We start from the raw sequence: 105,985 nt of genomic DNA, 5'->3' as shown, positions 1-105,985 counted from the left end.
CAAAAATGGATTTCAACAATAAATATTTGAACATACGAACGGGCGGCACTGCATTGCGACCGTTATCGAGACAATATTTATTCTTTAATTCCTCTAACACAAAAGAAAAATCAACCATTTCATTAAATTGACGAAGCATATTATCTTTTGGCACGACGATATCGTAAATCGCCATGAATGGGCTAAGGTTAAGAGGTTGTTGTTTTGAAATCATCCGAGACACCACCTAGAGTTAGTACAACCATTATACATAAAAAAAGTGAAAGCTTCCTCGATTTCATCGGGGAAGCTTTCACTTTTTGAACTATGAGGACTTTTTCAGTGGCCTCACTTAAAGAGAACAGTCCTTTTGTTCACTATGCTATTTTTCCAATTCGATAACGATATCTTTTAATACAAGGTCTTCTTTTTGGCTACCAATTTTCTTTAGTATATTAAATTTACTACCCCCACTTCCCCCCCCTCCTGCTTCACCATAATTATCAGCATTATGATTACTTAACATAACATGAGGAGTTATAATAAGTTTTGTTGCATTCGGATTGATTTTTTGAAATGTTTTACTTCCATTCAAAGTATAAGAACTTTCATCACGTATACTCCCATTTCCTTCTCCGGCATAACTATTCCCTAAATCATCTTTAATTCTCAAATCAACATATGCTTCATCCCATCTATTTTTCATATACTCGGAAACTTCTTGTTTATACGAAACGATAAATGACATCGGTGATACGGATAATTTCTCAATAGATACCTTTACTCCGTCTCGTTCTACACTACTATGAATTAGTTTTTCTTTACTTTCCGTTGCCTTTAAAGTGAAATCAAAGTTCCAATTCCCTTTTATTTCTTTCCCTGTATTTGTGTTTGTAATGCACTCTATATTCCATTGCATATTTACACTTTCTTCTTTAGTAGCCTCCAAGGTACTAGCAGTATATAAACCTACATACTTATAGTTATCTACTTTTTTAATTCCATTACTTCCCGACGTGCCTCCAGCCCCTTTTATTTTTAGAAAGTCCAAAGTAAATGGATTGTTACCTAAATCTTGATCACTTTCAATAGAATATGTTAAAGATACTGTCTGCCCATCATAAATCGCATCATGTATAGTGAATTGAATTCCGTTACTCTCCTGAGTAAGATTGAGTTCATTCGAGTACTTCTTATACTCATGATAAAGTCCTGCTCCTTTCTCTTTATTTATTTTAACTTCGTTATGAAGTACAACTCTTTCGTTATCAAAAAATCTATAAATATCTCTTATAAGGGGAATACTCAGCGCAGAAGCAGGAAACGTTAATCCAAATATGGTAGCTATTAAACAAATTGCAACAGAGGCTATCGCAACATACTGTTTCCAGACGGTTATTTTCTTCTTACTATGTAATAGTTGTTCAATATTTACGCGCTGTGGAAATGAAGTTCCATTCGCTTTTTCATGAAATGCCTTCTTTATTTGTCGATCCATACACTCACCTCCGTATCACGGTCTAAAAAAATAGTATGAGCTAAATAATCCTTCAGCTTTTCTTTCGCTTTGTAAAGACGTGACTTTACTGTCCCCTCTTTCACATTTAACACTTCCGAAATTTCTAAAATAGATAAATCTTGATAGTAAAAAAGAATAATAACAATTTGATGCTTGCTAGATAATTGCTGCACTGCATCGAGAATGATCTGCGACTCTTCTTGTATGAGATAATTATGTTCAGGTGTTTTCACATCTTTTATACGAAACCATGTTTCAGGTTGCAAAAAAGCAAAACGTTTCTTTCGTTTCTGTTTTAAAGTTGTATGAATCAAAATTTGATGAAACCAAGTCTTAAACGAAGCAATCTCTCCATTAAAACGATGAATAGATTCATATGTTTGTATGAGTGATTCCTGTACCGCATCTTCCGCTAACCCTTTATCATCTACTATGAGATAAGCTGTTTGATATGCTTTTTGTATATACGGTTGTAGTAGTTGATTAAATGCCTCTTTGTCTCCGTGTTTTACTTGTTGAATTAACCGTTCTTCCTCCAAACTCTCCCCTCCTTATTTTTCATTCTATATATTTATTACCATCAAACTAGAAAAAAGTTCACTTTTTCCCATTTTTTATCTTCCACTCTCCGCTTTTACCATTTAATGGTTGACACTCAATAATAATCAGTTATACTGATTATATATTAAAGTGATTATTTAGGAGGATGATACATTGAGCAGAATCTTAGAATCATACGGATTCCTTACAGGAAAAGTAGAGCAATTACTAGAACTCGACTTAATTGAAAAATTAGCACCTTACGACATTAACGCGAGACAATATGGAGTTTTAATTAAAATCAATGAAAAACCTAACCTTTCTCAAAAAGAAATTGCTAATGAATTAAAAATCGATCGCACAACAATGGTAGATTTTATTGACCATTTCGAATCACTACAATATGTAATTCGAATAAAAAATCCAAAAGACCGCAGATCCTATTGCATTCAAATTACAAACAAAGGTCAAGAAGTATTAGAAAATTGTTGGGGAATGTTAACACAATCGGAGATGAAGATTTTATCTCCTTTAACAGAAGAAGAACAATTCTTTTTAAAAACATGTTTGTTAAAAATCTTAAAAAACACGGAGGTATGCTAATATGCTTGAAATGGAATATTTTAAAGGTCGTATTGCTTCTACATTTAGTCCAATGGATTTTTTACAAGCCAAAAAAGTAAATCCTGATGCTTACATATTAGTTGATGTACGAAATGGAACACCGGAGTTAAAAAAAGAAATCATAACAGGAGCATTAGAAATCCCACAATCTGAATTAACAAATCGTTTATCGGAATTACCGAAAGAAAAAATAATTGTCTTATATTGCTGGGATGTATGGTGTAACACAGCTGCTAAATCAGCATTATTCCTTTTAGAAAATGGATACAATGTGAAGGAACTTGCTGGAGGTATTGCCGCATGGAAAACAATGAATTTCCCAACCATACCATTATTCTTTGAAGAAACTACTGATTTATCATGCAGGTGTTAACACATTAATGAACGGGATTAACTATTGGATAAAGGATTAGATTTTAAAAGGTGGAGAAGGTGGATTTCCTCAACTTTGTCACGGTTAATCCTCTCCTTTAAAAAAATGAAATATGGGATTGGATTATTGATTATTCTTCTAAACAGCAATTAAATGACAAAGCACCATGTCAAATGTTCAGGCTATTGGTAAAATAATTGATGACCATATTTACTAGTTTGATATCGGTAACGGCTTTATTTTTTTCGCAGAAAAATCAATTTTTATCCATTCTTTTCATGAATAAAAAGCTTATTCTGTCACTGTTTTGTCAATTTACTATAAAAAAAGAATGAATTCATAATAAAAACATCTATTCACTCGCTACCAATTGTGATATTCTTTTCATTGGAAAAATTACTTATTGGTGGTGCATCCATGTTTTTAGCGTTCAAAAGATTTTTAATTGGTAGACCTCTTAAATCAACTGCATTAGGTGAACAAAAATTAAATAAATTAAAGGCATTAGCCATTCTTTCATCTGATGCTCTTTCATCTGTTGCTTATGGAACAGAACAAATTTTAATTGTTCTTGCAACAATCGGATCAATTGCTTTTTGGTATTCCATTCCAATCGCAATCGGCGTTCTCATTTTGTTAACGGCACTTATTTTATCGTACAGACAGATCATTTATGCCTATCCACACGGCGGAGGAGCTTACGTTGTTTCTAAAACAAATATAGGTATAAATGCTGGACTTATTGCCGGGGGATCCTTACTGGTAGATTATATTCTTACCGTAGCTGTAAGTGTATCCGCAGGAACAGATGCAATTACATCCGCATTTCCAGCTTTACATCAGTACACCGTAATAATCGCGGTAATACTTGTTATTTTTATTACCATTCTGAATCTTAGAGGAGTAACAGAATCAGCTTCTATTCTAGCTTATCCTGTCTATCTCTTCGTATTAGCACTTATCGTATTAATTTCTGTTGGAGTCTTTAAAATTGCAACTGGACAAGCGCCGGCATCTTTACATACACCTATTGGTACGGTAGCACCAGGAATTACATTATTCTTTTTATTAAAAGCATTCTCATCTGGGTGTTCTGCATTAACAGGGGTAGAAGCGATTTCAAATGCAATCCCTAACTTTAAGGCGCCAGCTGCTAAAAACGCAGCCACTACTTTAGTGATGATGGGAGCAATTCTTGCAGTATTATTTACTGGTATCACCGTTTTAGCATATTGGTACGGTATCGCTCCGAAACACAACGAGACTGTTGTCTCTCAAATTGCTTCGGATGTATTCGGAAGAAATTATGTGTATTACTTTATTCAAGGAACAACTGCACTTATTTTAGTATTAGCTGCTAATACGGGATTCTCCGCATTCCCATTGTTAGCCTTCAACCTAGCATCAGATAAATATATGCCTCGCATGTTTTTAATGCGCGGTGATCGACTAGGATATTCAAATGGAATTATGACTCTTGGAATCGCTTCTATCATTTTAATTATTGCGTTTCAAGGAAAAACAGAACAATTAATCCCGCTGTACGCAGTTGGTGTATTCCTTCCTTTCACCTTGTCACAAACAGGAATGATTATAAAATGGTTGCGTGAAAAACCAGCAGGATGGTTGCCTAAATTACTAACAAATTTAGTAGGAGCACTTATATCATTATCGGTATTACTTATTTTCTTTATCACAAAGTTTACACAAGTATGGTCTGTTGTTATATTCCTGCCAATTATTGTGTATATCTTTCATTGTATCTATAAACATTACGATTCAGTTGGGGAACAACTACGTATCAATCCAAATGAAATCCCTCACAAAATCGAAGAAAACATTGTCATCGTACCTGTTGCAGGAATTACAAAGGTAGTCGAACAATCCATTAATTATGCTGAGGCTATCGGTGATACTGTCATTGCTGTATACGTAGCCTTTGATAAAGAAAGTGAAATAAAGATGCAGCAAAAATGGAAAGAATGGAAACCAGATGTTCGTCTTATTACAGTCGTTTCTTCTTATAGAAGCATAATGAGACCTATTACAAAATTAATAGCTATCATCCAAGACAAAGCAGTAGAAAATCATCATTCCGTTACTGTTCTTATTCCGCAGTTTATAACAAAGAAAAGTTGGCATAACATTTTACACAATCAATCAAGTGTTTTATTAAGGATTTATCTTTTATATAAAAAGAATGTTATTGTTTCAACTGTTCCGTATCGATTTAAGAAATAGAGTATGAAAATGTTAAGATTTCTATTATTCTATTAAAACGAGCCCCCTAACTATCAAGTTAGGGGGCTCATTTTTGTTTCCCTTGCTTATACAATATATTTAGATGAAGTAGTATTTTAAGTAAAATGAATTGTAAAGAGAAAATTGATAAAGTCTTACCGTGGTCTATGGATTTACCATCTAGTTGCAAAGTACCAAAAAAAGTGAAGAAAACAAAAAGTAACTCTAAAATCAACCTTTGTTGTATATTTTGGAGTTACTTGACATTTACCATTCAAATCTTTTCAACACTATTATATATTTTTTATAGGTCATTTTTTACCTTGTTCACCACTTGCTATTAACGTACTTCCTGAAAATGTCTCTTTTTGCATGAAAACTTTATTAATTAACTCTTTCTGTTCCTCTTGTGACATTACACCCTTACCTTCACCAAGGTTCCCACTTTGTAATTTCCAAATCGTATTATGATCGGCATCAACCTTCTCGTATTTCCCTTGTTTCCACCTTTCTAAAATATCTATATATACATTTTTATGATTCATATCACCGCTTTTAATAACCCCTAATAAACTTTCAATTCGTTCTTGTGTTATAAAAATATAACCCCACTTTTGATCCGCTTTTACTTTTTGATGTGCCATTTCGTGTAATGCAATTTGTACTTTTTCATCAGTCCACTTAAAACCTTTATTAAAATCACTATTTGGCAACGAGTAATTACCATTATCTAACGGCTTTACATTTTCTGCTTTTACTTTGCTATCAGCTAACACTTCCACTGCTGGAGCCGCTGTTGGTGTTTGTTTAGTAGTTGGTTTACTTTGATTGAGGTAATATAAGATTCCATAAGTAAGTGCCACACCGATTACTGCCATCCCAGCAATGATTCCTAGTATTTTTAATAGTGTTTTCATTGTCCGTTTTTCCTCCCCAGCATTCCATTACTTATTTTCTTCCTACCTATTTCGTTATTCACAAAAATTATCCATCTGTTCTCTCCCCCAAAAGTACTATTTTATCAAAATCGTTCATAGACTTCCTTTTATTGTATTTCTTTTCAGTTTAATATTGCAAGATTATTCTGTAAAATAACCATAACTTTATAAAACGCTCAGAGTTTTCTTACTCTAAGCGTTTTTTCTTTACGTTTAACTATCAGTATAAATTATCCATTTTAATAAAATATAATTATTAAAATGAAATCTTAGGAACCCTCACTGGAGAACCTTCGAATATTAGTTATGTACCAACATGGAACTATGGTAAAGCCAGCATTTTGAACGTGGGAGAGTTAAAATTTGATTTTACAATATTGCTACAAAAATACGAAAAACTCCGGAAGCAATACTCATTGCCATTCGGCCAATCTTATAAAGTGAAACTTTAATCAGTGGGGGTTTTCTTCATCCCCCACTGATTATTAGTTGAACCAATCGGGCTTTTACGGGCAGTTTATCTCCCACCTAACTTCTTAAGAAAAGTGGAAGCGGCTCGCTCAGAATCGCAGGACGTTGGCGCCCCTGACAGAGAGGCGTTTTTTGCCTCGTCCGAGGGGGCGAAACGACCGGAGATTCTAGCCGCTGGAGCTGGACAATGCTTTCGCCGAATTTTGAGGTGGGAGTATTACTGCCCGTTAATGCGGGATCAACAAGGATTCCTGTAACGAGTGACGGAAGATACATTGAACCTACATGAAATCCAATGACAAGACCCACTTCACTTAAGCCATGACCATGGTGTTTCATATTCAATAGCATTTCTATTCATATCGTATACAAGAAAACCATACAGACTACTCCCCTTTTACACAACCAGTGCTATCGGAAGTAGATAGCACTGGTTGCATATTACCTTCTATTTAAAGAAATAGTAATAAGATAAAATCCTGTATTTTGGAGGTTAAAATATGCGAAAGATAACTGCTATTCTTTTTTGTATATTGTTTTTTATATTCAGTAGCAATATATTAGCGGAAGCTTCCTCGTTTAGTGATCTGCCTATATCAAAGTCATCTGAACATTGGCACTTGAAAATTGATAAAGCTAACAATGACCCAAGGCTTTCAAAACCAAAGCCAGGCGTAGTAAACACATATAGTCTAGATGTGAAGAACCTAGGAAAAGATGTTTATAATTTAGATGTAGATATATACAGTAACTTTAACGATTCCAAGACTTTGCGGGGAAATATAGACGCGCTTGAGACTGAGAGAACAGTCACCACTAATGAGTGTCATTTTCTTAATTTTCCTGTGTCAGTAAAAGCAAAAGGTATTACGGTTATTGTTACATGGCAAGAGGAACTACCAAAGACGCTAGAAAATGGTCAAAAAATACAAGCAAGAAAATACAAACAAATATTTGTGTTCGATCAAAAATAAATGACAAAAAGAGGTGCAATTTGCACCCCTTTTCTTTACAACCCCTACACATCACATTAAAGATATGACACCTTACCATTTTTTAATACTAAGCTCTGTTAAACTACAATGTTGATTTTTGAGAAATACAAAAGGAAACCCAGTTCTGAAGGATTTCCTTTTGTCATCATACTACCAATCTTATTGTGGATTCAAAACGTTGTATTCTGTCTTTAAAAGTCCATAAACGTCAACGTCTTCATATGTATCTAATAAAAGTCTATTCTGTCTCAATGTTCCTTCTTTGCGTAAGCCAGACTTCTCTAACACCTTGATTGATGATCTGTTTCTAGAAATGGCAGATGCCCAAATTTTGTTTAGACCTAGTTCGATAAAGCCAAAATGAATCATTCTGTTTACAGCTTCGGTTGCAAAACCTTTCCCCCAATAGTCCTGACCAATCCAATAGCCAAGCTCACCTCTATTGTTGACCTTGTCAATTCTTAGAGTAATTGTACCTACAATTTCTCTTGATTCTTTAGAAACGATTCCTAAAGGGTATTCGACTCCTCGCCTTATAAGTTCTGGTTGCATATCAACCCAATCTTTTGCGAACTTCAATTCATATGGGTGTGGAAGCCCAAGAATATCTGCTAATTTCTTGTCATTAGCCAATTCTTTGATTCTGAATGCGTCATCATTGGTAAAAGGTTCTATACATAGACGCTCAGATTCTAATTTTATAGCCATATTTTCTCCCCCTTGTACTGAAATCAATTAGCGCCCCTTATTTTCAAGATTATACCAAAAAGATTACAAAAAGGCTTCAAAAATTAACAATATCCTTTAACAGAGCCTAATACTAAACGCGCAAACTCTTCACTTTAACATTCATACGTCTTTAATTGCACTCAAAATTCATTTTTATAAGTTAGTTTTATAAAATGAATTTACATATAAATAAACGCTGTTTTCACAAATATTGTAGTCAAAAAAGTAGCGAAATGCGTTGACCGCACTTTGCTACTCTTTATACTATTCCCTCAAACCAGCTCCAACAACTTTCCCTGACTCCTCATCTACAAGTTGGATAATGTCTCCCAATAAACTACTCTTTGTAGAACGGAACACAACCTGTGTCACTTCTTTCCCCTCAAAAGAACGGTCTTTTAAAGCGAATCCATTTGTATCTGCAACCGCTTTACTCACTTGGGCATCTTTCCATCCACCAATCACTTCTTTTTTCTGCGAATCAGAAAGTGAGTTCCAAGCGATTTCCCGTACATCTTTCGTTGTTTCTGTTGCTCCTGTTTTGTCGCCTGTTTGCTTATCTGTCGTTTGACATCCGCCTACTAATAGTAGTGAGGAAAAAGCAACCACTGAGAGAATTATAGCCTTCAGTTGTTTCAAAATGATTCATCTCCTGTTCTATTCATTTATTATCATTTTCGACATTTGATTGTATATCCTTTATTTTCATTCGTAACATAAATGAGTAATCCTCTGTTCATAGGCATCTGAACTTCAACTCACAGCTAGCTCTACCCAATTCTTATATACTTTATAATGAGGCAGGTATGTCAAAATTAGACGTTATCATCACAACTATATATACCAGGAAATTTATATTTTTTCAATTTTTCGTTAAAATAATTATAGAAAATAAGATTAGGAGATGATAACTTTTATTTAAGTACAAATATTTTTATTCACTAAAAAAGGAGAATTCATATGCAATACTTTATTGGGATTGTGCCTCCAGACGAATATAAAGAGAAAATAATTAAAGTTCAACAACGATGGGAAAATAATTTACTTGTCGATGTTGTTGAGCCACACATTACGGTAAAAGCTCAAGGTGGCTTAACTGCTGATTTAGAATGGATTGAAAAATTGAAAAAGGTTTGTGCAAGTTTTTCTGTGTTCAATATCTCCCTAAATCAACCTATGTTTTTTGGAGAAAGTGTTCTATTCTTGAGTGTTACTTCAGAAAAAATTTTTGAATTACATCAAAAGATTGTTAATGCCATTTCTCCTGATAATGAGTTGATTAAAAAATATATGGAACTAGATAATTATGTACCTCATTTAACAATGGGACAAACACATTGGGGGTTATCTAGTAAAGAATTAAAAACCATGGCTAAAATTACTGAAAAAGAGCTCAGTCCTTATCCTACATTTGAAGTGAATTTCATACGAATATATCAAGAAATTGAAACAAACAAATATGTAAAATATCTAGATATTCCGCTTAAAAAGCATACTCAAATGTAAAGTCTTATCCGCTGTCAATTCATTTAATAAGACTTTGAAAGAATAGTAAAACGCTTGAATAATTATCCAAGCGTTTTCAGAGTGCTGTAAGATGCTTACATGATAAATAAGTACAATTTCTTATTTTTCCTCATAACAAGTATTATGTTACTTTGTATCGGATGCTTAATCGTAAATAATTCCTCACAAAAAAACAAAAAGAAACAATTAACAGATATACAGAATGCCAATTACCTCGTTTCTTATACGGATACATGTAAGCCCCAAACTACACAAATCCGCATCAAAACTATATTTACCTAATGTATTAATCCTCTGTGCAGAATCGACTATATAAAGTATGAACTATTTTCTTCATGATAATGAAGAAGCTGCAATCATTGTATATTGCTACTGACTGTGTATACCAAATTTTAATACAATTCCCCATATCTTAAGTACAATAGATTATTTTATGCTTTTAATGAAGACGACCATTTACGGTGAAGCTTATAATTTCATTCATAGACAACCTTGAAGACCCCTATCCTATATGCCGCCGCTAAAACAAGCCTCAATAATCACAATTAAGTTACACAGTTTTTTCTTTAATCATCTCAACAAATTTCTGAAGAGCAGCCGAAAAAAGCACGTCTTTTCTCATAATAAAATAAGTTGGTACTTTGGAATATTTCTCAGGGAGAGCAGTCAAAGTTAAAGATTGCTCATGGTCTTTCAAAATTGATTTGACCATGACAGCAATGCCCATTCCGGCCTTCACACAACCGATGATTGCTTCAATCGTACCAAATTCTAATACACGCTTTGGATAGATACCTTCTTCTTTTAACCACTTTCCTACCATATTTCGATAGTGGCAGCCGTTCCCAAAAGCTAACATAGTGACTTTATCAAGCTCTTGAAAAGTATGTAAAGGTTGATGACTAATAATCGTTAGTTCTTCCTCACAAAACAAAATGGAAGTTAAATCTGGATGATGAACATCTTCAACAATAAAAGCTCCTTCTAGTTTACGTTCGAGTACAAGTTGTGTTAGCTCAGTGCTTGTATTGGTTTCTAACACTAATTCAACCTCAGGATTATTTTCATGATAGCTTTTCAGAAGTGGCGGTAATCGGACTGCAGCTGTAGAGTTGGTAGATCCAATCTTCAATGTGCCTAGAGGTGTTGAGTGATTACTCTGTACCAATCTAATCGATTGCTCAGTTAAGTCTAGTATTTTCCTAGCATATGTTAACAAAATCTCGCCATTAGAATTTAAAGTAACTCCCTTTCCGTTACGGTAAAATAGAGGGACTCCCAACTCATCTTCTAGCTGTTTAATTTTCATAGTTACATTTGATTGAACATAGTTTAGTGATTTTGCTGCTTTCGATATACTTCCTTCTTCGGCTACTTTTTTAAATACAGTCAAATCTTTAATATCCATATAACTCACCTCTTGAGATATCATTTTTTTTGATATCTTTTATCTTTATTCTTCATTTTACATGATGTCTTTCTATTCATACAATTAGAACAAGAGGAGGCTATGATAAAATGCAACGACAAAAAACTAAAAATGGTTCCACTAGCTCTTACAAATGGATTATTTTATTGATTGCAACTATTTCACAAACATTTGCTACTTTTGTTACGTACGGGATTGGCCCTTTAGCTTCTTTATGGCAGCAAGTACATCACCTATCTCAGTTTCAAACCGGGTTACTTGTGTCAGCTGTAAATATTGGGCCGATCTTCTCAATGCTGTTTTTTGGAAACTTAATGGATCGATATGGTGAAAGATGGATTGTAGGAGGAGGTTCTATTTTACTTGGAGCAAGTATATTGTTTGCCTATCCAGTCACGAATTACACATATTTATTTGTTATATTACTATTTGTAGGAATCTGGTATGGAACGGCACAACCTGGAGGTAGTAAGGCTATTGTAAAGTGGTTTCCTCCTGAGCATAGAGGACTTGCGATGGGAATTCGCCAAACTGGAATTCCCATCGGAGGTGCTTTAGCTTCTAGTACACTTCCTTTCTTTTTTTATAAATATGGCCTTCCTTCTGTAATCCTTGTGCAAGCAATTGTAGCTATTAGCGGGGGCTTATTGTTCATCCTATTTTATCGTGAGGAGCGTTCTAGCATTCAAAAAACAGAAACGGTTTCCTTCCTTACAAAGTTAAAGAAGATACAAAGAAATGATTCTCTCTATCCTATCTTTTTAATTGGAATAACAATGATGTCCTTACAAATGGTGCTCGTTTCTCACCTAATGAGTTATCTTACAAATGAAGTTCATACAAATCTTCATCATGCTGGAATATTATTAAGTGTAGTATTGCTAGGTGGAATGTTTGGGAGGATCCTTCTAGCATGGGCTAGTGATAACATATTTAAAGGAAATCGCGTTATTCCATTACAAATTACTATCGGTATCACTGTCTTATTGCTTCTTTGCACGAGCTATGTCATGACCTATATGACTTTTTGGTTACTCATAATCTTCTGCTTCTGCCTTGGTTTCTTCGCTATCGGGTGGTTTAGTTTATTTATCGTTTTCGTATCAGAGAAATCAGATCCGCAATTTATTGGTTTAACTGTGAGTTTTGCTTTAACATTAAATCAATTTGCTATTGTACTTGCACCTGCGTTGTTTGGTATACTTGTTGACTATCTACATAGTTATACTGCTCCGTTTAGTATACTAGCTCTTCTCATTGCTTTGAGTGGAATATGGTTAAGCATTATCGAATATCGTAACAAACAATTACGTACTCGAAATTTCTTATCTGTTTAATAACTTTAGAAGAGCGTTTTTCATTCCAAACTAACAAATACTCCTTTTGTTTTAACTAGTAAACATGATTACTTAACAAAGTATTTGAGTAAAAAATAAGTGTAGAAAAAGAACTGTACGCATTTCCTTTTTCTACACTTATTTTTCCCGATAGGCTGAACAATGTTCGTCAGAAATGCGATAATTTTCCTTACCTGATAAAGCTGCAACTTCCACTAATTTATGACCCAGTCTATCCCATACGGCAACTGTATTCAATGAAACCCATTCAATATTCCCTCGTGCAAGCCGAAAGGAAAGATAATGATTATCCGTTGTTACTAAGATTTCTTTGTAGATAATCTGTTTGTTTTTACGATTTTGAATGACCAAAGCAATATCTAACTTTTCTCCTTCCTTAGGTATCTGAATAAGCCGTGCTACAAACATTCCATTGGGATTCTTCTTCGTCTTATAAATTTTTTCATTTCTGGTCTTCCCCTCATACTCTCGTCCTCCTCCCTTATTCCTAATCAGTAATGATACTTTATTATTAAACTAAAATTTGAAGAAGTTTATAAAAAACGTGGGAAATTATTCATGACAGAAAGAAAAAATGTGGTTGTTGAACATAAAGAAAAAGAACACATATTATAAAGGTTTAATATGCGTTCTAAGTCTAGTCTCTTTTGTTTTATGGCATATAAATTCTTTGCAAATCTTACATATCATTCGATAACAACGTGATGCTATCCCTATAAAAAATTATTTTAAGATCTCTATCTCCGTAATTCCCATCATCTCGTTAGTTGTAAGAATGGTAGCAAATTCCTCATGCAATGTAGCCAATGAAATAGCATGAATTTCTTCTGCACTGTAGTATATATCATTTGGCCCTTTCATTCCAAATGCAGCTGTGGCATCTGAAATAAGATATGTATCAAATCCTAAATTACCACTCATTCTTGTAGTAGTTGAAACGCAATGAGGCGTTGTTAACCCAACAATAACAACCTTTTCAATACCGTTCGTACGTAAGTACTCTTCTAAATTCGTCCCTATAAACGCACTATTTACTTTCTTTTGAATAACAACTTCACCCTCAATTGGCTTTACAATATCTTTAAATTCTGAACCTTCATGACTAGGATGCATGATAGAATGAATATTATCTGATAAATGTTGAATATGGATAATTGGGTATTTCTTTTTTCTCCATATTTTTAATAAACTTTCAATATTTTGTTCTGCTTCTAAATTATTTCGTACACCCCATTTTTCATGATTAAATGCTTTCTGAACATCAATAATTACTAATGCCGCATTATCTAATTTATTTAACATGTATTTCCCCCTGCCCTTAGAATGACTATATCTAATCATTAAATCCTTTTTTAGTCCTTTAATCCCATCCATTCATTGTTTCAGTCTTTATTCCAAACTACCAATTTCTTTTTGAATCTTTTTAGGTAACTTTTGAAGGACTAGCTCATAGGAATGAATAATTAACTTCCTGTACTAGTAAATGCACTCAATCCAAATTTCCAAAAACAATAAGCTATAAAACATAGTATTATCGCAACGAGTGGTGTACATAAAGAAACCCATTTATATCCCTTATCGAAGAAATAAGCCGCTGGATAAAAGGACGTAAAACTATAAGGAATAATAAACGTTAAAATAAATGCGATCACTTTATTATAAATGGTAATCGGATATCGCGAAAAGTCACTTAAACTGAATACTGCTGATACAACAGGGAGACTATCTGTCATCCAAAAAGAAAATGTTATAAAAAATAAATTTAATGCAACAAAGATCATACCGCTTGATAAAATCATTATAATAAGTATCAGTACATTTCCAAACGAAATAGCAATATCTAAATTACTAATAGAATAATAAAGAACCACTCCCCCTATTAATAGTTGTCCTATTCCATCTTGTTGAACACGCTCTGCTATAATTTGGAACAGCGGATTAATTGGGCGAATAAGCAAACGGTCTAAATTTCCTGTCCGAATGTATTGCCATCCAATCGTCCATAAATTATCGAAGAAAATGTGATGGATTGCCCTTCCTGCAAAAGCAATTCCGTAGATTAAGAGAATTTGATAAAAATTCCATCCTTTTAAAGTTTCAATATGATCAAATACCACTTTTATAAAAAAGATAGCGGCAAATTGTTGAATGAAAACTGAAGAAATTCCTATTAAAAAGTCTACTTTATATTCCATCATCACTTTTAAGTGCTGCTTAAAATAGACAATGTATAAGAATGAGTATCGTTTAAGAGTTTGCAACAATTCACTCACCCCCCAAATATTGTGATTTTTCGGATTGCTAAAGTCCATAAGAATCTAACAAGTACCGTAATCACGATTAACCATATGAATTGTGTCGCAATTGCCATATAAGCTTGGGTACCTGATATAGAACCTGTATAAATAGAAACAGGGATATAGACCATAGACTGAAAAGGTAAAAACATACTCATTTCTTGAAACCATTGCGGATATAGCGATAATGGGACGAGTGCACCTGAACAAAATTGAATAACTGACTCTCGCAGAAGGCGTAGTCCCCATATATTAACAGTCCAAAAAGCTAATATACCGATAATAAGATCTAATTGCGTTCCAATTAAAATACCTAAAACTACACTTACCGTAAATAATAGAAAAGACTCTAATGATCGCGGTAGTTGAATCCCTACAAACCAAACGGCAAACAGTAACATAGGAAACGTTGTACGCATAGAATTAGAAATTTTTTGCCCTACATCCATCGCTACAAGTTTATCTAATAAGTGATATGGCTTCATCAGTTCCAATGCTATATCACCTTGTTTAATCATTCTAGCTAAGTTATTCCCTACTCCAGATACATATTGTTCTAACAACAAAGCAATAACCATATAAGTTAGCATGTTAGATAGTGAAAGTGCTCCAACAGTCTCTTTATTCTCATATACAGCAGTCCAAAAATAATACAACGTACATAATTTAACGATAATTGCAAATGTACCTGCCCAATACCACGCTGCATATGAGGTATCTAGCTTTATCTGCACTTTAAGCATTTCCCAATATTTCCTCAAAGGATTCCTCACCTCCATGCTGATAAAGATCTTTAATAATTGTCTCTAATTTAGGGTTAGAAATTGTCAAATCTAATATTTTATTGTGCCTTGCAAGTTCTGAAAGCACAAATTCCGATGAAACATACTTTGTATGAAAGCTTAACTCTACATGGGATTTACTTTCTGCTGCATTCTTCTGTACGACTATGTAATTTTGTAGTGATACAGGAATCTCAAACTTTGTGTACTCTTCTAATTCTAAAGATAGAATGCGGTTATAAGAAAAACGATCTTTAAGATCTTGTAAGTCCCCATCATAAATAATAGACCCTTTATCAATAATAATAATCCGCTGGCAAAGTTCTTCTATATCCTGCATATCATGAGTAGTTAATACAACTGTTGCATCCAATTTCTTATTCATTTCCTTAATAAAACTACGTATTTTTTCCTTTACATCAATATCTAAACCAATTGTAGGTTCATCTAGAAACACAACAGAAGGTTGATGAAGAAAAGCAGCAGCCAACTCACAACGCATTTTTTGTCCGAGTGATAGCTGACGAACAGGTAATGGCATTAAAGTTCCGAGATCCAGTACTTCTTCAAATAAATGTAACATTTCCTGATATTTTGTTTCTGGAATCTCATAAACATGTTTTAATAGTTCGAAAGACTCTCGCACCGGTATATCCCAAGCAAGTTGTGTACGTTGGCCAAAAACAGCTCCTATATTTTTAGCGTTTTCCTGTCTATCTTTGTATGGAATAATTCCATTTACCTTAATTTCACCTGTATCTGGAGTTAAGATTCCACACAGCATCTTAATAGTGGTTGACTTTCCAGCACCGTTGAATCCGATATATCCAACCATTTCTCCTTTTTCAACAGAAAAAGAAATCGGTTGCACTGCCTGCTTATCATAATATTTACGTTTAATCAAAGCTTTTATTGCACCCATTAGACCCGCTTTTCTCTCTAATATCTTATAGCTTTTCGTAACATTTTTTACTTCAATCATTTATAAATCCCCTACTTCCCCTTTACAAATATTAGCCGTTACACAGCTAAAGTATGATAGCAATCAAATCAATTCCTTCATCCTATTACACCTGCCTCCTATAAAATAGAGATTCATTGTAAATGATAATCTAGCACCCTCATACGAAAGCGTTTGCATAAATAGAAACTAGTATAATTTTACAGTAGCATTTAAATATTATCAATAGATTTAAGTGTATCGAAACGAACCACACGCAAAAACATTTTCCCCTTGACTTAATATCTTTACTATAACCTTTCAAACCTCTTCCCCATAATTAAGATTTTCTATTTCAAATAGAAATTGTCTTCCCGCCTTCAGTCCCCTCTAAATATCGGCTTACTGCTCGTACTTCTCCTTTTGAAGAAAATTTATCCATAAAAAATGCACCCAAGTTGTTAGACCTTATCTAACAATTGGGGTGCACTTCAACAGTAAATCGGCTTATTTTATGTCGGAAATTACTTAGCATATAAGACCCTCATTTTGTCGGCAAGACCTCATACCCATCAACTTAAGATTTTGAAGTGCACTCAAAACGAAATTTTTTCACGCTACATTTATTTATGATAATTAAGTTTACTATTTTCATTTTGGAGTATTTTTATTTGTTAGCTGGTGATGGGGCGGAACCCAATATGGACTATTTGGGGTTATTGTACTATCTCTTCTTTATGTTGAGTAAAAAAGAAGATAAAAATAATTAAAGAAAGACCTAGAAGAAAGATTCCATTTTCAGATGGCTTAAAAGTAGGAAGATCGGTTAAAGCCATGTCATCATTCCTTTGTAAGTGTTTTTAATAAATTAGGATTAACATCAAAATGTTTGGACACAACCTTTTGAAAGAAAGTATAATCTCTTTTCAAGTAAGGAAGAGTGGGTTCAAGTTTAGGAACACCAAAAATAGGTCCACTAACATTAATGGTAAATCTGCCTGGTGCAATAAAGCTACCCGTAACACCAATTTCATCATTAAGTAATAAAACAGCGAGGATAACATCTATTACATCAATAATCACATTCGTAGTTTGTTTCTCAAATTTACCTTCGACTCGACTTTCCCCTGTTAATGGTCCTCCTAATGAAACGCGAAACCCTCCTGGTGTCACAAAAACTCCTATAATGGTGATTTGTCCAGTTAACAATAGTGCGCCTGTCACAATATTGAGATCGCGCTGGATAGACCGTATGACTTGTATATCTTTTGTAATTTCAACGTTTTTTTCCACTATTGTCACACCCTCTAGATACATATTATTCTGAGCGATGTTAAATGTGAGTAAGGATAAGTATGAAATATAGGGTATTTCTTGTATAAAAGGAGAAAAATTAAAATCGAAGAAATTTCAAAATGACGAAAAAACTGTTTACTGAAAAAGAAGTTCAAGATCTATCAAAGAATCCGTACGTAAAATCTGTGAGCGCGAAAGAAATTACTTATACAGATGAATTTAATCGTATTTTTATAAAAAAAATTCATCTCTTATTTAAGAATCCACTCTCGGAATTTCACCAGTTAGAAGAATAAATATTGCTGCTCAACATTTGCTTTCTATGTTATCTGTTAGCAAGTACAAATAATTCATAGCAAAATAATCATATTTATACTCACCTATTTTCTTGCTTTTGCATAAAATTTAATCACACATCATAATTTTAAACCAGGCTAAAAAAGTTGGTCTAGGTAAACTATTAAAGCAGGACACTACATTTTTGACATAAGAAAAAATCCAACCCTATTTTAGGTTTAAAAAATATAACAAATTAAAAGGAGGAGGATACGTCATGGACGAATTAGAAACAGTCAAATCGCAAAATGCGGTTGCCGTGCCACACCAGGAAGGTTGGCGACAACAGAACAGTGATCCTAGTTTACGAGAAGTGTACAAAAGTATGAGGATACCGAAGAAGGGAAATTCTCTGCGAAAGCTTCTTGCATTTATGGGGCCAGGTTATCTTGTTGCAGTAGGATATATGGATCCTGGAAACTGGGCTACATCACTAGCTGGAGGATCTGCTTATAACTACACGTTATTATCTGTCATTTTGATTTCTAACTTTATGGCTATTATTTTGCAGGCATTATCTGCAAAGTTGGGGATTGTAACAGGAAGAGACTTAGCACAAGCATGTCGAGATCATTTCAGTAAGCCTGTATCGCTTGTTTTATGGGTACTATGTGAATTGGCTATTGCAGCTTGTGATTTAGCAGAAGTAATAGGTGCCGCAATCGCATTAAATCTTTTATTTCACATTCCTCTTGTATGGGGTGTATGCATTACTTCGTTTGATATCTTACTAATCCTTTTATTGCAAAATAAAGGATTTCGTTATATTGAAGTGATTGTCATAAGTTTAATCGCTACAATTTCTGTTTGTTTTGGTGTAGAACTCTTTATGTCGCAACCACAACTAAGTGAAATTGCAAAAGGCTTTATTCCAAGTAAAGAGATTATTCAAAATCCACAAATGCTGTTTATTGCACTTGGAATTTTAGGAGCTACAGTTATGCCACATAATTTGTATTTACATTCTTCTATCGTACAAACGAGAAATTACGAAGAAACGTCTAAAGGGAAACGAGAAGCGATTAAGTTTTCAGTGATTGACTCTACTATCGCCTTAATGTTGGCTTTATTTGTAAATGCATCAATTTTAATATTAGCCGCATCCACTTTTTATAAAACAGGGCATACCGAAGTAGCAGAAATCCAAGATGCCTATCAATTGTTAAATCCGATTCTTGGAAGCGGAATTGCGAGCGTATTATTTGCAGTTGCTTTATTAGCCTCAGGACAAAATTCTACGTTAACAGGAACGTTAGCTGGGCAAATTGTAATGGAAGGTTTTTTAAATATTCGCTTACGCCCATGGATTCGCCGCTTAATTACGCGTTTAATCGCAATTATACCTGCGGTCATTGTAACACTACTATATGGAGAAAAAGGAACCACGGATCTATTAGTATTAAGCCAGGTTATCCTATCTCTTCAACTTTCATTTGCAGTAATTCCACTAGTTATGTTTACTAGTGACAAAAAGAAAATGGGTGAATTTACAAACTCACTTTGGACAAAAGGAATCGCTTGGTTTATTGCTATTGTTATCGCTATTTTAAATGCATATCTGCTTTTTACTACATTTTCAGGATGAAAGTATTCTAAATATATATTGTATTTCCTCAATTAATCCAAGCTATATATATCCAGTTTAATTTTTCGACATATAAGTCACTTCTATGCAAAATACAACATTACCACTACTCGCTTTTTCTTTTTTTTTAAACCTTGCATGTGGCAAAAATAGGCCCTGACCGCTTCTATGCATGGCCAGATGCTCTCGCCAACCTAAAAGAAAAAGGGTTTTATATCGTTTTTTTAGTTTGTATGTATATATAGAAAAAACTCCTGTTTGACCAGGAGTTTTTTCTACTATTCTTCTTTTTTGTTCTTGTTTCTCCTTGATTATACAGGCAAGAAATCCGTTATGGTCTAAGTCCATCTAATGAAGTAGTAACGTTAATATCAACCGCTCCTTCTACTCCATTTACACTCCCGCTTTCTGTATATTGCCAAGAATTCCAGTTATTCCAATCACCATATGTAGTTGGAGTAGTAGAGTTATATCTAGAAATCCAAAGAGGTACATCGCCAAGTCCGGATAAATTAAAACCATTTATATACCAAGGCCCTGTATAAAGCATAACGCGTTTTCCTGTTGTCTGCTGCACATAATCAATAAAAGTACGCGCCCATCTTGTCACATACGGCCCTGTTATATTACCTGTTGGACTAGATGGTGATTCCAGATCAAGGACAGGCATTAAATCCGTATGATATCGATTCAATACATCCACAAAATGTTTTGCTTCCACAATCGGGTCACCTGATTCTGGACGAGCAAAGTGATATGCTCCAACTAAAAGACCTGCTGCAGATGCATTTTGTACATATTGTGCATAGGTTGGATCTGTATATGAAACACCTTCAGTTGCTTTCATATAAGCAGCATTAATACCAGACTGCTTTACTTTATTCCAATCTATATTTCCTTCCCAGTGTGAAACGTCAATAAATGTATAAGACGGTTTCAGTGTTACTGTTACTTTACTATCTTCTGTACCTTGCATATATTCCACTTCGATCCAGTGAACATCACTATTTGAGTTATCTGTAATATCAATTTTCAATGCTTTTTCATTGTAACCATGATATCCCCATGCATCTACAACTCTTTTTCCATCTACATATACACGAATTCCATCATCCGCTCCTGTATACAGAAGGTACTGACCAGCTTTCAGATGCTTAGCTGTAACATAGCGTGCTGAGAAATGGGTTCCTGATACACCTCTAGCCGGTGAGCCTTCAAATCCATTATCATCTTGCAAGCCGCCATTTGCTGCTTGTGAAAGAGTCTTAGCTGCAACCGGATATCCAGAAAGAGATTCATTCGGATAGTAATAGGCAAGCCAACTATCAAATGGTACTACATCTGAAAATACAGCTGCTTGTCCACCATCTTGATAATATTGTGTGTGAATACTATGAGAACCTGCTGCTACGTTTGGTAATACGGCACGATTCGTTTCACCAGCAGCTGCCGACCAGCGATTAATAACTACATTATCATCAATCGAAACCTTTATGCCATCATCTGCAAACGACTGAACGAAGTAATCTCCTCCAGACAATTGCTTATTCTGAACAAAATCAGCTTGGAACTGTTGCGAAGGAAAACTAGCAGGACCTCCTGATCCCCAGTTATAATGAACTTCACCGTTTGGATCCAGCTGAGTATAGACAGTTTTCGAAGATAGTACCTTCGCATCAACCCAGCCTAAAATACGATTGTCTTGCTTAATTTTGTTCCAGGTGGTAGAACCTTTTGTAAGACTTTGTACAACTTGCACCATTTGATATTTGTAATCATTTGTAGACCCTACGAACTTCGCTCCATATTCCCCATACGGTACTGTCCATATACCATCACCGTTCGTCGATGGTTGTATAACTGCTGCTCGATTCTCATCTTTAATATTAGTTATATCTGTAAGCGACTTTCCGCTATCAAGCCAGCCTAATATCTTACCGTCTTTCGCTACTTGATACCATGTAACATTTCCTATTGTTGCAGTCTTCACAACTTGAAACGTTTGATAAGCATAATCATTTGTACTTTGTACATATTTTGCGCCAGGAAGGCCGTACGGTACTGTCCATATGCCATTGCCATTCGTACTTCCAATAGTAACCGAAAAGTTCGCCGGCTTAGCTATCCCTGTATTGTCTATTGCATAACTGCTAATCCAGCCAATAGCTTGACCATCTAGACTAAATTTATACCATTGTACACCTTGATATGTAACGCTCCCGATTAACTGCATATCTCGAAAAGCATATTGATTAGAAGATCCTAAATATTTTGCACCTGAAAGGCCATATGGCATGCTCCATATACCATTGTCATTTGTCGCCCCCATAACAGCCGCCTGATTTATAGCTTGCAGATTCGTCAAGCTACTTAACGCACGACCATCAAGCCAGCCAATGACTTGATTGTTCACGCTACATTGATACCATGTAACATTTCCAATCGTTGCTTTCTGAATCACCTTTACATCTTTTCCTACATAATTATTAGTGGAATTGATATAGTTTGCGCCATTTAGACCATATGGAATAGACCAAACTCCGTCACCAGATGTAGAGACAATAAACTGATTCTGATTAACATTCGTTGTAATATATAGGGCTTTACTATCAACCCATCCTGCATCTTTTCCATCTACTTGCAGATGATACCAAAGTACATTCCCACTCTGCGCACTACCAATAACATGAACGACCATACCACTATATTTCGTAGCGTCTCCAAGGTAACTAGCTCCTTGTAAACCATATGGTACTGTCCATATCCCATTACCATTCATGTTATTTTTAATCAAGCCATCGCAATTTAACGGAGTTTGATTAACATTCGCTGTAATATTTAGGACTTTACTATCAACCCATCCTGCATCTTTTCCATCTACTTGCAGATGATACCAAAGCGTATTCCCAATCTGTACACTACCAATAACATGAACGACCATACCACTATATTTGGTAACGTCTCCAAGGTAACTAGCCCCTTGTAAACCATATGGTACTGTCCATATACCATTACCATTCATGTTACTTTTAATCGAGCCATCGAGATTTACCGATTGTTCATTTGCAACTGTACTAGCTGCCAAAGCAGTGTTCGGACTTCCAACAATTACTGTCTGAGCACCACAAACCGTAATCGCAGTACACACAGATAGCCAAACTTTCTTCACTTCTAGACACCCTCTCCTTAAATTGTAATAATCTTGTAGCTGGAAGAGGTCTATTTTTATGTAATCTTTTAATATATGTTTCAATAAATAAGATCCCTAACAATTATGTCCCTCTCTACTACCTTTACATATTACTATTTTTATAGAAATTTTAATATAGTATTTTTGATAAGTATTTCGAAATATATTTAACATAAACACTCATCAAAAAACTTTATATGGAAACGTTCATTCATGTTTCACACAAACGAACGATACCTTCTAATACACAATATTTCATTATCCTAATATACATTTTATCATTTTCATATATTATGTACTTGCATTTTCTTTAGCGACTATTAATGTATTTCGCTATTTATAGATTGTAATCTCCTACTTCATGATTTAAGGAAAATTGTCCATAGCTAATACAAATGCATATCTGCAAACAAATCAAGAAATTCAATTACAAAAATGATAAAACCTTCAAAACTTTTGAGAGGCCACGAAGAAAAGTCTCTAGAATCATCACTAAATCTGCTAATGAAGAAATTAATCGTACAATAATGCATTTTAACATTTTCATATTCAATAACACAATACAATAATATATTTTACACTTTAATAGATTTAGAGTGAGTATCTTATACTAAGTATTCACTAATCCCCTCCTTCCCTATTTATAATATTCGAACCAACTAATCTTTTTGTGGGGGTAGTTTTTTGAAATCTTTCAATAAAACCGAAAAAACTTTGAAATATATAACTTCACGAAAGTAAATATACATTGCTTCTCACTTCCTAGTGATACAACAAATCCTTATGTGCTCAACTTAAACAGAGAAAAAAAATATCTCCCCACCGATATAAACACCTTCATCATTTCATTACTTGAATTACAAATCTAATTCGATTATAATCTAATTAGATAAACATTAAAGTAGGTGATTTCTAAATGCAATTAAACAAAATTGTTGAGTTTCATAAAGCATTAGGTGATCTTACACGTGTCCGGATTATTGCCTTGCTACAGCAAGGTCACTTGAGTGGACAAGAGATTGCCGGAAAGTTAGGACTTAAGCCCCCAACAATTACCCACCATATGACAAAGCTGCGAGATGTTGGACTGATAAAAGAACGTCGTGATAAAAATACGATCTATTTTTCTCTTAATACAAAAATATTGGAGATGAGTGCCAAGGCTATTTTTACTATAGGAACAGGAGGCGATTCAAATATGGAAATGTCGGTTACTGAAAAAGAACGTGCAGCTATTATTAATAATTTCTTCACAAAAGATGGGAAACTAAAAACCTATCCTGCACAGCGAAAGAAAAAACTTGTCGTACTCACACATATGATTAAAGGATTAGAATTTGGAAAAATTTATCCAGAGAAAGAAATGAATGAATATTTAAAGCAATTTCATGATGATTACGCGACATTAAGACGTGAACTCATTATGTGCCAATATATGTACCGAGAAAATAATCAATATGAGTTAAACCCTGTTGAGTTATGGTGGTTAAAATAATGGACGTTACTTGACGTCCTTATTTTTCAACTAATTAATTAGATAAATATGAAATTAGATATTTATAAAATAAGGAGATAGCCATGAATCTTTCTTTTATAAATGAAGAAAAAAAATATCGGAGGTTATTTTTTGCCGGCATCGTAAATGGTATTGGGGATCGCTTTAGTTCCGTAGCTGTGCTAGCAATGCTACTGCATCTAACAGGTTCAGGATTGGCTGTGGGAATGACTTTAGCAATCCGTCTCATCCCCTTTTTATTTTTCGGGCCAATAGGTGGGATGTTGGCTGATCGATTTTCAAGAAAAACAATATTAGTTGTAACAGACCTTATAAGGATTCCATTTGCCTTGTCCTTCCTATTTGTTCAAAGTAAAGAAGATATTTGGATCGTTTATTGCAGTTCATTTATTTTGGCAGCAGGAGAAGCTATATATGGACCAACAAGAAAATCAGCAATACCTAAGCTCATTAGTAAGAAACATCTTGTAAAAGTAAATAGTTTGGAACAAGTAATGCTAGGAATCGTTTTAATTATTGGAGCACTTTCAGGCGGAGTAGTTTCGTCTATTTTCGGACCTAATGTGACTTTTTGGTTAAATGCAGGATCATTTTTAGGGGCAGCCGCTATCAACTATACGATTCAGTTTCCAAGGAATGAAGATGTAAAAAAAGTAGAGAAGTCCGAAAATCTAATCTTCACCTTCAAAAAGGTAATTTTGATGTCTATTACGGTACAAATTCTTTTTTTCTGTGAAATATTAATAGCTTCTATAAATGGAATTGATAATGTTCTAATTAGCGTCTATGCGATTAACGAGTTTCATCTTGGTGATGTTGGTGTAGGTCTTTTTTATGGTGCATTAGGTATTGGCTTAATATTAAGCTTTTCTGTTGCAAATCAACTACGAAAAAATTTCCTTGTTATAGGTTTAGTATGTTTATTGCTTGAGGGAATATTTCAACTGTTATTAAGTCAAACACATTTAGTAATTTTTGCATTTCTTATGTTTTGCGGGATTACATTTATGTCCGGGATTGGTAATGCATGCTTTGATACCATTCTTATGAAGGAAGTTCCTGAACAACACCAAGGAGCCATATTTGGACTACTAGCAACAATCATAAATACCGTATTGGGAATATCTATGTTTATTTCTGGATCGGCATTGCAATTCCTTGCGCCACGTACCTTAGGTTTGATTGGAGGTATCGCCTATATCCTTATTGCCATTTCCCTAATTGTAACTATTTCAACGAAAGCATATCGAAAAAGAGGTACCATTTGAGAGGTACCTCTTTTCTGTACTTACCTTAGTCATGCTTATGTTTATGTTTATCTTTTTTATCTTGATTCTTTTTACCTTTGTCTTTTTTATCTTTATCCCCACCATGATCTGAGTCTTCATTATCATTTCCTTTCCTATCGCCCTGTTCCGGATTTTGAGCTCCCGGTAAAACAACTGCAGATGGGGCTACTGCTGGTGGAACAGCGTCAGGGCTAACCCCGTTAATATACAGCTCATTATTCATTGTGTATACGCTGCTCGGCTGTTGGAATCTGGATGTGTCTGTTCCAAATGCTTGAATCATTGCTTTAAAAATAAGTTGTGAGATTTTCGTTGTATCTCCAAGCATATAATTGCCTGGACCATTCTTCGCATAGCCAGTCCAAACAACCATCGTGTATTGTGATGTATAACCGGCAAACCAACTATCATTTGTCGCTTTAGAGGGATAGCCGAACTGACTAAGTGTCTTGTCGTCAAAGTTTGTTGTTCCCGTTTTCCCTGCAATATCAAGACCTGGTACATTAGCTGCTGTACCTGTTCCGTTAGAGGCATTCACTACACCACGAAGCATATCGGTAATCATATAAGCCGTATAGTCATGCATAACACGTTTACCATTCGACTTAAAGCTTATTTCTTTGCCGTCTGATAGAACAACTTTTGTAACAAAATGCGGTTTTGTATACACACCATCGTTTGCAAATGCACCATATGCTCCTGCCATTTCAAGAGGAGACACAAGGTTACTTCCAATTGCGTAAGACTCATAAACTTGATTATCAGGAAACGTAATTCCGAGTGATTGCGCAAACTCTTTTGCTTCATTCGAACCAACTTCCTGTAATGCTTTCAAAGCTGGTATATTACGTGATTCTACTAGAGCATTTCGTACAGACATAGGACCTTTATAATCCGTATAAGCATTTCGGATAGGTTTTCCATTTGAGTAATGATACGGTTCGTCCACAAGTTGATGGTATGTTGACCATTTTAAATGTTCAATTGCCGGACCATAATCAAAGATTGGTTTAAACGTCGAACCTGGTTGACGGTTTATATTAATAGCGAAATTATTCCCTCGGAATGTTGCTTTGTATTCATTGCGGCCACTTCCAATCGCACGTACTTCACCCGTTTTCGAATTCATAAACGTGAAAGCTGCCTGGAAACGGTCATTCGGATAACTCACAATATCTTGCGTATTCATGATTTTATCGGCATACTGCTGCGCTTTCGGATCGAGTGTCGTATAAATTCGAAGACCATCCGTACCGATATTGACATCTTTCAACTTGTCTTCAACTTCTTTTGTTGCAGCATCCAAAAACGCTTCGTAAGGCATACCTTCTTGATTGGCTTTCGGAACAAGCCCTTTCGTTACTGGAACTTTCATCGCATCTTGCATTTGTTGCTTCGTGATATATCCTTGTCTATTCATAGAAATTAAGACGAGGTTACGGCGCTTTGTCGCCGCTTCTTCGTTTTCCGGTTTGGACGGATCGTAGTTATTTGGACTTTGCGGTAGTCCTGCTAACATAGCAGCCTGTGGAAGGGTCAATTTTTTCAAATCATTCGCTTCAATACCGTAGTAATTTTTAGCTGCAGTAGCAACGCCGTAAGAGCGGTTTCCCAGGTTAATTTTATTCAAATATATTGTCAAAATATCGTGTTTAGAATATTTTCCCTCCAATTTATATGCCAAGTACCATTCCTGGATTTTTCGTTCTAGCGTTTTTTGAGAAGACAAAAATGAGTTTTTAATAACTTGCTGTGTAATGGTACTTCCACCCTGAGATCCGAAGTTCCCAGTCAAGTTTTCGAGAATTGCTTTACCAGTTCGTTTTATGTCTATACCATGGTGTTCATAAAAATGAGAATCTTCTGTAGCAATAAATGCATGTTCCAACACTTCTGGAACTTGATCATAAGTGACTTTTGTTCGTTTTTCCTTTCCATATTCATAGATAAATTTTCCGTCTTTATCATAAAACTTCGTGGATAGCGGATCCACCAATTTTGAGGCCTCTATTTGGGGAGCTTCCTTAATAATGGAAAAGAAAATAGCAACTCCTACTCCTACTAAACTGAGGCCAATCAGCAAACAGACAAGTAAGATTTTTTTCAACAATGATCCTTTTTCGAAGGACTTTCCGCTTCCTTTTTGTTTTTTCTTTAGCTGTTGTCGTTCTTCACGAGAACGATACGTTTCTGACATTATTCTTCTCACCTACGTTTGTTTAGTTTACTTATGAAAGTTAAAGACCATGTTAAGTAAGCCCCTTTTGTTAACTTACTACCTACTAAATTATGAGTATTATATTTGGCCTAGCACTTAGTTATCGCTTCCTTCTATTTATACTTATTTCGCAAGGAACCTTATTTTTAAGGGGGTCATAAGAGTTTTTTCAGAAAAACTCTTATAAATCCCCAAATAATGTAGTTTATCTCCTGGATAAAAAAGACGCTGAATATGTATTGAGGCTGCTGAAAAAGCACCTACTTTGAGCAAGTTACAGAGATTTTATCCATATACAAAAAATAAAAAACAGATAATCACCTAATACAGTAGGCAATTATCTGCTTTTTTCTTTTAATAGACTTTTCCAGTGTCCTCTATGTATGAAAAACCTTTACAAACAAATGAGAAAGGAGCATGTTTTTCAGTAAAATAAGCTCTTTGTTCCTTACATAGACATAACATATAAAAGGCAAATTCCACTACTATGAAGGAGCAAGATGACTGATTATGATAAACCCATACTTTAACAATACTAGGCAATCGGGCGCTGCTACCACATATAGTTCTGCCCAACAGACACTTCATGCCATTCACCAAGTGATGGCAACAGAACCTTTTTTTCTCCATAGCGCACATTATCCTGTTACACATCATTACGTTGTACCTCATCATATTATACATCATGTCATCTATCCAACTGACATTTCAATAATTCCGTTTGGCTCCACATACTATTTCTAAGAAAGGCCTTTTACTTTCCTTTTTCTTTATACAAATAAACTGAAGCTTCCATTAGTGGTGGCTTCATCCTAACCTAAAATTATATTTTTTATGCTCAATACTTATGTGATTAATGATGGTTTACATCTATAAAGGGCTCTCATGGAAAAAGTCATTTTATTTAGCTAACCATTTTATAAAAAATACCCATAAAAGATTAACCTTTACGGGCATTATAATTATAGTTCTATACTTAAATATATGCTATGTATCGTACTTTATATTAAAAGTCTTTATATATTACTTGTCGATATGACAAGGCGGCGTCGATGTTGATTTCGTCTCTTTTGTTTTATTGTGGTCTATATACAGGTATACACCAAGCATTACTAAAACACTCACTACTGTGTATGTAAAAATTTTCTTTTTCATATCTTTCTCCTTACTTTATCCCGCATTAACGGGCAGTAATACTCCCACCTCAAAATTCAGCGAAAACAAAGAAGTTAGGTGGGAGATAAACTGCCCGTAAAAGCCCGATTGGTTCAACTAATAATCAGTGGGGATGAAGAAAACCCCCACTGATTAAAGTTTCACTTTATCAATCATGTAATCTACATTAACCAAACCATTTTTTCAAAGTTGGCACTCTTTTTATTACCAGCCAATCAAGCGTCAAAGCCACAAGCAACGAAATACCTACTAGCGGGAACAAAATCCCCAGCATGATAATAAGTATTACTGCTCCTTTCATTAATTTAAAGTTCTTTGGTAAAGAAGGTGCACCTAACGTACCAGATGGCTTACGTTTCCACCACATCATGCAGCCTGTTACAACAGTTCCGATTAATACAAGACAAATTACAAGATCCAATAGTTGATTAACTAACCCGAAATAACGCCCTTCATGCAGCGCAATCCCAATAGAAATTGCTTTAGCTAATATTCCATAATCTGTAAATTGTAAATTCGCTAATACCTTTCCGCTGTACTGATCAATATGCAGCGTTGCTTCCCCTTTTGGATTGTCAGGTTTAACGGATAATGTGTACACCCCTTTTTCTCCTTTAGGGAATGTAATTGCGTATCCATCTTCTAATTGATTTTTTTCTGCTATTTTCATAATGTCTGCCACCATAAGAGGGGCTGTTTTATTTTCCTTAGATTCTGGAACTGGTAACTTTTCTGCTGCCCAAGGAACATCCGCTACCGCTTTAGATGGAACAGTAGACTGCGGCAAATTACCATCCCATAGTCCCGTCGGGTATCCTGTTTTTGTCGCCGTTGCGATTTTATTAATATAATCCCCCCATAATCCAGACCAAGGAAGTCCTGTCAGTATAAATAGAGAAATGAACAGTGAAAACCAAAACGCCGGAACAGAGTGTAAATCCCTTAGCATGGTCCTCTTTCCTTTAGAAAACCTTGGAATCAATGTACCAAAAATTGATTTTTTATTACGCGGCCACCACAAATATAAGCCGGTAATCAACAAAATCATGGCCCAGCAAGCAGCCATCTCTACAATCCGATCTCCCGCCTTGCCAATCATAAGCTCGCCATGCATCCGCTCCACTTGACTCATAAATCTCTCTTCTTTCTTTAAATCCCCTAAAATCTTTCCATCATGTGGATTTACGAATACCGTCATCGGAACTTTCTTATCTACGATTCCCACTTCTGCTGAACGATTTGACACAAAAGATGGCTTGTACTTTGTAACAGAAGCACCGGGATACGCTTTTTTGACTGCTTCTATTTGCTCTTCAGCAGTCAACTTTTCCTTTGTAGCCTGTACATAGTAATAATCTTTGTATATAATATTTTCAATTTGCGGTTTAAATAAATAGATAATACCTGTGATTGCTAATAAGATTACAAAAGGTGCAAAAATAATGCCAGCATAAAAATGCCAGCGCCATACAGCTCGATATAAAAATTGTGCTTTTGAACTGTCTACCCGAACTTCATGATCTTCAGTAGAATGATTTACTGTTTGTTGTTTTGCAAACATATTTCGTTTTCCCCCTAAATGTTACTCGTCCTTCCTTCTTTATAGAAACTTATAAGACTATAATTTCGATTCTTAATATATCGGATATGTGTGAACATTTTGTGAGGATTATTCAAACTTATTTACAATTTTTCTATAAAACTTCTGACTGCAAGATTTTTAGAGAAATACAAATTAAAAAACCGACATAAAAACCCTCTTTCTTTTTAGGCGGGAGGGAGCATCTGGCCATGCATAGAAGCGACTTATATGCCGAAAAATTAAAGTAGATTTATATACGTTCACTTTCAATAAGCACGAAAGACCTTACATACACAATCGTACATAAGGTCTTTCTCTCAGCATTATACTTTCGGCAATACCATACCTTTATACAATTGTACTGTTATCCAGTAATATGCAAGATAAATGAAGACAAATAAACTAATTGGCATCCAAATTTTCACATACGGATCAAGTAAAATGAATGAAAATAGATTCATGCCAACTAATACATGAGCAATTCCAACAATCCCAGGAAATAAGAAGATGAAGAATACTTCTTTATAGATGCTGCGAGAGAGCACTCCTTTTCGAACACCAATTTTTCGAAGCATGGCATAGCGGCGTTTATCTCTAGATGCTCCTGTTAAAATTTTAAACATAAGCGAACTAGCCATCATCGCAAGAAAAGAAGCGCCTAGAAAAAACCCCATAAACATTGTACCGCTCATAAAAGTATACATATACTGATACGTCGTCATTTTCGTTTGCATTGGTACTTCTTCCCCGATATTTTTTTGTGCAACTTCTTTTTGTCGTTGATCTATTTTTGTAAGAATCGGTTTATATTTTTGCAAATTATCAACGCGAATTAAAAGGAGTGAGTGCACTGTTCCTTGTACTTTTTCATAATTTTCTTTATCAGCGATGCGAAGCGGCTTTCCACCAAATTGATTGTAACTAATTTGAAATTCACGAACGAGTGCATCCTCCCATTGCCCAGGCATACTGGGATATTGCTGCGTTTCCGGCTTCTCAAGCGATGTGTATATTGGTTCAGGAAGTCCCTCACTTACGCGAACACGGATTGGCTCTTTACTTTTCTTTGCACTTCTGTGCTCCGAAATAAGCGGTGGCTGATTAAGTAAATCGTCACGTGAAAAGTAAACCGCTTCGTTATTTTCTTTATAAGGATATTTCTTTTCTTCTATAATATTCATTTGCTTTAATTCTTTTATCTCTTCTACATTTGGATCATGAATCGTCGCATCATACACTCGCGAAAATTCCGTTGTCATTCCAACATTTTTTTGAAACGCCATCCCAGCTGTCATCGCACCAGCACCTAGTGCAATCAACATAGAAACTGTCCCTAATATTCTCGATAAACTATTAATTCGAAAACGTAGCTGTGCAAGGGTAAAACTATTAAGTCCTGCTTCGTTTCTTTTTTTATTTCTTTTTAACATCGTAACAAATAAAGGCAATAATGAACCAAATATAAAATAAGTTCCAATTGTCGTACAAATTGTTGCAACTATAAGTCCCATTTCCTGCAATTTATTCACATGAATGATCGAGTAATATCCAATGCCTAACATCAAAATTCCAAGCACCGTAAAAACAGTAATACGAAGTTTACTTTTTTCTACCTCATCTTGTGTTTCATCTTCTCGTATAAGCTCTAATTCTGTTTTGCGCAGAAGACGAATGCTATTAATCATCCCTGTCACTGCAAAAAGAACAAAGAAGAACAGTAACGTTGCAATTAAAGCAGGAAAATAAAACGCATCGTATCCCTTCGCTGATACATCCATACCTTTTATAAGAATCTTCCCTACTACACTTGCTAATCCAATTCCTACTACATTTCCAATCAGTAAAGCAACCATTCCAAGCCCCACTGTTTCGATAAAAAGCAGCTGTGCAACCTTTTTCTTTTTTGCACCAAGCATCATATACATTCCTAATTCTTTTCGGCGCAGTGTAAGCAAAAATGAATTTGCATAAAGAATGTAAAATAAGGTAATGAACGAAAGTAACACAGAACCAATCCCAAAGACAATACGAATGCTGCTAATAATACTATTTCCTTTCGTAAATTCAGTATTTAAAGCCATCGTTTGAAACATATAAAAAACACTTATACTAACGATAAGACCAATTAACAAAACAAGATAATCTTTCATCATCTTTCGTATACTATGTATCGATAATTTCAGTAACATGTCCTCATCTCCTTATATCGCTTCCTTGGAAGAACTCATTTTTCCAAGCACATTTAAAATATCTTGATAAAATGCTTCTCTACTTCCATTACGGTGAATTTCCTTATAAAGCAATCCATCTTGGATAAATAAAATACGTTCACAATAACTTGCACTAAACACATCATGCGTTACCATCATAATGCTAACGTGATGATTTTCATGTAAATCATGCATCGCTTCTAATAAGCTTTTCGCATTTTCACTATCAAGTGCTCCTGTTGGTTCATCTGCAAGAATAATTGCTGGATTATGTACGAGTGCACGAGCTGCTGCTGTACGCTGCTTTTGACCACCAGAAACTGCAGTTGGGTATTTCTCTAAAATTGCTTCTATCCCAAGTTTTATCGCTACCTCTTGTACTTTTCCTGCAATTTCTTTTGAAGACACTCCTTGCAGTGACAACGGCAATGCAATATTTTCATAAATTGAAAGGTTTTCAAGAAGATTAAAATCTTGAAAAATAAATCCTAGCTTTTGCGCTCTAAAATCAGATAATACATTTCCTTTCATATTTGCAATGTCTGTTCCAGCAATTTTCACCGTACCACTAGTCGCTTGATCAAGTGTCGAAATCACATTCAACAACGTCGTTTTCCCTGATCCCGATGGACCCATGATCCCAACAAACTCGCCTTCTTTTACCGATAACGTTATTCCTTTTAATACCCTTGAGTGGTTTTCATTTCTCTTCCCATATACTTTTTCTACCTGATTTACCTCTACTACAGCACTTTTCATAACTTCATCCCCTATCTCTCAGTATCTATTCGTATCTTCTCAGAAATTTTTTAAGTTTCTTGTAGGTAAATTCTTAAGAATTCTTAAGAATTCTTAAGATTAACTATATATACAAGTTAAAAACCCCTTTCTTTTTTTTGTGGACGAGAGCATCTGGCCGCGCATAGAAACGGTCAGTGCCTTTTCCTGCCACATGCAATGTTTAAAACAAAAAGAAAAAGCAAGTAGCGGTCATGCTGTATTCTGCATAGCGGAGACTTATATATCAAAAATTTAAAATAGATTTATATAGAACACCTAATAAAAAATGAGCTTGGCATCATACCAAACTCATTTTTTGTTATGCAATATTCTCTTTTTGTTCTATCTCATAATCAATCTCTAGAAACTTCGCTCCAAAGAGCCACATTCGATGATTTGCAGTTAACGTTGTTACATCATTCTCTCTTATCGTAAACGTTTCTGTGAGCGGCAAACGAATTGTAAAGAAGCGACTATATAAATATATCCCCTCATCTCCTCTTGCACTGTTCCTTAATCTACTCGTAATGATAAGATGTTTCTTATCATTACGTAGTTTTAAAATTCCCGTCATATTCATATACGGTAATGGCAACGCAATATTCATGTATGTTTCACTCTTATATTCATGCTGAGAGTAAAGTGCAACAAAGATCGTTTCATTCTGTTCATTTTTCCGAACCCACGCTCTGACGTCATTTCTACCGTCTTTTTCATCTTTTATAGCAACAATTTCTCCTTTCATTCGCTCTAAGCGATTTCCCATTCCTAAATGAATTTGTTGCACATGTCGGCTTATTTTTTCATACAGAAAAGCAAATGGCCGAAACCAGCGTGACCAGTGAATAGTTGCTTTTAACTCATAATCTTTTGTATTCTCATAAAAATAAATTATAAGTGGTGATACATTCGGTGTATTATACTGTTTACTATCAAAATCTATCATGTTATTTATAAGGCCTGTATATTCGTTCTTCTCTATTAACTTATTTTCTATTAAAACATCCTCTCCAATTTTCCCCTTACCTTTTATACGACTCATTGGTTTCCCATAATAACAATATGTCGGCGCAGTCTTTTCAATCATCCAGCCAATACAGCCAGGTAATGCTACGCCCACTCCATTCACAACTCCATGAATCCAAACCATTTGCGCAATCGTAACGGTCATCATTCCCTTAAAATTCCCATATGAGTAGAGAAGCGAAAAAAGAATAGTTACCATAAGCGTACCAGACGAGATAATAAGAAGAACTTTTGCACTCATAGAAGTAAATTTTGTTTTCCATACAAAAATCCCATAAACATAAAGCGAAAGAAGATAAAATAGCACCGCAAAAAATTCAAATATACTCGAATAAGTAATACCAATTGCAACTGTCATCGGAGAAATGATGATAATAAACATAATGATCATATATAATTTACTTTTCTTTTGTTGCTTTCTCCCTAACAAACCTGCAAACAAGGGAAGTAAAAAAGCAGAATAATGAAAATGGGCTGCTGTGAGTAAGACGATATCTGAACTAAACTGCATAATTTGTATATTTGCTACAGAGGCAAAGAACCAAAAGCCACCTAAAAATAAATATATAAATCCACTATCAATGGCAGTTTCTTCTAACGGTTTCCATCCTCTTTCTAATAATCGGCTTACTCCAAACAATGCGATAATACCTGTATATATAAACCAAATTATCGCAAAGAGATAATAGTTTGTTACAAAAGCTAGCATTGCACTTATTGCTGCAACTGGATAAAAAAATACTGCAAGCTGATAACAAAATAGTACTTCTCCGTCTCTTTTTTTCTTATCTACAATCGAAAACGCCAGCGGGATAAAAACAAGAATAGACAATAATATAATTGCTTCAACAGGATGTATATTTGACCACTCTAATATAAGAAAAATAACATAACAGATGCAGCCAATTATTAAATTTCGCATAAATTTAGATCCCCTTCTCTAAATGTCCCTTTATAGGAGAAAAGCGGTCCTAATAATGGATTTTGTACTTGTACATATATCCGATAACACTCTAATTCCTCATCATAGCTTTCTATAATCTTTGCCTGTCCATATAAAAACTTTGGCAACGGAATCTTCATTCCCCATAAGTAGAACCATTGTTTTTTAGATGAAATATGCATCGCTCCTTTTGCATCAACGTGAAACGCGAGCGTCGATACAAGCAAATGAGGTTCTCCAAAATAATCGACAATTTCGTTTTGTTTCTCATTCAAATACATGACAGCATGAAAATAACGCTTTTTTTCACCAAACAAAAACATCCGATTCCATCTTACAAATATCTTTCCTTTCTTGTCCTTCTCAGCTTTATTTTGGATAATAAATGGTACTTCTGTCCCTCTTTCGGAAAAGAACATCCGGAATTTTGCTGCTACTTTTAAAAACAGTCTAACAGCAGCAGAACCTTCAGTAATTTCATCCATTCGTCCTTCTCCTGTAAAGCTATATCCTTCTGTAATTGCATACCGTTGCTGTAATTTTGGGTGTAACTGTTGATAGGATTCTCCTAATAATGTTTCGTAAATGGAAGTCAATTTTCTACTCCTTTCTACTTCTCTTACAATTCTTCGCTTGCGGTAAGTTATCACTATTCATATAACCAATTATTGAGAATCCAATTAATATGATATTTAACGTAATCGGATTAAAAGGCTGCATAAAACTAGTGATATTCGCAAGTGCCGCCGTAGCTGTCAATATTAATAATATAAAAATATGAAGAAAAAATAATTTCTGTTTTTGGAACGGTAACAACCAGGTCACTCCAAACACAATCTCCAAAAATCCAATTATTTTAATTATCAAATGATTATAACTTTCCGAACCAATAGCATTAGAAAGCATCTGCACCTCTTCTGGATGAGTAAATAAAATTTTCGGAACTAGCCCTTGATAAATCCATACAAAAGATAGAAAAATACAAATCAAATAATATGTAACAGCTCTTTTTAATAATAATCGTGGATGAAACCCTTTTTCTAACCACAATTTCAAGGCATCAAAACTCCAAGCAGTTGCCCACCCTAACAATGGACGAAACATGTATAAATCTATAACTCTTCCTATACCTCCAAACCTCGTTTCATAATCATACTGCGTTTCAAAACGAACTTTTTGTTCATTCGGTGTATACTTCCAGTAGCCTCTCCCTATGGAAATTAGCGAAAGTTTACTATCCGTCCAAAATTTCAATGACGAAATGCGTTCTCCGCCTTCTTTTCGTAATTCTCCTACTGATTCTCCTTCTCCCGCAATTTCTAATCCGAAACCAATTTTTGTTTTATACAAAAAACGCTGTGGTTCACCTTCGTTTTTCTCTAAATACGATATTTCTGTAAACCGTACATCCCATTCAGTATGTATCTTTGGATCTTGTGTATATTCCCAAAGGTCACCCATTGTAGTTTCTATTTCTGTTTGTACATAAATAGGATTTTGTTCTTTCATTCACACCCCTCCATTCCTATGTTAAATATTGTAACATCTAACATTTTATATCATTTTTATTCCCTTTATAATATTTTAAAAATTAAAAATATTTATAACCTACTTGATTTCTCTCAACATTTTAATTACTATGGAACAAATGTTACCAATAACTTCATACAACCAATTACTCTCGCCTAATGACGTGAGATAGAGGTCGCAACTTTTATGAGTATTCTATAGGAGACACAGAGATTGTCAGTGAATGTAGATGAAAGGAAAAGTTGCCGAAATGTATATGTGCCTCTGAGCATATACATTGGGGCTGTTTTCAAATAGAAACAGAACTGTCATATATACAGCGGTGTATATATGAAGAGCTATCTACAAAAAAGAGAAATCATGTTTTTATGATTATCTTCTTTTTTGGCGGTTTTTTTATTAGCTCCGTATTCTGTTTCCCTTTTCCTGTAACAGCACCATCCTCACCTATTTGAGATGGTGTTTTTTATTTACTTTTTTACAGGAGTAAAAGGGATCTATATTTCCCATCTTATGTTTGACAACATTTTTTCCTAATTTACCTATATTAACTTGAAAGAGGGCACTTATCATGGAAATTATTGTTCAAAAATTTGGCGGTACATCTGTCGGAAACATCGAACGGATTCAACATGTTGCCGATTTAATCATTGAAGAATATGAAAAAGGACATGGGATTGTAGCGGTTGTTTCAGCAATGGGACATAGTACAGATGAACTCGTCTCTTTAGCTGCTAGTATTACAGATCAACCGAGCAAACGTGAAATGGACATGTTACTTACAACAGGTGAGCAAATTTCAATTTCCTTATTAACAATGGCTTTGCAAACGAAAGGGTACGAGGCAATTTCACTCATAGGTTGGCAAGCTGGTATTACAACAGAATCCGTACATGGCAGTGCTAGAATTACCGATATAAATACAGAGCGGATTCAATCTTATGTACAAAAAGGAACGATTGTCGTTGTAGCCGGTTTTCAAGGCTTAAGCGCAGAACAAGAAATCACAACACTTGGCCGCGGTGGTTCTGATACAACTGCTGTTGCGTTAGCGGCAGCATTACAAGCAAAAAAATGTGATATTTATACTGATGTAACAGGTGTTTACACAACTGATCCTCGCGTTGTAAAAAATGCTTATAAATTAGATGAAATTTCCTATGATGAAATGTTAGAACTTGCAAATTTAGGTGCTGGCGTACTTCACCCAAGAGCCGTCGAATTCGCCAAAAACCATAACGTTATATTAGAAGTTCGTTCAAGCATGGCACAAGAAAATGGAACAATCGTAAGGGGAGAATGTAACATGGAACAACAATCAATCGTAAAAGGCATTGCATTTGAAGATAATATTACACGTATAACAACGAAAGGCTTACAACCAGGAAAACTTTCCGCAGTCTTCTCTACATTGGCAAATGCGCATATTAATGTAGATATTATTATTCAAAGTATTACAAATGAAGGAACTGTACATTTGTCCTTCTCTATACATTCAAATGACTTAAAGGAAACATTAGTGGTTTTAGAAGAAAATCGTGAATCAATGCAATATGAATCTGTAGAGTATGAAAACCACCTAGCAAAAGTATCAATCGTTGGATCGGGTATGGTATCTAATCCAGGTGTCGCCGCGAAAATGTTCTCCACATTACAAGAAGAAGATATTCACATTAAAATGGTCAGTACATCAGAAATTAAAGTATCTGTCGTAATCGACCGCCTTCATTTAGTAAAAGGTGTCGAAGCGCTTCATGAATCATTTATGGCAAAAGTTGAACCGTTTGTATCAATTAATTAAAAAACAAAGAGCTGATTTCCCAAAGCATCTATGTGACTTTTGGAAATCGGCTCCTTCTTACATATCCACCGATATATCGGCAGAAATGGTACATTTATCGGCGCTTTTCACAATATATCGATCGTTTCTTAAAATATATCGACGATTCGACACGGTATAAAGTTCCTTCGGCAACATTTAACACAAGAACTGTCTAGCCCTTGAAGTTGAATCTTTTTAAAACAAGTGAATGTTTTGTTTTTTGCACGCTTCACGCATTTCATCTGGCCATACAGAAGACTGCACTTCACCGATATGTGCTTTACGTAAAAAGTACATGCACATTCTCGATTGTCCGATTCCACCACCAATTGTTAGCGGCAGTACATCTTCTAAAATCCCTTTATGGAAATCGTACTCACGTTTGAAATCTTCTCCTGCTATTGTTAATTGTTCATCAAGAGATTTCCTGTCAACGCGAATCCCCATAGAAGATAACTCAAATGAAGATTGCAGTACTGGATGCCAGAATAAAATATCTCCGTTCAACTTCCAATCATCATAGTCCGATGCGCGTCCATCATGTTTTTCACCAGAGCTTAGCGCCCCGCCAATCCCACTAATAAAGACAGCACCGTATTCTTTTGCAATCGCATGTTCACGATCTTTCGGTGTTAATTCTGGATATTTATCTTCCAGCTCTTGTGAAGTGATAAACACGATATCTCCTGGTAAATATTTACCAAGAAACGGGTATTTCTCAAACAAATAGCCCTCTAAATCTTTGAATATTCCATAAATTGTTCGTACTGTTTCTTGTAAATAATCCGTTGTACGCCATTCTTGTTGAACAATTTTCTCCCAATCCCATTGGTCAACGTAAATGGAATGCGTTTCATCTAACTCTTCATCACGGCGAATTGCGTTCATGTTTGTATATAATCCTTCACCAGCTTCATATCCATATTCATGCAAAGCGAATCGTTTCCATTTTGCTAGTGAATGTACAATTTCTAACTCTTCTCCCGAATGCAGCATATCAAATTCAATTGGACGCTCCACACCGTTTAAGTGATCGTTTAATCCTGATTTTTTCGTTACGAATAATGGCGCTGATACACGGAATAATCCAAGACGCTTTGATAGTTGCTCTTCAAAAAATGTTTTAACTTCCTTAATTGCAATTTGTGTTTCTCTTACTGTCATTAATGTTTGATACATGATGTTTTCCTCCTAAAATGTTTTGATGTAGTGAGGAAAGAAACCAATAAAAAAAGCCCTTCTTTCCCAAAAACTGGGACGAAAGACTTTGGTTCCGCGGTACCACCCAAATTAGCAACAGAGGTTGCTCACTTATCAGTACGGAGATTAGAGATAACTCGATACTGTTCTTCTTGTAACGGCGAAGTTCCCGGCTAAGTCTACTTTCCTAAAAAGGATTTCGGTTAGCGACTCCAGGAGGTTCTTCATAACAGGCTTCGTATCAGGCTCACACCACCCCTGACTCGCTTGGACTACGTCCTATTACTACTCTTCCTTTCACAGTCGTTTTACTGTCACATCTCTGAAACATTTTATTAATGTTTATTTTATACAAAAAGAAAAGAAAGTCAACAAAAAGTTTTAAAATATTTTTCAATTCTTTATTTTATGGATTTACAAATAATTCACTCGTAAAAAAATATTCGTAAATCTACAAAACAATGAGTCACACTTCAACAAATTATACTGTCTTATTAGTACAGATAAAGTGAAACTTTAATCAGTGGGGGTTTTCTTCATCCCCCACTGATTATCAGCCCTCACCCATCGGGCTTTTACGAGCAGTTTATCTCTCACCTAACTTCTTAAGAAAAGCGGAAGCGGCTCGTTCAGAATCGCAGGACGCCCACGCCCCTGACAGAGAGGCGCTTTTTGCCTCGTCCGAGGGGGCGAAACGGCCGGAGATTCTAGCCGCTAGAGCTGGACAATGCTTTCGCTGAATTTTGAGGTGGGAGTATTACTGCCCACGAATAGCGGGATAAAATGTAAGGAGGATCTTCATGAGTAATTTAACAAATAAAGCTCCTGAATGGTTATACGTATTTGTATTTTGCATCGCCGGGATTAGTGTCGTTTCTCAAGGGTTCATCATGATTCCAATCGAAAGCCAACTTATATTCTATTTTCAAATCCCTAAAAGTATTATTTATCTCTCAAGTAGCATATTTTCCATTTTCTACGCCATTGGCTTCTTAATTTTTGCGCCTCTTTCCAATCGATTTGGGAAGAAAAATATATTAGTTCTCGGCCTATTCGCTTTGTCCTTTTGTACGATGACGATTAGCGTTTGCAAAATATACAACTTATTTTTGTTCCTTAGAGCTTTGCAAGGACTAGTAGCAGCTACGTTTACGCCTTTAGCACTTGCATATGCATTCGAATTGTTTATTCCAAAACGTCAAGGCTATGTTATTGGGGTTTTAAGCACAGCGTTTACAATGTCTAGCTTATTAGGACAAATACTCAGTAATTGGTTTATATCTCAATACAATTTTCCTACTCTTTTTTATTTTTTCGCTTTCATTCACCTTTTATGTGCAACAATTTTATATTTCATTCTGCCTGTATCTATCAAAAGTGATCGTCCATTATCTATAGCATACTGGTTTGATATGTTTACATTATTTCGAAATCGCTACATAGCAATTTGTCTTGCGATTACCTTTACGCAATTTCTTTCATTCGTTGCCATTTATAGTTCTTTGCATCACTTATTAACCCAAATGTATCATCTAACAAATCATGAAATTTTGCTCTTTCAATGTCTTGGCCTAATCGGAATGTCTATTTCTCCTTTTATGAATAACTTTATTACACATACTAAAGCCCCAAAAATAATTACTCTAGGGCTTATTATTACGTGTACAGGAGTACTTTTGTTCTTAAAATGGGATCGTCTTTATTTTCTATCTGTCACTACAATTATATTTGCGGCTGGAATTTCAATCGTACTACCCTCTATCATTTTTCATATTGGACAAATAAGCGGGAAGAAAAAAGGAGTTGCAATGGCCCTATATACATTTACCTTATTTTTAGGATCTAGTATCGGTCCATATATCGGGACCAAAATGATGTTTAAATATGTCGTACTTACTATTTTCTCTGTCTTATTCTTGTCTTTCCTATTGTCATTTTCTTTACGAAAAAATACAAGCTAATCAAAAAGAGTAACTTAAATAAGAGTTGCTCTAACAGCTCTCTCACAACTGTTAGAACAACTCTATGCCTTTAGCATTGTATACTAATATGCCCCAGCTTATCAGGATTTACAACATAATAAATTTGTTCAATCTGATTCGTATTTTTCTTCCAGGCGAAACTGAATACACCGACTACTTCCTCATCCTTTAATACGAGAACACCTGGCTCATTATTTACTATGACCGCTTTTGCTTTTTTTCCTGTGAAAAATTTTGTAGCAATTGCAGATAACAAACTTAGGACACGTTTTTTACTAATAATTTGATTAATAGCTGTAGCGACGTTCCCCCCTCCATCTGCAATAAGCGTTACATCGCTAGTAAGAATTGCTGAAATTTCTTGAACGTCACCTCTTGATAAAGCCGAAATAAACTTATGAATTTGCTCTTGTTGAATTTCGTATGATGTAGAATTTTCATCAATAGATACATTCATTTTCTTCTTCGCACGGCTAAACACTTTACGGCAATTCATCTCCGTTATATGGAGTAAGTCAGCGATTTCACTATGTTTTAAATCTAACGCTTCTTTTAGGACATAAACTGCTCGCTCTGTGGCCGAGAGTTTTTCCATAAGAACAGCAAAAGTATAATATAGTTGGTCATCTTGAATGATTTTCTCTGTAGGATCCCATTTTATATCTTGTACAATCGGCTCTGGCAACCACGTTCCAACATAAGTTTCTCTTTTTTTTCGGCTTGATTGTAATTCATTTATACAGCGATTTACTACCATTCTACTTACATACGACTTCACATTATTAACAGCAGTTAAATGAATCTCTCTCATTTGTAGCTTTAGAAATGTATCTTGAACAATATCTTCAGCATCACTTATCGATCCAAGCATTTTATATGCAATAGCAATAAAATAAGATTTGTACGTTACATACAATTCATTTATGTCTAAATTATTTTTTTCCACCTTCTCCCTCCTCGAAGCTAACTCACCCAAATTTTAACATGATATACAATCACAAATACCCTAGAAAAAATTTTCTAGGGTATACCTATACAAATTCTTCTAAAACATTTTTTTAAAATAGTATTTTTATAACAAAACTTATCTTAAAAGGATTCTACAAATGATGTTGAAACCCTTTAGACCAGGAAGGATGAATGGGCTCCCACCCATACTCTTCTCGAGCTTTTGTATTAGCAGCGCCGCGCTCACCGCGATTACTACCAGCTTGGAAACAAGGCTCAGGCGCCCCGATTGCAGAAGCATAAACAGGCAACCAATCATTTCCTGGTGCAGGATGATTATCGACAATGTTGACCGGACCAGATGGCCAATCTAGTGCCAATAGTGCCGCTCTTGCTGCATCATCTACATGGAGAAAAGAAGTTATCCCATCAGTTGCTACTATCTCTTGTCGTCGTACTTGATTCGCAATCATTCCATCTGTTGCATACCAAGTTCCTGGTCCATAAAGCGTTCCGTAACGGAGAACCACAAATTCCGGCATTTGAGACACTTTTTCTTCTAACGCTATAATACCTTCTATCGTCGTTTTTCGCGGAAACGGAGCAGTAATATCTAACATGTCTTCTTCTGTAGCAGGCTCCTCTCCAGGCTCATATGCCCATGAAATACTTTGTGCAATCATTCGTCTAACACCTACTGATTTTGCTGCATCTACAAGATTTTCTGTCCCCTCAATTCGCATTTTCGCATTATCCACCGAGCTTCCCGCACTTAACGATGCAAGTTGATGAATCACTACATCCGGCTGACTCTTTTCTAATGCAAAGAATACAGCATTTCGATCAAATGCATCGACCACCACTGGCTTTGCACCCATTTTTGTAATTATACTCGCCTGTGATTCATCACGAATCATTCCGAACACTTCGTGATTCTCTTGTACTAACAAACGAATTAAAGAACGTCCTATTACACCAGTTGCACCAGCAAGAAAAATTTTCATATCTATACCTCCATAATATTTTTTAAAAACTTAATAATTCGATACCTTTAGAATGAAAAAACGAATATACAATGTACTCTTTTTTACGTTCATATTTAAGACAAATTAATCATGTAATGTGTGACATAAAGTGAAACTTTAATCAGTGGGGGTTTTCTTCATCCCCCACTGATTATTAGTTGAACCAATCGGGCTTTTACGAGCAGTTTATCTCTCACCTAACTTCTTTGCTTTCGCTGAATTTTGAGGTGGGAGTATTACTGCCCGTTAATGCGGGATAAACTATAAATTGTAACTGTGAAGGACTCTTTTTTCTATTTTAAAAGATTTCTGTTAGCGGGATAAACCTGAGGATTTTGCGCATTACTGTCCATATTATGATATACTATTGTATCCTGTTGTTCATTTTTATGAGCAACTGTCGGAAAGGAAAAAGTCATAAATCAGAATTTCATTTCAAAGATATATTGACTTCTGTGGAAACAAATTTGCTATACAATAGTAACGGAGTGATTAAATGAGTAAGGCTAAAGGTAAAGGTGGAACAGGTAGAGGAACAGGCAGTAAGGGCTGGAACAGATGGAAAGCCAGCGCCAACAAAAAAAAGAGCGCCAAACCTTATACAAGCAAAGGTGTTAAAAAAGCAAATGACGCAAAGACAAGCTAAAGATGACAAATCTAAAATATGACGACTGCGGTTTACTTTTATGAAACTTGCTATCTTTCATGTAAGTGTAAAATAGATGTTGTTCGTTGATTTTGTGGAGTTTACAGCTATATAAGGGTATATTTTAACCAGTAAAAACGGTAAAAGAAAAAGATGTTTGCTACAAATAAGCAAACATCTTTTTCTTTTACCGTTCTTTATCCACTTAATTATCTTCAGTCAACCGCTTCGCTTCAAAATACAACACTTGAATAAATTTCTTCGTATTAATTCGTGTATGACCAGCCGTTGCTAATGATTCATTTGTTAACTCCGTCATTCGTTTACGCACAATTGTAAAATCAAAAAATTTCGGAGCATAGCTTTCAAATTTCGGATTTGAAAAATCTGTTAAACCAAGAGAAGCTAAGTGATTAAGTGATTGATAAATCGCGCGGCGCACTCTTTGTTCTGAAGCTTTTCTTTCTTTATCAATTTCTACGTCCGAAGCCATTTCACCTAACTTTTTGACAGTAATGCGCTGAAAAATATCTTTTAATACTGGAAATCCATGTTCAAAGGTTTCCTTCTTTTCATATTGATATAAGTATTCCAGCATACTTAGTAAATCTTTACTACCATTCTCTCCAGCAATCCCTAGTTCTGCTAATAAACAACGGCCAGTATTAGCTATTTTTTTCTCTTCAAGCCCTGATTCTATTCGCCCTTTTGGTTGTTCCCATTGAAATACATTGTTTAATGATTTTTGAATATCTTGAATAGACCGTTCCAAACGAATACGCTCTATCACTTTTCGTACAACGGATACAACTTCAATTTTATTAAGCGGTTTTGTTATATAATATTCAACACCAAGGGAGTAAGCTTCACCAATTAATTGTTTTGATTCTACTTGAGAAATCATAACTACTTTTCCTGTGAACGACGAAGCAATTTGCCGAACCGTTTCAATTCCATCACGAATTGGCATTAATAAGTCAATAAATAATATATCTACTCTTTTAAAATTTAACTGTTCTCCTTCTACAAAAACCCCATCTTCTTCTTCTCCAACTACTTCTCCAAGGTCCTCATCTTCAATAATTTGCGCTAACATAGAACGAAATACTTCGTCATCATCTACGATGTAATAAAACATAGGCTCATCCTTCCTTAGCTAGGCTAGATTCCGGCAGTCGTACAATAAACTTGCAGCCTCTTTCAGCGTCTCTGTCTTGTAGTATAACCTCTCCCTCAAGTTCCGTCACCAACTCTTTTATATAAGAAAGACCAATTCCTGTTGATGGTGTTCCTGTTTGATCATATTTTGAAGTAAAACCAGGCTTAAATACTAGCTCCTTATATTTCCCTGAAATGCCTGGTCCATCATCTATTACTTCAAACGTGACAACCGTCCCTTGCTTCTTAACTTGAATTGTAATTGTACCAACACGATCAATCGCTTCCACAGCATTCGCAACTAAATTATTTAAAATCGATAAAACGGTAAATACATGATATTGCGTATGTTCTCCTTCAATCCGTTTAGAAAATACAATTTCCTTCTGTAATAACTGTGCGTATTTCTCGTTAATTCTTATAATCATTTCCGTCAGTTCATTTCCATTTATATATTCCGAAAGATCTTTATCTAAAAGAAGTTTAGATAATCCTGCAAAAATTCTTTGATTATCTTTTTTTATTTCGTGTACTTCCCCTGCAATTTTTAGCGCGTTCTTACTATACGCCTCAATCTCATTCTCAGTACTACCTTTCAGTTGTAAGTGCCGATATAATTGGTAGGCTTCTTGTGTAATCCTTTCTGCATTTTGCAGCGTTTTCTTCAAATGAACAGACTCTACATACAAATTTGAAAGATGCATAAACATCTTTTCATTTTCTTTTCGGACCTGCGCTTCTTTTAATTTTGTCTCATATAAATTCATCATATTTAAAAAACCGAGCGCAAAAAAACTGCGAAAAATAGCAATAATAATAATTTTATTGAATTCTGAAACTGTAATCATCGTGCTGAGCACAAAAATATGATAAAAAGTAAGTTCTGCCATACTTGAAATAATTTCAATTGAAATCCCAAAACACCCGATTATAAACGGCTTTTGATGAAATCGATTTACTCTGCATATTGAAAAAAGACTTCCATATACGAAATAATAAAAGAAAACTGGATAACGCATACTAAAAGAGTCTGAGAAATGAAAAGAACTTTGTAGCATCCAGTCAAGGCCAATTCGAAATGCTACTACAGATGCCCCAACTAAAATTCCCGCTATAGAAGCTGGGATTTTCCTTAAAAATAATAGTAAAAAGAAGAAAATCGGTGTTCCAAAGCTAACACGAAACGTATCATTAAATGGATGAAAGTTCAGTTCTCCAGCGACCGGAACAATCAAAATTAACATAATTAAAAGTGAAATATCCTTCTTCCACAATTGATGCCAGTTCACACACGTCACTTCCCATTTTTTAGTCTTTAAACATAATAAGGAAAGCCCGCTTAATATATAAACGGGCTCTATTCCTATACTGTTACTTTTTCAACTGCTTTTATTTGACGATAAACTGGTTGCCACATTGCATCTTTAACAGCCTTCCTGATATCGTTATCACTTAATACCTCACGAGCAACACCTTCAGCAACTGCCGCTTTTGCTACTTCAATAGCAACGATCTCGGAAATATTACGCAATTCCTCTACTTCTGGAAGAATTGGTGCACCAGGTTGACTTGTATCTACCATACTTGCTACCGCTTCTGCTGCCGCAGCAAACATACCATCTGTCATGACACGAGCACGAACAACATTTGTACCAAGACCAAGACCTGGGAAGATAAGTGCATTGTTAGATTGTCCAATTACATAAGTAACTCCATTGTATGTAACTGGATCAAATGGACTACCAGTTGCAACTAGTGCTCGCCCTTCTGTCCAAGAAATTAAGTCAGCTGGTTTCGCCTCCGCAAGAGGCGTTGGATTAGACATTGGTAAAATAATTGGCCTTGCCACATGTGCTGCCATCTCTTTTACAATTTCTTCTGTGAATGCACCGGCAACTGTTGACGTCCCAATTAAAATAGTTGGTTGTGCATGTTTTACAACTTCAGCAAGACCAATCGTTTCTGATTGTTTCCATTGTTCGACTTCAGACTTCTCACGTGCATAAGGAAGTTGGAAATCAAGAAGATTATCCATATTATCGGTAAGTAAACCATTGCGGTCAATACACCAAAAACGGCGGTTTGCTTCTTCCTTTGATAAACCTAAGCGCACCATCGCATCACGCACTTGATCTGCAATTCCAATTCCAGCAGTACCTGCACCAAAAACAACAACGCGATGTTCACATAGCGGAACATCAGAAGTTTTCACAGCTGATAACACCGCTGCCAATGAAACAGCGCCAGTTCCTTGAATATCATCGTTAAATGTACAAACGTTATCGCGATATTTGTCTAAAATTTTGCGCGCATTACGTGAACTAAAATCTTCCCAGTGCAGTAATGCATTCGGGAACTTGTTACATACAGCCTTTACAAACAAATCAATAAATGTATCATACGCTTCTCCCGTTACACGTGGATGGCGATTTCCGATATAAAACGGATTATTTAATAAATCCTCATTGTTTGTACCAACATCTAAAATAACCGGTAATACACGACTTGGATCAATACCAACTGCTGCTGTGTAAACAGCTAGTTTTCCAATGGCAATATTAATACCACCTACGCCCCAGTCTCCAATTCCTAAAATGCCTTCACCGTCTGTTACAACGACTAAATCAATATTTTCGGCAGTTGCACCAATGTTAGAGAATGCTTCTTCAATACCATTTGGATCATTAACTGATAAATACACACCACGTGGTTTACGATATTCATGACTATATCTCTGAATCGCCACACCAACAGTTGGCGTGTATACAACCGGAAGCATTTCTCGTAAATGATCTGTAAGTATACGATAAAATAATACTTCATTACGATCATGCAGCGCTGTTAAGTATACGTTTTTTAATAAGTCATCTGGCTGTGAACAAAATTGTTCATACGCACGGCGTGCTTGTTCATCTAATGTTAATACTGCTGGCGGTAATAACCCCTTTAATCCTAGTTCTTCTCTTTCCTCCGCCGAGAAAGCGACACCCTTATTTAAAAGTGGTGTTGCTAATACTTCTGCTCCTCGTAATGTTGTTTCTAAAGTTCCATTCGAGGAAACTGTAAATTTACTCATATAACCCCTACCTTTATTGATATATAACATTTCTATATTGTAAACAAAAAAAAGGGGAAAGTCCCCCCTTTTTTTAATTTTTCTTTAAAAGAGATGCTCCTGCAATTCCAGGATGCGTCATTTCAAACGGATCTAAAATCAAGTCTAACTCTTCTTGTGATAATACTCCGTTTTTCAAGCAAAGCTCTCTGACAGATTGACCAGTTGCAATTGCTTCTTTTGCAACGCGAGCTGCTGCTTCGTATCCGATATGTGGATTCACAGCTGTAATAATACCAACGCTTTTCTCAACATATTCTTTTAAGTGTGCTTCATTTGCTTCAATTCCTTTTAAACAATTATCTGTGAAAGCACGGAAGCCGTTATTCATAATACTGATTGATTGAAGTAAGTTAAATACTAACACTGGTTCCATTACATTCAGTTCTAATTGGCCTGCTTCTGAAGCAAGACAAATTGTATGGTCGTTCCCAATTACTTGGAACGCAATTTGGTTAATTACTTCTGGCATTACAGGGTTTACTTTCCCCGGCATAATAGAAGAACCAGGTTGACGAGCTGGAAGCATAATTTCACCTAATCCTACGCGTGGACCAGATGCCATTAAGCGTAAGTCATTAGCAATTTTGGACATATTCATCATACATACTTTCAGTGCAGCTGAAACTTCTGTATATGCATCTGTATTTTGCGTTGCATCTACTAAATCTTCTGCTCCGACAAGAGGCAATTTACTAATATCCGCTAAATGTTTTACTACAGCCTCAATGTACTGTGGATCCGCATTTAATCCTGTACCAACAGCTGTCGCTCCCATATTTACTTCATATAGATGTTGACGAGATTTCTCAATACGTTTAATATCGCGTCCAAGTACGCGAGCATATGCTTTAAATTCTTGTCCAAGACGAATTGGTACAGCATCTTGTAAATGCGTGCGTCCCATTTTAATAACATGATCGAATTGCTCTGCTTTTAATTCAAAGATGTCGCGCATATAGCCCATTGTTTGTAATAATTCTTCTAACGAATTTAACGTCGCAATATGAATTGCAGTTGGGAATGCATCATTTGTTGATTGTGCCATATTTACATGGGTATTTGGGCTAATGTAATGATAGTCGCCTTTTTCCATTTCTAATAATTCAAGAGCACGATTGGCAATCACTTCATTTGCATTCATATTCATTGAAGTTCCAGCTCCACCTTGAATTGGATCTACGATAAAATGCTCGTGCCATTTCCCCTCAAGAATCTCTTCTGCTGCTTCTGCAATTGCTGTACCTTTTTTAAGTTCTAATCGTCCAACATCTGTATTTGCAAGCGCCGCCGCTTTTTTTACAATCGCAAGCGCTTTAATTAATCCTTCATGGACTTTATAACCTGTAATCGGAAAGTTTTCGACCGCACGCATCGTTTGAACACCATAATACGCATGCATCGGTACTTCTTTCTCGCCTAAAAAGTCTCTTTCAATTCGCACATCTTTTTTAGCTTCAGTTACTGTTGCCATATATGTTCCACTCCTCACCTTATTTTGCCCCATATGTAATCATTCTTCTACCTCAAATTTTACAAGAAATAAAAAATGAGGCTGGAGATATACTATTTGTGATACATCAATTCGTTTCACGAATAATTAGCGAGAGATAAATAATCTCTCACTAATTAAACTTTTAATTTATGCCGCTTTTGTTTCGTTTACAGTTTCTACATACTGTTTTGCTTTTTCTTGATCAAATTCGCCTTCCCATTTCGACATGACAATCGCTGCTAATGCGTTCCCTAATACATTGACAGACGAGCGAATCATATCTAAAATGCGGTCAATACCAGCAATTAAAGCAATTCCTTCTAACGGAAGTCCCATTGAACCTAATGTTGCCAATACAACAACAAAGGAAGCACCAGGAACACCAGCCATTCCTTTAGACGTTAACATTAAAACAAATAACAAGGTAACTTGCTCTGTTAGTGACATGTGTACACCATACATTTGTGCCACAAATAGTGATGCTAACGCTTGATAAATAGCTGATCCAGTTAGGTTAAATGTATAGCCAGTTGGTATTACGAAAGAAGCAACGGCCTTCGGACAACCAAACTCTTCCATTTTTCTCATAATATTTGGTAAAACAGCTTCTGAACTTGCTGTTGTAAAGGAAAGAATTAATTCTTCTTTTAAAATTTTCATTAAGGTGAAAATGTTTACTCCCACCAATTTTGCATTGATCCCTAGTATCACAATAACAAATAAAATAACTGTTACATAAACTGCAACCACTAATTTTCCTAACGGAAGCAGTGTAGCAACTCCAAATTTTGCAACCGTAACAGCAATTAGTGCAAATACACCAACCGGAGCAAATTTCATGACTTGATTTGTCACCCAAAACATTGCTTCTAATACACCTTCAAAGAAATGAAAGACTGGCTTTCCTTTTTCTCCGATTGCAGCAACTCCTAAACCAAATAACACTGAGAAGAAAATAATTGGTAGTAAGTCCCCTTGTGCAATAGATTCAAATACGTTTTTTGGTACAATATGAACAATTGTTTCTGCAAAACCTTTTTTCTGCGTTGCATCTGCTGTTGCTTTATATGCCGAAATATCACCTTGCTGCAAATGGCTCATATCAACGCCCGTTCCTGGATGGAACACATTTGCTGCTACTAAGCCCATTAAAATGGCAATCGTCGTGATAATTTCAAAATAGAGTATCGTTTTTCCGCCTAATTTACCGAGCTTCTTCATGTCGCCCACACCAGCTACCGCAACAATAAGTGCTGATATAACAATTGGAACGACAATCATTTTAATTAAATGAATAAAGATGTCTCCAAGCGGTGTAATATAGGAAATAGCTGTTTTATTTCCATAAAAGATTGCCCCTACTACAATCCCTAAAATAAGCGCTACAAAAATTTGTGTAGCTAATCCGAATTTTTTCATGTATTTCATCCCCTCCATGCGAACGCTTTCAATTTGTATGTATAAAAGCTTAATCACATGATATAGGTGAACCTACAAAATCAGACAAAAACCTACAAGTTTGTCACAAAACTTTCGGATTTTTTTCTTGAATTGTCCATGAATGTCCTTCTTTAGTATACAATTGAAATATAGAATCGATAAATAGATAGATTATTCCGTATAATCTAAAAGGAAAAACCATTACATACAACTACTGGTTCTTCTATACTATTATTGTTTACAACTACATCTGCACACTCCTTCGGTGCATGCTCTTCTATGTACATATGACAAGCCGCATGATACCGATGTATAAACATATCCTTAGCTTTCTCTTTACTTCCAAAAGCTTGCGCTTCCCTCTTGGAACCACGTTCTCTAGCAATCTGAAAGTCTGTTTCTACAAATACTTTATAGTCAAATAAATGTTTCAGTTCTTCTTTAAACAAAAATGTTCCATCTACTATAAATATTGTATCTTCTGAAGCTAATACAGGTTCAGAATGAATATACATATCGGTTTCTAAATCGTGTGATTGTATTTCATAACGCATCGTACCATTTGATCCTAATGGATTTAATAACCGGTCAGAAATAGCCTTATAATCATGAGCATCTTCATAATACCCCTTCGCTGATTCCTTCCCTTGTGAATATCGAATTGCTCTTGGATTGTGAAAATGATCGATACTCGTTCGAATTACTGTTCTTCCTAGAGTTTGAACTTCCTTCGCTAATTCATTAGCAAATGTCGTTTTCCCTGAAGCTGTAATTCCACTAACCCCCACTCTTACAGGATGATTTAATTTAAGTGCACATATATGCTCCGCTATTTCACGAATAACAGTTTGACGTTTCACTCCAATCCCTCCTCATGGAATCCAAGCACACACATCCTTATTTTTATGAAATACAATTGATCTATGCTATTTTAGTATATCATCCAAATAACATATTGTAAAAATATGTATTCGTTTCTTAAGCGATTATTATCATTAAGAAAAAATGCAGCATCACGCTGCATTTTCTCTCATTCATATTTCTGTTCCTATAAATAATAACTAAACATCCCTACTATCTTTTCTTTACACTTCTCTAAAAAGGACAAATTGTTTAAGAATGATAACGTCATTTCTTTTGAATCCCGAATATCTTGTGATAATGCTTGATTTATCTGTTGCAGAAGGGGACCACCCTTTATATAGAAATTCATCTCATCATTAATATGAAAGCTACGCGGAGTAAAATTCGCTGTTCCGATAACGATTGTTTCATTATCAAATACCATAGCTTTTCCATGAAACATCCCTTTTTTATATCCATATACAGAAATGCCATTCTCGATTGCTTCACGAATATAAGGATAGGCAGCCTCTTTTATAAAAGGAACATCCGGCTTGAAAGACCACACTATTTTAACGGAAACGCCGCGCTGCCTTGCTTGAATTAAAGCATTCATAAGCTTTTCATCTTTTGGTATAAAATACGGGGTGGCAATCACAATAGATTGTTTTGCCTGCTTTATTAATTCCATATACTTTTGGATGATATCATGGCCATTATAACTAGACAGTGTATATAACGTTTTTCCTGGGACACTCTGTTTAGAAATACTTGTTATCGTTTCAGAAGCATCTCGTTTCCAGTCTAATGCAAACTGTTCTTCTAAATCCTTTACCCCGTCTCCTTTTATTCGTATATGATAATCTCGCCAATATCCAAATTTCTTGTCTTTTCCTAAATACTCATCTCCTATGTTAAAACCACCACTATAACCTATTTTCCCATCGATTATTGTAATTCGGCGGTGATTCCGATGATGTAGCGAATAAAAAGAGAATGGCAATTCAGGTTTTCTACTATATGTAAAATGAACACCACTTGCTTCTAATTCATTTTTCATTTTTCTTTTGAAAGACAAATCATTAATCCGATCGACTGATAGGTATACTTGTACACCTTCTTTTGCTTTTTCTTTCAACAGATTCAAAAAAGTACGGCTGCTTTTATCATCTGAAATAATAAAGAAATAAGTAAAAATTGAATGTTTCGCCTCTTTTATATCCGAAAATAGCTGTTGATACAAAGATTGCCCCTCCACAAATAGTTGAAAATCACTATAGTGATTTTCATACTCTTTCGTTTGATTTTTTTTCGCTTCTATTTTTCTTCCCAGCGTAACATCAACATGCATACAAACAAGTAGTAAAAGGAATATAGCAATAATAATAGAAATAATCCGAAGTATTTTTTTCATCATTTCGTTTTCCTTCCGCACAAAATAATTGTTTCTACATAGTATTTCAGCAGAAGGTATTTTTAATGCTAATTTACAGGGCGTTTCATATTATTTTTTACTATTTATATATACATACGGGGTGAACTGGATGAAAAATCTTAACGAAAAAAACACCTATCGTCTTTATTCCCGGCCTTTTTGGTTCTACGTGTAATATTATTATTCCTGGTACAAGTGAGGGAAATGTCATTGCAAATAGTGTTTTTCTTTTAGGTGGAGACAAATATGTTGTACAAGGAACTCATAATGAAGTCTTGTATAAAAGGAGTACAGTATCAAACTGTACCCCTTTTACATCTTTATTAAATAAAATTCCTAGCATCGTTATTCCGCCCAAATTTATAAATAGCAATTAGGAAGAAAGAAATGGCATTTTGAAGCAACTCTGCCGCTTTCTCTTTATCAGTATCCATTAACCTTTTTGCTGCTTCCATTTGAATTAACGCAGATGTCATAGAATGACCAATTTTATCATGAATTTCTTGCGATAATCGATTTCGTTCTTCTAGCTTAAATGTATATTCCGATTGTCTTATGTATGCTTTATTTTCATTCAAATTCTTCGTGAGCCTTTGCATATCTTTTCGCATCATGTCATTGTCTACTTCAAATTTACATAACCTTTCCGTATATAGCTTGGCCATTGTATAAACAACAAAATCAAATACAGCGATTAAACTGTATGTCATACGTATATTTTCCTGGGCAAACATAACTGGAAGAAGCATAATAAAAAGAATCATCCATCTTCTCTGTATGTAATAAGAAGTAAACTCATATAAATTCAGTGGTAAAAATAAAAGTAATAACGGATGAATCTGTTCATGCGAAACAACTATCATCACAATTGATGCAAGTATAAATACTTTTTTCACTGCATCTTTTTTGAAAATATAAATCGCAACATTTGTACAAAAATATAAAAGTAAAGTAAATACAATCCATGGTAAATTCGTCACACTAGAATATACATAACTAAATACGATGTAAAGGAAGATGATCAACTTACTAATAACGATCCAAAATTCCATATTTCTAATCCACAGTTCCTGTTAAATAGTAAATGGCAATTTGCGTACGATGCTCAAGCCCTGTTTTATTCAGAATTGATGTAATATAATTCGCAATCGTCCCTTCTGATATAAAAAGCTGTTTTGAAATCTCTTTATTCGAAAAGCCTTTAGCGATATGAGCAATAATACTAAGCTCTCTTTCTGTGAAAAGACTCTTATCTATCTTCAACTCTTCTTTATTTTCTTGTAAGTTTGATTTAATTTTATCAAGGACTACATCTTGCATCACAGTATGTCCGTGATATACGCTTTTAAGTGCATCTCGAATTCGCTCTGGATCATTATTCTTTAATAAATAACCTTTTGCCCCATTTTTCACCGCCTCTAAAATGTATTCGTCATCATCAAATGTCGTTAAAATAAGCGGCTTTGTTTTTGTTTGTTCACAAATGAATTTCGTTGCTTCCACACCGTTCATATTTGGCATACGTACATCTAAAAGCGCAATATCTACATCATGTTTTTTGCAATAATCTAAAGCCTCTTGTCCATCATTTACTGTTTCTAGCACTTCAAATTCTTCGTATGTACTTAAAATGATTTTCATTCCTTCTCTAATAAAAGAGTTATCATCAGCTATTAATACTTTTATCTTCATGTTTGTTAGTACGGAAATTCTCCTACTAACATTCACATCCTTTCTCCATGTAACATTTCCCTATTGCTCATTATATACTTCTCTATACCACTTTTTCACACTTTTTTGATATAGCCCCTTCTCTGAAAATATAATATTTTTTTTTATATCATGTGTAGGGGGGCTTCTCATTTTTTACGTCTATATAATAGAATGCGTCAAAAAGGAGGGAGAGAACAATTGAGGAAAGACAATTAATTGAAAAAGCACAACAAGGAAGCGAGCATGCTTTTCGCATCCTTGTACAAACATATCGTCATTATATTTTCCAAGTTATTTTTGCTATTTTAAGACATCAAGAAGATGCCCAAGATGTCACACAAGAAGTGTTCGTAAAGATCCACGCTTCTCTTCCTAATTATCAATTTCGTGGATTCAAAACGTGGATTACACGAATTGCTACAAATCACGCTATTGATTATAAGAGAAAGAAAGCAAGGGAAAACGAAGAACTCTCCTTATCAAAAGAAACTCAGGAAGATATAAAATCCCCCCATAATATTGAGGCATTGTTATTGACGAAAGAGCAAAAAGTGTTGATTGCTCAAAAACTAAGAGAACTTCCAAAGAATTATCGTGACGTTGTTCTCGCACATTACTTAGAAGAAAAAAGTTATCAAGAAATTGCTGCTCAACAAAATGCTGAAGTCAAAACGGTGGAAATGAAGCTTTACAGAGCAAGAAAATGGATTAAAAAACATTGGAAGGAGGAAGATTTTCTATGACACATTTTTCAAAAGAAGCTTGGTGCAATTATATTTTAGACCTTCTATCAAACAGTGAACGCGAATTTATGGAACAACATCTTTATGAATGTGATCATTGTTTAGCACTTTATATGGAAATCATTGATGAACAAAATGAAAACCTTCCAATGATAAATGATGATTCATTTACAAATGAAGTTATGGAGAAAATTAACTTTGAATCCCTAGAGTCTGAAGAAAAAATGAGTAAGAAGCAACCAAGACAAATAAAAGGTACGCTCATTCACTACATAATTGCAACTGCAGCTACGTTAATTTTTATGGCAAGCGGTTTATTCCATTATATTTTCACGGTAACTGCTAGTTTTGAACAATCTTCCAAACAAAATGGGGTTTCGATTTCAAAACAAATTGTAAACAAAACGATACACACAACAAAAACGAACGGAGGTTCAAAACATGAATAAAAACCCCTTTTTAGCGCTTGTTTTAGGGCTAATCCCTGGGCTCGGCCATTTATATTTACAGCGAATTGGGCGTTTTATTATATATAGTGGTTGTTCATTATTACTATTCATTGCTGCGGTAGGATTTATTATTAACTTTGGGTATAGCGATTTCATTTTCCTTATCGTATTTTTATTAGCACTTGTATGGGGAATAAACCTACTAGACTTAATTATTTCTATAGTGAATCAGTCATGGAAAAGAGAGAAAGATCGAACGCAAGAATCAGCACGTGAAAGTGAACGATTTTATATCATTCTCTTATCCATCATCCCTGGACTTGGGCATTTCCAATTAGGACTTATGCAGCGCGGGCTTACATTTTTAGTCGCTTTTACAGGGCTAGGTAGCATGATTATATTCGTTACACTATTAACATCTCGTGAAAGCTTTCTTATCTTTCTTGCTACGTTACCTGTTCTATGGATTTATAATTTCTTCGATGCCGTCCAGCATCTGCAGAAAAAAGAACATGGCGAAATATTAGTCGATCGTACTATTTTCGAAGAATTTGAAGAGCACCGAGAACAAGGAAAGAAAAGCAAAACATTTGCTTCTATTTTAGCTATGTTCCCTGGAGCAGGCCATATGTACTTAGGCTTACAGCGCCGCGGTCTTCAGTTAATGGCAGCTTTTTTACTTGCTATTTATTTGCTCGACTTATTAAGATTATCAGCCTTCTTATTTTTAGTACCTATTATTTGGTTTTATAGCTTTTTTGATACATTACAGCAAACTGCAAAATACGGAAAAGAAGACTTACAAGACACACCTATTATTGATTATTTTATTAATCATCAAAAATGGCTCGGCATCGGACTTATCGGGTTAGGAGGCTACTATTTATTAGATCAAACACTCCTTCCTATTTTAAACGATTATTTCGCTACTATATTTAACATTCATATTAATGAATTGTATTATCGCTATTTCCAAACATCTATCGTTGCCCTCCTTTTAATTGGTGGTGGCTTTAAACTATTACTAGGAAATAAAGAAGAAAAAGGTGGTGCGAAAGAATGAGAACATGGCGTGTAGGAACGATATCTATGGGGATTTCAACTATTACATTAGGTTGTTTCTTATTATTTTCAATTATAAAAGGCATACAAGTATTCGATAACATTACAGCATGGTGGCCTATTCTTTTCATTGTACTCGGCATCGAAATTTTACTATATGTTATATTCTCTAAAAAAGAGCAACCTATCATTAAATATGATATTTTTAGTATTTTCTTTATCGGTATCTTAGGGACAATTGGTATTGCCTTCTATTTCTTATTATCCACTGGATTACTAGAAGAGATTCGTCATTCTATTCATACAACTGAACAAACGAATAACATCCCAGAAGTACAGTATGACATACCTGACTCTATTAAAAAAATTGTAGTTAATACGAGTAATGCTCCTCTTACAATAGAAGGAAGCAATAGCAATAAAGTTCATTTATTAGGAACATATGAAATGACTATGAAAGAAAATGAAAAAGACAAACTAAAACAGGACGATTTTATTGCGATTCAAACAGTCGGCGAAACGATGTATGTGACATTAAAACCATTACCCGTTCACCATAAATTCTTCGCATCACAATTACGAATGACAGCAACACTTGTCCTCCCGCAAAATAAAAACGTGGAAATTCGCGGTTCTGAAAGAGGACTCTCTCTTTACCCAGGTCAATTACAAAATAATTGGTCTGTACAAGAAAGTTCAAGTGTATCTGTTCATCTTGTAAAAGATAGTGATATGACACTATCAGCTGTAACCAATCAAAAGGATTCTCATGGCAGTACACCTTGGGAACATGTAGAAGAACTAGCGAAAAAAGAAAATAATACTTCAGAGGGGAATCCCGATTCAAATCAGCAAGAACAATGGTATAAAAACACCATAAAAACGGGAAATGGTACACACCAGCTAAACATTCAAAAAACTTATAATATAGACATAAGTGTTCTTGAAAAATAAGAAGCTAAAAAACCTTTCCACATTCATATTGTAATGACCCAGTAAAGTGAGACAAGGATAAAGCACCCCCACTGTCGTATGTAAATGCAAACGACAAATTGGAGGTGTTTTTTCTATATAACCGCTTTTAAACCTTCCAAAACTAACCCAATCATAAAGCCACAAACAGCACCATTTACACGAATCCACTGCAAATCTTTCCCTACATTATTTTCAATCATTTCAATTAGCGTCTGATCATCTAGCTTATCCAAGTTTTCTTGTACAAGCTTTCCAATTTTAGAATGATTGTTTTCGACAAGGGTTACAATTTGCCTTTGCAACCAGACTTCCATTTTTTGAATCGTTTCGGGATCTTCTTTTACTTTATTCATTTGCGCCCTTAAAAATGAAAGAAGATATTTATCTGTAAACTCCTCTTTTTTTATAAAAGCAACTGCTCTTTCCTGTGCTTGTCCCAACAATTCTGTTATTTTTTCATTCGCATTCCAATTTGCAATCAAACTTTCTTTCCAATTCTCTAATTCCTGTAATACCGCTTCATTTTCCTTAACGTGAATAAGTTCTTGGCGAATCTTCATTATGATCTGTTGTCTTGTACTATTATCAGGATTTTGTAAACTACTAATATTACTAATCAAAAACTTCTGCAAAATGCTTCCGATTTTTTCTTCATCTACAATATTCATAAAAGATTTAAGCGTAAACTGCAAAAATCCATCTACTTTTATATTCTCCATCGCTTTCATGCCTAAGCTTCCGAGTTGATAACGGGCTTCATCTTGAGCTGTCCACTCTTTTGCCTTTCCTAACATATAGTCAAATGTTTTTTCATCGTACTCTTCTGCAACTAATTGATCAATAAGGACTTGTAGTATATTTCCTGTATGAATCGTATGCAAATACGTTTTTAATTCTTTTTCAATTACAGTCGCTAATTTTTCAATATTTATTTGAAGAATCGCTTTTTCAGCAATTATCACAATGCTTTTTTTCACGCTATCAGATTGCAACTCTCTTTCTGCAATCTGCAATACGATTTGTGCTAATTGCAGCTCTTTCACTTTATTTGTTATACTTTCTTTCGTCAGCCAATCATTTTCCAGTGTAGTAACAAGTCCTTTTGTAATTCGTTTTCGATTTTTTGGTAATAGTGCTGTATGCGGAATTGGGATTCCCATCGGATAGCGAAAAAGCGCCGTAACTGCAAACCAATCGGCAAGTCCACCTACTAAACCAGCTTCAAATCCACCTTGAATAATTCCGCCTACTACCGTTCCTTGAATCGGAAGTGTTGCGGCAAATCCCACTCCCATTACTCCAAGTGAAATTCCCGCTATATATTTTGATTGTAATGACATTACATTTGCACATCCTTTTTTATGTAAAGTAAACTTTTCAATCTATAATAAAATCCTTCAATAAAAGCATATATCTATACTATAATGAATGCCATTAGAAACCACAAAGAATTCATTATAAAAACGAGAGACTAATACACCCCTCGTTTTTATAATTTTATAATATTGTTAAAAATTCAGCAATTGGACCAAGGACAAGTACTGGTAAAAATGTTAAAGCGCCTACTATAAATATCGTACCAAGTAAAATCCCGCCAAATAAACGATTGTCAGTTTGGAGCGTACCAATCGTTTCAGGTACAATTTTTTTCTTTTTCAAGCCAACTGCAACAGCAAGCATCGTAATGATACTAAAATAACGGCCAATATACATCACGAGGCCAGTTGAAATATTCCAAAACGGTGTATTATCATTTAATCCTTCAAATCCAGATCCATTATTCATAGCAGACGATGTATATTCATATATGACTTGCGTTAGACCGTGAAAACCGGCATTCGAAATTGCATCTGTTCCGAAATGTGTTGAAAAGGCAATTGCTGCAGCGCCAAGAATAAGTAATGGCTGAGATACAATTGTAATGGCGATTAATTTCATTTCTTTACCTTCTAATTTTTTATTCAGGAACTCCGGCGAACGGCCTACCATTAATCCTGCCAAAAATACTGCAATCATCGCATACATGATCACGTTCATAAATCCGACTCCAATTCCGCCAAATACAGTTCCGAGAAGCATATTTACAAGCGGAACCATTCCTCCAATTGGTGTTAACGTATCATGTGTAGTATTCACGCCCCCTGTCCCCGAAGCGCTTGTAACCGTTGCGTATAAAGCAGAAGATATAACGCCAAGGCGCATTTCTTTCCCTTCCATATTTCCTTGTGAATGCTCTATTCCAAGTTGATTTAACGGCGGATTTCCTTTCAACTCAGATATGGAAAGCGCCTGAAATCCAACGATAAACAAAATGAACATCGATACAAAAAACAGTCTTCCTTGCTTCCGATTTCCAATCATTCGGCCGTAAACAAATGGGAATGCCATCGGAATTAACATTTGCAGCATCATTTGCAGCACGTTACTAATCATATTTGGGTTTTCAAAAGGATGTGCGGAAACCGTTCCAAAAAAACCGCCACCATTATCTCCAAGTTCTTTAATAGCTAGTAAAGACGCTACTGGCCCCCGAGGAATTACTTGCTCGGTCCCTTCTAACGTTTTTGCGATAATTGTAGAATCTAACGTCTGCGGTGTTCCTAGCGCTAGAAAAATGAGCGACGCTACAAATGAAATTGGTAACAATACTCTTATAATAGATTGAACAAAATCAACAAAGAAATTCCCTATTCTTTTACCTGCTAGCACACGAATAAACGTAATCCCAATTGCCATTGAAGTTGCAGGTGCTGCAAACATCATAAATGTTACCCCAACCATTTGAGAGAAATTAGATAAATTACTTTCACCACCATAATGTTGTAGATTCGCATTTGTCATAAACGTGATGGCCGTATGAAAAGCTAACGTCGGCTCCATTCCCGGAAAATGATTTGGATTTAACGGTAACATCCCCTGTAATCGAAATATAGAATACACAACAAGTATAAAAAATAGATTCGTTATAATTAAACAAAACAAATAGCGCTTCCAGCTTTGACTATAGCCCTTAATGTCCGCGATTTTAAATAAAAATTTTTCTAGCGGGCCAAATATCTTTTGAAATGGTCCCTTTTGCTGAAAAACGTTGTATATATAATCTCCCATTGGTTTCGCAACAACTACAAATAGACAAATTACAATTAGACTTGTAAGCCAGCTCACTCTTTTCCTCTCCTCTGTTATCTCTATATTTTTCTCCATTACATATAGAAATAAGTTTAATTGTAAATTTTTACCATAAAGAGAATAAAAGAAAACACTAGGCCGCACCTAGTGTTTTTTACACACAAGTCCCCCCTCTCAAAACGCTGACGAGGTTAGCTGTCGGATTCGGACCTTGAGAGTAGCCCTACCTAAAAAGGATTCACCCCGAGTGACAAAGCACAAAATTGGTTCCCCCGCTCCTATTGGATTAAGCGATATTCGGCTGTAAAATTTTCCATTTGTATGTTAATATACGCTTCCAAACTCTTATTGTAAAGAGAGAAAATACAAAAAAAGAAAAACTCCCTTCATGAAAGTTTTCCTTCTACATATCAATAACAATAAACCGCTACTACAAAAATAAATGCGATATACAAACAAAGCGGACTGTATAACCACGTATCATATACCGAAAATTTTGTTCCTTTTACTTTCTTAAAGAATCCAACATACTTCATGTCACCAATTGCACGTAATAAGAAAATGCCTGCAAGAATGATACATCCCCATCTCGTGTAACGACTTGAATCCCAAAAAGACAAATATCTACTTTGAGCTAATAGAATCATAGCGAAACATAGAATGGCAAGTGCCACTGCAAAAGTTCCTATTTTCCGAGGAACAAAAACAGATTCGTCGCTGTCTTTTTTCATCGGAAGAACAACCTTACTGCCCCAAGATCCGCCACATGCCCAATACATATGAATGAGGCTGATAAACACAAGTATGCTTGCACTTAAAATGATGAAAAATGCTACCATTGTATTCCCCTCCATAAATTCGCTTACTTTTAATAACTTCCTTTCATATATAACCTATATAAGAAAACAATCTATATTCATTTTCCAATCTATAAGTCGAGGCTACGTTGAATACAACATGATATTACCGTTACTTGCATTCTCATTTTGTTTTAAACATTGTATGTGGTAGAAAAAGGTCCTGACCGTTTCGATGCGCGGCCAAGTGCTCTCGCTCCCCTAAAAAGAAAGGGGATTTTATATCGTCTATATATCTTTTCCTCATAGCTTTCGAATAGGACTAATAAGCGCAATAATAACTTCCATTATCTTCGCAACTGACGCCAATGCAAATACTGCAACTGGATTATAGCCAGAAATAATCCCACCAACTAAAGCACCTAACGGCATTGCTAGACGAGTAAGTACTCGCGAGAAGCCAAGAACCCTTCCTTGCATATCGGTAGGCACTGTTTCTTGCCGAACTGATGCTACGATTGTGTTCCAAGCTATGTTACAGACCATTGCCACACCAAGGGCAATACCAGGTGCTAGCCAATATTTGCTCCATATTGCATACGTTAGTCCAATAGCACCTATACCTAAAAGAACAGGGATAAGAATCCCACGCCGAAAGTACCTTTCGAGTGGAACTGCAATAATACTTCCTATAAGTCCCCCAACTCCAATTAAGGTATAATTAAGACCGCTTTGTTCAGCAGATAAATGTAAAGTCGAAAGTAAGTAATACATGAATACGCCCAGTACAGCACTAGCCCCAAAGTTGCCAACCATAGCTTGGAGAGATAAAGCAAGGTTAAGCCGATTATTCGTCAGCCATTTCAGTCCCTCTTTCAGATCTCTCCCTATGCCTTTTAATACATTCCCTTCTCTAACGATGACTTTATTTCCCACTAATTTAGGCAAGAGTAATACTGCAATTAAAGTAGCGGCAAAGGAGAAAACATTTAACCAAAGCGCGTTAAATCCTCCTATTATAGCGATTGTTATTCCTGCCAATGTTGGACCTGCTAAACTAGCAATTTGATTAACCATTTGGTATGCTGAATTCGCTTTCGTTAACTTTTGACCTGCAATATACGGAATTGCTGTAACAGTAGCTACATCAAATAACATAGATAAGACAGCTAACATAAAAGAAATAACGTATAGATGCCAAATCTGGAGTACATCTAGAAAATTTAAAATAGGAACTAGTCCTACCAAGACCATACATCCTAAATCAGCTGTCCACATCAACTTCCTTCGATTCCAGCGATCTACCATTACGCCAACTATTGGTCCGAATAAAACAATAGGTAATACACTAGTAGCAAAAAGTGTACTCATTACTACCACGGAACCAGTTAACTCATAAGCAATCCAAGGAAGCGCAAACGTATAAAGGGCGTCACCGAGTCGGGAAATTAGTATACTAGAAACAAAAACAATATATGAACTAGGTAGATGTGTAACTTTTGATAGCCACTTTTCACTAGTTCCATTCGAGGGCAACGATGAGTTAAACTTTGTTTCCTTTTTAAGGGTCAATCTGAATGCTCCTTTCTGTATATAAATGTTATAACTGATTTATCCATCGTTACCTATACAGCAATTGTAAAACATACAAGTTTTTACAAGCGTTATTCTTAGTTTAACATAATTTTGATTGATTTCTCGCACTTTAAACGTAGCGTAACCAAACGGCATATAACAAAAAATATTGGAATATAAAATTACTATTTTCTGTACAAAAAAGGACTCCTTCCCTATATAAACGAATTTGTTAAATGCAGCCCAAAATAATACATGACTGAAGGTGAATCGATGGTTATTTATATCGCGCTGTTACGAGGTATTAACGTAAGTGGGCATAACAAAATTAAGATGGCTGAATTGAGACGTACTCTAGAAACGATGGGCCTTAGCCAGGTGCAAACATATATTCAAACCGGCAATGTCCTTTTCAAGTCGGAAGAGAGTCTAGAGCAGCTGCGCCTCCGAATCGAGGATGGAATTAGAACCAATTTTGGCATTTCAATCACCGTTGTCTTAAGAACAGCTGAAGAGCTGGAGCGGATTATTGCAGATTGCCCATATGCAGATGTCCCTTTGGCTGAAGGAGAAAGCATTCATGTTTCCATATTAACAGAACCGCCGCCGCAGAAGGTGGTCGATCAATTGGCAAGCAGTGAATATAATAACGATGAATATCATATCCATGGACGTGAAATTTACTTCTTGTTCCGTCAAAGCATCTTGGATTCCGAGCTGGCAAAAAATATGTACAAACTTGGAAATAAGGCAACAACGCGTAACTGGAATACAATCAACAAAGTAGCGGCGTTAGTAAAAGCAATGCAAGTTTGAAGTGAATAAACATATTCGATTTTCTTAGTCAGAACCCTATAGGTAATCTATAGGGTCTACATTATTTTTGACATATAATACTCATTAATAAATTCATCTCCAATGATAAGAGAATGACGTTTTATTCCTTCAATTTCAAACCCTGACTTTTTATATAAGGCTATTCCCGCTTCATTATGTACCATTACTGTCAATTCTAATCTATGAATCTGATTATCTTTTGCCCATTCTTCTAAAGCCTTAAAAAGTAATGTACCAATCCCTTGACCATGATAAGAAGCTAAAATTCCCGTGACAACATAAGCACTATGCCTGCATCTATTGAAGTTTTCTCTATAAGCAGCAACATATCCAACTAAAACATCATTTTTTTCAGCAACTAATATAGTTGAACTTTTATTCTCTAAAATGTCTTGAATTTGTTTTTCTTGTTCATCGATGGTAGTATTTCGTTCATTTGGCTCTAACATCATAAATTCAGTTTCTTCGTCTAATTGCTTGCAAAGCGATAGAAATTTTTCAGCATCTGCTATTTTAATTTTTCGAATTTGTACATTTTCCATTTTCAAAACAAACTCCTTTTTCTAAATCATACAATGATAATTAGCTACACTTCTAAATTAGTAAGCTTCTCCACTAAACCGATATGTAGGACCCCCTCTTACATTCGTTTTTATGCGAAATACTCCACCCGCACTCGCATCAGTAGTATGCATTTTAGCCGTCGTAATGTATAACTCGTTTAAATCCCTTCCACCAAATGTACAAGAGGTTACATATAATGCTGGGATAGGAATACTTAACAACTGCTCTCCATTCATCGGATTCCATCTTGTTATTTTAGAACCGCCCCAATGAGCAATCCACAACATTCCTTCTTCATCAATTGTCATTCCATCAGGAAGTCCTTCTTCTTTTTTTATGACAACAACATCTTTTGGATTTTCAATATTTCCTGTGCAAATATCATAATCAAAGCGAACTACTTTTCTTGTCGGCGTATCTATGAAATACATATACTTATAATCTGGTGACCACGCTAAACCATTAGAAGTACTTACATGTTCTATTTTCTTTGTTACAATTAAATCGGTATCTAAACAGTAAAGCGCTCCCTTTCCATCAATACCAACAGCGTCTGTAGTACCCGCCCAAAAACGACCTGCCGGATCACATTTCCCATCATTAAAACGATTTTCTGGCAAATGGCTTTCGGGGTCACAAACAGCCCGCAGTTGTTCTGTATCCGTATTTAAAAAATGAAAGCCATTCTCTAAAGCTAGAATCATTTCACCAGACTCACTCGGAACTACTGCTCCTACCATCTGTCCAAGATAGATTGCCTTACATTCATTTGTAATTGGATTATAAATATGAACCTTCTTCTCCAATATATCGACCCAATACAATAACTGCTTTTGACTATCCCAGCAAGGCCCTTCTCCAAGAGTAGCCTTCGCATCAATGACTAGTTCTAATTCACCTAGCAAATTAACCCCTCCACATTAAAGAATATTCTGTCTTTTCTATAATAACATGTAATAGTTTTTAAGTATTAATTTGTAACATTTATGCTTTATCTATAACGATAAAAATCCCCTTCAGCTCGCTTATCTGAAGGGGCGTCCTTATTCATCTAATTCATTCTAGCTTATAAGACGCGTAATTCGCTTCTTCTTCCACGACAACCTGTAATATCCGTATTGCAGAAGCAAACTCACAATAAACGCAGCTGGATATCCTACCCATATTCCTTTTATTCCAAGGCTCGTATGATACGATAGGAAATAGGCTACTGGAACTTCTACAAGCCAAATCGCTATAACCGCAAAAATAGTTGGCCACAATACAGTACCGCTCGCTCTCATCGTTGCCCCATATATTTGCGCATGACCAAAAATTAAGTAACTCCATAACGTAATCATAATGAGACTATGTGCAATATCTATCGTATTTTGACTCGTTAAAAAAAGCGCTAAAATTTGTTTTGAGAATAAATAAATAAAAGCGATTAATATTCCTCCAATTACATAGTTCATAACAAGTCCCGCTCGGATTACTTTTTGCAGACGATCAAATTGATTTGCTCCAATAGACTGCGCTGCAAATATGGAAACGGTAATCCCAAGACTTACTGCTGGCATCTGTACATAACTTGCCACTTGATTCACTACTCCGTATGCTGCCGTTGCATCTGAACCAAAACGGTTTACAAAGGAAATAACAGCAATCTCTGATAATGAAACAAGTATCATATTAATACTTGCTGGAATGCCAAGACGTAATAATAATTTTAATAACTCCCAATCCATGCGAAGATACTTTCGAACTGTTGCATCAAATTGCAATGGATGTTTCGTTTTTCTTAAATAAACTAACAGAATAATAAATGTAACAATTGTTGATATAACAGAAGCATATGCTGCACCGTACACACCGAGTTTCGGCAGGCCGAACCAACCAAATATAAGAATAGGTAATAATGCCATATTTAGTCCTGTACTAACAATTAAAAAATAAAACGGTGTTTTAGAGTCTCCTGCCCCGCGCATAAATGTTGTATATGCAAAATATAAAAATAGCACTGGCATGGAAATAAATAAAATTCGAGCATAATGAACACTTATATCAATAATATTTTCCGGCGTACCAACAAGTCGCATAATATCCATCGCAAACATACTACCCATTACCGCTAAAATCGCTCCAAGTACGAACGTAAATGTCAACGTTGTACCGACAATGGCCTTTAAGCGATCTTCATTACGAGCCCCAAAAGCCTGACCAATTAAAATCGAGCTACCAGACCCAATCCCAATGACAAATGAAATGAGTAGGAAAAATAACGGAAAGAAAGCCGAAATAGCAGCTAATTCATTCATACCAAGCCAACGCCCTACCACTACCATACCAAACAATTGTCCAAGTGACTGCAATACATTACTTAACAGTAAAGGAATAAGAAACATAGCCATAGAACGCCATATTGGTTTACTTTCTGTTCCTTCTTCAGTTATTTTCAATTTTCATAACTCCTTTTATCGAGAAATGTCGCGATTATATCCTCGCTCTCCGTATGGCTGCAATTTCTCTAACCACTTCTCTTCTAATTTTTTCAATTCTTCTTTTTCATTAAAATATCCCGTATCTTTCTTTTTCAACACTTCTAATATTTTAAACTCAAAAGCATCTGTCCCGTATTCCTTCCAATCATCTTGCAATGCCTTATTCGTATGAGAACCCATATTAAGTAAAAGACGCCTTCCACTCATCGTTTTGAAATTTCTTGTACTCTCTACATACACTTTTTCGTTCTTTGTATTTCGAATACAATAAATACCCCCTTCAATTTCGGTTTCTTTATACAGTTGTTTTAATTCTTTTTTTCTATCCAATTTCCTTTCTCCTTTCATTTTATCTATATATATCTTTTTGCCATCTAAGTCACTGCTATGGCTAATTCAACATGAAAGCTACTTGCTTACTCCTTTTGTTTTAACCTAGTATGCGGTAGAAAAAGGCCTTAACCGCTTCTATGCACAGCCAGATGCTCTCGCCCGTCTATAAAGAAAGAGGGTTTTTATATCAATTTTTAAATTTGTATTTATCTACATTTTTTTCTATAATTTCACCCAGTACTGACTTCCATCTGATGTTCTGTCGAGGAAACCATATTCAATTAAATACCTTCTTAACGTGACATAATCAGGATATACATGTTCTAAAATCTCATTCACTTCTTTTTCTGTATACTTTTGATTGCTATCAAACTTTTTCACTACATGTCTCAAAATAATGAGCTTTCGCTTTTGTTTCTTCGGAAATTTAGAAAGCGGTCCGTCTAATCCTTCTGTAAAATGCAATTTTATTACTTCTTCATTTTCCTCTTCGGTAATGTTATACCGCTGATCAACCATCGTTGCTGTACGATGAATCGGGAGAAATTTAGGCCTAGTCGTCGCTTTTTCTTCTGAGAGCTCCATAAGCGCTAGAAACACTTTTGCTTGTTTCATCTTCTCCCTTAATGTAAAACGATGATTCCGAATTGTTGAAGTACTTCCGCCGTCCATTTCCTGTACAATCTCTTTATCGTTTAAACCCATATGAAAGAACTGCAGCATCTTCTTCTGCAAATCTGTTAAACCTGTTAACTTCTTATCTAACCCTAATAAATAGTCAAACATAGAAATATGTTCATTTGCGATATGAATTTGTGTAAACTTCTCTGCTTCATAAAAAATATTCTGCTCTTGATAAATAATACCTTTCATAAATTTTTCTCCACAAGATAAACAAACATATTCTTCAGTGTCCTTCTCAAAAACATATCCTTTTTTCAATTCCTCAATCGTAGCATCCCAAAACCATTCTGAAATATCATTCATACTAAACAATCCCCTAAAAAGTTTATTTTAAAAACAAACAAATTATGATTTAGTTTATTTTTATTTATAATATCATAATAAAATTAAACATTTCAACATATCGTTCACCTATTTTCAAACAAATCCAAATATCGTTTGTGTTTTGTGAATTCTAGAAGAAAAGTTCATATATCTCCAATAGAGCAAAAATTATATCAACGGAAAATTACTAATCATCAATAGCGAGATAAACAAAATAGGACTAGCTACCAAGCTAGTCCTATTTCTCATTTGCGCTATTAAACTTTTCTTTTTTCTCGATTAACTTAAGGAAAATGAAACTAACTATTGTAGATAAGAAGACGAAGAGTAATTGAAGATAGTCTAAATAAAATGATTGATTAGAATTTTCTAGAGTGAACACTGCAACGCTTGTCCATTCCGAGTTATCAACCAAAAACAACTCTGATAATATATAACCTGATAAGCACTGTAACACAATGAATGTAATAAGGACGGTTAAAGTAGAAATAACATATTTCACTATTTTCACCTCACTTCTCATGTCCTTATTTTATCAATTTCCCACTTTTTATGTTATATGAAATCGTTTTGGTTCCATCCCTGCCGGTGCAATTGCATCAAGTGTAGTGTTTTTTCTTCTTTACTCCCCTTATGTTCAATACGATTTGTCACGATCCCATCTTTCATAAACAAAATACAATCTCCTATTTCCGCTGCCACGTCCATCATATGTGTAGAAAAAATAACAATTGTCCCCATCTTCTTAATGTCCTGTAAAACCTCAACAAATGCATTGACCCAATATGGATCTAAACCATTTGTCGGTTCATCTAATAATAATAGTTTTGGCTCCCCTAACAATGCTTGTCCAAATACTAATCGTTGCCGCATTCCCTTTGATAAATGTTTTACAAGTTCATTCCTCTTTTCAATTAAACCGATCTTTTCTAAAATTTCTTGTATTTGTTGCCCTCTTACCTTTCGTAATACACCATAAAAGGTAAGAAATTCATGCACAGTCATCATTTCCTGCGCATGGAAGTCATCTGGCATATATCCAATTTGTGACACGTATGCAGTCCTATTTTCATGAAGAGCAATACCATTCAATACAATCGTTCCATCTGTCGGTCTTGAAATACCTGCCAATATATGAAGAAGTGTACTTTTTCCTGCACCGTTCCCGCCGCATAGTACGATACACGTTCCTGCTTCTACTTGAAGTGAAAAGTGAGAGAGTGCTTGTTTTGTCTTATATTCTTTTGAAACCTCTGTAACTTGTAAAAGTGTCATTGCATCTTTCTCCTTTCTAGCTTCCATGCAGATAGAGCAAAACCAAATGTCATATATATTACTGTATATAAAATGAGAACGCCCCACGCCGCCTCAGATTGTAAAAAGGTAACGAGAGAATCATATGCTTGTCCAAATATTGCACCACCACCTAATTGAACAACGAATACGATACGAAGCAATTCAGCGGGATTAAGAAATAAAGCTACTTTTAGAAGCACAGCAATCATCGGATACGGAACAAAGTTAAGAACAGCGATAAGCGCAGTAGGCCAAATCATAATGAAGAAAAACCAAACCCCAACAGATATAGTTAGTGCCTGCCATCTTGTTACGACAAAAGAACCGATCACAACACCAATTATTAGAAAGAATAGCATTAATACGATTGAGAATACATAAAGAGCCAGTATCCATTTCATAGATAGCGCACTTCCACTAACAAGACCGATTAGAAGACTTATACCATAACTTAGCGTAAAAATAATAAGCTGCGCTGTAAATTGTCCGAATGCTTTTCCCATTACGTATGCAACACTAGAAATAGGATACGTACTTAATAACCGCCACTGTCCGTTTTCCATTTCATTTGCGATAGAAAAAGAAATGATAATAAGCATAAATAGCGGTATAATATACAACACTAAATTCGCCATTGTACCTGTCATATTTGTGTATCCAGTTATAGTAGGTGAATTTCGCCCTAGTAAAAATAGTAACGACATAACACTCGTCCAAAGAATGACAAATGTATAAGATGAACGTTGTCTTATCGTGATTCGCCACTCAGATTGCCAAATGTGCCACATAAAATCCCTCTTTCCGTAAAAAAGGACAACCAGAACGGTTATCCTTTTTTTATTAATGAGAATGATTCATATCCTTTTTCTTTGCATTCTCTTCTTTTATTTTCATCATCATATCCATGTTCTTTGTCCATTCATGCTTTTCCAACTCTTTTGCAGTTAACACTTCACCTTTATTTTTGGAGACAAAGCTGTCCGCGTCTTTTTTATCTTTGAATGAAATCACATTATAAGCCATTGGTGTTTTAATATCTTTGTCATAAACATAAGTCGCTTTGTCTACTTCAACCCACTCTTTTGAATTGTAATCACGTACAAATTTTGCTTGCAACTTTTCATTCTTATTTTTATTCATCCATTTGTACATACAACCAAGGTCATCAAATTTTAATGATTTACCGTTTTCAAGAATTACTTCTGTTCCGAATTGATCATTCGTCACAAGCATATTACAATTGGCACATTTATCATTTTTCTCGTCAATTGCTACTGGCTTAACTTCCTTTTTCCCGCAGCCAACTACTGTCAATAAAAGAGCTGCAACTATTGTAATCAATAAACCTTTCAATTTCATCTTCTTTTCCTCCCAATTTTAAATAAAGTGATACTTATTGCTAACATACTTACACTGATCATTCCAATTTGCATCTTAAATGAGGAATTGTTTTCTTCCTTTTTTCCTCTAGTTGTCATCATAGGTTCATAATCAGTTAAAACTCGACTTTCAGGACTTTTCAACAATGTTTGGAGTACAATCATACCAGGCGCTTGGAAAAACAGTTGATATTCTGGGACTTCATTTGTTAATGTTAGAAAAAATGGATCTGCTCTATGCGGAATGCTGCTCATACCATTTCCCTTTGTATCCAGTTTCAATGATGCGTCCCAATAATTATGTATAATTTCGTTTTCATTGCTGTTTATCGCTTGAGATTCATTTACATTTCCAACAAAGACATTGTCAGACACATGATTTTCATTCGCATTTTTAAATTGCATGCCAATAAAATTCTCAGTTACTTCATTATCTGAAATCTGGTTGTTATTCGCATTTTCCACATACATCCCTACACGATTATTAGAAATTCGATTTCCAATCGTTTCCGTGTTCTCTGCATCATACAGCAATAAACCCTGTGCATTAACATTACGATTATTGAAAGTTAACTCGTTCCTTTCAATTTTCGTTTCTTTTGTTCCCATCACCATTGCACCTGTAATATTGTTGTGAGACTTGTTATTCTGTACGGTTATTTGATTTGAAAACATAATATGTATGCCATAACGAGAATTTCCGATAGCATTACGAGTTATTCGATTAAAATGACTATTTTCTATATAAATGCCATCTCTTACTTTATCAATCTCGACCCCTTGAATCATATTGTTATTTGATTCCCATAAGTCAATTCCATTTCCTTTAGAATTCCCTTTAATCAAACTACCTTCTACTACCGTATCACTCGCCCTATTTAATTTAATCCCGAACTGCTTTGTGTAGATTTGAAGATTTTTCAACCGATGATTCTTACCTGTAACATGAATAGCTTCCGTGTCTGCCCTACTACTGCATTGTTCTACCTTTATATGCTTCAAGGTGACAGATTGTCCTTTTACCGTAATAACGGGTTCTTTACGACAAGAGCGAACAATAACTTCTCCCGTCCCTTCCAAAGTAATAGGCTTTGAAAGAACGATTGCTTCATCATAATTACCACTCGGTATTTTTACGATTCCATATTCAGAAGCAGCGTCAATTTGAGATTGCAACGTATCCTGTGCATAAGTATGGAATGAACAACTTAAAAAAATGATACAAAAGAGAAAAAAGACTCGAGTTATTTTCATATAGCAATCTCCTCAAATATCAGTCGACCTACATGAAGGATAACAAACAATTGTGTGGAATTTGTGAAGTAATTTTGTATTTTTTGACAAAAAAAAAGATATTTTTAAATATAAATCCATTTTACTTTTTCAACATATAAGTCACTTGTATAAAGAACAAAACATAGCCTGCACTCACTTGCTCCTTTTGTTTTAAGCCTGGCATGTGGCAGAAATAGGCACTGACCGCATCTATGCATGGCCATATACTCTCGCTCACCTCAAAAGGAAGAGGTTTTTGTGTCGTTTTTTCACTTTGTATTTATACACGATTCCTTTATAGACTAAAAAAATAGGATCCTTATACTGTAAGCCTAAGTAATGAATAAAAGTAATAAGCCTTACAGCATTAACCAACTTATTTAGCAAGGTACGCACGAGTATTGATGTATAGCATTTAAAAAAACAGCACAGGAGAAGGCCCCTCTTGGGCTTTTTACTTAGGAATCTACACAGCAAACTGCAAATTATATATGCAAGATTTTATGCAAACAACGGAAACAGGTACTACCACCAAACACAGTCGTGGCGCGGTAGTATGAAATCCTGCATACAGTTAAGCCATTGGGAGAACGGCAGATCCTTGCCCCACAAGGGCTGCGACGCAAACATCACTGTCGATAATGTTACGTTATGTAAAACCCACATGTATAGAATATACAAGAGGAATTCTTTCCTACTTACACGAATGTATTATGATAGAGAACGTCCTGATAATAAGGGGGCATCACATGTTTAAACAATTTTGGGCATGGATAAAGGGAGAAAAAATGGATCAAAATCTAGACTTTGGCCCGATTATATCAAAATCTGAGATAAATGAAGAGCTAAAGAAGAAGATTATGCATTTGGAGACAACAGCTGAGGAACTTTGTATTAAATACCAAGCAATATACAAAGACCCCTTTGAAAAAAAGGGAAAGAGAAACCTTCAATTATGGACTGCTCGTGACATAGATGGTGATGAATCAAATCAACTTACTTCAAGTCAATGCTTAGAAGCTGAATATCGATCTTTAATAGCAATTGACTACGAGGGTGAACCCAAACTAGATGAGGGTTTTTATAGATGTACTATTGAGCTGTGGTATTATTATCAAGGCTTCTCCCACAATAGTGGTACAGGACATCTGTATATAAGTAGTGTAAATCAATTAGAAGAGGAAATTACAGAAACATTAGAACTATTGCTTAATGAATCATGACTTCCGCTAACAGTGATTATGTGAATTTCACATCAGATTGATATTTAATAAAAGAAATTTTATAAGTTGATTGAACATCTAAAAGGAGTATGGGGTATTTTGAGAAAAACTAAAATGAGAAACTATGTGAAATTATTTATTCTCTACTTAATTATAATTTTAATATATTTCCTATTGTTCGATTACAGTAAAGTATATATTAAGGCAAAAATAAATAACGAATTTTTATATCAATTATATTTATTAATAGGACGTATTAGTATAGGTTTGGGAATATATTTTATTCCAGATAAGCTAGGTATTAAGATTAAATTCAGATTTAAATTTCTTATAGCAGTTATCGCAATGATAACTACTATGATTTTTCTTGATATAGTTGGTTTAATGGAATAGCTTTGATAACTTCATATTTTATTATCAAGTGGCCTAATAAAAAGTTATCGTTTAGCAAAATCTATATTTCTACAAATAATTGCACTCCTGCTAAGAGAGGTTATGTTAACCATACATGAATATGATATACAGAAAAGGTTACCTCTGATTAGTATGGAATACAACCTTAAAGAAATCATTTACTCGGAGGGCTATATATGGACAAAGAATATGAAGAAACATTTGTCAAAAATTTTTTTCTAAGAGATTATGTGACAGGGTTCTATTTGAATTATTTTCTCCTAAAAAAAGAAAAGATGCCTTATGGCGTTTAAATCATAACTACAACATTGTCTTGAATGAAAAATACATCGTAAGCATCACACAACGTATAGCTAACGCCGACGAACTCCTACAACTATTAAAAAATTATGGTGCCCAGGATAGCTGTTATGTTATGTCCTTAAACGAAGATGTAGACGGTAGGCACTTACCTTTACACATTGCAGTAGAAAAAATAGCTTTCTATGGTTTGTCTTCTATCATTTCATGTGTTCCAGACAAACTTGCATATTTTCAAACTGAGCAAGATTACGGTCCCCGTGAAAGATATCTTTTAAAAAGAAATTGAAAATACTTGGAACATTTTTTATAAATCGACTTCCAGTAACGGGAACTATGTCGACTAAAATGAAGACCGCGCGGTCTTCATTTTTTTGTACACAGCTTATTGAGGGTTTTACTGCAACATCGGTTCTTCTATGTTGTAGTAAATGAGGTCATATGCTGTACAAAAAAAGAATAGATCAAGCACATAATCTCTACTTGTATCTATTCTCCTCATTTCCTCTCTTATAAAAACTATAATATTATATAAAAGATGTTGTCTTATTCAAGAATATCCTGGTTTTTATATTACTTAATAAAACACTTGGGAATCCTATCTTTGAAAATCATTTCATTCTTTCGGTTCAATCATTTTCTTCGGATCTACAATTTCATCAAATTGATCCTCTGTTAATAAACCTGATTGCAGTGCTGCTTCTTTTAATGTTAATCCCTCTTTATGTGCATATTTTGCAATTTTCGCTGCATTTTCATAACCGATATGCGGATTTAATGCCGTTACAAGCATTAACGAATTATTTAAGTGCCGCCTAGTTATTTCTTCATTCGCTTCAATACCGACTACACAGTTATCATGAAACGAAACAATCGCGTCTGCTAATAATCGAGCGGATTGCAAGAAATTGTAAGCAATGACCGGTTTAAAGACGTTTAATTCAAAGTTCCCTTGACTCGCCGCAAAGCCGATCGTTGCATCATTTCCCATAACTTGCGCTGCGACCATCGTTAAAGCTTCACTTTGCGTTGGATTTACTTTTCCAGGCATAATCGAGCTCCCTGGCTCATTAGCTGGAATCGTAATCTCCCCAAGGCCACTGCGCGGTCCGCTTGCGAGCCAACGGACATCGTTTGCAATTTTCATTACATCAGCTGCTAACGCTTTTAACGCCCCGTGCGTATAAACAACTTCATCATGGCTTGTTAACGCATGGAATTTATTTGGAGCTGATACGAATTGTTTTCCTGTGAAATTACTAATTTCTTTTGCAACCATATTGCCGAATTGGGGATGAGCATTAATCCCCGTTCCAACCGCAGTCCCACCAATTGCGAGCTCTTTCATATAAGTACTGCTTTCTCTTATCATCCGCTCCGTCTTTTCAAGCATGCGATGCCAACCGCTCACTTCTTGTCCTAACGTTAACGGCGTTGCATCTTGCAAATGAGTACGACCAATTTTAATAATATGAGAGAACTCGTTTACTTTTTCTTGTAACGTTTCTTTCAATTTAGCTACTGCTGGTAATACTTGTTCTTCTACAGCTATTAAACATGCAATATGAAGTGCTGTTGGAAATGTATCATTTGAACTTTGAGACATGTTAACATCATCGTTCGGATGAATATGTAGATTTAGCCCTTTTTCTCGTAAAATTTGATTTCCGCGATTTGCTATCACTTCATTCACATTCATATTTGACTGTGTTCCACTTCCTGTTTGCCAAACAACAAGCGGAAAATGATCATCCCATTTCCCTGATAGAATTTCATCAACCGCCTCTACAATTGCACTCGCCTTTTCATCTGCTAGCTTTCCTAACTTTTGATTACTAAGCGCTGCACTTTTCTTTAAAATTGCAAATGCCCGAACAATTTCAAGTGGCATTTTCTCTGTTCCAATCGGAAAGTTCTCCTTACTACGCTGCGTTTGTGCTGCCCATAATTTATCAGCTGGAACTTTCATTTCTCCTAATGTATCTCTTTCAATTCTATACTCCATGTTTTCATCCCCTTAGAATTAAATGCCTTCCTTTTCATTTTATCGAAAACACTGCAAATAACAAATATTACCACTAAAAATATAAAAAAAATCATCCTCACGCTATAAGCGAAAGGATGATTTTCCCCATACTATGATACTTGCTTTGCTTTCTCTGCATCATCTACATACCAAATAAATTTACCTGTATATCCGTAAATAACAGCGAGCGCTAGTGATACAAAGCTCAGCCACATAAATGGTAGATAAGCTAACGTTGATACGCCTAGGATACCTGCCATAAAGATACCGTTATCAGACCATGGAACCATCCCTGATGTGAGTGTTCCACCTACTTCTGAGTTACGCGCTAAAATGCGGCGATCTAATTTTAATTTATCATAGCTTTCTTCCATAATTTTTGGTGTTAAAATTAACGATACATACATAGCACAGCCAAATACGTTTGCTAGAAATGCAACAATTAACGTCGAAAGTGTTACATTTCCTGCAGATGTTAATTTTTTCTCAAACTTCGAAACAATAACTTTTAAAACGCCAAGCTTTTCTAGTAAACCACCAAAACCGAGTCCGAAAATAATAACAGCAACAGAACCGAGCATTCCTTCAATTCCGCCGCGATTTAGTAATTTATCAATAAAGTCGATACCGGAATCAATAGAAAAACCTTTGTAAGCTGTGCCAATCGCATCTCCAAAAGGCATTCCTTGGAACACAGCTGCCCAGATTGCACCAAGAAGAGCTCCCATTGCAATTGTAGGCATAGATGGACGTTTCATCGCTAAAAGGATAATGACAACGACCGCTGGAACGAGCATCCAAATGTGAATATCAAACTGCTTTAATAAAGATGCCTTTAAAAAATCTACTTTTTCTAAATCCACATTCTCCCCGCCATATATCCAGCCCGCAACTGTAAACATAATACCTGTAATAATATAAGCTGGAATATCTAAATACAACATCGCACGAACGTGTGCAATAACATCTACTTTCGCCATAGAAGCTGCAAGTACAGTGCTATCAGATAATGGTGATAATTTATCTCCGAAATACGCACCGGACAGCACTGCACCAGCTACAAGCGGAAGTGGTAATCCAAGTCCTTCTCCGATTGCCATCATAGCAATACCAGCTGTACCTACCGTCCCCCAAGAAGTACCAGTCGCGATAGATGTTATCGAACAAATAATTAATGTTGCTAATAGAAAGATACTTGGGTGAATAAATTCTAAACCATAATATATTAGTGTTGGCACAACACCGCCAGCAATCCAAGTTCCAATAAGAGCTCCAACCGCTACTAATATTAAAATTGCTTCAAGTCCATTCGAAATTCCTTTTGTAATTGCATCTTGTAATTCTTGATAACGAAACCCAAGTCTTAATCCAAGCGCAATGACAAGAAACCATGAAATAAATAACGCAAGCTGAATCGGTAAATTAAAAGTTGTCTGAAATGAAAAGACAACGCCTAAAAATAATAGCAAAAGAATGATGATTTCTATCATCGATGGTAATCTTACACTTTTCAAATTTCTTCTCTCCTTATGAAGTAATAACATGATGCATGTCGTATAGTTACCTATACATAAACATAACTAGGTAAAATATAAATATTCAAACTATTCCGATTTGTTTTTTTAGTATAATAAATACACGACCTTTTTTATTTTAAAAGTAGAGCCCATTTTTCGCAATGATAATTTTAAAAAATACAATATTTTTTCTTATTTTACTTATATTCAATCCAAGTCATCAAAAAAAGCTATTTAAAAATAACTTCTTTTTGTATTGCCAACTCACATAAGTATGTATAATATTTTTAAATTTACATTTACAGATAACCAATAATCGAAAACGTTATTTATAACAACGACAATTCAATCCATGTCATAAATTACTGTTTTCCCTTAGGAATTGTATAATTTGTCTTTGATGATGGTTATCGTGGTCTGTAAATTCCTTAACAATATATATAAGTGAATAAGGTGTTCCAGTATGTGGACAATGAGTTACACCGTTTGCAGTTAATGGTTTTATTAACTTTTCGGTTGGCAGTTCGTTAAGTTCTTTCACAAGTAGTTCCCTTATATCTTTTGCTTCTTCAAGAAGCTTTGATTGTGATATGCCTGATTTTGCGTAGCTTGATGCCTTTTTATTATGTTTGTAAAAATCAGGAAACTCCATTCCCTTTTCATTTTGTACAGATGGAAGGACTTCTGTTAATAGATGATTATCCCACTTCATAATATGTGCTATTATCTCACTTACAGACCATTTCCCTTCAGCTGTTGGTTTAAACCATACTGTTTCATCGATTTCTTCTAAAGTGATTAACCAAGATGAATAATGATTAAAATGACTAATTATATTTTTTATCTCACTCAAATTAACCCCTCTTTTCAAAATTAATTTCATATAATTATAACATAAAACGAACGTATATTCGCTAAAAGTTGCAAAAATAACAATCTTTGAGAAAAAGACTAAAAATAAAATGACTTTATTACTCACACATCTTCTTTACTTCTCTCTCATTCGTGAATAACCCCTCCTTATCCACCTTAGAAGTGCACCCCAATTGTTAGACACAGTCTAACAATTGGGGTGCACTTCTTTCCTTGAGAAAGGGGAATTCTTTTGGAAATATGTTAAATAAGATCTTACTGCCCGCAAATAACGAGATAAAAATTCCCGATAAAAAAACTGCTGAGAATCTTTTCTCAACAGTTCTTTTATCCAACAATTCTTTCTTTTTGCTGTTCTTTTTTCTCTGAAAGTAATGCATACGGTGTACACATATATGTCATCGCAACTGGATCATACACAACACGCGCTTTCACACCAAACACTGTTTCAAACAACTCATCATTTAAAATCTCATTTGGTGCTCCTTCCATTACTTTATCTCCATCTTTAATCGCAACAATGTGATGCGCATATTTAGCTGCATGATTTAAATCATGTACAACCATAACAACCGTTCGATTTTCTTCTTCATTTAACTTTTTCAATAACTCTAATACTTCTAACTGGTGGGCCATATCCAAGTACGTAGTCGGTTCATCTAATAATAATAATTCCGTATCTTGCGCAAGTGCCATCGCAATCCAAACGCGCTGACGCTGTCCGCCTGACAATTCATCTAATGTACGATCTGTAAATTGATTCATTCCAGTTACTTCAAGTGCCCAGTTTACCATTTCATAGTCTTTATCCGTTCGCTTTCCAAGCAAACGCTGATGCGGATAACGTCCATGCCAAACGAGACCTTCTACCGTTAATCCTTCGGGTGCTGTCGGTGATTGTGGTAAAATTGCCAATTTCTTTGATACTTCTTTTGTTGGCATCGTATGAATTGCTTTACCATCTAAATATACGTGACCCTTAGTTGGTTGCAGTAGCCGTGCTAACGATTTTAAAATCGTTGACTTTCCGCATCCATTTCGGCCAACAAGTGCCGTAATTTTCCCTTCTGGAATATATAGATCGAGATGATTAATAATCGTTTGATTTCCATACGTAAGTTCCAGTTGTTCCGTATGTAAACTAGTCATCTTGTTCACTCCTTATTTTTTTATAGGAGACTATGTTCCTTTTCTAATGACGAGTAAATATATAAAATATGGTGCGCCAATGAGTGCTGTAATAATACCAGCTGGTATTTCAATTGGCGGGATAATAATCCTTCCTACCATATCTGCCCCCGTAACGAGTAATGCACCGAGTAATGCTGAAATTGGTAAGAACAATCTACTATCCGATCCAACAAGTAGACGCGCCGCATGTGGGATAACAAGCCCCACAAAACTAATTGTCCCCGCTACTGCTACTGAACTTGCAGCTAAAGCAACAGCTACGCCGATCAGCACAAGACGAACAACATTGATACGCATACCTAACCCCTTTACTGTTTCTTCATTTAATAATAAAAGGTTAATTTGCTTATAACTTATAAATGTAATAGCCGCTCCAATTATTGTCCATGGCCATAGCATATCAACATGTTCCCAAGATCTTGCATATAAACTTCCCTTTAGCCATACAAGAGCTTGTGAGGAATCAACCGCAAATTTCACAATAATAAATGTAATAAGAGCCTGTAAACCCGTAGAAATAGCAACTCCGCAAAGTGCAAGACGTTCCGGTTCTACTCCTCCCTTTTGATACGATAATACATACACTAGCAAACTCGCAATCATTGCCCCGGCAAATGCAGCAATAGGGAGCATAATTGCTGGTACACTTGGAAACATAAGGAGCATAATAACAGCTGCTAATCCTCCACCAGCAGAAACTCCAATAATATCAGGTGCTGCAAGCGGATTTCGTGTTACACTTTGTAAAATCGATCCAGATAAGGCCATGTTAACTCCAACTAAAATCGCTATAATAAGCCGCGGCAAACGATATTTTAGTACAACACCTTCTCCTCTCATCAGTCCTTCTATAATCTCAGCAAGTGGTGTTGGTACAGCCCCAAGCCGCAAACTTAGCAAAGAAAGCGCAATTAGCAATATAAATCCTACTATTATAACAATTGTAAACCGGCCGAACTTCTTCATTTCACAGCACCTCGCTTCCTTCTCATTAAATAAATGAAGAATGGTGTACCTAATAGTGCTGTTATAACACCAACAGGCGTCTCTGCTGGATAAGACACCCACTGCGCTGCAAAATCTGCGATGACAAGAAGATTAGCGCCGAGCAATGCTGAAAATGGTAAAATAATTCGATAATCTTGACCAATTAGTTTTCTTGCAATATGCGGAACTATGAGTCCGATAAAACCAATCGGTCCAGCTACCGCAACTGCACTACCGACAAGAAGAACAACGAAAAACGCAAATACTCTCCGAATCAAAAGTACATTTACACCAAGTCCACGCGCTGTCTCTTCACCAAGTGATAAAATATTTAATTGATTTGCTAGAAAAAAAACAAAAACCATAACAGGAACTGCCGATACTACCATCATTTTTATATCTTGCCAATTTGCCCCTGATAACTTTCCAGCCATCCAATATAAAATTTCTGTTAATTGTGTTTCGTATAACAAAATCGCTCCTGTCGTTAATGATCCAAGAAATAGACTCACTGCAATGCCAGCAAGTACAAGACGTGAAGGCGTATATTCACCACGAAATGCTAATGAATAAATCACACTCCCACCTGCAGCAGCCCCGAGAAATGCTGCTAGTAAAATAACGAAACTCGTATCCTTCTCTCCAAAAATTAAAAGGGCAATGACAACAAAACAAGAAGCTCCTTGATTGATTCCCATATTTTCTGGATCAGATAACGGATTTCGCGTAATCCCTTGTAAGAGACATCCGGCAACAGCTAATGCCGCGCCAAGTAAAGCGCCTAGCACGACACGTGGTACACGTACTTGCCAAACTGTATAGTAAATTAAATTTTTCGTATCCGTTGCAAATACTTCTGTTATGTTATGAAATGATAATCCTTTTACACGAAATAATGCAGAGAGAGCTCCAACCATTATTAATAGTAGAAAAAAGAAAATAAATTGCAAAGTAGAAGAAGCATACGGGTGTAACGCCCGTCTGCTTCTAGTTTGTGAATGATACAAAGTCTCCAACTCCTTATTTAGAAGACTGACCTGTTAATGCTGGAAGTGCCTCATCTAAAATTTTATTTGCTGCAATTGGACCGCGTCCACGTGCCCAAAGATTACGGTCAACATCAATTACATGCTTTTCTTTCACTGCTTTTAAGTTATTGTATAGCGGATTATTTTTAAACTTCTCTACGTTTTCTCCATATAAGAAGATATAGTCTGGATTGATTTCATTTAGACGTTCCATCGTAATTTTAGCAATTTCTGCTTTACCTTCTGTTTTTTCTTTTTTACCTTCATATGCGTACTTCACGCCAACATCTGTCATTAACGAACCAATAAATGAATCTTTAATCCATACAGAAAATTCATCATCAAAAGCACCAATTACAAGTACCGTTGGATTTCCTGTTACTTTCTCTTTTGCTTTTGAAATTTTATCTTGTAATTCTGTACGAATCTTTTTCGCTTGTTCTTCTTTTCCAACTGCTTTAGCAATCGTATCCATATTTTTCATTACTTCTTCATAGCTGTTATCATCGAATGCAATTGTTGGAGCAATATCTTTTAATTCTTTTTGAATCATATTGTGACGATCTTTACTAGCAATAATTAACTCTGGTTTCACAGATGAAATAACTTCTAAGTTCGGTGCTTTTCGCTCCCCAACATCTTTAACTTTTGATGCTTTATCTTGTAAATATTCTGGAATTTTCGTTTTTCCTACTCCAGCATTTGCAACTGGTGTAACACCTAAATCTACTAATGTATCAATAAATGAAAAGTCAAGAGTTACTATATTTTTTGGTGTTTCTTTTAACTCCGTTTCTCCCCACTCATGTTTAATTTTTACTGATCCTGCTTGATTTTTTGCTTCTGCTTTATCTTCTTTTTTAACTGTTTCTTTTGCTCCTCCACTGCATCCAGCAAGCGCCCCCACCGCTAATGACATAGCTACAAGTAAAGTACTCATTTTTTTCCTATTCATTATGTAATCCCCCATACCAGCAATATTGATAATCATTTTCATTTAATATGATAGCATAATTTTAGAAATTGTCTATCATTTTCTCCTAAAAAAATGTTTTTTGAAATGATTTATAGATAATACTCTGATGTGATCTTTATTTTATAAAACAAGCGCTTTTTGCAGCACTTCATCATACACATATTGTTTTCGTACAAGTGAAGAAACCATACCGCTTTGCAATGCACTATACGCCGGAACAAATGTCATTTTGTCCCCTATGCTGCGCGGTGTACTATCCGTTATATCAACAATTAAATGATCACTGCTTCCACCAAGAATTTCGATATTCTTATCAAAAGCTCGTAAACCGTTAATATCAAGATCCTGTTTTCCTATCGCAACAATTGCCCGTAGTCGCTCTCCTTTATCTTCAAAACACGGAACTTGGCCAAACGCATCTCTTCCAATGACTCCCCTTGGCATCGATGGCTTCCTTTTTATTTCGATGATTTCTGCTTCAATTGAAAATACATCTTGATACATAAAGGGAATATTTTTTCCATAAGCTGTTTCTTTTCCTAGAAAAATAGCTTCTCCAATCCGTAGAGAATTCACCCGTCCAATATGTCGTTTTTGCATAATTAGTGGTAACGAACTTGAATTACCTCCTGAGATAAACCGAAGTTGTGCGCCTATTTTCTTTTCTACTAAATTTGTTAATTGCGTTAGTTCTTGCAAAGAACTCTCAGTTGGAATCACACCACTAAAGCAAGTAAAGTTTGCTCCAATACCATCGAGTGCAATTCCAGGTATATTCGATACTCTTTGCGCTGCTTCTATCACTTGATGCGGCATCATTCCTTCGCGAAGATCACCTAAATCAACCATTAAAATGACACGATGTACTTTTCCATATGTTCTCGCTGCTCTTCCTAACGCTTCTATAATACTTAGTTCAGAATTCAAACTAATATCCGCACAAAGCACCGTTTCTTCTACTTCTGACAAAGCTGGCGTACGAATTAATAAGAGCTCCGCTTCTTTTCCGACAATAGAACGAATGTGATGAAGATGCTGCAATCTAGAATCAGCAAATCTTATATACTTTGCCTCTTGAAGCGTTTCAATTACCTCTTTCGCAGCGCCGATCCCTTTTGTCACTGGAAAACACATTAAATTTGAGCGCTCACATAATTGCTTCATCATCATCGCATTATGCTTTAATTTGGAAAGGTTTACTTTCATAATAGGCATCATGTTTCTTCCTCCTACTACATACAAAGTGGATTATGAAACTTTGTATACAAATAAGATTTCGCTTGATCTTGTATTCGCATTGAAAACAATGCTTTTGTTTCAATTTGCGCTGCGAAGATAGCTGCTTTTTGCTCTTCTGTTGCATCTTCCATATACTCCTTTACAATCGCAGCAATAATTCTCCATAATTCTTTTTCCTGTATGTCGTCTATCGCACGAGCTAACGTAAATAACACATCTCCAAAGTGGTTTTGTAATACGGAATGAATAAACTTGTTATAAACTTCATTTCTATCATCCGTAAATACAACTGCTTCTTTCAAATTCGTAATATCTACTACTCTCACCAATGTCTTCTTATGAATTCGCACGCCTCCTAAATCACGTACAAAAATACGCTGAATTTCTCCTTTCTTTGTAACAATAATAGAGTTCTGCATATGCCCTTCTAATGCAATTCCATATTGTAAAACAAGCTGTAGTAAAGGAATCATAACTTTCTCTGTATAATGAGCAACGTAATGAAATACCTCTTTTTTGCTAATCGTTTCTGTTCCAAAATATGTGCGCATAATATCTACAATCACTGGTTCATCTTCTTTTAACGGATTACTTGCGGTTAAACTAGCTCCAACCCATAGTAATTCTCCTTCTTGCTTATATACATGTGGACTTTCTCGTAAAACAAATGCGAGATTCCTTCCTAGATGAACATCATTATTTTTCGTAAAAGTGGCTCCAACTCGTTCACGAACAACTACTACTGATTGTGATAACTCTTTCTCATTTGCGTAAATCGTATCAAACAGTGAAGAAAGAATCGGTCCGTTTACCGTTATTTCTGGTGACACCGTTCTAACTGCACTCGTAGCTTGTGCGCGTACTGGAAGCTTTACATGGTACGGCAATTCTAGTAGATTCATCGTTCGAAATGAAAGCGTCGCCCGGGACGAAAGTTGATATGGAATCGGAATGATACGCCCTTCCTCTAAATCAGTCTCATACTCCTTTGTTAACACATGTTCATATTGCCACGGATGAACAAGAAATGGATAATAATCCTCCATTTGTTTTCTTTGATTTACTAGTGTTTCATATGCTGTTTCATATAAGTCTGGCATAACTTCATATAATAATGCTTTTTCAAAACGATCTCCTGTAACTGCTGCTACATCCTTATGAACAAGTAATACATGTAATGGAACAATTTGTTCAAATTCAGGCGCAAAGCGCTTTACTTCTTCTTTCGATAAACCTAGTTTCGTCTTTGTTGAAGGGTGCAGTGGATGTCCTTCAATCACTAATGACTCTGTATATGATAATTCATCAAATGACGTACATTTTTTTAATTCTTCAAAGAACTGGTATAAATTATTCGGTTTGTATTTCGCAAAAAACATCATGTTTGTTTCGAGTTGTTGGTTTACCCATTCTTGTTTTTGTTCCCATGCCTCATATGCTAGTGCTAAGTTCTCAACGCTATTCAATAATTCTTTCTGCAGAGCATCTGAAACATGAAGCTGAAAGAATGGTGCTACCTCCTCAAAAAATGCTTGTAATGAATCAATCCATCTCACATGCCCTCTTACTTTAAAGCGAATTGGGAAAGCAAATTCGTATCGTTCAAACGCCCCTTCTTGTTGCACTTCTAGTAATAATTCTGCCTCATTCATACAATCTATAATTTCAATACCATGCTCATGCTTTAGCACAGCACAACCTTCTAATACATTTTTCTCACGAATTAACGCATTACAAAAACGATTTAAAATACGATATTCTGCTTGTACTTGATTTAATTGTTTACTTTGAATGGACAACATTCTTCACCTTCCTGTTTTGTTTTTTCACTTTTATATATTGAAATGCATATGGAATCATACATAAAATCCCCATCATTACAAATGTTTCAGAAATACCTACATATTCAATTGCATAACTTACTACGATTGAACCGAGCGGAATCATTCCTCGGTCCATTAATACAACACTAAGCATGAGACCTCGTTCTTCTTCACGAACATTGTTTTGAAAATAGACACGATTACTAGAACGTAACAACTGTCCAAGAAGACCGATAGAGAATAGTAGTATAAAAAACATAAATATATTACTAATAATAAGAAGCGCTATACTAATAGAAAACAAAAGTAAACTCATGTAATAAATCTTAACTTCTGAAATATACTCTAATATTCTCGGAAGAATAATCGTTGCTATAATCGCACCAATTGCTGCCGCAGACATCGCAATGCCAAACACTTCCGCTTTTCCAGTAAATTGATGAGAAACAAGGACAGGCAATACAGTCGTATACGAAAAGCCAAAAGCCATTGTAATCATTGATGTAATAAAAATATTTTTCCCCATATGATCATGAGAAAAATATTGAACAATTTGTTCCCAGCTTGCTTTTTTCTTTTCTTTTCGTTTTTTCATCGTCCGATCTTTCATTGGTAATACGAGAATGAAAGCAATAAGTGAACAAATTGCCTGCATCACAAATGTCAGCTCAATATGTCCTCCTGCAATTAAAAATCCAGCTACAGCAGGCCCTGTTGAACGGCAAACATTCATTACAAATGAATTCATAGATATTAATTTACTAATTTGATTGTTCGTATCAATGTCCGAAAGTAGTGTATTCCGATTTGGTGTTTCTAATGCACTTATTACTCCTCTCACAAATGAAAAAAGAAGAAAAATAAAAAAAGAAGGAGTAATAAGCACAACATAAATAGCAAGTAGAGTTGTAACCACTAGCCCCCAGAATGAATAAGACTTCATTAACTTTATACGTGGATACAGATCACAAAGCTTCCCTGCATATACACTAAACAATGCAATAGGAATCAGCCTTACAAAGTTAATCCACCCTAAATATGTAGCACTCTGATACAGGTCATAGACGTACCAATTGATCGCAGTCATTCCAAGCCAATTCCCCATAAATAAGAAAAATGAACTACTAAAAAATAGTTTACGAATAAAAACCACCCCGAAATTTTTTGTTGCATTTTCACATGCACTCTTTATAATTGATATTGATTATCATTATCCATGTAAAATACTATAAAATATTCTTTTTTATCTGTAAAGATAGAAAAACTTGAGAAAGGTGGTTTCTATGCAACTCAATACAATTCAAACATTAGAATTAGAGGAACAAAACTTGCTTTCTTTTTTACAACAACATCACGCACCACTACATGAAACCTATCAACAAATGATTCAAAAAGGACGGGCTGGTATACTGGAACGATTACTCTCATCCTTCATACGTGAAAATATATGTAATATGACAGAGACTGGGATTTTACTTCGCAAACATAAAGGAATGTTTGCTTCATTTTCAGAACAGCGTTGCCCAGATTATTTACTAGATTATATAAATACTCACACTCATCAATTTGACGAGTTTTCAATGATACAAGGGCTATATTTCAAGAAGCAAAACGCATACCTGCTTATACCGATTCAACACATATATGCTTTTGAACGACCAGTTATCAGTGGACCATATATTCTCGTATCACCATCAAATGAAAAAGAAATTACGCATCCGAATGAAGTATTGACTTTGCTCATGCAAGAAGATTGGCAAGGATCTCCTACTTATTTTCATATGTTTGAAGACGATGTTACAAATAGCGCTGCTAATTTAGCACTTGCTTATACATTTCATGAACAAATTGAAAATACTTCAACGCTACAAGCTGCTACTCAGGCACGAGATTCCTATGCCTTTTTCGAACAGCTCGTTATAGAAGGACACCCTTGTCACCCTGGTGCCAAAATGAGGAAGGGCTTAAGCCCAGAAGAAACATTAGCTTATTCAGCGGAGTTTAAAAATGCCATTCCACTCTGCTTTGTCGCTGTACACCAAAATTACATAAGCTCAGCTTTTATGGAAGAACAAAATTGGAATGCAGTATTATTCTCTTTTGAACCTGCACTTCAAGTAGAAGCCGAACTGAAGCTTGGTGATAAACTAGAAGACTATATCCTATTACCAATTCACCCTTGGCAAGCTACTCATACGTTACGTGAAATTTATAGCACTGAACTTGAAAAACAAATGATTATTTTATTGGATTATAAAGCAAAATATTTGGCGGGGATGTCATTTCGGACAATCTTTCCTGCAAAGTATGATACGATTAGACCCCATTATAAACTAACAACAAATATTCATTTAACCGGGGAAGTACGAACATTATCAGAACAAACAATTCATAACGGACCAATTATGAGCACCATTTTAAAACAAATTGTTACGCAAGATAAAATGATTGATGGAAATCGTTTTGTTCCCATTATGGAGCGAGCTGGCGCTCATTTTCTTCATCCAAATGACGTAGACGAAGAATATCAAACATTACGGAGTGAAAACCTCGCTTGCGTCATTCGTGATAATATTCATGCTTATGTGAATCAAGATGAATGGGCTATCGTCGGATCTGCTCTTGTCGCTTCTGTGCACGGTACAAATAAACCAGTCATAATAGAACTAATTGAATTATATAAAGAGAACTATGACCTATCATTACAAGATGCGGTTGTTCAATTCATAGAGAAATATGTAACAAATGCCCTTACCGGTTTTATCCCACTAATGGTAAAATACGGAATCGGTTTAGAGGGTCACCTGCAAAACACAGTTCCTGTCTTTAAAAAAGATGGGACACCGGATCGACTACTCGTACGTGACTGGGAAGGTATTCGGGTTCATCGCAACCGTTTACAAAATGCAGGATTTGATTTGAACATGTTTCATCATAAATCAAGAATTTTAGTAGATGATGAGAAAAGTATGCGGAATAAAGTGTTCTACTCTGTCATGCAAAATCACTTTGGGGAATTATTTTTGCATATCAGTCAGTTCTATGAATTTGATGAACAACTGCTATGGAATATAGTAAAACGAATTTTACACAATATTTTTGTAGATTTACAAGAAGATCCTAACTACAAAGAGTGTGCAATATCTGACTATGCTATCTTTTTTGCAAATCAAGTAGATTATAAAGCTTTAACTCTTATGCGGATGATGGGAGAAGCTCATGCTTATTATTATGTAAAAGTTAAAAACCCATTAAGTGATTGAAATAGAAACAAATTCTTTTGACTTCTGTATAAACGAACAAAAAGAAAGAGCGTGTTTTGAAAAAAATTAATCAAAACACGCTCTTAACATATTCTAATACATTACTCTTTTATAAAAACATTCATTTTTTTGTTCAACTGAAACACTCGTTAATTGAACAAGATTTTGTCATTCTATTAATCAACATTGTACTGATGCCTTAACGAAGAACCATTACTATAAAATGATGACTCTTCGTTATTTTTTTCAGTGAACGGATTTCGGCCAAATCTCCAAAAGTATAATTCATCTGTTTCTTTATACATTTCCGCTCCTAATTTTTCTAATACCTTGTGCGATGGAATGTTATCTTTATCAGTATCAGCAATAACGTACATAACACCCGTCTGATTTAACAACCAGTTTTTCATATTATTAACGGTTTCCGTCATATAGCCATTTCCTTGATATTCAGGAAGAGTATAATAACCAATTACTACTTCACCATTTTCATTTGGAAGACCTTTTAACATGATTCCTCCAACATTACAGTTTTTATCTTTCGACACAATTAACCAATTGGTATACCATATATAATTCTCCTTATCGATTAACAGCTTTGAAAGCCTTGTTTCCATAGCTTGTTTAAGTTCTAGGCTAAGAAATCTATTTGATTCACTTAAAGATAACCTTAGTTCCATTTTCTTTGGATTATCAATAAGTAATTTCAAATTTTCTGCACTCAAAGGAATTAGTCTTAATCTTTCAGTGTTTAATTCAATCATTTTTACACTCCTATCCTAATTTGTACGCCATTTTAAATAGGCAAAAACAAATTTTAAAATAGGTATATGTTATTGGCAGCTACCCCCATTATATGTAATCCAAAATAAAGGAAGCATCACACTTTGCAATCCATTATTACGGGTGGCTTAAGTTTATCATTCCAGAAATATCCTGTAAACTCTTTCCACAATTCATCCCCTTCGTATCATATTCATTACATCTCATTTGCAAATCGTGATAATTTCGATTTACTGTCAAAATTCTTTTTTGTATCATTTACGATATAACAAGAAATGTATGAAAACTGGGATATATTCCATGACCCTATCCCTCCATTTACGACTGCTTATAAAAAAACTCCCCTTTCTCCTCATGACGCTGAGAAAGGGGAGCTCATAAATAAAGCTTTCTTTATCTCTTACCAATAGCCAATCGTATCTATCATCTTGAATTCTTCTTTAAAGGAGAATACGGAGTACACTAAGCTTGCACTCCTTCATATTTTAAAATATCCTGATATTCTTTTTCCAATTCATCTAATGTTAATTCATACAACTGTTTATTTAGTACTTTGTATACACCTACATCAAGCAACTTCTCAATCAATTGTTTCTTCCGTTTCTCTACTGCATAACGAAGCCCATAATTCATTCTTTTTCCAAACTCCTTTCGACCATTCACCAATCATAACCTTTATCAGTTATAAAATAGGTTTTTAGGAAGTGTAATTATCACCTAAATGATTTACTACATGAACGTTTTGTGGCCACATTATACATATATATGCCCCAAAAAAAGATCTCATGACAATTTTTAAGATTTTTTTGAGCGTCCTACTTCTTATGTTTAGACTATTGTCTAATCACTTCATTAACCAAATCATTTGCTAGAAAGTTTCCTTCTTAATAGAGCTCTGCAACTATATTTTTATAACCATGATCATTACAATTTTGACTTAATTTATATATATCCACTTTGATTTTTTAACATCTAAGTTGCCGTTATGTAAAACAAAAAGTGATACGCTACTTGTTTGCTCCCTTTGTTTTCACATTGCCTGTGGCAGAAAAGGGCCTTGACCGCTCCAAGCACGGCCAGACGCTTTCGCCCATCTAAAAAAAGTGGTTTTTATGTTGGTTTTTCAAGTTGTATTTATATATTTATGTAACAGAAAATGAGGGTGTAGATCTAATCTTAATGACCCGACCAAATTTCGCAGTCGTCTCTACCACATTCCTATATAGTTTGATATAAACAATATGGAGAAGCAAATAATTTTTCTTCTTCTCCTTACTTTAGATAGCACCTTAGAAATCTAATAAGATATAATATTTACAAGAGATTGTATTTGTTGGAAAAAGAATTAGTTTACTTTAAACGGGGATGTAACTACAGAAGGGATGAAACCGATGGAAATTACAATGATTCAAAAACCATTAAAATGGGATTTAACCTACAACTTTCCGTATATGAAGAATACATACACTGCAAAAGCAAATCGCGTTATTCTTCCTGTAAGAAGAAAAATTACTCTCTACAGAGAAAAAGAGATCGTTGCAAGCGGAATAGAAACCAACTTCATATATGTATTATTGAAATTTGTTCCATTTATTAAGAGTTTTATCCCTTCCAAATTTAGGATACAACTTTGTAATGCGAATGTCGGTCAGCTTATTGATAAATTTGATATCGTACAGGATTCTTGGGAAGCAATTGTGCACCAAGAGTACTATAAAATCTACCAACATACACATGGATTTGAAGGAAATTATTACTCTATCTTCAAGAATGATGAACAAGTTGGCTCAGTACATAAAAGCTCCTATACAGAGTGGGAAGCACACACATACAAAGGAAAGTTTGATGATGACACAGATGAAATTCTAAATATGCTGTTCATGGTTTATATTGATGTATTATGGAATACAGTAGATTTTAATAATGAGATTTACTCTAACACAAGAGAAGCACAATGGGGATTAGATCGTACTTTTGGTAAGAAAATGGACAAAGAATGGAGTCCCAAAAAAGAAGCAAACTAAAGCGGAACTTCCATCAGTAGGTTTTTTTCATCCCCCGCTGATGGAAAGCCCACCCAATCGGACATATGTCAGCAATTATTCCAGCTACCTTCCTCGTTTCCCTCTAAATCTTGCGATGGGGGTTACTGCCCACAAGTAGCAGGATAAAAGGCAGCCACCACGAAAGCTCCCTTTTACATATTACTTATCTCTGCGTTCATCACCCTCACAAGTACAATCTAAATTCTCTATATCAACAGACCAACTTATAATTGTGGCACTTCCTGCTTCTTTCCAAGAATCTACCTCTTCCAGCACACGTTTAATATTAAGAGTGCCTTCCGCATAAAGCGATTGATAAAATAAACGGTCGTCTTCAAATATCTGTTCTCTACATTCAACGATTTTATCTGTTGCTATCACAATATGATTTGTTCCTCTCTGTAATTCACGAACTCCAGATGTAAAACAAGGCGTTGCTGCTGCAAAAATGTTTGGTCTACCAATTCGCTCATAAAACTGTTGTTCATTTAAACGGCCCTGTTTGCATTGTTGTGACTCTTGTTGAAATAAATAAATGAAGCACTCTCCTACTGACAACCAATACACAAACTGGTCTTTTCGAAAACAAATGAGACAATCTGTTTGTTCTGGCATCTTCTCACTTTTTTTAATAAATGTTTCATCTGTAAATAACGATAATAAATACATGTGTGTATGATGAAAAACTAAATGATTTGGATATGAAAACAGTTGTAGTAATTTCTCTTTTCTTTCACAAATTATATCTATAATAAACTTTGCCCTTTCAATAGTATGCTCGGCATCAAAAATCATCACAAATTCCCATGAACCATGTGGATCATACCAAGCAAGCACAGCATCTTCATTTGTATTCCCGTCATATAATCCGATAGAAAGAGGACCTAACTTTTCAATATGAATTTCATTTAAATACGCTTTTTCATCACCAAGCCATTTAAAGGTATGTGCAGCCTTCATCCCCATCCCTCGTTTCATTGTGATTTTAAGATAAGCTTATATTATCTACTAAAAAAAAGATACTTTTTCAATGAAAAATTTTGCAAATAAAACCATATATATCTTTACAAACAATTATATCGTATAATACGATATAAAAAAGGAGTTGGAATTATGCAAATAAATAAACATTGGGAAACAATTTATTTTTATCTCCGTCATGAGTATGAAGAAAATTTAACTCACCAAGCCATTCGTATTTTACAAATGATTTCTCGCCAAGAAGCCCAAACCATTAGTGCAATCGCAGCAAAACTGCAACTCTCACATAACACTGCTTCTGAACATATTAAACGATTAATTCAAAAAGAGTTTGTCATAAAGGAGCGTAGTCAACAGGATGAACGAGTTGTAATTGTAAAGCTAACAGAAAAAGGACAACAAGCATTAGCTACACACACATTGCTCGATGAGGCAAAACTAAAACAAATAGAAAAGAAATTATCTGAAGAAGAAAAAGAACTGATTCAATCTGCATTCGAATTATTAGCAAAGGAGGCTTACGATGTCTTTTATCATTAAAGTGATCGTCTCTGCACTTATTATTGGGGGCGTTACGGAAGTTGCCAAACATTATAGTACACTTGGCGGCTTCATTGCCGCACTTCCGTTAATTAGTTTGCTCAGTTTATTTTGGATTTCTGTTGAAGGTGGTTCACGAGAAAAATTAAGTGATTTTGCACTTGGCGTGTTATATGGATTCCCTGCATCAGCCTTACTTTTATTCATTGTTTATTTAGGGTTTCGCAACTCATTTTCACTTAGCACTTCTATTTTATTCGGTATAGGAGTATGGGGAATATTATTAGCGTGTCAGAGATATTTTCAAACTTAAGGAGGCGTTTTTTTGATTACGCATGTAGATGTTTTCGAAAAAAAAGTTGAAGTGCTGATAACAGGACAAGGTAAACAAACTGTTTTGATTCAAACCGGGATGTTTTGCTCCTTTTATAATTGGATAAAAATTGCAAATGAACTTTCCCCATACTACAAAGTTGTTTTGTTTCATCGACCTGGCTACGGGACTAGCGAATTAAATGGGAAAGAGCGGACAACTGGGCAAAACGCGGATGAATTACGAGAATTGTTACATGTTTTACACATCCAAGAACCGATTATTTTAGTTGGGCATTCTTATGGCGGTTTATGTGCACAACATTTTACGATGCTTTATCCTAAACTAGTTACTACGCTTGTTCTCGTAGATTCAACATCTATGAATCTGCACCGCTTAGATGAACTCGACTTACCTACATTAGATGAGACAGATTCAGATGAAAAATGGATTGAAAAATGCTTATACTATGCCGATTTAAATACCGCCCAATTACAACAAGAAGTATTCCCAAAACTAACAACTGCACAAACGACATTACCTGTTGAAATCCAAAAACTATTGCTATCTTTTTCAATCTCTTCAGCCCTTTATAAAGCCGTTTCCTCAGAAATCATACATTGGAAAGATTGTGCTCAAAAGATGAAGAGTATGCAACTATTCCCTAACATACCATTAATAATTATTGGAAGAGATGCCCATCATTCTATCCAACTAGCAGTACAAGATGGTATTCCTTATGAAGAAGCCGTATCCTTAGAAACTGTATGGCAAGAACTGATTCATGAACAAACTACACTTTCAAAACAAAGCCACCTTTTTGTTGCTGCTAAATCGGGACACTCTATTGAGGTAGATCGACCTGATATTATAATTGAAGAAATAAAAAATTTACATAAATTGTAAAAAAGAAGAGGAAAGCAGTATCCTTCCTACTTTCCTCTTCCTATTATTCAAAGTCTTCTTCTAGCTCTTCAACATCATAAAACAAGTTCCCAGTACTTACATGAATAGGACCGTTTGCGACATCAACACGTAATACCCATGCCCATGGCACAGATAATCTTCCATGCAATGCCCGCCAGAAAGCCATTGACTTTCTTTCATAGTCTTCGAATTCTTCAAGCATTTCTTTGTAGGAGGCACCGTCTAATTGAATATTCGCTTCCATTAAACGTGAAAAGGCATAATGCTTTAGTTCCAGTTCTGCAGCAACTTCCATTTCTTCAGGTGTTGCCATACCAATAATCGTTCCGTCAGGTGGTAAAATCTCATACACGTTGTAAACTTCTACAGTTTCTCCTGGCATGGATGAAAATCGATTGTTTTTCTCGAACATATGAACAGCCTCCTTTTTTAAAAAAACTTTTGTATTCCAGCCATTTATTTCTATAACTGCTCTATCATCTCCTGCTTTTTTCGTCAATCTTCATACATTCTTTACAAAGCCTTCTTTCCAAATTTGTTCTACTTGAACAAGTTGATTTTCTGTAAATGTCAGTTTATATATATCAGGCATCTGTAGTTCCTTCCAAAATGAAAAATCGTATTTGGAATCGAAATAATTCATGATAAGGACCATAATATTTCCATGTGTTCCTATTACAATATTTTTCCCTTTATGTTTCTCTAGAATTTTCATTATACAAGAAACTCCGCGCTCCTGAGCGATAACATTCGACTCCCCACCTTCTAAATGAAACGTAGGGTCTTCCCATACTTTTGTAATAGCTTGTTCAAAATCTTGAACAGGCTGCAAACTTAATAAACGCTCTCTTACATCTTCCTCTAATTCCATTGATAATTGAAAATGCTCGGCAACCCCTTCTACCGTCTGAATAGCCCTTTTATATGGACTAGCAATTACAACATCTATAGACTCATCTTTCAATACTTCTGTTACTCTCTCTGCAGCTTGCCAACCTTTCTCAGATAATGGTCTTTCCCTCTCATCTGGTGTATATGTAGAATGCGCATGCCGTACAAAATAAATAGTAGTCATTCCCTTGTCCCCTTTTACTTTATTTATCACTTTTTATCTGTATTTATCCAAGTTTAATAATAATGTGATATCATACTTTACTTAGAAAAAAAGCATGATGTTTTATTCGAACACCATGCTTTTTCTGTTTACATAATAAAATTATAAGATTAAAAACTTTACGAATAATAGATTTTGTAAATTTTACTTCCCGTGGTGTAACATGAAATCACTTACTTCTTCTTCAATATGGTCTAACTTGGCAATTCCTTCTTTCCACTTATGAATATAGCGTGTTACGCCTATAATGAAAGAAACAAAAAGAGAAGAAAGAATAACTCCATATACAGCACTAACCGTACTCATTACGACACTTCCTTGTAATTGGATTATGATACTAGTATACTCCTTTTTTTCTCCAAATGTAGGAAGTTCATATTTTTGTAACAATGACTGTTCATTTTTATGACATAGATACTCCCTCTTGATGCCCAATATCCTTCCATTGCTTCGTTCCAAAGAAAACAACAACAAACAGTCCAAACGCAGATATGAAAATAACAGTGGATGCTGGTATATAGTCTAAAAGTACACCATACAAAATTGTTCCAAGAGGCATAATTGCGGTTGCAATCGTTTCAATTAATCCGGATACACGTCCTAAATATTCAGGTACCGTCGTTTTTTGAACGTACACTTGCATTGGAACATTAATTGTGATGAGATTCACCCCAAATAGAATCATAAGGGTAATATAATATATGAAAATCATTGTTTTAGATAATGAAAGAAACATTGGTAATGCAATACAAAACAATAAAGCTGTTAGTATGAAAAGGTTCCTGCGAATCGTCTGAAACTTATTTGTTGCCTCCGCTCGAACGGATAAAATAATAGAGGCCATTAACATCCCAACCGCAAACATTCCTTCAATTATGCCAAATTGCTGAGAAGAAAGTGATAATTTTTGAACAATAATATACGGAAGTGAGACCGTAATTGCACAAAAAAAGAAATTGATCCAAAGTAACAGTTTCAGCATCGAAAAAAGATCACTTTGCTTTTTCACATATATAAAACCTTCTTTTATGCTCGTTAAAAAATGATCCTTATCTTCTTTTTTGTTTGCTTTATACAAATCAAAGACCATAAATACTTCTACCATCGCCGCCAAAGCAAATGTAATACCATTTAGTAAGAAAAAGAATTTTATAGAAAATAAGCCGTATACTAGACCACCAATAACCGGTCCTAAAATCGTTGCAAGCGATGTAGCTGTTTGGTTTAATGAATTTGCTTTTTGAATACGTGTTGTATCAACTAGAGATGGAATTGAAGATGTTAAAGCAATAGAGAAAAAGCTTGCGCATATTGATAACAGTGCTGCGGATACATAGATGAAGATTAATGAAAGTCCAAATGAAGTGGAAAGCAAAAACATGGTGAACATAATAAGAGCGCTTAATAAATCTGCTCCAACAGCGAGCTTCTTCCGGTTAATTCGGTCTGCTGCTGCTCCGGCAATTGGTCCGCTAATCAAACGCGGAACGGAACCACAAACAAGTGTAATTGCGAATCCCATGCCAGATCCTGTCGTTTTTAAAACGTACAGTCCCATTGCAAACGTATAAATATTTGCCCCAAGTATTGATGATAATTTTCCGATCATCATCAATACAATATTTCGCGTCGCCATTTTCAATCGTGTATTATCTTGATTTTCTAATACACCTTCCATACAATCACTCTCCCCTCAAAAGTTAAATTATGTTAAACTTATTATATAATCAATTCTCAGAATTTGACAACAAAAGTTTAATTATATTTAACTTTTTTATAAAAAGGAGAAGTTCCATGGCTACTCTCGGAGAAAAAATACGGACATTACGAAAAGAAAAGAAACTTACCCAATCTGAACTTGCTGGGACAGAACTAACAAAAAGTATGCTCAGTCAAATTGAAAATGGGAAAGCGACTCCTTCTATGAAGACTCTTCATTATCTCGCTGACAAACTCGGCTGCGATGCAAGCTTTTTATTAGAAGAAGAAGCTAGTGAACTTGCTGCTCTTGTACAAAAGATGGAACAATATATACAAGATATGCGTTTCAAAGAGGTATACGAAATCCTTCATCCTATTGTGCATGATGAATTGCCGTCTACATTAAATGCTGCACGTTTGTATAAACAATATGCACGAGTAGTAACTTATACAGGAAACTACGATGTACATACATATATCGAAAAAGCAATCATCATTTTTGAAAAATATGCTTTATATCGAGAAAGTACAGAAACAAAGCTTATCGCCTACCATTCATTGTTTCGGCACAAAAAATTTAATGAATGCTTTCAATTAATTCATTCTTTGCGTGATGAATATAAAGAAAAACTTTTAGAGATGGACTTAATCATGCAAATTAACCTTTTTTTGTATGAAGCTTTTATATTATTAGCACTTGGAAATTATGAGGAATGTAAAGATATCCTTTTACAAACACTTGATTTTTCTAAAAAAAATCAAGTGTACTATAAAATGGATGATTTTTATCGTATTTTATCTTTTCAAGCTATATTAGTTAAAGATACAGAAGGATATTTACACAATTTAGAGAAATCAAAGCAATTTGCCATCTTTACAGAAAATACGGTGTCATTAACCACCCTTCATCTCTTGGAAGCTTATTTTCATAATACGATCACGAAACAATATGAAGCCGCGCTTTCTCATATTGAAACATATGGAAAAGAGCTTATCACAAAATTAGAACCCGAAAAAAACGGTTTTTATTTTCTGGAAAAAGGAAAAGCATTATATGGTCTAGGGCGTTATCATGAAGCATTACATGAGTTAGAGCAAGTGACAATCCCTACTTATACGCACCATCCAATAGACCAAGCATTATTGACTACAGCAGGCTCATTTCGTGCACTATGCTATATGCACCTAGAAAATAAAAAACAAGCACTGTATGAAGCAAAACAAGCACACAATGCTATGCAAGATTACCATGCTCCGGTGTTCAATTCTTTCACTGAAGAAACATTACAAATGATTCAAAAACTTTAAACTCTCTACCAATTGGTATATTATTCCTTGTATTTAGAAAAAATAATAGTACAAGAAAACTTCCATCTTGATGATTTACCAATCGGATACAGAGAGGAGTTTGACAATGAACACTCAAAGAGCAAAAGAAATTTCAGAGTCAATGGAACAAACAAGTGTAACATTTCAAGGAATGTCTGTTATGATTCAACATGTCGATGAAACAAATGAAACTGCACGCGTATACGAAGCAACGAATCCAAATCGTGAACTTACTGTTCCAATAAACAGCTTAGAGGAAATATGAGAGCTCCCACTTCATTTTATTTTGAAGTGGGGGATTTTTTATTTTCAACACTTGTAGGTAATTATTCCATTAAGGAACTTTCTTATTTCCGATGTAACTATAAAAAAACCGCTCTTTTTAAGGGGGACAAGAGCATCTGACCGTGTTAGATGCGGTCAGGGTCTATTTCTGCCACATGCGATGTTTAAAACAAAGAGAGAAAAACAGTAGCGTTCATGTTGTGTTCTGCATAGCAGCGACTTATATGTCAAGAAAGGAAAATGGATATATATTTCTCTCTTGCTTCATTTTACATTCATTACGGTAAATGAAATTAATATTTAATTCAAATAAAAATAACGAACTATTCAGATTTTCGTGATAAACTAAAAAGAAAAATTTGTAACTACTCAGCCATACATTTCATTTAGAAGTTTGGTAAGGGGGATGATTCCAGTAAAAAATACACTTACCTATATTATTTTCATTTTTCAGCATGTAAATTGCTGCTATGAAGATACAAATGGCAATGTTCCCTGCTGCATCTCTTTGTTTTCAAACATTGCGCGTGACAGAAAAAGGCCCTGATCGCTCCTATACATCGCCAGTCCCTCCCAGACCATTTAAAAAAATGCTTTTCTTCCTTTTTTTCATAGAGCGACTGAATAGTTACAAAAATTTAAAGTAAAGGGGAAATACAATGAACAAAGCTCCATACTATGCTGTCATTTTCACTTCGCAACTATCATCTGAAACTGACGATTATGAAATCGTCGCAGATGAAATGGTAAAGCTAGCCGCTGAGCAACCCGGATTTATCGATGTTGAAAGTGTCCGTAATGAAACTGGATTTGGTATTACTATTTCATACTGGGAATCGCTTGAAGCAATCAAACAGTGGAAAGAACACGCTGCCCACACCATTGCCAGAAAAAGAGGTAGAGAACAATGGTATGAACAATTTCATACAAGAATTTGTCTCGTTGAAAGAGAATATCGTATTACAAAGGGAGAATTTTAATCTATGAAACAGAAAACTGCTCTTCTTCTTCTACATGAAATATACGGAGTCAATCAACATATGGAGCATGTTATTCGTACATTTTCCTCTTCTACTATTGACGTTATTTGTCCAAATTTATTATACCGCTCTCTTCCTTTTCATTACGATGAGGAATCAGAAGCATATTTATATTTTATTAAAAACGTTGGATTTCAACAGGGGAAACAACAAATTGAAGATATGCTCACTGAACTACGAAATAACTATACGTATGTAGGAATTCTCGGATTTAGCGTTGGCGCAACAATAGCTTGGTTATGTAGCGAAGATTCTAGAATTGATTTTGTTATTGGATGTTATGGTTCACGTATTCGTGATTACACAAATATTGTACCGAAATGCCGGACGCTTTTATTATTCCCAGCAAACGAAACTAGTTTTTCAGTTTCTACTTTAATTGAAAGTTTACAAAGTAAGGGGCATTCACGTCTCCATATAAAGCAACTTAATGGAGAACATGGATTTCTTGATCCATTTTCTAAAGCTTACAACGAAGAAGCTGCGAATCAAGGGTATGAGATGATCCGTTCGTTTCTTAAAAACATAACAGAGATGTAGGACCTACTCCTCTGTTATGTTTATTTTAACCCCACGTTTTTTGAAGTTCATATACCTTCCATTTATAGTTCATAAATGTGTAGTATTCTTGGATTACAACATATTCCTTCGTATCCGTTTTAACAACATAAGTATGATCACCTTTATATATAACGTTCTTTACGTTTTTACTTTCAAATTCATCTTTTAATTCTTTTTCTTGCAAAATCCCTTCTGCATGAACACGATTTAAAACATTGTAGGGTGAAAAAATAGAGATTCCAAGCAGAATCAAAATTGTTACAACACTAGTAATACTAATTATTTTAAACTTTTTCATTTTTGCCCTTTCAACATAAAATATTTTTTATCTATCATTATCTTTCCCTTCATCCCTACGTTCTTCCCTATCTTCCTGCTCTTTATGAAATTCCACACGTGATTGTGCGCTAATGGAATCAAATGGTGTGTAGTAAATTTGAGGTGTCACTTTTTGAACAAGCATTTTATATACGGTCAATCCTATAACAAAACAGAGAAATAGCATAAACATAACAACTCCGCTTGCTAAAATAAACATGGCATCCTCCCCTAGTAATCGTTATACTACAAAGTTCGATATAATATAAAATACTCCTCTTTCTAAAAACTGAAACTTCTATCAAAGAGAATTTTCTACATTAAACCGAAAAAAAGAAACGTAACAAAAACACCACAATGACTCCTGTTAATACAGCCCCAAGCAAACTCCGTGTGAAAATCGCAACAAGAAACGTCGGAATAGCTGCAACTAAATAATCTACTTTCACCGTGTCATGCATAAATAACGTTTGTGCTAACAATGCTGCTAATATTGCAATTGGAATATGATTAAGCCACTTCAATCCCCATTCTGGAATTTCTACTTTACTTAACACAAGCAGTGGTACGACTCTCGGAAGAAATGTGACAATTGCACATCCGAGCACAACAAGTAACAAATCCCATCTTACTTCCATTTTTCAATCACCACCCCAATTGTCGCTGCTGCAAGTGTAGCAATAATAACAGCTACGCTATTTGATACAAAGAAATGGGCACCGTATGCAATGATCATAGATGCAATGGCAACGCAAAGATGGGCAAATATCTTCGGTCGATTGCTTACAAGTTGTAAAACAAATAAGCCAATAAACATTGCGGGAATCGCATAATCCATCCCGTATGCGTGCGGATCTGGTATCCAGTCTCCTAAAATACCGCCAATGACATTTGCAATTACCCAATTCAGATAACCTGTCAAATTTAAACCGAGCATCCATTTTTCACTTATATATTGCTTTCCTGTTACATGCTGGGCTGCAACACCAAATGTTTCATCAGTAAGCTGCGAACCAATCACTATGTTTTTCCAAACTGATACTTTTTTTAAATAGGGAGCTAATGCTGCACTCATTAAAAAATGCCTTAAATTCACGAAGAAAACTGTAAAAATAATAGTAGTAGCTGGTGCACCTGCTACAAACATTCCAGCCATAATAAACTGTGCCGAACCTGCATAAATGAGTAAAGAAATCATTGCAATTTCTGTTAATGAAAATCCTGCTGTTTTTTCAATAACACCTGATGCAACCCCGATACTTAAATAACCAAGAACTGTCGGCAAACAGTCTTTCACGCCTTGTATAAACGTGTCATCTTGCACCTGCAAAACTGTTGCTCGCTCCACTTCAACTCCCCCTTCAAATTTTCATCATTCCACTTCCCGGCACCTATCTAGATTTAATAATCCTTAACACTGACTTTAGTCGTTATAATTATACCTACTAATATAAAAAAAGAATCTAACATAGTCAAGAACATTCTGAATATTAAATAAATAGACGACTTTTATAATTGTCTTAATCCATTTTAATCATTCAATATATAGGTCGCTGCTATGCAGAATACACCATGTAATTCGCACTTGCTTTCTCCTTTTGTTTTAAACCTTGCATGTGGTAGGAAAAAGCACTTACCGTTTCTATGCGCGACCAGATGCTCTCGTCCCTGCTAAAAAGAAAGAGGTTTTTAGCTTATATATAAAGATTGTCCCATTTTCATACACTAATAGCCCTTCTTAATTTGCAGCATCGTATTCCCATTCTTTTGAAACTCATATGGGACCTGAACCTCTGCTACTTCGCATCCTCTGTTTCGTAAATTTTTTATGAGTTCGTCTAAAAATTCATATCGTTCACCCTTTAAGTCAATACACGGGAAAATTCTAATTTCTTCTTTCGCAACGCGGAGCAATTCTGTAATCGTATTAACATGAAAGTCATAATCGAAGCGATCGCCATACATGAATAAAAAGTGTGCTGATAAAACCATATCAAATTCTTCATCTTGAAAAGGCAGCTTTGGTAACGTAGCATACACATACTTCTCTGGATTATATTTTATGTCCGCTCCGCAAACTTGAAGTGCTTCTAAACGGTGCTTCTGTAAATCTTCTACACTAGAAAAATAATTCCATATGTAATTATCTTTTGCTTTTTCCATATGTTCCATCGTATGTATTACATCTTGTAATCCTTTTTCATATAATGCTTCTCCATCAAATTGATAGACAACATCACAAGCTGTTACATCTCCGCCCCTTGCATTTGCGACTGCAGTAAATGAACAAGCACCAGCTGGGCAATCTAGTATTTTCTTATTTTGTATGTCCTCATCACATAATTGGAACATATCACAATATTCTTCAAACGTACGACCAATAAATACAACTCTTTCAATATCTAATTTCATTTTTTTCACTCCCCCTTCCTTATTTTAACATAAAAAAACTCAATACTATTACATTCACTTCCAATTGAACTACCCCCACCTAAAACCCGTCTAACTTTATGGGGGCAATTCATGTGCGCTTGAGGTGGGGGTCTTCTCGCCAAATATGATAAACCCTAATGGTCTTATATCATATTTCCATTTATGAGTGCATTCTGTTAATATGTATCCTATTTTTCTTATTAAAAAGCCTAATATCTCAATTTATTGTAGATGGTCTTATCCCTGTCAAGTAGACAATATAAAAAAACTATGCAGCTAGCGCGTGTCTAAACTCAATCGGCGCACGCTGATTGAGTTTAGATTGAAATCGTTGATAATTATAATAGTAAATATAGTCTTCAACGGCTTGTCTTAATTCACTTTCCGATTTACACTGGTATAGATACAACTTCTCTGTCTTGAGGTGCGAAAAGAAGGATTCTACACAGGCGTTATCTAGGCAGTTTCCTTTGCGAGAGTGGCTGCCTTTTATGCCATATGCTTCTAATCGCTTGTTGTATGCATAAGACGTATACTGATAGCCTTGATCCGAATGGAGAACGGCTTCAGCTACGTCTTTTTTATTTGTCCATTGTGAGACCGTGTCTAATA

Annotated in this window: 99 protein-coding genes, 6 pseudogenes, 2 riboswitches and 1 other annotated feature; of the genes and pseudogenes, 31 read left to right on the top strand and 74 right to left on the bottom strand. The window is 35.2% G+C overall.

The features are described 5' to 3' along the window. The 3 genes and pseudogenes from BM211_RS15350 to BM211_RS15340 form a co-directional block, all read right to left on the bottom strand. A pseudogene (locus BM211_RS15350) lies at positions 1–214 on the bottom strand (IS5/IS1182 family transposase); the annotation flags it as partial. A gap of 147 nt (positions 215–361) precedes the next feature. Beyond that, a complete protein-coding gene (locus tag BM211_RS15345) occupies positions 362–1,477 on the bottom strand; it encodes a DUF4179 domain-containing protein (protein WP_256217127.1) in 1,116 nt (371 codons plus the stop codon). Further along, a complete protein-coding gene (locus BM211_RS15340) occupies positions 1,462–2,037 on the bottom strand; it encodes an RNA polymerase sigma factor (RefSeq protein WP_090998421.1) in 576 nt (191 codons plus the stop codon). The genes BM211_RS15345 and BM211_RS15340 overlap by 16 nt, the downstream gene beginning before the upstream one ends. 175 nt (positions 2,038–2,212) lie before the next feature. Between BM211_RS15340 and BM211_RS15335 the strand changes: the two genes are divergently transcribed. The 3 genes from BM211_RS15335 (at position 2,213) to BM211_RS15325 (ending at position 5,276) form a co-directional block, all read left to right on the top strand. Next, positions 2,213–2,641: a MarR family winged helix-turn-helix transcriptional regulator gene (locus BM211_RS15335; protein ID WP_090998419.1), complete on the top strand. Its 429-nt coding sequence runs from the start codon at positions 2,213–2,215 to the stop codon at positions 2,639–2,641. 1 nt (position 2,642) lies between these two features. Next, a complete protein-coding gene (locus BM211_RS15330) occupies positions 2,643–3,035 on the top strand; it encodes a rhodanese-like domain-containing protein (RefSeq protein ID WP_090998417.1) in 393 nt (130 codons plus the stop codon). A 417-nt stretch (positions 3,036–3,452) separates the two neighbouring features. Beyond that, positions 3,453–5,276 carry an APC family permease gene (locus BM211_RS15325; protein WP_090998415.1) on the top strand — a complete coding sequence of 608 codons (1,824 nt, stop codon included), beginning with the start codon at positions 3,453–3,455 and terminating at the stop codon, positions 5,274–5,276. Between the two features lie 311 nt (positions 5,277–5,587). Here BM211_RS15325 and BM211_RS15315 read toward each other — a convergent pair whose 3' ends face one another. After that, positions 5,588–6,193, bottom strand: coding sequence for a PRK06770 family protein (locus BM211_RS15315; RefSeq protein ID WP_090998412.1), 606 nt, complete (start codon positions 6,191–6,193; stop codon positions 5,588–5,590). Positions 6,194–6,522: 329 nt separating this feature from the next. Here BM211_RS15315 and BM211_RS27570 point away from each other — a divergent pair. Then, positions 6,523–6,618 (top strand): annotated as a pseudogene (locus BM211_RS27570) (FMN-binding negative transcriptional regulator); the annotation flags it as partial. 304 nt (positions 6,619–6,922) lie between these two features. Here BM211_RS27570 and BM211_RS27195 read toward each other — a convergent pair. Continuing rightward, positions 6,923–7,030 (bottom strand): annotated as a pseudogene (locus BM211_RS27195) (hypothetical protein); the annotation flags it as partial. A 155-nt stretch (positions 7,031–7,185) separates the two neighbouring features. Here BM211_RS27195 and BM211_RS15305 point away from each other — a divergent pair. Continuing rightward, on the top strand, positions 7,186–7,659 hold the full coding sequence (locus BM211_RS15305; protein WP_090998410.1) for a hypothetical protein: 474 nt from the start codon (positions 7,186–7,188) through the stop codon (positions 7,657–7,659). A 180-nt stretch (positions 7,660–7,839) separates the two neighbouring features. On the opposite strand, the gene BM211_RS15300 is transcribed toward BM211_RS15305, so the two are convergent. Together BM211_RS15300 and BM211_RS15295 are read right to left on the bottom strand one after the other, a co-directional pair. Beyond that, the gene (locus BM211_RS15300) at positions 7,840–8,388 is read right to left on the bottom strand and encodes a GNAT family N-acetyltransferase (RefSeq protein ID WP_090998408.1); all 549 of its coding nucleotides are present in this window, start codon (positions 8,386–8,388) and stop codon (positions 7,840–7,842) included. A gap of 285 nt (positions 8,389–8,673) precedes the next feature. After that, the gene (locus tag BM211_RS15295) at positions 8,674–9,048 is read right to left on the bottom strand and encodes a hypothetical protein (RefSeq protein WP_256217125.1); all 375 of its coding nucleotides are present in this window, start codon (positions 9,046–9,048) and stop codon (positions 8,674–8,676) included. A gap of 321 nt (positions 9,049–9,369) precedes the next feature. Here BM211_RS15295 and BM211_RS15290 point away from each other — a divergent pair, with 321 nt between their 5' ends. After that, positions 9,370–9,915: a 2'-5' RNA ligase family protein gene (locus tag BM211_RS15290; protein WP_177206944.1), complete on the top strand. Its 546-nt coding sequence runs from the start codon at positions 9,370–9,372 to the stop codon at positions 9,913–9,915. Between the two features lie 571 nt (positions 9,916–10,486). Here the strand turns inward: BM211_RS15290 and BM211_RS15285 are convergent. Beyond that, on the bottom strand, positions 10,487–11,344 hold the full coding sequence (locus tag BM211_RS15285; protein ID WP_090998404.1) for a LysR family transcriptional regulator: 858 nt from the start codon (positions 11,342–11,344) through the stop codon (positions 10,487–10,489). 110 nt (positions 11,345–11,454) lie between these two features. On the opposite strand from BM211_RS15285, the gene BM211_RS15280 reads away from it, so the two are divergent. Continuing rightward, on the top strand, positions 11,455–12,702 hold the full coding sequence (locus tag BM211_RS15280) for an MFS transporter (RefSeq protein ID WP_090998402.1): 1,248 nt from the start codon (positions 11,455–11,457) through the stop codon (positions 12,700–12,702). A gap of 138 nt (positions 12,703–12,840) precedes the next feature. Here the strand turns inward: BM211_RS15280 and BM211_RS15275 are convergent, their stop codons facing one another. From BM211_RS15275 to BM211_RS15250, 6 genes are all read right to left on the bottom strand, one after another. Then, positions 12,841–13,215, bottom strand: coding sequence for a hypothetical protein (locus BM211_RS15275; protein WP_090998401.1), 375 nt, complete (start codon positions 13,213–13,215; stop codon positions 12,841–12,843). A gap of 231 nt (positions 13,216–13,446) precedes the next feature. After that, positions 13,447–14,025: a cysteine hydrolase family protein gene (locus BM211_RS15270; protein WP_090998399.1), complete on the bottom strand. Its 579-nt coding sequence runs from the start codon at positions 14,023–14,025 to the stop codon at positions 13,447–13,449. A 161-nt stretch (positions 14,026–14,186) separates the two neighbouring features. Beyond that, a complete protein-coding gene (locus tag BM211_RS15265) occupies positions 14,187–14,987 on the bottom strand; it encodes an ABC transporter permease (RefSeq protein WP_090998397.1) in 801 nt (266 codons plus the stop codon). A gap of 5 nt (positions 14,988–14,992) precedes the next feature. Further along, complete coding sequence (locus BM211_RS15260) at positions 14,993–15,781, bottom strand: ABC transporter permease (protein WP_090998395.1); 789 nt, start codon at positions 15,779–15,781, stop codon at positions 14,993–14,995. Then, positions 15,756–16,784, bottom strand: coding sequence for an ABC transporter ATP-binding protein (locus BM211_RS15255; protein ID WP_090998393.1), 1,029 nt, complete (start codon positions 16,782–16,784; stop codon positions 15,756–15,758). The genes BM211_RS15260 and BM211_RS15255 overlap by 26 nt, the downstream gene beginning before the upstream one ends. Positions 16,785–17,582: 798 nt before the next feature. Beyond that, positions 17,583–18,035: a hypothetical protein gene (locus tag BM211_RS15250; protein WP_177206943.1), complete on the bottom strand. Its 453-nt coding sequence runs from the start codon at positions 18,033–18,035 to the stop codon at positions 17,583–17,585. A gap of 122 nt (positions 18,036–18,157) precedes the next feature. Between BM211_RS15250 and BM211_RS15245 the strand changes: the two genes are divergently transcribed. Both BM211_RS15245 and BM211_RS15240 read left to right on the top strand, forming a co-directional pair. Further along, positions 18,158–18,334 (top strand): hypothetical protein, encoded by a 177-nt coding sequence (locus BM211_RS15245; protein ID WP_218160812.1) that lies wholly within the window; start codon positions 18,158–18,160, stop codon positions 18,332–18,334. Positions 18,335–18,591: 257 nt separating this feature from the next. Next, complete coding sequence (locus tag BM211_RS15240; RefSeq protein ID WP_090998391.1) at positions 18,592–19,959, top strand: Nramp family divalent metal transporter; 1,368 nt, start codon at positions 18,592–18,594, stop codon at positions 19,957–19,959. Between the two features lie 57 nt (positions 19,960–20,016). Here BM211_RS15240 and BM211_RS26780 read toward each other — a convergent pair whose 3' ends face one another. The 3 genes and pseudogenes from BM211_RS26780 to BM211_RS15230 all read right to left on the bottom strand — a co-directional run. Further along, on the bottom strand, positions 20,017–20,307 hold the full coding sequence (locus BM211_RS26780; protein WP_218160811.1) for a hypothetical protein: 291 nt from the start codon (positions 20,305–20,307) through the stop codon (positions 20,017–20,019). Further along, positions 20,297–21,499, bottom strand: a pseudogene (locus tag BM211_RS27565) (GH25 family lysozyme); the annotation flags it as partial. The pseudogene BM211_RS27565 and the gene BM211_RS26780, both read right to left, overlap by 11 nt. Before the next feature lie 135 nt (positions 21,500–21,634). After that, positions 21,635–23,107, bottom strand: a pseudogene (locus tag BM211_RS15230) (GW domain-containing glycosaminoglycan-binding protein); the annotation flags it as partial. A gap of 958 nt (positions 23,108–24,065) precedes the next feature. Between BM211_RS15230 and BM211_RS15225 the strand changes: the two are divergent. Together BM211_RS15225 and BM211_RS15220 are read left to right on the top strand one after the other, a co-directional pair. Further along, complete coding sequence (locus BM211_RS15225) at positions 24,066–24,644, top strand: DUF2087 domain-containing protein (protein ID WP_035432692.1); 579 nt, start codon at positions 24,066–24,068, stop codon at positions 24,642–24,644. Between the two features lie 83 nt (positions 24,645–24,727). Further along, positions 24,728–25,933, top strand: a complete 1,206-nt coding sequence (locus BM211_RS15220) for an MFS transporter (RefSeq protein WP_035432695.1) — start codon at positions 24,728–24,730, stop codon at positions 25,931–25,933. A gap of 25 nt (positions 25,934–25,958) precedes the next feature. Here the strand turns inward: BM211_RS15220 and BM211_RS15215 are convergent, their stop codons facing one another. Next, the gene (locus BM211_RS15215) at positions 25,959–28,151 is read right to left on the bottom strand and encodes a transglycosylase domain-containing protein (RefSeq protein ID WP_090998388.1); all 2,193 of its coding nucleotides are present in this window, start codon (positions 28,149–28,151) and stop codon (positions 25,959–25,961) included. A gap of 531 nt (positions 28,152–28,682) precedes the next feature. On the opposite strand from BM211_RS15215, the gene BM211_RS26775 reads away from it, so the two are divergent. Further along, a complete protein-coding gene (locus tag BM211_RS26775) occupies positions 28,683–28,916 on the top strand; it encodes a DUF3947 family protein (protein WP_081904856.1) in 234 nt (77 codons plus the stop codon). A 279-nt stretch (positions 28,917–29,195) separates the two neighbouring features. Here BM211_RS26775 and BM211_RS27185 read toward each other — a convergent pair whose 3' ends face one another. From BM211_RS27185 to BM211_RS15180, 7 genes are all read right to left on the bottom strand, one after another. Next, entirely contained in the window at positions 29,196–29,327 is a 132-nt protein-coding gene (locus BM211_RS27185) for a hypothetical protein (RefSeq protein ID WP_256217123.1), read from the bottom strand. Between the two features lie 187 nt (positions 29,328–29,514). Next, complete coding sequence (locus tag BM211_RS15205) at positions 29,515–30,909, bottom strand: PepSY-associated TM helix domain-containing protein (protein ID WP_090998386.1); 1,395 nt, start codon at positions 30,907–30,909, stop codon at positions 29,515–29,517. A 344-nt stretch (positions 30,910–31,253) separates the two neighbouring features. Continuing rightward, on the bottom strand, positions 31,254–33,119 hold the full coding sequence (locus BM211_RS15200) for an FtsX-like permease family protein (RefSeq protein ID WP_035432703.1): 1,866 nt from the start codon (positions 33,117–33,119) through the stop codon (positions 31,254–31,256). 12 nt (positions 33,120–33,131) lie between these two features. Next, positions 33,132–33,899, bottom strand: coding sequence for an ABC transporter ATP-binding protein (locus tag BM211_RS15195; protein ID WP_090998384.1), 768 nt, complete (start codon positions 33,897–33,899; stop codon positions 33,132–33,134). A 340-nt stretch (positions 33,900–34,239) separates the two neighbouring features. Further along, on the bottom strand, positions 34,240–35,868 hold the full coding sequence (locus BM211_RS15190; RefSeq protein ID WP_090998382.1) for a YndJ family protein: 1,629 nt from the start codon (positions 35,866–35,868) through the stop codon (positions 34,240–34,242). Continuing rightward, positions 35,856–36,485: a DUF4166 domain-containing protein gene (locus tag BM211_RS15185; protein WP_035432708.1), complete on the bottom strand. Its 630-nt coding sequence runs from the start codon at positions 36,483–36,485 to the stop codon at positions 35,856–35,858. Before BM211_RS15185 ends, BM211_RS15190 begins: the two co-directional genes overlap by 13 nt. A 4-nt stretch (positions 36,486–36,489) precedes the next feature. Next, entirely contained in the window at positions 36,490–37,398 is a 909-nt protein-coding gene (locus tag BM211_RS15180) for a DoxX-like family protein (protein ID WP_035432709.1), read from the bottom strand. Between the two features lie 182 nt (positions 37,399–37,580). Next, a riboswitch (Lysine riboswitch) is annotated at positions 37,581–37,768 on the top strand. Positions 37,769–37,990: 222 nt separating this feature from the next. Between BM211_RS15180 and BM211_RS15175 the strand changes: the two genes are divergently transcribed. After that, positions 37,991–39,220, top strand: coding sequence for an aspartate kinase (locus BM211_RS15175; RefSeq protein WP_035432710.1), 1,230 nt, complete (start codon positions 37,991–37,993; stop codon positions 39,218–39,220). Positions 39,221–39,436: 216 nt separating this feature from the next. On the opposite strand, the gene asnA is transcribed toward BM211_RS15175, so the two are convergent. Further along, positions 39,437–40,420, bottom strand: coding sequence for an aspartate--ammonia ligase (gene asnA, locus BM211_RS15170; RefSeq protein WP_035432711.1), 984 nt, complete (start codon positions 40,418–40,420; stop codon positions 39,437–39,439). Between the two features lie 71 nt (positions 40,421–40,491). Continuing rightward, positions 40,492–40,751, bottom strand: a binding site (T-box leader). Positions 40,752–41,241: 490 nt separating this feature from the next. Here asnA and BM211_RS15160 point away from each other — a divergent pair. Then, the gene (locus BM211_RS15160; protein ID WP_035432712.1) at positions 41,242–42,402 is read left to right on the top strand and encodes an MFS transporter; all 1,161 of its coding nucleotides are present in this window, start codon (positions 41,242–41,244) and stop codon (positions 42,400–42,402) included. Positions 42,403–42,472: 70 nt separating this feature from the next. Here the strand turns inward: BM211_RS15160 and BM211_RS15155 are convergent, their stop codons facing one another. Both BM211_RS15155 and BM211_RS15150 read right to left on the bottom strand, forming a co-directional pair. Further along, positions 42,473–43,369 carry a sigma-70 family RNA polymerase sigma factor gene (locus BM211_RS15155; protein ID WP_177206942.1) on the bottom strand — a complete coding sequence of 299 codons (897 nt, stop codon included), beginning with the start codon at positions 43,367–43,369 and terminating at the stop codon, positions 42,473–42,475. 154 nt (positions 43,370–43,523) lie between these two features. Beyond that, entirely contained in the window at positions 43,524–44,375 is an 852-nt protein-coding gene (locus BM211_RS15150) for an NAD-dependent epimerase/dehydratase family protein (RefSeq protein ID WP_090998378.1), read from the bottom strand. 517 nt (positions 44,376–44,892) lie between these two features. Here BM211_RS15150 and BM211_RS15145 point away from each other — a divergent pair. Further along, positions 44,893–45,042 (top strand): DUF3934 family protein, encoded by a 150-nt coding sequence (locus tag BM211_RS15145; RefSeq protein ID WP_081904857.1) that lies wholly within the window; start codon positions 44,893–44,895, stop codon positions 45,040–45,042. Positions 45,043–45,247: 205 nt separating this feature from the next. Here BM211_RS15145 and BM211_RS15140 read toward each other — a convergent pair whose 3' ends face one another. From BM211_RS15140 to BM211_RS15100, 9 genes and pseudogenes are all read right to left on the bottom strand, one after another. Then, the gene (locus tag BM211_RS15140) at positions 45,248–46,180 is read right to left on the bottom strand and encodes a response regulator (RefSeq protein WP_035432716.1); all 933 of its coding nucleotides are present in this window, start codon (positions 46,178–46,180) and stop codon (positions 45,248–45,250) included. 4 nt (positions 46,181–46,184) lie between these two features. Beyond that, a complete protein-coding gene (locus BM211_RS15135) occupies positions 46,185–47,489 on the bottom strand; it encodes an ATP-binding protein (RefSeq protein ID WP_035432717.1) in 1,305 nt (434 codons plus the stop codon). Between the two features lie 74 nt (positions 47,490–47,563). Next, positions 47,564–49,297: an oxaloacetate-decarboxylating malate dehydrogenase gene (gene malS, locus BM211_RS15130; RefSeq protein WP_090998427.1), complete on the bottom strand. Its 1,734-nt coding sequence runs from the start codon at positions 49,295–49,297 to the stop codon at positions 47,564–47,566. A 52-nt stretch (positions 49,298–49,349) separates the two neighbouring features. Then, positions 49,350–50,789, bottom strand: a complete 1,440-nt coding sequence (aspA, locus tag BM211_RS15125; RefSeq protein WP_035432719.1) for an aspartate ammonia-lyase — start codon at positions 50,787–50,789, stop codon at positions 49,350–49,352. Positions 50,790–50,957: 168 nt separating this feature from the next. Beyond that, a complete protein-coding gene (locus BM211_RS15120) occupies positions 50,958–52,229 on the bottom strand; it encodes a cation:dicarboxylate symporter family transporter (RefSeq protein ID WP_035432721.1) in 1,272 nt (423 codons plus the stop codon). Positions 52,230–52,435: 206 nt separating this feature from the next. Continuing rightward, positions 52,436–53,110 carry a nucleoside/nucleotide kinase family protein gene (locus BM211_RS15115; RefSeq protein ID WP_035432722.1) on the bottom strand — a complete coding sequence of 225 codons (675 nt, stop codon included), beginning with the start codon at positions 53,108–53,110 and terminating at the stop codon, positions 52,436–52,438. 188 nt (positions 53,111–53,298) lie between these two features. After that, entirely contained in the window at positions 53,299–54,510 is a 1,212-nt protein-coding gene (gene cls / locus BM211_RS15110) for a cardiolipin synthase (RefSeq protein ID WP_090998376.1), read from the bottom strand. A gap of 404 nt (positions 54,511–54,914) precedes the next feature. Next, positions 54,915–55,580: pseudogene (locus tag BM211_RS15105) on the bottom strand (histidine kinase dimerization/phosphoacceptor domain-containing protein); the annotation flags it as partial. Positions 55,581–55,584: 4 nt separating this feature from the next. Beyond that, a complete protein-coding gene (locus tag BM211_RS15100; protein WP_051957294.1) occupies positions 55,585–56,220 on the bottom strand; it encodes a response regulator transcription factor in 636 nt (211 codons plus the stop codon). A 218-nt stretch (positions 56,221–56,438) separates the two neighbouring features. Between BM211_RS15100 and BM211_RS15090 the strand changes: the two genes are divergently transcribed. Genes BM211_RS15090 through BM211_RS15075 form a run of 4 tightly spaced genes read left to right on the top strand, consistent with a single transcriptional unit; the run spans position 56,439 to position 59,449 of the window. Further along, entirely contained in the window at positions 56,439–56,984 is a 546-nt protein-coding gene (locus tag BM211_RS15090; protein ID WP_256217130.1) for an RNA polymerase sigma factor, read from the top strand. Beyond that, on the top strand, positions 56,981–57,433 hold the full coding sequence (locus BM211_RS15085) for a hypothetical protein (RefSeq protein WP_035432736.1): 453 nt from the start codon (positions 56,981–56,983) through the stop codon (positions 57,431–57,433). The genes BM211_RS15090 and BM211_RS15085 overlap by 4 nt, the downstream gene beginning before the upstream one ends. Further along, positions 57,426–58,496: a hypothetical protein gene (locus BM211_RS15080; RefSeq protein ID WP_035432738.1), complete on the top strand. Its 1,071-nt coding sequence runs from the start codon at positions 57,426–57,428 to the stop codon at positions 58,494–58,496. The genes BM211_RS15085 and BM211_RS15080 overlap by 8 nt, the downstream gene beginning before the upstream one ends. Further along, positions 58,493–59,449, top strand: coding sequence for an exosporium protein E (locus BM211_RS15075; RefSeq protein ID WP_035432740.1), 957 nt, complete (start codon positions 58,493–58,495; stop codon positions 59,447–59,449). The genes BM211_RS15080 and BM211_RS15075 overlap by 4 nt, the downstream gene beginning before the upstream one ends. A gap of 113 nt (positions 59,450–59,562) precedes the next feature. On the opposite strand, the gene BM211_RS15070 is transcribed toward BM211_RS15075, so the two are convergent. The 4 genes from BM211_RS15070 to BM211_RS15055 all read right to left on the bottom strand — a co-directional run bounded on the left by BM211_RS15070 (position 59,563) and on the right by BM211_RS15055 (position 64,869). Beyond that, on the bottom strand, positions 59,563–60,810 hold the full coding sequence (locus BM211_RS15070; protein ID WP_035432742.1) for a DUF445 domain-containing protein: 1,248 nt from the start codon (positions 60,808–60,810) through the stop codon (positions 59,563–59,565). Between the two features lie 157 nt (positions 60,811–60,967). Further along, positions 60,968–62,635 (bottom strand): potassium-transporting ATPase subunit KdpA, encoded by a 1,668-nt coding sequence (gene kdpA, locus BM211_RS15065; RefSeq protein WP_035432744.1) that lies wholly within the window; start codon positions 62,633–62,635, stop codon positions 60,968–60,970. A 128-nt stretch (positions 62,636–62,763) separates the two neighbouring features. Continuing rightward, positions 62,764–62,902, bottom strand: a riboswitch (cyclic di-AMP (ydaO/yuaA leader). 107 nt (positions 62,903–63,009) lie between these two features. Beyond that, positions 63,010–63,438, bottom strand: a complete 429-nt coding sequence (locus BM211_RS15060) for a DUF3995 domain-containing protein (RefSeq protein WP_090998373.1) — start codon at positions 63,436–63,438, stop codon at positions 63,010–63,012. Positions 63,439–63,699: 261 nt separating this feature from the next. Further along, positions 63,700–64,869 (bottom strand): MFS transporter, encoded by a 1,170-nt coding sequence (locus tag BM211_RS15055; RefSeq protein WP_231559707.1) that lies wholly within the window; start codon positions 64,867–64,869, stop codon positions 63,700–63,702. Positions 64,870–65,226: 357 nt separating this feature from the next. Between BM211_RS15055 and BM211_RS15050 the strand changes: the two genes are divergently transcribed. Beyond that, complete coding sequence (locus tag BM211_RS15050) at positions 65,227–65,787, top strand: DUF1697 domain-containing protein (protein ID WP_371261885.1); 561 nt, start codon at positions 65,227–65,229, stop codon at positions 65,785–65,787. A 56-nt stretch (positions 65,788–65,843) separates the two neighbouring features. Here the strand turns inward: BM211_RS15050 and BM211_RS15045 are convergent, their stop codons facing one another. The 10 genes from BM211_RS15045 to BM211_RS15000 all read right to left on the bottom strand — a co-directional run bounded on the left by BM211_RS15045 (position 65,844) and on the right by BM211_RS15000 (position 74,122). Further along, a complete protein-coding gene (locus tag BM211_RS15045; RefSeq protein ID WP_090998368.1) occupies positions 65,844–66,350 on the bottom strand; it encodes a GNAT family N-acetyltransferase in 507 nt (168 codons plus the stop codon). A 57-nt stretch (positions 66,351–66,407) separates the two neighbouring features. Then, entirely contained in the window at positions 66,408–67,277 is an 870-nt protein-coding gene (locus BM211_RS15040) for an SMP-30/gluconolactonase/LRE family protein (RefSeq protein ID WP_090998366.1), read from the bottom strand. A gap of 156 nt (positions 67,278–67,433) precedes the next feature. Beyond that, positions 67,434–68,762, bottom strand: a complete 1,329-nt coding sequence (locus tag BM211_RS15035) for an MATE family efflux transporter (RefSeq protein ID WP_177206945.1) — start codon at positions 68,760–68,762, stop codon at positions 67,434–67,436. A 63-nt stretch (positions 68,763–68,825) separates the two neighbouring features. Continuing rightward, positions 68,826–69,182 (bottom strand): GIY-YIG nuclease family protein, encoded by a 357-nt coding sequence (locus BM211_RS15030; protein ID WP_256217121.1) that lies wholly within the window; start codon positions 69,180–69,182, stop codon positions 68,826–68,828. A 225-nt stretch (positions 69,183–69,407) separates the two neighbouring features. Continuing rightward, positions 69,408–70,172 carry a DUF2087 domain-containing protein gene (locus BM211_RS15025; protein WP_090998359.1) on the bottom strand — a complete coding sequence of 255 codons (765 nt, stop codon included), beginning with the start codon at positions 70,170–70,172 and terminating at the stop codon, positions 69,408–69,410. Between the two features lie 259 nt (positions 70,173–70,431). After that, complete coding sequence (locus BM211_RS15020) at positions 70,432–70,695, bottom strand: hypothetical protein (protein WP_090998357.1); 264 nt, start codon at positions 70,693–70,695, stop codon at positions 70,432–70,434. A gap of 53 nt (positions 70,696–70,748) precedes the next feature. Then, a complete protein-coding gene (locus tag BM211_RS15015; RefSeq protein WP_035432762.1) occupies positions 70,749–71,468 on the bottom strand; it encodes an ABC transporter ATP-binding protein in 720 nt (239 codons plus the stop codon). Next, positions 71,465–72,277: an ABC transporter permease gene (locus BM211_RS15010; RefSeq protein ID WP_090998355.1), complete on the bottom strand. Its 813-nt coding sequence runs from the start codon at positions 72,275–72,277 to the stop codon at positions 71,465–71,467. The genes BM211_RS15015 and BM211_RS15010 overlap by 4 nt, the downstream gene beginning before the upstream one ends. A gap of 52 nt (positions 72,278–72,329) precedes the next feature. Further along, the gene (locus BM211_RS15005) at positions 72,330–72,848 is read right to left on the bottom strand and encodes a nitrous oxide reductase accessory protein NosL (RefSeq protein ID WP_035432766.1); all 519 of its coding nucleotides are present in this window, start codon (positions 72,846–72,848) and stop codon (positions 72,330–72,332) included. Next, on the bottom strand, positions 72,845–74,122 hold the full coding sequence (locus BM211_RS15000) for a right-handed parallel beta-helix repeat-containing protein (RefSeq protein ID WP_090998353.1): 1,278 nt from the start codon (positions 74,120–74,122) through the stop codon (positions 72,845–72,847). Before BM211_RS15000 ends, BM211_RS15005 begins: the two co-directional genes overlap by 4 nt. A gap of 770 nt (positions 74,123–74,892) precedes the next feature. Here BM211_RS15000 and BM211_RS14995 point away from each other — a divergent pair. Beyond that, positions 74,893–75,366 (top strand): hypothetical protein, encoded by a 474-nt coding sequence (locus BM211_RS14995; RefSeq protein WP_035432770.1) that lies wholly within the window; start codon positions 74,893–74,895, stop codon positions 75,364–75,366. A 99-nt stretch (positions 75,367–75,465) separates the two neighbouring features. Next, positions 75,466–75,759 (top strand): hypothetical protein, encoded by a 294-nt coding sequence (locus tag BM211_RS27560; protein WP_035432772.1) that lies wholly within the window; start codon positions 75,466–75,468, stop codon positions 75,757–75,759. A gap of 937 nt (positions 75,760–76,696) precedes the next feature. On the opposite strand, the gene fumC is transcribed toward BM211_RS27560, so the two are convergent. The 10 genes from fumC to BM211_RS14935 form a co-directional block, all read right to left on the bottom strand. Next, positions 76,697–78,085: a class II fumarate hydratase gene (gene fumC / locus BM211_RS14980; RefSeq protein WP_090998351.1), complete on the bottom strand. Its 1,389-nt coding sequence runs from the start codon at positions 78,083–78,085 to the stop codon at positions 76,697–76,699. 131 nt (positions 78,086–78,216) lie between these two features. Beyond that, positions 78,217–79,620, bottom strand: a complete 1,404-nt coding sequence (nhaC, locus tag BM211_RS14975) for a Na+/H+ antiporter NhaC (RefSeq protein WP_090998349.1) — start codon at positions 79,618–79,620, stop codon at positions 78,217–78,219. 358 nt (positions 79,621–79,978) lie between these two features. Next, entirely contained in the window at positions 79,979–80,476 is a 498-nt protein-coding gene (locus tag BM211_RS14970) for a DinB family protein (protein ID WP_090998347.1), read from the bottom strand. A 347-nt stretch (positions 80,477–80,823) separates the two neighbouring features. Continuing rightward, on the bottom strand, positions 80,824–81,645 hold the full coding sequence (locus BM211_RS14965) for an ABC transporter ATP-binding protein (RefSeq protein ID WP_035432781.1): 822 nt from the start codon (positions 81,643–81,645) through the stop codon (positions 80,824–80,826). A gap of 30 nt (positions 81,646–81,675) precedes the next feature. Further along, positions 81,676–82,653, bottom strand: coding sequence for a FecCD family ABC transporter permease (locus tag BM211_RS14960; protein WP_035432783.1), 978 nt, complete (start codon positions 82,651–82,653; stop codon positions 81,676–81,678). Then, positions 82,650–83,681, bottom strand: coding sequence for a FecCD family ABC transporter permease (locus tag BM211_RS14955; RefSeq protein WP_035432785.1), 1,032 nt, complete (start codon positions 83,679–83,681; stop codon positions 82,650–82,652). Before BM211_RS14955 ends, BM211_RS14960 begins: the two co-directional genes overlap by 4 nt. A 13-nt stretch (positions 83,682–83,694) precedes the next feature. Next, positions 83,695–84,657: an ABC transporter substrate-binding protein gene (locus tag BM211_RS14950; protein ID WP_051957296.1), complete on the bottom strand. Its 963-nt coding sequence runs from the start codon at positions 84,655–84,657 to the stop codon at positions 83,695–83,697. A 141-nt stretch (positions 84,658–84,798) separates the two neighbouring features. Next, positions 84,799–85,896 (bottom strand): alanine/ornithine racemase family PLP-dependent enzyme, encoded by a 1,098-nt coding sequence (locus BM211_RS14945; protein ID WP_035432786.1) that lies wholly within the window; start codon positions 85,894–85,896, stop codon positions 84,799–84,801. A gap of 14 nt (positions 85,897–85,910) precedes the next feature. Then, entirely contained in the window at positions 85,911–87,719 is a 1,809-nt protein-coding gene (locus tag BM211_RS14940) for an IucA/IucC family protein (protein WP_256217119.1), read from the bottom strand. Beyond that, positions 87,700–88,893 (bottom strand): MFS transporter, encoded by a 1,194-nt coding sequence (locus tag BM211_RS14935; protein WP_256217118.1) that lies wholly within the window; start codon positions 88,891–88,893, stop codon positions 87,700–87,702. Before BM211_RS14935 ends, BM211_RS14940 begins: the two co-directional genes overlap by 20 nt. Before the next feature lie 130 nt (positions 88,894–89,023). Between BM211_RS14935 and BM211_RS14930 the strand changes: the two genes are divergently transcribed. Continuing rightward, entirely contained in the window at positions 89,024–91,003 is a 1,980-nt protein-coding gene (locus BM211_RS14930; protein WP_090998345.1) for an IucA/IucC family protein, read from the top strand. 176 nt (positions 91,004–91,179) lie between these two features. Here the strand turns inward: BM211_RS14930 and BM211_RS14925 are convergent, their stop codons facing one another. Next, the gene (locus BM211_RS14925) at positions 91,180–91,767 is read right to left on the bottom strand and encodes a GNAT family N-acetyltransferase (RefSeq protein WP_090998343.1); all 588 of its coding nucleotides are present in this window, start codon (positions 91,765–91,767) and stop codon (positions 91,180–91,182) included. Between the two features lie 481 nt (positions 91,768–92,248). Continuing rightward, the gene (locus BM211_RS14920) at positions 92,249–92,419 is read right to left on the bottom strand and encodes a Fur-regulated basic protein FbpA (RefSeq protein WP_035432788.1); all 171 of its coding nucleotides are present in this window, start codon (positions 92,417–92,419) and stop codon (positions 92,249–92,251) included. A 758-nt stretch (positions 92,420–93,177) separates the two neighbouring features. Here BM211_RS14920 and BM211_RS14915 point away from each other — a divergent pair. Then, positions 93,178–93,810: a hypothetical protein gene (locus BM211_RS14915; RefSeq protein ID WP_090998340.1), complete on the top strand. Its 633-nt coding sequence runs from the start codon at positions 93,178–93,180 to the stop codon at positions 93,808–93,810. A 180-nt stretch (positions 93,811–93,990) separates the two neighbouring features. Here BM211_RS14915 and BM211_RS14910 read toward each other — a convergent pair whose 3' ends face one another. Continuing rightward, complete coding sequence (locus BM211_RS14910) at positions 93,991–94,791, bottom strand: hypothetical protein (protein WP_090998337.1); 801 nt, start codon at positions 94,789–94,791, stop codon at positions 93,991–93,993. Positions 94,792–94,941: 150 nt separating this feature from the next. Between BM211_RS14910 and BM211_RS14905 the strand changes: the two genes are divergently transcribed. The 3 genes from BM211_RS14905 to BM211_RS14895 are packed head-to-tail and all read left to right on the top strand — an operon-like array spanning position 94,942 to position 96,571. Continuing rightward, entirely contained in the window at positions 94,942–95,352 is a 411-nt protein-coding gene (locus BM211_RS14905) for a MarR family winged helix-turn-helix transcriptional regulator (protein WP_090998333.1), read from the top strand. Continuing rightward, the gene (locus BM211_RS14900) at positions 95,336–95,665 is read left to right on the top strand and encodes a DUF3147 family protein (protein WP_035432795.1); all 330 of its coding nucleotides are present in this window, start codon (positions 95,336–95,338) and stop codon (positions 95,663–95,665) included. Before BM211_RS14905 ends, BM211_RS14900 begins: the two co-directional genes overlap by 17 nt. A 12-nt stretch (positions 95,666–95,677) precedes the next feature. Continuing rightward, the gene (locus BM211_RS14895) at positions 95,678–96,571 is read left to right on the top strand and encodes an alpha/beta fold hydrolase (RefSeq protein WP_051957297.1); all 894 of its coding nucleotides are present in this window, start codon (positions 95,678–95,680) and stop codon (positions 96,569–96,571) included. Positions 96,572–96,614: 43 nt separating this feature from the next. Here the strand turns inward: BM211_RS14895 and BM211_RS14890 are convergent, their stop codons facing one another. The 4 genes from BM211_RS14890 to BM211_RS14875 all read right to left on the bottom strand — a co-directional run bounded on the left by BM211_RS14890 (position 96,615) and on the right by BM211_RS14875 (position 99,384). After that, complete coding sequence (locus BM211_RS14890; protein ID WP_035432842.1) at positions 96,615–97,004, bottom strand: hypothetical protein; 390 nt, start codon at positions 97,002–97,004, stop codon at positions 96,615–96,617. A 90-nt stretch (positions 97,005–97,094) separates the two neighbouring features. Beyond that, the gene (locus BM211_RS14885) at positions 97,095–97,667 is read right to left on the bottom strand and encodes a histidine phosphatase family protein (RefSeq protein WP_035432797.1); all 573 of its coding nucleotides are present in this window, start codon (positions 97,665–97,667) and stop codon (positions 97,095–97,097) included. A gap of 183 nt (positions 97,668–97,850) precedes the next feature. Continuing rightward, positions 97,851–98,012 carry a hypothetical protein gene (locus tag BM211_RS14880; RefSeq protein ID WP_035432844.1) on the bottom strand — a complete coding sequence of 54 codons (162 nt, stop codon included), beginning with the start codon at positions 98,010–98,012 and terminating at the stop codon, positions 97,851–97,853. A gap of 97 nt (positions 98,013–98,109) precedes the next feature. Then, positions 98,110–99,384, bottom strand: a complete 1,275-nt coding sequence (locus BM211_RS14875) for an MFS transporter (RefSeq protein ID WP_035432799.1) — start codon at positions 99,382–99,384, stop codon at positions 98,110–98,112. Positions 99,385–99,500: 116 nt separating this feature from the next. On the opposite strand from BM211_RS14875, the gene BM211_RS14870 reads away from it, so the two are divergent. The 4 genes from BM211_RS14870 to BM211_RS14855 all read left to right on the top strand — a co-directional run bounded on the left by BM211_RS14870 (position 99,501) and on the right by BM211_RS14855 (position 102,601). Beyond that, positions 99,501–100,715: a helix-turn-helix domain-containing protein gene (locus tag BM211_RS14870; RefSeq protein ID WP_035432801.1), complete on the top strand. Its 1,215-nt coding sequence runs from the start codon at positions 99,501–99,503 to the stop codon at positions 100,713–100,715. Between the two features lie 106 nt (positions 100,716–100,821). After that, the gene (locus tag BM211_RS14865; protein WP_035432804.1) at positions 100,822–101,001 is read left to right on the top strand and encodes an H-type small acid-soluble spore protein; all 180 of its coding nucleotides are present in this window, start codon (positions 100,822–100,824) and stop codon (positions 100,999–101,001) included. Positions 101,002–101,680: 679 nt separating this feature from the next. Continuing rightward, positions 101,681–102,001 (top strand): antibiotic biosynthesis monooxygenase family protein, encoded by a 321-nt coding sequence (locus BM211_RS14860; RefSeq protein ID WP_090998330.1) that lies wholly within the window; start codon positions 101,681–101,683, stop codon positions 101,999–102,001. A gap of 3 nt (positions 102,002–102,004) precedes the next feature. Then, positions 102,005–102,601, top strand: a complete 597-nt coding sequence (locus BM211_RS14855; RefSeq protein WP_090998328.1) for a dienelactone hydrolase family protein — start codon at positions 102,005–102,007, stop codon at positions 102,599–102,601. Between the two features lie 25 nt (positions 102,602–102,626). Here BM211_RS14855 and BM211_RS14850 read toward each other — a convergent pair whose 3' ends face one another. The 6 genes from BM211_RS14850 to BM211_RS14825 all read right to left on the bottom strand — a co-directional run. Next, positions 102,627–102,920: a hypothetical protein gene (locus BM211_RS14850; RefSeq protein ID WP_090998325.1), complete on the bottom strand. Its 294-nt coding sequence runs from the start codon at positions 102,918–102,920 to the stop codon at positions 102,627–102,629. A 27-nt stretch (positions 102,921–102,947) separates the two neighbouring features. Beyond that, on the bottom strand, positions 102,948–103,160 hold the full coding sequence (locus tag BM211_RS14845) for a DUF3951 domain-containing protein (RefSeq protein WP_090998322.1): 213 nt from the start codon (positions 103,158–103,160) through the stop codon (positions 102,948–102,950). A gap of 100 nt (positions 103,161–103,260) precedes the next feature. Then, positions 103,261–103,578 carry an AzlD domain-containing protein gene (locus tag BM211_RS14840; RefSeq protein WP_090998319.1) on the bottom strand — a complete coding sequence of 106 codons (318 nt, stop codon included), beginning with the start codon at positions 103,576–103,578 and terminating at the stop codon, positions 103,261–103,263. After that, a complete protein-coding gene (locus tag BM211_RS14835; protein WP_090998317.1) occupies positions 103,569–104,288 on the bottom strand; it encodes an AzlC family ABC transporter permease in 720 nt (239 codons plus the stop codon). Before BM211_RS14835 ends, BM211_RS14840 begins: the two co-directional genes overlap by 10 nt. 377 nt (positions 104,289–104,665) lie before the next feature. Then, complete coding sequence (locus tag BM211_RS14830; protein ID WP_090998314.1) at positions 104,666–105,352, bottom strand: class I SAM-dependent methyltransferase; 687 nt, start codon at positions 105,350–105,352, stop codon at positions 104,666–104,668. Between the two features lie 289 nt (positions 105,353–105,641). Next, positions 105,642–105,985 (bottom strand): IS3 family transposase (locus BM211_RS14825; protein ID WP_141771649.1); only part of this gene is annotated, 344 nt, incomplete at its 5' end.

This window comes from Bacillus sp. 491mf (assembly GCF_900112415.1).
Taxonomy (GTDB): Bacteria; Bacillota; Bacilli; order Bacillales; family Bacillaceae_G; genus Bacillus_A.
Note: the sequence above shows the minus strand (reverse complement) of the source record. Positions and strands in the feature narration are given on the sequence as shown.

Bases quoted from the DNA above. Each gene is read 5' to 3' on its own strand.
- BM211_RS15205 (WP_090998386.1), bottom strand. From the start codon at position 30,909: ATGTTTGCAAAACAACAAACAGTAAATCATTCTACTGAAGATCATGAA.
- BM211_RS15330 (WP_090998417.1), top strand. From the start codon at position 2,643: ATGCTTGAAATGGAATATTTTAAAGGTCGTATTGCTTCTACATTTAGT.
- BM211_RS15140 (WP_035432716.1), bottom strand. From the start codon at position 46,180: ATGTTTTATTACATCGTAGATGATGACGAAGTATTTCGTTCTATGTTA.
- BM211_RS15060 (WP_090998373.1), bottom strand. From the start codon at position 63,438: ATGGTAGCATTTTTCATCATTTTAAGTGCAAGCATACTTGTGTTTATC.
- BM211_RS15315 (WP_090998412.1), bottom strand. From the start codon at position 6,193: ATGAAAACACTATTAAAAATACTAGGAATCATTGCTGGGATGGCAGTA.
- BM211_RS15180 (WP_035432709.1), bottom strand. From the start codon at position 37,398: ATGAAAGAACAAAATCCTATTTATGTACAAACAGAAATAGAAACTACA.
- BM211_RS15075 (WP_035432740.1), top strand. From the start codon at position 58,493: ATGAGAACATGGCGTGTAGGAACGATATCTATGGGGATTTCAACTATT.
- BM211_RS15345 (WP_256217127.1), bottom strand. From the start codon at position 1,477: ATGGATCGACAAATAAAGAAGGCATTTCATGAAAAAGCGAATGGAACT.
- fumC (WP_090998351.1), bottom strand. From the start codon at position 78,085: ATGGAGTATAGAATTGAAAGAGATACATTAGGAGAAATGAAAGTTCCA.
- BM211_RS14960 (WP_035432783.1), bottom strand. From the start codon at position 82,653: ATGAAGAAGTTCGGCCGGTTTACAATTGTTATAATAGTAGGATTTATA.
- BM211_RS14900 (WP_035432795.1), top strand. From the start codon at position 95,336: ATGTCTTTTATCATTAAAGTGATCGTCTCTGCACTTATTATTGGGGGC.
- BM211_RS15325 (WP_090998415.1), top strand. From the start codon at position 3,453: ATGTTTTTAGCGTTCAAAAGATTTTTAATTGGTAGACCTCTTAAATCA.
- BM211_RS14945 (WP_035432786.1), bottom strand. From the start codon at position 85,896: ATGATGCCTATTATGAAAGTAAACCTTTCCAAATTAAAGCATAATGCG.
- BM211_RS15015 (WP_035432762.1), bottom strand. From the start codon at position 71,468: ATGACACTTTTACAAGTTACAGAGGTTTCAAAAGAATATAAGACAAAA.
- BM211_RS14890 (WP_035432842.1), bottom strand. From the start codon at position 97,004: ATGTTCGAGAAAAACAATCGATTTTCATCCATGCCAGGAGAAACTGTA.
- BM211_RS15145 (WP_081904857.1), top strand. From the start codon at position 44,893: ATGAGTAAGGCTAAAGGTAAAGGTGGAACAGGTAGAGGAACAGGCAGT.
- BM211_RS14830 (WP_090998314.1), bottom strand. From the start codon at position 105,352: ATGAAATTAGATATTGAAAGAGTTGTATTTATTGGTCGTACGTTTGAA.
- BM211_RS14875 (WP_035432799.1), bottom strand. From the start codon at position 99,384: ATGGAAGGTGTATTAGAAAATCAAGATAATACACGATTGAAAATGGCG.
- BM211_RS14965 (WP_035432781.1), bottom strand. From the start codon at position 81,645: ATGACTAGTTTACATACGGAACAACTGGAACTTACGTATGGAAATCAA.
- BM211_RS14920 (WP_035432788.1), bottom strand. From the start codon at position 92,419: ATGAATTATGGGCTTCGTTATGCAGTAGAGAAACGGAAGAAACAATTG.
- BM211_RS14865 (WP_035432804.1), top strand. From the start codon at position 100,822: ATGAACACTCAAAGAGCAAAAGAAATTTCAGAGTCAATGGAACAAACA.
- BM211_RS15190 (WP_090998382.1), bottom strand. From the start codon at position 35,868: ATGCGAAATTTAATAATTGGCTGCATCTGTTATGTTATTTTTCTTATA.
- BM211_RS14860 (WP_090998330.1), top strand. From the start codon at position 101,681: ATGAACAAAGCTCCATACTATGCTGTCATTTTCACTTCGCAACTATCA.
- BM211_RS15070 (WP_035432742.1), bottom strand. From the start codon at position 60,810: ATGTCATTACAATCAAAATATATAGCGGGAATTTCACTTGGAGTAATG.
- BM211_RS15300 (WP_090998408.1), bottom strand. From the start codon at position 8,388: ATGGCTATAAAATTAGAATCTGAGCGTCTATGTATAGAACCTTTTACC.
- aspA (WP_035432719.1), bottom strand. From the start codon at position 50,789: ATGGCAACAGTAACTGAAGCTAAAAAAGATGTGCGAATTGAAAGAGAC.
- BM211_RS14930 (WP_090998345.1), top strand. From the start codon at position 89,024: ATGCAACTCAATACAATTCAAACATTAGAATTAGAGGAACAAAACTTG.
- BM211_RS15270 (WP_090998399.1), bottom strand. From the start codon at position 14,025: ATGTTAAATAAATTAGATAATGCGGCATTAGTAATTATTGATGTTCAG.
- BM211_RS15085 (WP_035432736.1), top strand. From the start codon at position 56,981: ATGACACATTTTTCAAAAGAAGCTTGGTGCAATTATATTTTAGACCTT.
- BM211_RS15005 (WP_035432766.1), bottom strand. From the start codon at position 72,848: ATGAAATTGAAAGGTTTATTGATTACAATAGTTGCAGCTCTTTTATTG.
- BM211_RS15080 (WP_035432738.1), top strand. From the start codon at position 57,426: ATGAATAAAAACCCCTTTTTAGCGCTTGTTTTAGGGCTAATCCCTGGG.
- BM211_RS15240 (WP_090998391.1), top strand. From the start codon at position 18,592: ATGGACGAATTAGAAACAGTCAAATCGCAAAATGCGGTTGCCGTGCCA.
- BM211_RS15290 (WP_177206944.1), top strand. From the start codon at position 9,370: ATGCAATACTTTATTGGGATTGTGCCTCCAGACGAATATAAAGAGAAA.
- BM211_RS15000 (WP_090998353.1), bottom strand. From the start codon at position 74,122: ATGAAAATAACTCGAGTCTTTTTTCTCTTTTGTATCATTTTTTTAAGT.
- BM211_RS15225 (WP_035432692.1), top strand. From the start codon at position 24,066: ATGCAATTAAACAAAATTGTTGAGTTTCATAAAGCATTAGGTGATCTT.
- BM211_RS26775 (WP_081904856.1), top strand. From the start codon at position 28,683: ATGATAAACCCATACTTTAACAATACTAGGCAATCGGGCGCTGCTACC.
- BM211_RS15150 (WP_090998378.1), bottom strand. From the start codon at position 44,375: ATGAAAATTTTTCTTGCTGGTGCAACTGGTGTAATAGGACGTTCTTTA.
- cls (WP_090998376.1), bottom strand. From the start codon at position 54,510: ATGATGAAAAAAATACTTCGGATTATTTCTATTATTATTGCTATATTC.
- BM211_RS15220 (WP_035432695.1), top strand. From the start codon at position 24,728: ATGAATCTTTCTTTTATAAATGAAGAAAAAAAATATCGGAGGTTATTT.
- BM211_RS15255 (WP_090998393.1), bottom strand. From the start codon at position 16,784: ATGATTGAAGTAAAAAATGTTACGAAAAGCTATAAGATATTAGAGAGA.
- BM211_RS15035 (WP_177206945.1), bottom strand. From the start codon at position 68,762: ATGGCTATGTTTCTTATTCCTTTACTGTTAAGTAATGTATTGCAGTCA.
- BM211_RS14845 (WP_090998322.1), bottom strand. From the start codon at position 103,160: ATGTTTATTTTAGCAAGCGGAGTTGTTATGTTTATGCTATTTCTCTGT.
- BM211_RS15280 (WP_090998402.1), top strand. From the start codon at position 11,455: ATGCAACGACAAAAAACTAAAAATGGTTCCACTAGCTCTTACAAATGG.
- BM211_RS14870 (WP_035432801.1), top strand. From the start codon at position 99,501: ATGGCTACTCTCGGAGAAAAAATACGGACATTACGAAAAGAAAAGAAA.
- BM211_RS14995 (WP_035432770.1), top strand. From the start codon at position 74,893: ATGTTTAAACAATTTTGGGCATGGATAAAGGGAGAAAAAATGGATCAA.
- BM211_RS15305 (WP_090998410.1), top strand. From the start codon at position 7,186: ATGCGAAAGATAACTGCTATTCTTTTTTGTATATTGTTTTTTATATTC.
- BM211_RS15100 (WP_051957294.1), bottom strand. From the start codon at position 56,220: ATGAAGATAAAAGTATTAATAGCTGATGATAACTCTTTTATTAGAGAA.
- BM211_RS14850 (WP_090998325.1), bottom strand. From the start codon at position 102,920: ATGAAAAAGTTTAAAATAATTAGTATTACTAGTGTTGTAACAATTTTG.
- BM211_RS27185 (WP_256217123.1), bottom strand. From the start codon at position 29,327: ATGAAAAAGAAAATTTTTACATACACAGTAGTGAGTGTTTTAGTAATG.
- BM211_RS14950 (WP_051957296.1), bottom strand. From the start codon at position 84,657: ATGAATAGGAAAAAAATGAGTACTTTACTTGTAGCTATGTCATTAGCG.
- BM211_RS14880 (WP_035432844.1), bottom strand. From the start codon at position 98,012: ATGAGTACGGTTAGTGCTGTATATGGAGTTATTCTTTCTTCTCTTTTT.
- BM211_RS14940 (WP_256217119.1), bottom strand. From the start codon at position 87,719: ATGTTGTCCATTCAAAGTAAACAATTAAATCAAGTACAAGCAGAATAT.
- BM211_RS14910 (WP_090998337.1), bottom strand. From the start codon at position 94,791: ATGAAGGCTGCACATACCTTTAAATGGCTTGGTGATGAAAAAGCGTAT.
- BM211_RS26780 (WP_218160811.1), bottom strand. From the start codon at position 20,307: ATGGACTTAGACCATAACGGATTTCTTGCCTGTATAATCAAGGAGAAA.
- BM211_RS15245 (WP_218160812.1), top strand. From the start codon at position 18,158: ATGACGAAAAAACTGTTTACTGAAAAAGAAGTTCAAGATCTATCAAAG.
- BM211_RS15120 (WP_035432721.1), bottom strand. From the start codon at position 52,229: ATGAAAAAATTCGGATTAGCTACACAAATTTTTGTAGCGCTTATTTTA.
- BM211_RS15160 (WP_035432712.1), top strand. From the start codon at position 41,242: ATGAGTAATTTAACAAATAAAGCTCCTGAATGGTTATACGTATTTGTA.
- BM211_RS15010 (WP_090998355.1), bottom strand. From the start codon at position 72,277: ATGTGGCACATTTGGCAATCTGAGTGGCGAATCACGATAAGACAACGT.
- BM211_RS15175 (WP_035432710.1), top strand. From the start codon at position 37,991: ATGGAAATTATTGTTCAAAAATTTGGCGGTACATCTGTCGGAAACATC.
- BM211_RS15195 (WP_090998384.1), bottom strand. From the start codon at position 33,899: ATGAAAAGTGCTGTAGTAGAGGTAAATCAGGTAGAAAAAGTATATGGG.
- BM211_RS15285 (WP_090998404.1), bottom strand. From the start codon at position 11,344: ATGGATATTAAAGATTTGACTGTATTTAAAAAAGTAGCCGAAGAAGGA.
- BM211_RS15045 (WP_090998368.1), bottom strand. From the start codon at position 66,350: ATGGAAAATGTACAAATTCGAAAAATTAAAATAGCAGATGCTGAAAAA.
- BM211_RS15025 (WP_090998359.1), bottom strand. From the start codon at position 70,172: ATGAATGATATTTCAGAATGGTTTTGGGATGCTACGATTGAGGAATTG.
- BM211_RS14885 (WP_035432797.1), bottom strand. From the start codon at position 97,667: ATGACTACTATTTATTTTGTACGGCATGCGCATTCTACATATACACCA.
- BM211_RS15215 (WP_090998388.1), bottom strand. From the start codon at position 28,151: ATGTCAGAAACGTATCGTTCTCGTGAAGAACGACAACAGCTAAAGAAA.
- BM211_RS15200 (WP_035432703.1), bottom strand. From the start codon at position 33,119: ATGTTACTGAAATTATCGATACATAGTATACGAAAGATGATGAAAGAT.
- BM211_RS15050 (WP_371261885.1), top strand. From the start codon at position 65,227: ATGACTGAAGGTGAATCGATGGTTATTTATATCGCGCTGTTACGAGGT.
- BM211_RS14925 (WP_090998343.1), bottom strand. From the start codon at position 91,767: ATGATTGAATTAAACACTGAAAGATTAAGACTAATTCCTTTGAGTGCA.
- BM211_RS14855 (WP_090998328.1), top strand. From the start codon at position 102,005: ATGAAACAGAAAACTGCTCTTCTTCTTCTACATGAAATATACGGAGTC.
- asnA (WP_035432711.1), bottom strand. From the start codon at position 40,420: ATGTATCAAACATTAATGACAGTAAGAGAAACACAAATTGCAATTAAG.
- BM211_RS14915 (WP_090998340.1), top strand. From the start codon at position 93,178: ATGGAAATTACAATGATTCAAAAACCATTAAAATGGGATTTAACCTAC.
- BM211_RS14840 (WP_090998319.1), bottom strand. From the start codon at position 103,578: ATGGAAGTAAGATGGGATTTGTTACTTGTTGTGCTCGGATGTGCAATT.